This window comes from Achromobacter aegrifaciens, assembly GCF_902859965.1.
GTDB classification, from domain to species: domain Bacteria; phylum Pseudomonadota; class Gammaproteobacteria; order Burkholderiales; family Burkholderiaceae_B; genus Achromobacter; species Achromobacter aegrifaciens.
Window position 1 is genome coordinate 1360787 of the sequence record NZ_CADIKO010000001.1, and the last position, 113083, is coordinate 1473869.

Sequence of the window (113083 nt, forward strand, 5' to 3'; positions counted from 1 at the left end):
GGCCGAGATCCATGCGCTGTCCATGCGCACCCTGACTCCCGCCGAATACCAGCAAGCAGGCAAGTAATGGACAAGCTACGCATCACCGGAGGTTCGCGCCTGCAAGGCGAAATCTCCATCTCCGGCGCCAAGAACTCGGCCCTGCCCATCCTGTGCGCAGGCCTGCTGACCGCCGACGCGCTGACCCTCAGCAACGTGCCGCACCTGAACGACACGGCCACCATGCTGCGCCTGCTGGGCCGCATGGGCATGCGCGCCGAGCGTGACGCGGACGGCACGGTCACGCTGCAGGCCAACCAGGTCGACAAGCTGGAAGCTCCCTACGATCTGGTCAAGACCATGCGGGCCTCCATCCTGGTGCTGGGCCCGCTGCTGGCGCGCTTCGGCGAAGCCCGCGTCAGCCTGCCCGGCGGCTGCAGCATTGGCCAGCGCCCCGTGGACCAGCATATCAAGGGCCTGGCCGCGCTGGGCGCGGAAATCAGCATCGAACACGGCTTCGTGGTGGCGCGCGCCAAGCGCCTGAAGGGCGCCTCCGTGCGCACCGACATGGTCACCGTCACCGGCACCGAGAACCTGCTGATGGCCGCCGTGCTGGCCGAAGGCCGGACCGTGCTGGAAAACGCCGCCTGCGAACCGGAAGTGGTGGACCTGGCCGAACTGCTCATCAAGATGGGCGCTCGCATCCAGGGCCACGGCACCAGCCGCATCGTGATCGACGGCGTCGAGCGCCTGCACGGCGCCGAACACCGCGTCATCTCCGACCGCATCGAAGCCGGCACCTTCCTGTGCGCCGTCGGCGCGGCGGGCGGCGACATCGTCCTGCGCAATACCGACGCGGACATCCTCGGCGCCACGCTGGGCAAGCTGACCGAGGCCGGCCTCACCATCGAGACCGGCCCCGACTGGATCCGCTGCGCCATGTCCTCGCGCCCTCGCGCCGTGGGCTTTCGCACGCTAGAGTACCCCGGCTTCGCCACCGACATGCAGGCCCAGGTCATGGCGCTGAACGCCGTGGCCGAAGGCACCTCGGTCGTCGTCGAGACCATCTTCGAAAACCGCTACATGCACGTGCAGGAACTGCGCCGCATGGGCGCGGACATCGACATCGACGGCCACACCGCCATCGTGCGCGGCGTGCCGAAGCTGTCGGGCGCCACCGTCATGGCCACCGACCTGCGCGCCTCGGCCAGCTTGGTCATCGCCGGCCTCGCGGCCGAAGGCGAAACCCTGGTCGACCGCATCTACCACCTGGATCGCGGCTACGACCAGATGGAAGTCAAACTGCGCGCCCTGGGCGCGAACATCCAACGCGTCACCAAGGAACAGGCATGAACGATGCCACCGTCATCCCCCCCTTGACCCTGGCCCTGTCCAAAGGGCGCATCTTCGAAGAAACCATGCCGCTCTTGGCCGAGGCCGGCATCGAAGTCCCCGAGAATCCCGAAAGCTCGCGCAAGCTGATCCTGCCCACCAGCGACCCCGGCCTGCGCCTGATCATCGTGCGCGCCTCGGACGTGCCCACCTATGTGCAGTACGGCGCGGCCGACCTCGGCATCGCGGGCAAGGACGTGCTCATCGAGCACGCCAAGGAGCAGCCCGGCGGCCTGTATCAGCCGATCGACCTGAACATCGCCAAGTGCCGCCTGGCTGTGGCCGTGCGCAAGGGCTTCGACTATGAAGGCGCCGTCCACCAGGGCGCGCGTTTGCGCGTGGCCACCAAATACGTGCAGTCAGCCCGTGAACACTTCGCGGCCAAGGGTGTGTACGTGGACATCATCAAGCTGTATGGTTCGATGGAACTGGCGCCGCTGGTGGGACTGGCCGACTGCATCGTGGACCTGGTGTCCACCGGCGGCACCCTGCGCGCCAACGACCTGGTCGCGGTGGAAGACATCATGCCGATCTCCTCGCGCCTGATCGTCAACCAGGCCGCGCTGAAGACCCGCGGCGCCCGCCTGCAACCGCTGCTGGACGCCTTCGAAAGAGCCGCTGCCCGCAACGCCTGACCCTCGCCCGCCGCGACGCCGCGGCGGCCGTTACCTGCTTGCTCCATGACGCCATGGCCCTGATCAATCGTCTCGACTCCCGCGATCCCGGATTCAAATCCGCCCTGTCCACGCTGCTGGCCTTCGAAGCCACCGAGGACGAATCCATCGACCGCGCCGCGGCCGGCATCCTGGCCGACGTGCGCGCCCGCGGCGACGCCGCGCTGGTGGAATACACGCAGCGCTTTGACCGCATGCCCGGCGCATCGGCCCAGACGCTGGAGATCCCCAAGGCGGACTGGCAGGCGGCCCTGGCCGCGCTGCCCGCCGCTCAGCGCAACGCACTGGAAGCCGCCGCCGACCGCGTGCGCAGCTACCACGAACGCCAGCGCGCCGAGACCTGGACCTACACGGATGCCGACGGCACCATGCTGGGCCAGCAGGTGACTCCGCTGGACCGCGTGGGCCTGTATGTGCCCGGCGGCAAGGCCGCCTATCCGTCCTCGGTGCTGATGAACGCCATCCCGGCCAAGGTCGCGGGCGTGCAGGAACTGGTCATGGTCACGCCCACGCCGGACGGCGTGCGCAATCCCATCGTGCTGGCCGCCGCGGCCATCGCCGGCGTGGACCGCGTCTTCGCCATCGGCGGCGCGCAGGCCGTGGGCGCGCTGGCCTACGGCACCGCCACCGTGCCGGCCGTGGACAAAATCGTCGGCCCGGGCAACGCCTACGTCGCCGCCGCCAAGCGCCGCGTGTTCGGCGTCGTCGGCATCGACATGATCGCCGGCCCCAGCGAAATCCTGGTCATCTGCGACGGCAAGACGCCGGCCGATTGGATCGCCATGGACCTGTTCTCCCAGGCCGAGCACGATGAACTGGCGCAATCCATCCTGCTGTGCCCGGACGCCGCCTTCATCGAAGAAGTGCAGGCCTCGATCGAACGCCTGTTGCCCACCATGCCGCGCGCCGACATCCTGCGCGTCAGCCTGGCCAACCGCGGCGCGCTGATCCTGGTCCAGGATCTCGAAGAAGCCTGCCGGATCGCCAACGACATCGCGCCCGAGCACCTCGAGATCTCCACCGAGAACCCCGAAAAATGGACCGCGCAGATCCGCCACGCAGGCGCCATCTTCATGGGCCGCTTCAGCTCCGAATCGCTGGGCGACTACTGCGCCGGTCCCAACCACGTGCTGCCGACCTCGCGCACTGCGCGCTTTTCCTCGCCGCTGGGCGTCTATGACTTCCAGAAGCGCTCCAGCCTGATCCAGGTTTCGCACCAGGGCGCCCAGAAGCTGGGCCGCATCGCCGCCGAACTGGCGCTGGGCGAGGGCCTGCAGGCGCATGCCGCCAGCGCCCAATACCGGATCGACCAGCCATGACCGTGCCGGGCCGCATCGCCGGCACCGTCCGGGCGGACATCCGCGAGCTGGCCGCCTATCCCGTGGCCCATGCCGAGGGCTGCATCAAGCTCGACGCCATGGAATGCCCCTACGAACTGCCCGAGGCGGTTCGCGACGACATCGCCCGCGCCGTGCGCGACACGCCGCTGAACCGTTACCCCGCGGCTGACCTGTCGGCGCTGCAAGCGGCCGTGAAAACGGCGTTCGGCGTGCCGGATGGGGCAGACGTGCTGTTCGGCAACGGCTCGGACGAGCTTATCCACATCGTGGTGCAGGCCTGCTGCAATCCGGGTGACACGGTGCTGTCGCCCTGGCCGTCGTTCGTCTTCTTCGACATGGCCGCGCGCTTCGACCACGCCCGCTTCGTCGGCGTGCCGCTGACGGCCGACCTGACCCTGGACTTGCCGGCCATGCTGGCCGCCATCCAGGAACACCAGCCCAAGGTGGTGTTCCTGGCCGTGCCCAATAACCCCACCGGCGGCCTCTGGTCCGATGAGGATGTAGCGGCCATCATCGCCTCCGCCCCCGGCCTGGTGGTGCTGGACGAGGCCTACCAGCCCTTCGCCGGCCACACCTGGATGCCGCAGGTGCTGGACGCGCCGAACGTGGTCGTCATGCGCACGGTGTCCAAGATCGGCCTGGCCGGCCTGCGCTTCGGCTACCTGGCCGGCCACCCAGCCTGGATCGCGGAACTGAACAAGGTCCGCCCGCCCTACAACCTGGACGTGCTGACCCAGGCCACGCTGTCGGCCGTGCTGCGCCACAAACCGGTGCTGGACGAACAGGCCGCCCGCCTGCGTGCAGACCGCGAACCGCTGGCCGCCGCCCTGGCCCAACTGCCCGGGGTGCGGGTATTCCCTTCCGCCGGCAACTTCGTTCTTGCCCGCTTTTCCGGCAAGCTGGACGGCAACGCCGTGCATCTTGCCCTGAAAACGCGCAAAATATTGATTCGCAACTTCTCCAACGCCCATCCGCTGCTGGCCGACTGCCTGCGCATCTCGGTGGGCGCCCCGGCCGAAAACGCCGCCTTGCTATCCGCCCTGCAAGAGATTTTGAGTGCTTAACATGCGTACCGCTGAGATCACCCGCAACACCAACGAAACCCGCATCCGCGTGGCCGTCAATATCGACGGCACCGGCAAGCAGACGATCGACACCGGCGTGCCGTTCCTGGACCACATGCTGGACCAGATCGCCCGCCACGGCCTGATCGACCTCGACATCAAGGCGGAAGGCGATCTGCACATCGACGCGCACCATACGGTGGAAGACGTGGGCATCACGCTGGGCATGGCCATCGCCAAGGCGGTCGGCACCAAGGCCGGCCTGCGCCGCTACGGTCATGCCTACGTGCCGCTGGACGAAGCGCTGTCGCGCGTGGTGGTGGACTTCTCCGGCCGCCCGGGCCTGGAATACCACATCCCCTTCACCCGCGCCCGCATCGGCGACTTCGACGTGGACCTGACGCGCGAATTCTTCCAGGGCCTGGTCAACCACGCCCTGATCACGCTGCACATCGACAACCTGCGCGGCGTCAACGCCCACCACCAGGCGGAAACGGTCTTCAAGGCCTGTGGCCGCGCCCTGCGCATGGCCATGGAAGTCGATCCCCGCATGGGCGACGTCGTGCCCTCCACCAAGGGCGTGCTGTAACACCTCCGCCATCCACCCGCAGCAGGCAGAAAGAAGTGACCACTATCGCCATCGTCGACTACGGAATGGGCAATTTCCATTCCGTCGCCCGCGCCCTGAAATACGCCGCCCCCGATGCCGACATCCGCATCTGCAGCCAGCCCCAGGAAATCGCCGCGGCCGACCGCGTCGTGTTTCCCGGCCAGGGCGCCATGGCGGACTGCATGCGCACCCTGAACGAATCCGGCCTGCGCGAGGCCGTGGTTCGCGCCGCGCGCGAGAAGCCTCTGCTGGGCGTCTGCGTGGGCGAACAGATGCTGTTCGATTCCAGCGAGGAAGGCGGCACCTCCTGCCTGGGGCTGTTCCCCGGCGTGGTGCGCCGCTTCTCGGGCCCCGGCTTTGCCGATCCCGTCAGCGATGACGCGGCCTGCCTGACCGACGCCGGCGGCGCCGGACTGGCCGACACCCGCCCCGAGCGCCTCAAGGTCCCGCACATGGGATGGAACAAAGTGCGCCAGACGCGCTCTCATCCTATCTGGGCCGGCATTCCGGACGAAACGCACTTCTATTTCGTCCATAGCTACTACGCCGACCCGGAAGATCCGGACCTGACTGTTGGTGAAACCGAGTATGGCCTTGCCTTTACCTGCGCGGTGGCGGCAGCTAACATTTTCGCGGTGCAGTTTCATCCCGAAAAGAGCGCCGAGCACGGTTTGCGCCTGTATCGCAATTTTGTAGACTGGCAGCCGTAGGCTCCGAGCCCACGCCCGCCAGCCCTTTCAACCCATATATTTTTTCGCTGCCCACCATGCTGCTGATCCCCGCCATCGATCTCAAAGACGGGCGCTGCGTGCGCCTGCGCCAGGGTGACCTGGACGATGCAACGGTGTTCTCTGAAGACCCCGCCGCCATGGCCACACGCTGGCTCGACCAAGGCGCTCGCCGCCTGCATCTGGTCGACCTGAACGGCGCCGTCGCCGGCAAACCCAAGAACGAAGCCCCCATCAAGGCGATCCTGGACGCTGTCGGCGACGACATCCCCGTGCAGATCGGCGGCGGCATCCGCGACCTCGACACCATCGAACGCTACCTCGACGCCGGCATCTCCTACGTGATCATCGGCACGGCCGCGGTCAAGAATCCCGGCTTCCTGCAGGACGCCTGCGGCGCCTTCCCGGGCCAGATCATCGTCGGCCTGGACGCCCGCGACGGCAAGATCGCCACCGACGGCTGGAGCAAGCTGACCCGCCACGACGTGCTCGATCTGGCCAAGAAGTTCGAGGACTACGGCTGCGAAGCCATCATCTACACGGACATCGGCCGCGACGGCATGCTGTCCGGCGTCAACGTCGAAGCCACGGTCCGCCTGGCCCAGCACGTGCGCATCCCGGTCTACGCATCGGGCGGCATCGCCGGCATCCAGGACATCGAAGCTCTCTGCGCCGTCGAGGAAGACGGCGTCGAAGGCGCCATCCTGGGCCGCAGCATCTACGAAGGCACGCTCGACTTCCAAGCGGCGCAGGCACGCGCCGACGAACTGGCAAAATGACCACCTCCAGCAGCACCCCCGCGGCCGGCGCGCCCGTGCAAAGCGCGCTGACCCGCCGCATCATTCCCTGCCTTGACGTCACCGCGGGCCGCGTCGTCAAGGGCGTGAACTTCGTCAACCTGCTCGACGCGGGCGACCCCGTCGAGATCGCCCGCCGCTACAACGAACAGGGCGCCGACGAACTCACCTTCCTCGACATCACCGCCACCAGCGACGGCCGCGACCTGATCCTGCCCATCATCGAGCAGGTGGCCTCGCAGGTCTTCATTCCGCTGACGGTGGGCGGCGGCGTGCGCCAGGTGTCCGACATCCAGCGCCTGCTGAATGCCGGCGCCGACAAGATCAGCATCAACAGCGCCGCCGTGGCCAATCCGGAACTGGTCCGGGCCGCCTCGGACTACCACGGCTCGCAATGCGTGGTGGTGGCGATCGACGCGCGCCGCGTCTCGGCCGCGGGCGAACCCGCCCGCTGGGAAGTCTTCACCCACGGCGGCCGCAAGGCCACCGGGCTGGACGCCGTGGCCTGGGCGCGCCGCATGGCCGCCTACGGCGCCGGCGAAATCCTGCTGACCAGCATGGACCGTGACGGCACCAAGTCCGGTTTCGACCTGGAACTCACCCGCGCCGTCTCGGACGCCGTGCCCGTGCCCGTCATCGCCTCCGGCGGCGTGGGCAACCTGCAGCATCTGGCCGACGGCGTCACCACCGGCCGCGCCAGCGCGGTGCTGGCCGCCAGCATCTTCCACTTCGGCCAGCACACTGTGGGCGAGTGCAAGCACTTCATGGCTGAGCAGGGCATCCCGGTCCGGATGTAGCCCCCCCGAAGCGCCTGCGGCGCTTCCCCCCCAGGGGGGCGCCGCAGCGGACCGGCAGAGCCCGGCTCCGCGCGGCCCCGCTTGTGTGGCGCCTCGAATTGCATAGGCCGGATTGCTTGGCACGCATTGAAAAACCCAGCTCGGCTGGCCTGGATTGGGGATAGTCTGGATCAGTTTGGGAAGCCCCTCTCAGGCGTGCAACAAGGTATTGCCGTAAGATTATGAGTCCCCACGCGCCAGTGGCGGCCTGCAAGGCGCCGCGCGAGGACAACGGATGAATGAGATGAGCAACGAACCCGCCTGGATGGCCGATGTCGTCTTCGACGAAAACGGCCTGATACCCGCCATCGCGCAGGACGCCGAAAACGGCCAGATCCTGATGGTGGCCTGGATGAACCGCGAATCGCTCGCCGAAACGGCCGCCACCGGGCGCGCCGTTTACTGGTCGCGTTCCCGCCAGCGCCTCTGGCGCAAGGGCGAAGAATCCGGCCATGCCCAGGAAGTCCATGAACTGCGCCTGGACTGCGACGGCGACGTGATCCTGCTCAAGATCCACCAGCAAGGCGGCATCGCCTGCCATACCGGGCGCGCCAGCTGCTTCTACCGCCGCCTGGAAGGCCAGACCGACCAGGCATCCTGGATCACGGTGGACCCCGTGCTGAAAGACCCCGAACTGATCTACAAATGACCGCTCAAGCCGCAAGCGCCGCCGAAATCCTCGCGCGCATCGCCGATACCCTGGAAACCCGCCGTCCCGAAAACGGCGGCGATCCCCAAGCCTCCTATTCCGCCAAGCTGCTGGCCAAAGGCCCGGACGCCTTCCTCAAGAAGATCGGCGAAGAAGCCACCGAACTGGTCATGGCCGCCAAGGACGGCGTGCCCGACCGCATCGTCAGCGAAACCGCCGACCTGTGGTTCCATTGCCTGGTGGCCTTGACCCATTTCAAGCTTCGGCCCGAAGACGTACTGGCCGAACTGGCTCGCCGCGAGGGCCTGTCCGGCCTGGTGGAAAAGGCAAGCCGCCCGCAAGATTGAACACGGAACCCGGAAAAATGAGCGACAACTGTATTTTCTGCAAGATCGCCGCTGGCGACATCCCGTCCAAGAAAATCTACGAGGACGAGGACTTTGTTGCGTTCCACGACATTAATCCGGCCGCGCCGGTACATTTATTGCTGATCCCTCGACGTCATGTCACATCCATGCAGGATATTAAGGGGGAGGACGCAGAATGGTTGGGTAGAATGATGTCGTTAGCGCCGCGGTTAGCCGCTGAAAACGGTTGCAATCCGGGCCCTGATGGCGGATTTCGCATCATGATCAATTCTGGCGTCGAAGGCGGCCAGGAAGTCCCGCATCTGCATTTCCACATCATCGGCGGCTCGCGACCCTGGAAAGGGCGCGTGGCCCCCAACGCGTAATTCGGAGAAACATCATGGGTAGTTTCAGCATCTGGCATTGGTTGGTTGTCCTGGTCATCGTGGCGCTGATTTTCGGCACCAAGAAGCTGCGCAACATCGGCTCGGACCTCGGCGGCGCGGTCAAGGGCTTCAAGGAAGGCATGAAGGACGCCAACGGCGGCGACAAGCCGGCCGAACCGATCGCGCAACAACGCGTCTCCGGCGACACCATCGACGTGCAGGCCAAGGAAAAATCCAACTCCTGAGCGCCTGCTCGGCTCCCGGGCCGTCCTGAACAGGCCGGCCCTTATTGCATCCACTCCCGAGCGGCCGTCGAATGTTTGATGTCAGCTTCACTGAACTGATGGTGATCGGCGTCATCGCCCTGATCGTCATCGGCCCCGAACGCCTGCCCAAGGTTGCCCGCACCGTCGGCCACCTGCTCGGGCGCGCGCAGCGTTACGTCAATGACGTGAAATCCGATATCCAGCGCGAAATCGAGCTCGACGAACTGCGCAAGTTCAAGAGCGAAATGGAAGATGCCGCCCAGGGCGTGCAGAAGTCGCTGAACGAAACCCAGGCCTCGCTGCAGGAACCCGTCCAGCAGTTCCGCGCGGAACTCGACGAAGTCGCGCGCGAAGCCAACATCAAGGCCGAACTGGCCGTGGCCAGCGAAACGCCTGCCGAACCCGAGCGCAGCATCGCGCCGCCGCCCGGCCAGAACCACAGCCTGGACCTGGATCTGCCACCGGTGGCTGCGCCTGCGCCTGCCGCAACCCAACAACCCGCGCCCAGCGCGCCCAAGGCCGACGACGCTGCGCCCGCCGCCAAGCCCGTCGCGCCCTCCGGAACCCCGACGTGACCCAGGACGCCTCCCAAGAAGAAGGCCAGCAGGAGACCTTCATCTCCCACCTGGTCGAGCTGCGCACCCGCCTGCTGCGCGCCGCCGCCGCCGTGATCGGCATATTCATCGTGCTGTTCATCTACCCCGGCGCGTCGGCCATCTACGACGTGCTGGCCCAGCCGATGCTGGCTTCGCTGCCCGAAGGCACGCGCATGATCGCCACCGGCGTCATCACGCCGTTCATGGTGCCCGTCAAGGTCACGATGATGGCTGCGTTCATCCTGGCGCTGCCTGTGGTGCTGTACCAGGCCTGGGCCTTCGTAGCGCCCGGCCTGTACCGGCATGAAAAGCGCCTGGCGCTGCCGCTTATCGTTTCCAGCACTTTTCTGTTCATCGCGGGCATGGCGTTCTGCTATTTCGTGGTGTTCCGCACGGTGTTCCACTTCATCGCCACGTTCGCGCCGCAGTCCATTACGCCGGCGCCGGACATCGAGGCCTACCTGAGCTTCGTCATGACGATGTTCATGGCCTTCGGCATCACCTTCGAAGTGCCCGTGGCCGTGGTGCTGCTGGTGAAGATGGGCGTGGTCGAACTGTCCAAGCTGAAGGCAGCGCGCGGCTACGTGGTGGTGGGGGCCTTCATCATCGCCGCCGTGGTCACGCCGCCCGACGTGGTCAGCCAGTTCATGCTGGCAGTGCCTTTGTGCCTGCTGTATGAGGTCGGGCTGATCTGCGCCCGGCTGGTCACGCCCAAACCAGAAGCAGAGAGCGAGGCCGGTTCGGACTCGCTGACAGAACGCCACTGATCCCTTCGGACGGTCCTGCCCACAAAGCAGGACCGTTTCACCTTGTGGGCGGCCTGCGGCAACTCTACATTGCCCTTATGTCACTCGCCCAAAGACTGCATACCCTGATGCGCTGGCGCGGCATCAAAAGCCAGAACCAGCTGGCGCGAATTTCCGGCGTGCCGCAATCGTGCATCCATCGGATCCTCATGCGCGAAGACTGCTACTCGCCGTCTCGCGCCACCTTGCTGCGGCTGGCGCGGGCGCTGGACACCAGCGTGCCGTGGCTGACCGACGGCGTGGGGCCGGGTGGGGATACACCGCAAGACAGCGCATTCCCGCCGGACCATGCCCCGGACGGCTATTGCACGGAAATATGGGCGCTGCTGCGCACCCAATCCGAAAGCACCAAGAAAGCCATCCTGTCGGCGGTGCGCCTGATGGCCAAAGACCCCGCCGCGACCTGAGCTCCGTTCGCGGACCCGGCCCCGTCCTAGCGCGGCTTGCCCGGGCGCGTACCCACCACCACGGCCAGCTCGGCCGGCTTGCCGCTGCGCAATATTCCCAGCTTGGCGCTCTGGCCCGGCGGCAGCTGCGCGATCTCCGACAGCAGGCTGGCGGTATCCATCATCCGCTTGCCGTTGACCGACTGCACGATGTCGCCCACCCGCAGGCCGCCGCGCGCCGCCGGCCCGTCGCGCATCACGCCAGCGATGATCACGCCGGTGGTGTCGCGGTCCAGCCCAAAGGCGCGTGCCAGCTCCGGGGTGACGTCCTGCGGCTCCACGCCCAGCCAGCCGCGCTTGACCGCGCCGGTCTTGACGATCTCGTCCATGACCTTGCGCGCGATCTCGATGGGGGTGGCGAAGCCTATGCCCATCGACCCGCCTGATTCGGAATAAATGGCGGTGTTGATGCCCACCAGATTGCCGGCGGCGTCGACCAGCGCGCCGCCGGAATTGCCGGGGTTGATCGCCGCGTCGGTCTGAATGAAGTTCTCGTAGGTGTTCAGGCCCAGTCCGTTGCGGCCCAGCGCCGACACGATGCCCAGCGTGGTGGTCTGCCCCACACCGAACGGATTGCCGATGGCCAGCACCACGTCGCCCACGCGCAAGCCCCGGTCCGGCGCCAGCGTGGCAGCGGGCAGGGCGCGCAAGGTGGCCAGCTTCAGCACGGCCAGATCGGTGTCCGGATCCGCGCCCACCACTTTCGCGGTATCGCGGCGGCCGTCGGACAGCGCAACCTCGATCGCTTCCGCGGCCTGCACCACGTGGTAGTTGGTCAGCACGTAGCCGTCCTGGTTCACGATCACGCCGGACCCCAGGCTGGTCGAGGCCTGCCGCCGGGTCACGCCGGGCACCTGGCCAAAGAACTGGCGCAGCACCGGATCGTCGGGCAGCGGAATCAGCGGCACGTTAACGTGCTTGGTGGTGTATACGTTGACCACGGAAGGAGCCGCGCGGGCCACGCCCTCGGCATAGGACGCCGTGGCCTGGGTGCGCGCAGCGGGCGGTCTTGCGGCGGCCGCTGCGGACTGCGGCCCCGCCGCGGGTCCGGCCAGCCGCAGCAGGTCGGGCCGCAAGGTCGTCACGACGAATAGAATACCCAGGCAGACCGTGACGGCCTGAGCAAAGATCAGCCAATATCGGCGCATGATTCTGATAGGACTAGCTATGAGTAAAGTGGACTCCCACGTCCTGGCCAACTGGCTGGACGACACCCTGCAAGCGGCGCGCTTCAAGGACTATTGCCCCAACGGGCTGCAGGTGGAAGGCCGATCCGAAATCGCACACATTATCGCCGGAGTCACGGCCAGCGAAGCCCTGCTGCGCGTGGCGGTCGAGCGCGGCGCGGATGCGGTGCTGGTGCACCACGGCTGGCTCTGGCGCAACGAGGACCGCCGCGTCATCGGTACGCGCCGCGCGCGCATGGCCCTGGCCCTGAAAAACGACCTGAACCTGTACGCCTACCATCTGCCGCTGGACGCGCATCCTACGCTGGGCAACAACGCTCAGCTGGCGCGCGTGCTGGGCCTGACGCCCGCGCTGCGCGACGATGGCGCGCCGCAAACCTGTGGCCCCGACAACCTGGTCTGGCTGGGCGCCGCGCAAGGCGTGGCGACGCTGGGCCAGTTGGGCGAGCGCGTGGCCGAGCGCCTGGGCCGCCAGCCGCTGGTGGTGGGCGACCCGGACATGCCGCTGGCGCGCGTGGCCTGGTGCACGGGCGGCGCGCAAGGCATGCTGGGCGATGCGGCGGACGCAGGCGCCAGCGCCTACATCACGGGTGAGGTCTCCGAATCCACGGTGCACCTGGCGCGCGAAACCGGCGTGGGCTTCATCGCCGCAGGCCACCATGCCACCGAACGCTACGGCGCGCAGGCGCTGGGCCAGGCGGTCGCGGAACATTTCGGTATCAAGGTCGAGTTCGTCGACATCGACAACCCGGCATAACCAGCAGCGCCCCCAAAGACACGCCCCCGCAAGGGGGCGTTTTCATTGCACGGCGCGCTATGGCCGTGCGCGCCGCTCGCGCCCGAATCGGCAGGACTCGGCTAGGGGAAAACCAGAGGGCGCGATCAAGGCGGCGCCTGTGCGTCGCATCTGGTCAATCGCGGTTCTCTCCCTGTCAATTCCGCACCCAGTCCACAGCCCTAGCATTCCATGCAGCCGCCCGCTGCCGGCCCTTTCCGGCCGGGCCTCCTACACACGGAGCCATTGAATGCTGACCCTCTACGACCACCCGCGCTCCGGCAACTGCTACAAGGTGCGCCTCTTTCTTGCGCTCATCGGCCGGGACTACCAAAGCCGGTTCGTCGACGTGCTGGCCCGCAAGAACCAGACCGCGGAATTCGAGCGCGTCAGCGCCTTCCAGCAGATCCCCGCGCTGACCGATGGCGACACCGCCATCTGGGACAGCCACGCCATCCTGCTGCATCTGGCGCATCACTACGCCCCCGAATGGCTGGCGCCGCTGCCGCGCATCGGCGCCATGCATGCCTGGATGTCGGTATCCGCCAACGAGATCGCCAACAGCCTCCAGCCGCTGCGCCTGACACACGTCGTCAGCAACGCCGAAGCCGCGCACCACCTGGGCGTAAGCGAGGCCCTGCTCGACGTGCCTGGCATGCAGGCCCGCACCGACCGCGTGCTGCAACGCCTGGACCAGCGTCTTGCGAGCCACGCCTGGCTGGCGGGCGGCGATGCGCCGACCGTGGCCGACATTGCCTGCTACGGCTACCTGGCGCTGGCCGAGGAAGCCGCCGTCGACATCGACGCCTATCCCGCCATCGCGGCGTGGCGCAAGCGCATACAGCAGTTGCCGGGGTATGTGCCACCGGGTCCCTGAGGCCCGCGCACAACGCCAAAAACCACTATTACAAGACAAGAGGGAACGACATGGACGCCATCCAGGCCGCGCAGCCTATAGCCCAATCACACAAGAAACCGAATCTGTTCCGGGTCGCCGTTGCCACGGTCATCGGCACCGCCGTGGAAGCCTTCGACTTCCTCGCCTACGGTACCGCCGCGGCGCTGGTGTTCAACAAGATTTTCTTCCCGCAGTTCGATCCCGTGACCGGCACGCTGGCCGCCTTCGGAGCCTTCGCCAGCGGCATGCTGGCGCGGCCCATCGGCGGCATCCTCTTCGGCCATTTCGGCGACCGCATCGGCCGCAAGTCCATGCTGACTCTCAGCCTGCTGCTGATGGGCATATGCACGGTGCTCATCGGACTGCTGCCGACCTATGAACAGATCGGCATCTCGGCGGCGGTGCTGCTGGTGGCGCTGCGCATCGGCCAGGGGCTGTCGTTCGGCGGCGAAATGGGCGGCGCCATGCTGATGGCGGTCGAACACGCGCCGCCCAAATGGAAGGCATTCTTCGGCAGCCTGCCGCTGGTGGGCGCGCCTCTGGGCATCCTGCTGTCGGTCGGTTCCTTCGCGCTGGTGACGCGGCTGCCGGAAGAGGACTTCCTGTCCTGGGGCTGGCGCCTGCCGTTCCTGGCCAGCGCCGTGCTCATCGTCGTCGGCCTGTTCATCCGCCACGGCATCGACGAATCGCCTGAATTCGAAGAGGTCAAGCGCGAGAAGGCGCGCAACAGACAGTCCGTGCAAGACAAGATGCCCCTGGGTGAACTGCTGCGCGCGCACGGCAAATCGCTGCTGCTGTGCATAGGCTGCAAGATCGCCGAGGTCACGCTGATCTACACATTCCTGGTGTTCTCGGTTTCCTACGCGGTGTCCAAGCTCGGCTTCAGCCGCGCCGACGCGCTGCATGCCTTGCTCTACGGCGCCGGCGTGCTGATGTTCACCATTCCGCTGTTCGGCGTGCTGGCCGACCGCATCGGCGCGCGCCGCGTCTGTGGCTGGGGCGGCATGCTGCTGGGACTCATGGCCATTCCGATCTTTCTCGCGGTGGGCAGCGGTTCGTTGATGGCATACAGTCTCGCCGTCTTCGTCGCCATGGCCTTCAACTACGCGATCATGATCGCGCCGCAATCCAGCCTCTACAGCGCGCAGTTTCCCGCAGAGCTGCGCTATTCCGGATTGTCCATCGGGGTCCAGTTCTCGGCCGCCATCGGCGGCGGGCTGGCGCCGCTGATCTCGGCCACGCTGGTGCAGAAATTCGACAGCATTCTTCCCGTCGGCGTCTATCTGGCCTTCCTCGGCATCGTGGCCGGCACCTCGGCGTTTCTCATGAAGCCCACGCCGCAGGACCTGCGCCGCGCCTGACGCGCAGGCACGGCAAGAGCAGGCGGCGCGACGCTACGCGCCGCCGTTGCCGCTTCTGGCAGTCTTGCGGTACAAGGCCGGCGACATGCCGAAGCGTTCATGGAAGCGGCGGATGAAATGGCTCGCGTGCTGAAAGCCGCAAGAGGCCGCGATCTCCTTGACCTCGACATGCGCACGCCGCGGATCCTCCAGCGCTTCCCTGGCCAGCTGCAGACGGCGTTCACGCACGTAGCTGGTGTATTGCAGCGAGCGCATCTTGAACAAGCGGTGCACCCAGCGCGTGGTCACGCGCAGCACATCCGCCACCGCCTGCACCGACAGTTCCGGATCGGTGATGTGGGCATCGATGTAGCTGGCCAGCACCTGCCAATTATCGGCGGGCCCGCGCGCATCGCCCGGTATCTTCTCCAGCGCCTGGCTGGTGTAGATCGAAGCCAGCAGCGCCAACAGCGCCTGTTCGGCAAACAGCGACGACGTCGGGTTCGATTCCGCCTTGTCGAAGAACACATGATGCAGGCACCGATGGGCGGTCTGCACCATGGGCAGGACGGCCACGCCGCGCTGCGCGGTGAACTGCGACATCGCCAGGCTGTGCGCGCCCAACAGGCGCGACAGCGGCCCCTTGACCACCACAATGCGCGAATCGGTGTACATCCGGATTTCCGATGGCAGCGCGGTCGTGCGGAAGATGATGTCGCCGGGTTCCAGCGGCAGCGTCGCATCGTTCTGCACGATGACGCCGTGTCCGGCAATCACAAAGCTCGCCAGGAACTCCGCATGCTCCAGATCGGCCGCATGTTCCGCGCGGTGCTGCACGCTGATCGGCGTGGACTCCAGACTCACCACCAGCCCGCCCGCGCGCAGCCTGCAGGCCTGCAATAGCAGCCTGGGCGGTTCGGTCAGGGCCCTGAATTCGCCCGGCAGCACCAGCTTGTCCAGCTCGCGCTCGTAGCCTGCGATCTCCTGCGCATAGAAAGGGCGGAACTGGGGCGCAAAGTTCAGATCCGCCTCGGAACAGGCGGGCCGGGCGGATGGATTCACTGTCTGGCGGGCGCGTGGCATGCTCGGAACACTCAGTCGGGTCGGCCAACACTGGCCGAAAGGCGCCGGCCTTCCTGTCGCATTGAGTCAACCCTCGTTCGTGATCGGTCAATCGCTGGCGGCGGAGGCGGGCGTGTAATGGAGCCATTATCCCAAGGAGACCCCATGCTGGAAAAACAAGCCCATGCCGACGCCTTCTTTGCGCGCTCCGCGAACAAGCTCGACTTCGGGAACTGGAGCGAAGAAGAGAAGGTGGCCCTGAGCTGTCGCATTCTCGCCAGCGAAGGCCATTCGGAAACGCTGGCGGGCCAGATCACCGTACGCAAGGAAGACGGCACGTTCCTGACGACGCCCTTGGCCCAGGCCTTCGACGAGATCGTCCCGGCCTCGGTCATCCGCATCAACGACAACATGGAAGTGCTCGACGGCCCCGGCACGCCGAACCCTGCCGTGCGCTTTCACTTCTGGGTCTATCGCCAGCGTCCCGACGTGCAATGCATCATCCACACGCACCCGCCCCATGTCTCGACGCTGTCCATGACGGGCCAGCCGCTGGTCGTCGCGCACATGGACGCGACGCCGTTCCACAACGACTGTGCTCATCTGAAGGAATGGCCCGGCCTGCCCATCGCCGACCAGGAAGGCGAGATCATCTCGGCGGCGCTGGGCGCCAAGCGCAGCATCCTGCTGGCCAACCATGGCTTTCTGGCGGCCGGCTCATGCATCGAGGAAGCGCTGTACCTGTCGGTGCTGATCGAACGCGCCGCCCGCAATCAGCTGCAGGCGGCCGCCGCCTATGGCGAGGTGAAACCGGTGGACGATGCGCTGGCCGCCGAATCGCACGACTTCCTGCTCAAGCCCAGCATCGTGCGCGCAAGCTTCGCCATGTTCGCTCGGCGCGTCGAACGGCAAATGGCTGCGGAACGGGACTAGGGGAAGAAAACAGGCAGCGGATCGTTCAGCGGGGGCCGGCGTGCGCCGGCGGGAACGTCCGCCAGCCGCCGCCCGGATCCGCGTCTGCGTGGATTCCGGGCCTGCGGCAGCATCGGATCAGGGCTTTTTGAGCAGATCGCGGATTTCGCGCAGCAGCGCCACGTCTTCGGGCGTCGCAGCGGGCGCCGGCGCTTCCTCGGCCTTGGTGCGGGCCTTGTAGATGGCCTTGACCATCCAGAAGATCACGAACGCCAGCAACACGAAGTTGATGATGATCGTGACGAAATTACCCCACGCAAAAACGTTGGCGCCAGCCTTGGTCAGGTCGGCGTAGGTCATGGGGCCGTTGTAGCCGGCCGGCATCGACAGAACCAGGAACTTGTTCGAAAAATCGACCGAGCCTCCGAGGATGAAGTTGACCAACGGCATGACGATGTCCTTGACCAGCGAATCGACGATCTTGCCGAACGCCGCGCCGATGATGACACCGACCGCCAGGTCCACTGCGTTGCCTTTGACAGCGAAATCTCGGAATTCTTTGACGAAACCAGTCGCTTTGCTCATAAAAGCACTCCCTTCGTGATACGCCCGTGAGTGGGCTGGCGCTATAATACGCGGTTGCTATGTTGTTACAAATTCCCGCGAACCCGATGCCGCAGAAGTGATGCTACTCGTAGAGCGGGCGCATCAACAAGGATAGGAAGATGAGTCAGGATACGCTGGTGCACGATGATGACGGTGCGGTTGATCCCAACCTGCCACCTGATCCTTCGCGACGTTTCTGGGTTACCACCGCCTGTGCTGTGGGTGGCGTAGCAGGTGTCGCAACGGCAGTGCCGCTTGTGAGCACGTTTTCTCCCTCCGAAAAGGCCCGCGCTGCCGGGGCTCCCGTTGAAGTGGACGTCGGCGACATTCCCGTCGGCACCATGAAGACGGTTGAATGGCGCGGAAAACCGGTCTGGATCATCCACCGGTCGCCTGAACAACTCGCTGGTCTCAAGACCCAGGACGCCTTGCTGGCCGATCCTGATTCCAAGCGCCCCGGCTTCACGCCCAAATACGCCGAAAACGAAGGCCGCTCGCGCAAGCCCGAGCTCTTCGTCTGCGTCGGCATCTGTACCCACCTCGGCTGCTCGCCCACGTCCCACTTCGAGAAAGGCGGCAGTCTGGGCGCCGACTGGCAGGGCGGATTCCTCTGTCCTTGCCACGGCTCCACGTTCGATCTGGCCGGCCGTGTCTACAAGAACAAGCCCGCTCCCGACAACCTCGAAGTCCCGCCGTACCAATATCTCACCGACACCCGCATCATCGTGGGCGTCGATGAAGACAACAAGGCCTGACGCGCGCGTCGCGCTTTTTTCCCGAATTACGTAAGTAAAACAAATACGCCACGTATTAGAGAAGGAGCCGTTACATGGCTGGCGAGAAAACCGTCGAGACGACAGGCCTGTTGGGCTGGCTGGACCGGCGCTTCCCGGTGACCTCCACCTGGAAAGCCCATCTGTCCGAGTACTACGCACCGAAGAACTTCAACTTCTGGTACTTCTTTGGCTCACTGGCCCTGCTGGTGCTGGTGCTGCAGATCGTGACCGGCATCTTCCTGGTCATGCACTACAAGCCGGACGCCGAACGCGCGTTCCAGTCCGTCGAATACATCATGCGCGAAGTCCCGTGGGGCTGGCTGGTGCGCTACATGCACTCCACCGGCGCGTCGATGTTCTTCGTCGTCGTGTACCTGCACATGCTGCGCGGGCTGCTTTACGGTTCCTACCGCAAGCCGCGCGAACTCGTGTGGATCTTCGGCGTCGCGATCTTCCTCTGTCTGATGGCGGAAGCCTTCTTCGGCTATCTGCTGCCCTGGGGCCAGATGTCCTACTGGGGCGCGCAGGTGATCGTGAACCTGTTCGCAGCCATTCCCTTCATCGGCCCTGAGCTGTCCATCTGGATCCGCGGCGACTACGTCGTGTCGGATGCCACGCTGAACCGCTTCTTCGCCTTCCACGTCATCGCCATCCCGCTGGTGCTGGTGGGCCTGGTCGCGGCCCACCTGGTGGCGCTGCACGAAGTCGGCTCGAACAACCCGGACGGCATCGAGATCAAGCAAGGCCCGAAGGACAAGTACGGCCGCCCGAAGGACGGCATCCCGTTCCACCCGTTCTACTCGGTCCACGACCTGATGGGCGTGGCCGGCTTCCTGCTCGTGTTCGCGTTCATCGTGTTCTTCGCGCCGGAAATGGGCGGCTACTTCCTCGAGTTCAACAACTTCATCCCTGCTGACTCGCTGAAGACGCCTCCGCACATCGCGCCGGTCTGGTACTTCACGCCGTTCTACTCGATGCTGCGCGCCACCACCGACGAGTTCACCTGGGTGCTGGCGGGCGCTTCCGTGCTGGGCGCCATCGCGCTGCTCGTCAAGAGCAACCTGAAGGGCTTCATGCGCATCGCCGTCCCCGGCATCCTGATCGTCGTGGCCGTGCTGCTGCGCGTGATCGACGCCAAGTTCTGGGGCGTGGTCGCCATGGGCGGCACGGTCGTCATCCTGTTCTTCCTGCCGTGGCTGGACCATTCCCCGGTCAAGTCGATCCGCTACCGCCCGACCTGGCACAAGTGGATCTACGGCATCTTCATGGTCAACTTCCTGGTGCTCGGCTACATCGGTACGCAGCCGCCCAGTCCGCCGTTGAACATCACGTCGCAAATCGGCACGCTGCTGTACCTGGCATTCTTCTTCCTGATGCCGGTATGGAGCCGCCTGGGCACTTTCAAGAAGGTGCCCGACCGCGTCACGTTCCACGCCCACTGAGCCCACCAGATAACGGATTAACCATGATCAAGAAGCTGATTGGTGCCGTGGCCTTGATGCTCACGTGTACCGCCACCCTTGCCGCCGGAGGCGGCTACCCCCTGGACAAGGCCCCGTACCGCGTCAACGACATGTCGTCGCTGCAGAACGGAGCCAAGCTGTTCGTCAACTACTGCCTGAACTGCCATAGCGCGTCCTCGATGCGCTACAACAAGCTCAAGGACATCGGGCTGACCGACCAGCAGATCAAGGAAAGCCTGCTGTTCACCGGCGAGAAGGTCGGCGACATGATGAACGTCGCCATGACCCCGAAGGACGCCAAGCAGTGGTTCGGCACGACGCCCCCGGACTTGTCCGTGATCGCGCGCGCCAAATCCGTGAACGCCGGCCCCTCGGGCGCCGACTACATCTACACCTACCTGCGCACCTTCTACCGCGACACGGCGCGTCCCACGGGCTGGAACAATCTGGTCTTCCCGTCGGTGGGCATGCCCCACGCGCTCTGGGAAGTGCAGGGTCCGCGCGAACTCACGACCGTCGCCATGCACGAGGTCGAAGGCAAGGCGGGCGCCCCCAAAACCTGGGAACGCGTCACCACGGTGTACGATGCACAGGGTTTTTCCACGGTCAAGGCCGAACCGGTAGCCAACTACCACGGCCATGCCACCTTCGATGCCAAATTCAAGGCCGCTAACCCGGCCCAAGTCGCAACATACGACAACGACGTCGCCGACCTGACTGCGTTCATGTCCTGGATGGCCGAACCCGTCCAGACATTCCGCGTCCGTCTCGGCGTCGGTGTCATGTTGTTCCTGCTGCTGTTCTTCCTGGTTACCTGGCGCCTCAACGCCTCGTACTGGAAACACGTGCGCTAACCGCAACGCCCCGCCAGGTTTTTATCCGTCCCTGATTGCAAATAGGGACGGCATCGGCGGATAGGGCTGTACGCCTATCCCGCCTGGCAATTGGGGCCAGCGCCTGCTAGATTAAGGCGCTGGCCTTTCGTTTTTCAATAAAGGACTTACCGCCATGATGGTGCTCTATTCCGGAACCACGTGTCCGTTTTCGCAACGCTGCCGCTTCGTGTTGTTCGAAAAAGGCATGGATTTCGAGATCCGCGACATCGACCTGTACAACAAGCCCGAAGACATCTCGGTGATGAATCCGTACGGTCAAGTGCCCATTCTGGTCGAACGCGACCTGGTCCTGTACGAGTCGAACATCATCAACGAGTACATCGACGAGCGCTTCCCGCATCCCCAGCTGATGCCCGCCGACCCGGTCATGCGCGCCCGCACCCGCCTGTTCCTCTACAACTTCGAGAAGGAACTGTTCGTCCACGTCTCGACGCTGGAAGACCGCAGCGCCAAGCCCGACGAAAAGAAGCTGGCCAACGCCCGCCAGAACATCCGCGACCGCCTGGCCCAGCTGGCCCCCATGCTGCTGAAGAACAAGTACATGCTGGGCGAGGAATTCTCCATGCTCGACGTGGCCGTGGCTCCGCTGCTGTGGCGCCTGGACCACTACGGCATCGAACTGCCCAAGAACGCGGCTCCGCTGCAAAAGTACGCCGAACGCATCTTCTCGCGTCCGGCCTACATCGAAGCGCTGACGCCTTCGGAAAAAGTGATGCGTCGCTAAGGCTGTTGCGTGATGGGTGAAACTTCGACCAAACCGTACCTGATCCGCGCGCTGCACGAATGGTGCACCGATAACGGCTATACGCCCTACATCACCGTGCAGGTCGACGAGCACACCATGGTGCCCGTCGCCCATGTGCGCGACGGCCAGATCACGCTGAACGTGGGCACGCTGGCCACCAACCGCCTGGTGCTGGGCAACGAATTCATCGAATTCCAGGCCCGCTTCAGCGGCGTGACCGAAAACGTCTACGTTCCCGTGGGCGCCGTCAGCGCCATCTATGCGCGCGAAACCGGCGCCGGCATGGGCTTCGAAGTGCAGCCCTACGAACCGCCGGAAGCTGGCGCCCAGGGCGCGACGGCCACCGTCGCGCCCGAGGGCTCCGACGCCGACGCCGCCCCCGGCGACGACGGCGGAGACGACGACGAACCCAAGCGTCCGCGCCTGACCATCGTCAAATAAGGCATCCCCGCAAGGTCTGCATTTTTTTCATTACAATGCAGCCCTTCGCGTGCCCCAGGCACGCAGCGCCGGTGTAGCTCAGTTGGTAGAGCAGCTCACTTGTAATGAGAAGGTCGAGGGTTCGATTCCTTTCACCGGCACCAGATTCCAGATGCAGATCCGTCCTGAGACGATCTCAAAAACCCGCTCCGGCTATGACGGCGCGGGTTTTTTATTGCCTGCGTCATGAACGGAAAGCGTGAGGCCAAGCCAGCCCATTGCGCTTTGTCCTATTTACGCTGTCCCGAGCCCCGAAAACCGGCCTTTCCGCGAAATCGCTGCCTACAATCGCGCCAAGTTCTGGCCTCAGGAGGCGCGGTTCCCCATGCAGACAAATCATCTCCCCGGCGTGCGGCAAAAACGCCTCTGGCAAAAGAGGTGGCCTAGAGAAGTCCTGTTCAATGGCCCGCCACTCCTCGTCGCCGGTACCGCTGCGGTGAAGAGCTGGCGCGAACCGCTGTTTGAACCCTGGATGTTCGGTCTGACGGCCGCCACGAGCGTCTGGCTGATTCTGGCAGCCCTGGTTCGCGTGGCTGCTGCACGCGCCGACGACGAGATGGATGGACCGGCCGCCGTCCACGAAGGTCTCGATGCAGCGGTCTCCACCATGCACACCATGCTTGCCGAATGGTGCGACAAGCGCAATTGTGGAACCGACCTGCGCACCACCTTCCACCGGGTCGTGCCTCCCGTTCATGAACCGCAGGAAATCGAGCAAATCATCAACTACGCGGGCGCTGGCGGCGAGGGTGCAGGACGAACCTTTCCCGTGCACACCGGCATCGCGGGCAGAGCTGTCCGCAGCAAGACACCGCTGGTGATGTCCAGCCAACACAGAACGGAAGATCAACTCCGCTCGGCACTAGTGCTTGAATGGGGGTATACCGCGGCCCAGGCCCGCCGTCTTGGACCCGGCCGCTATTCGGCTATGGCGGTGCCCGTCCTGGACCGTTCAGGCCAGCATCCCATAGGCGTGATCTACCTGGACTCGAGCGACCATGCGCTTTTCGAACGCAACGACGTTGCGGAAATCGTAGGCGCCGGCGCCAAAGCGATCAGCGACTTCGTCAGCAAAAGGTATTGATATGAACGCTGCCACCAACAAGAAACCTGACGCATTCTTCAAGGGATCCCGGCTAATTTCCAGGCCGGGCGCGGTAATCCAGGTTCGGGAACTGATGCTCACCGAATACGGGTTGCGTGCCATTACCAGTGCAAGCACGGGTATCCGGCAAGGGGCCATTGAAGAAGCTGGCCCACCGTCGCCGCTGAGAGGAATGGCTCCTGCCTGACCCCATTTGTACTGCGCCCGGTTTGGCTGCTTTTCGATACCGCAGATGGTCGCCGCATGCACTCGTGTCCTGGTGAGAAAGGCAAATATTCAGCGCGTCGACCCGTTACGCCTGCCCCGTTTTGCATTCTTCCGTTTTTTTGTGCATAATTCGCCCCCTCTACCTGTTCCCCGATAGCTCAGTCGGTAGAGCGACGGACTGTTAATCCGCAGGTCGCTGGTTCGAGCCCAGCTCGGGGAGCCAAAGAATGCAGTACTGAAGGGCCCGCAACTTGTTGCGGGCCTTTTGCATTGGGACGCGGTGCGCGCGCGCTGTTTGCCGGGCCGCGCGCGGCGTACGATGATGCGCATTCCCTCATCACCACATCGCCTGCCTCCATGCGTTCCGCGCGATCCCTGCCTGCCCTGGTTTCCCTGCGCGCCTTTGAAGCTGCCGCGCGGCGCATGAGTTTTTCCCTGGCTGCGCAGGAGCTCTTCGTAACGCAAAGCGCCATCAGCCACCATATCCAGCGACTGGAAGCCGAACTGGGCGTGGCCCTGTTCGAGCGGCTCACCCGCGCCGTGGCGCTGACCGCGGCGGGTCAGGCCTATTACGAGCGCGTACACGCGGCCTTCGAACTGCTGCGCCTGGGTACCGACGAGGTCCGTGCGCCCGAGACTGTGCGGCAGACGCTGCGCGTCGGGCTGCTGGCCTCGTTCGCCACGCGCTGGCTGGCGCCGCGCCTCGCGGCGTTTGCCGCCGCCCATCCCGACATCGATCTCCAATTGCAGCCCGACATCGGCCTGGCGGACGTTGCGGGCGGCGAGGTCGACGTCGCCATCCGCTACGGGCGCGGCGTGTGGCCAGGCGTGCGGGCTCGGCTGATCATGGCGGAGCGGCTGTCGGTAGTCTGCTCGCCCGCGCTGATCGCGGGCAGGAAACGGCCGCGCGCGCCGCAGGATCTGCTGCGATTCCCGCTGCTGGCCTCGCATGCCCGCCATCCCTTCGAATGGGACGCCTGGGCGCGACATCACGGCGTGGACCTGGGCGGCGTGCGGCCCGTACGCCTGCATGACTACAACATCGTCGTGGAAGCGGCGCTGGCGGGGCAAGGCATGGCGATGGGCCGTCACCGCCTTATCGCCGCCCAGCTCGCCAGCGGCGCGCTGGTGGAGGCCCTGCCGAACGCCGCGCTCGAAGCTCCTCGCATCGGCTGGTGGTTCGTGACGCCGCGCGGCGCGCTTGGCGAAGCGGCACAGCGCTTCCACGCATGGCTGGCGCAGGCGGCCACGGAGCGGGGCGACACACATTAGTTTTACTCATGTGTACTGCGCGAAAATTGATTGGTCAGGGCCGGCAGCGGCCGATAGCATGAGGCTTGCCCATACTTTCCCTGTTCAGGAGTCCCTCATGACCCGCTCGATCTCCGGCCGCGTGGCCGAACTTGGCCTGACCCTCGAAGCCGCCGCCGCTCCCGCCGCCAACTACGTGCCCTTCGTGCAGGAAGGCAACCTGCTGTATATCTCGGGCCAGATCTCCCGCAAGGACGGCAAGGCCGCCTATCTGGGCCGCCTGGGAGACCAGGTTTCTGACGCCGATGGCGTGGCAGCGGCGCGCCTGTCGGCGCTGGGCCTGCTATCGCAGATCGCCGCCGCCACCGGCGACAAGCTGGATCGCGTGGCGCGCGTCGTGCGCCTGGGCGTGTTCGTGGCCAGCACGCCGGACTTCAACCGCCAGAGCGCCATTGCCAACGGCGCCTCCGACCTGATGGTCGAGGTGTTCGGCGACGCCGGCCGCCATGCTCGCAGCGCCGTCGGCGTGGCATCCCTGCCGCAGGGCGTGGCGGTCGAGATAGAAGCCGTTATCGCGCTCACGCAAGCCTGATCCCTGCCGGAGCCGCCATGTCCGCCCCCTTGACTCCCAGCGCCGTGGAAGCGTTGCGCGCCCAGACCCCTGGCGCGCACACCACCGTCCATTTCAATCACGCCGGCGCGTCGCTGCCCTCGGCCGCCACGCTGCATGCCATCCACGCGCACCTGCAACGCGAAGCGACGCAAGGGCCCATGGAGGCTGGCGTGCGGTCGCGGGAGCTGATCGAGCAGGCTCGCACACTGGCGGCCCGGCTGCTCAACGCGGACCCGACCGAGATCGCGCTCACCGGCGGCAACTCGCCCGGCTGGGGCGCGGCTTTCGCGGCGATGGCGCCGTGGCGCGCCGGCGACCGCATCCTGGTGGGTCGCCACGAATGGGGCGGCAACCTGGCCGCCATGCGGCTCAAGGCGCAGCGTGCTGGCGCCACGCTGGAGACCATTCCCTCGGACGACAGCGGCTGCGTCGATCCGCAGGCACTGGAGGCCATGCTGGATGAGCGGGTGCGCCTGATCGCACTGACCTGGCTGCCCGCCAACGGCGGCCTGATCAATCCCGCCGCCGCCATCGGCAGCGTCGCGCGCCGCCACGGCATCCCGTATTTCGTGGATGCGGCACAGGCGGTCGGCCAGTTGCCCGTGGACGTCGCGCAGATCGGCTGCGATGTGTTGAGCGGGGCCGGACGCAAGGCGTTGCGCGGCCCGCGCGGCACAGGCCTGCTGTACGTGCGGCGCGACTTCCTGGACCAGCTCACGCCCGCCTTCGTCGACACCCATTCCGCCCCCCTGGGCGCCGACGGCGAGCCGGTGCTGCGCCAGGACGCCGCGCGCCTGGAATCGGCGGAAGCCTCGCTGGCGCTGCGCTGCGGCCTGGTCAACGCCTTGCAGGAAGCCCTGGACATCGGCCTGCCAGCCATCCGCGCCCGCATCGCCGCCACGGCCCAGGCCCTGCGGACCGAACTGGCGGCCATCCCCGGCATCACGGTGCTGGACCAGGGCCGCGAACGCTCGGGCCTGGTGTCCTTCAACTTCGCCGATCAGGACGCCGTATCCGTGCAACGCGCCATGGCGGCACAGGGCATCACCATCGGCAGCAACGGCGTGCCCTATACCCCGCTGGACATGCAGGCGCGTGGCCTGACCCAGATCGCGCGGGCCTCGGTCAGCTATCTGACCAGCGACGCGGAAATCGACCGCCTGCTGGAAGGGCTGCGTGCCCTGGCCCGCTAGGGCTTGCCCGGCCCTGGGCCAAGTTCAAGCCGCCGCGCGCCGCGCGAAGGGCGTCCACTTGGTGAAGACCAGCAGGTTGCCCAGCATTACCAGCGCCAGGCCCAGCAGGGCCGGCGCCGTCCACTGATAGCCTTCGGCGAAAGTAGACACGCTCAAGGCCACCACCGGAAACAGCACCGTGCAGTAGGCGGCCCGCGCCGGGCCCATGCGGCCCACCAACGTCAGATAGGCGGTAAAACCGATCACGGAGCCCGGGATGGCCAGATAGAGCAGGGCGCCGACGTAGGAAGCCGAGGTATCGAATTCGAACGGCAGGCCCGCCGCCAGACAACCCGCCAGCAGGATGGCTGCGCCATAAAGCATGCTGTAGGCGTTGCCGGTCAAGGGCCGGATGCCGGCGCGCTGTTGCAGCGACGACAGCATGTTGCCCGTCGAAAAGCAGAACGTACCCAGCAGTGCAAAGCTCAGGCCCAGCAGGGTTTCATGGCTGGCCTCCTGCCCCGCCAGTTCGGGCCAGAACAGCAGCACCAGGCCGGAAAAGCCCAGCGCGCCGGCCACCATCACGCGCGGCGCGACGCGGGTGCCGAACCACAGGCGGGCATTCAGCGCATTCCATAGCGTCGCCGCCGAAAACACCACCGACACCAGGCCGCTGGGAATCCACTGGGTTGCCGTGTAGAAGCACAGGAAGTTCAGGCAGAACAGGCACAGCCCCTGGCCCACGCACAGCCAGTGGCCGCGCCGGTCCATTTTCTGCAGCTTGCGGGTCAGCGCCAGGACCGCGAACAGAACCAGGCCCGCCAGCGCGAAGCGGTAGAAGATGGAGACGGGAATCGCCACCACGCCCAATTGCAGCTTGATGGCGATCCAGGTTGTGCCCCAGATGACGACTGTGAGGAAATACAGGAAGAGGTTCACGATGCGATGCTGAAACAGGGACGCGGTAAGGCGGTCCGCAAGACCGCCGGGGAATCCAGTTTGCGCCTCCCTGGCCCGCAAGAATTGCCGGTTCTTGCGGTTTTCTTCCTCGCGCGCACGCGCCGCGCGCGAGATCGCAGTAGCATTCCACTCATATGGCTACCGTCGCCTCGGCCCCGGCCGATTTCTCCGTCTTCCGCACCCTGGCGGGCTCCACCGCGACGTTGGGACGCGCCGCCGCGCTGGGCGAGGGCATCGCCATCTCGCAATGGTCACGCAGCGCCCACGAAACCATGGGCTACGACAATCCGGGCCATCACACCCTGTCACTCTATCTGCGTGGCGGCGACAAGTCGTTCCGCCTGGGCCAGGACAGGCTACATGGCGGCGCCGGCAAGTTCTGCGTGCTGCCCTCGGAGCACTACTCGCGCTGGAGCATGAACGACAGCGTGCAATTCCTGCATCTGTACATCGCTCCGGAACGCCTGGCCCGCGAAGCCGTCATGCGGTTGGACTGCGAGCCCCGCACGCTGGAACTGCGCGACCGCACCTACATCCACGACGACTCGCTGATCGACGTCTGCCGGCAGCTGCTGGACACCGACTGGAACCAGCCCGCCGACCGGCTGGCGGCCAGCAGCGCGGCCGAAACAGTCCTGCACCATCTGCTGAACCAGGGCGTGGCGCGCAAGCCCGCGGCAACGCTGCGCGGCGGTCTCGCGCCCGCCGTGCGCCGGCGCATCATGGACTATGTTGACGCGCACCTGGCCGAGCCGCTGACGCTGGACGAACTCGCAGGCCTGGCGGCGCTATCCACCTACCACTTCGCCCGCATGTTCCACACCTCTTTCGGCGAGCCGCCGCATGCCTGGGTACGGGCGCGGAGGCTGGCGCATGCGCGCAAGCTGCTCGCAGCCGGCAAGGGCGACCTGGCCGGCATCGCCCAGGCCAGCGGCTTCGGCAACGCCAGCCACTTGGCGCGGGTCTTCCGCGACGCCGTCGGCGTCACGCCCGGACAGTACCGCAGCGCCCGCGCCAGGCACTGACGCGTGGGGCTGTGGCCCCGTTTCCCGTCCCGCCCGGTCTACAATGGTCCACCGCCCCCAGGGCCTGACCGTACCGCCGCCCGACGCGATGCCGTCTACGACCTCTCGCGATTCCATCCCCCCGGCTGAACCCCTCGGCGCCGGCCCCGTGCGCGCGCACTGGCTGGCGGAGCTGATACGTCTGCGCGAAACGCATTGGGGGCCGCTGGAAGACGCAGCCGCAGTGCGCCGCGTACGCCAGCAGGACGCCGATCTGCCCGCGCGCATCCTGGCTCGCGCCGCGTTGCTGGCGCAGCGCGAGAATCTCATCCCCCTGATCGACACATGGCGCCGCAGCGCGCTCGCCATGTTGGCCGCGTTGTTCCTGCTGGCCGCCATTTCCGGCGCAGGCGCCGCGCTGGGCGCGCTGGGTGACGGCTCGCGGCCAGTCAACGTGCTGTGGGCGCTGGGCGCCTTGCTGGGCCTGCATGCGCTCACCTTCCTGCTGTGGCTGGGCAGCTTCCTGCTGCGGGCGTCCTCCGTCACGGGACTGGGGCGTCTCTGGCTCTGGGCCACGCGCAAGCTGGCCCGCGGCCCCGACAGCGCGCTGGTACCGCAGGCTTTTCTCAACCTGCTGGCCCGCGCGGGCGCCTTGCGCTGGCTCTTCGGCAGTGTCAGCCACCTGCTGTGGCTGACGGCCCTGTGCGCAGCGCTGGCGGTGCTGCTGGCCGTGCTTTCCACCGCCAGCTACCGCTTCATCTGGGCCACCACCTTGCTGGCGCCCGACACATTCGTCGGGCTGACACAGGCTTTGGGCTGGCTGCCGTCCCTGCTGGGCTTTCCGCTGCCGGACGCATCCATGATCCGCGCCAGCGACGGCGCCCAGGCCCTGCCCGCCGAGGCGCAGGCGCAGTGGTCGCTGTGGCTGATCGGCGTGCTGGTGGTCTACGGCATCCTGCCCCGTCTGTTGGCCGGCGCCCTGTGCGTGGCGGGATCGCTGCGCGCCTTGCGCCGCCTGCGCATCGATCCCTCGCTGCCCGGATTCTCCGCCTTGCGCGATCGCCTGGAGCCGCCCGCCCAGTCCACGGGCATAGACCGCCCGGTCGATCCCCTGCACGAACCGCGCGTCGGCGCGCCGCCGCTCGCGGGCCTGGGCGGCCAGCCGGTGCTGCTGGGGCTCGAACTGCCGCCGGACCTGGCCTGGCCGCCCGCCGACATGCCCGCGGGCGTCCAGCAGGCCGGCAATCTGGATACCCGCGAAGAGCGCAACCGCGTGCTGGACGCGCTCGCCGGCCAGGCCGCCACGCGCATGCTGATCGCCTGCGATGCGCGCCAGACGCCGGACCGCGGAACGCTGTCGCTGATCGCCGAACTGGCCGCGCACGCGGAACAGACGCGTGTATGGCTGGTCACGCCGCGCGCGGACGCCGAGGCTCCCGCCACCCGCGCCCCGCTATGGCGCGAACGCCTGCTGGCGCTGGGCCTGCCCGCCGATGCCGTGCTGCAAGCGCCGCTGGCCCCGCTCGCCTGGCTGGAGTCCGGCCATGGCTGAAGACCTCATCAAGATTGCGCTGGTCGGCCATACCAACACCGGCAAGACCTCGTTGCTGCGCACGCTGACGCGCGACACCACCTTCGGTGAAGTCGCCGACAGCCCGGGCACCACGCGCCACGTCGAAGGCGCGCGCCTGCGGCTGGAAGGGCGGGCCGTGCTGGAATGGTTCGACACACCGGGCATGGAAGACAGCATCTCGCTGCTGGAGTACCTGGAAAAACTCGACAGCCCGCAAGAACGCCTGGACGGGCCGGCGCGCATCCGCCGCTTCCTCGACACGCCCGAGGCGCATGGCCGCTACGAGCAGGAGGCCCGCGTGCTGGCCAAGATGCTGGATTGCGACGCGGCGCTGTACGTCATCGACGCGCGCGATCCGGTACTGGGCAAGCACCGCGACGAACTCGCCATCCTGGCCGCCTGCGGCCGGCCTCTGCTGCCTGTGCTGAACTTCGTCAACGCGCCCGCGCATCGCGCCGACGAATGGCGCGCCGCCATGGCCCGGTTGGGCCTGCACGCGGTCGTCGAGTTCGACACCGTCGCGCCGCCGCTGGATGGCGAACAACAGCTCTATGCCAAGCTCGGCGTGCTGCTGGACCGCCACGCCGCCGCGCTGGCCCGGCTGTCCGCCAATCTTGCCGAGCAGCGCCGCGCGCGCCGTGGCGCCGCCTACGAACTGCTGGCCGACCTGCTGGTCGACGTGGCGGCCTTGCACGTCTCCAGCGCCAGCGACGACGCGGCGCTCGCGGCCGCCTCGGGCACGCTGCGCGACCAGGTGCGCCAGCGCGAGCAGACCTGCGTCAACGCATTGCTGGCGCTCTACAACTTCCGCGCGACGGACTTCACCGATGATGCGCTGCCGCTGCAGGGCGAGCGCTGGGGCATGGACCTGTTCCATCCCCAGGCCCTGAAGGACATGGGCGTGCAGGTGGGCATGGGCGCCGCCGCGGGCGCCATGGCCGGCGCGGCGGTGGACCTGTTCAGCGCCGGTTTGAGCCTGGGCACCGGCATGCTGATCGGCGCGGCCGCCGGCGGCCTGTGGCAAGGCGTGGAAAAGCTGGGCAAGCGCGTGGCGGGCAAGCTGCGCGGCTGGCGCGAAATCAGCGTCGACGACGCGGTGCTGCGTCTTTTGGCCCTGCGCCAGCGCCAACTGATCGAAGCGCTGGAGCGCCGCGGCCATGCCGCGCGCGAGCCATTGAGACTAGACCATCCGGACGACGATGCCTGGCGCAAAGGGCCCCTGCCCGAAGCGTTGAAAGAGGCCCGCAGCCGGCCCGAATGGTCGGCCCTGGGCGAGCACTACGAAGACAGCGACCGCCGCAAGCGCGTGGTGCGCGAATTGGCGAAAACCCTTGCCGACGCGCCCCCGCCCGGCGCCTGAGCGCAGAGCCGCCAGCCTTGCCGCACGCACCATTCCACGCCGCCGGCAAGCAAGTACTAACCCCAATCCAAACCGATTGACGCTTAAACGAATGCGTCGATAAGATTCGTCCTACATCGATGCGGGTCCGTCCCCGTCATGATAATCACAAGGGGTTGGGTCTATCGTGAAGTCGAAGTCCTACGCAGTGATTCCCGGCAGCGCCATCACCGGCGCACGCGCAGCTCGCGCTGCGTCCCGCCAGACCCCAATCCGTCTTTCGTCGTAAGCAGCAACGCCATGCCCCGGATCCCCATGGGGCCGGGGCCCTGTCACTTCTGTCGCGCTATCCGCGCACCACACGGAGCATGAGGGCTATGCGTACTTTTCCCCACCTGAAGCAAGCTGCGCTCGCCGCTGCCATCGCCGCATCGCTGGCTTTCAGCGCCGGCGCGGCCGCCAAGACCTTTCACTGGTCCTATCAAGGCGATGCGACGTCCATGGATCCGATGGCCCTGAACGAAACGTTCACGCTGGGCTTCCAGGGCAACATCTACGAAACGCTTGCCGGCTACGACGGCAACCTGAAACTGACTCCGCTGCTGGCGGAAAGCTGGGAGAACCCCGAACCCACGAAGTGGGTGTTCAAGCTGCGCAAGGGCGTGAAATTCCACGATGGTTCGCCGTTCACGGCGGACGACGTCATCTTCTCCTGGAAGCGCAGCCTGACCCCGGGCTCCGACATGAAGGGCTACGGCGCCAAGGCCTCCGACATCAAGAAGATTGACGACTACACCATCGAAGTCACCACGCCCACGCCCAACCCCATCCTGCCGCGCGAATGGGTGTTCCTGTACATCATGAGCAAGTCGTGGTCGGAAAAGAACAAGACCACCGAAGCCACCAACGTCAAGGGCGACAACCAGGGCAACTATGCCAACCTGAATGCCAACGGCACCGGCCCCTTCATGCTGGCCTCGCGCCAGCCCGACGTGAAGACCGTGCTCAAGCGATACGACGGCTACTGGAACAAGAACATCAAGACCAACGTCGACGAAGTCATCTTCCAGCCCATCACGCAGGAAGCGACGCGCGTGGCCGCGCTGATCTCCGGCGAAATGGACCTGGTGCAGCCTGTACCGGTGCAGGACTGGAAGCGCCTCGAAGACGCCAAGGGCGTCAAGCCGCTGACCGCGCCGGAAGCGCGCGCCATCTTCATCGGCATGGACCAGGACCGCGACGAACTGCTGTTCTCGGACGTGAAGGGCAAGAATCCCTTCAAGGATCCCAAGGTGCGCGAAGCCGTGGTGCTGGCCGTGGACACCAAGGCCATCAACGAGAAGATCATGCGCGGCGCTGCCAAGCCGCTGGGCTCGCTCATCGCCACCGCCATCAATGGCTATGACGATTCCTTCGGCGCGCCGTACAAGCCGGATCCCGAGCGCGCCAAGAAGCTGCTGGCCGAAGCCGGCTATCCCAAGGGCTTCACGGTCACCATGGACTGCCCGAACGACCGCTACGTCAACGACGAAAAGGTCTGCCAGGCCGTGGCCGGCATGCTGGCGCGCGTGGGCATCAAGATCAACCTGCTGGCGCAGACCAAGTCGAAGTACTTCGGCAAGATCCTGCTGCAGGCCGGCAACCAGACCAGCATGTACATGCTGGGCTGGACGCCCAGCTCCACCGACGCGCACAACACGCTGCTGAACCTGGCCTCGTGCCGCAATGCCAAGACGGCGGCGGGCCAGTTCAACCTGGGCGGGTACTGCAACAAGAAGGTCGACGAACTCACCGACAAGATCGGCGTCGAAACCGACCAGGCCAAGCGCAACGCCATGATCAAGGAAGCCTTCGAGATCGTGCGCAACGACTATGGCTACCTGCCGCTGCACCAGCAGCCCATGTCCTGGGGCGTGAAGGACAACATCCAGGTCATCCAGCGCGCCGACGACGTGCTCGACCTGCGCGACGTCGTCCTGCCGTAATCCGGCGACGCGAGCCCCGGGCGGCACCTGCCGCCCGGGCGCGCCCGGCCCAGCCCCGGTTCCCGCTACCCGAGGGAAACGCGGCCCGGCGTCATCTGAATCCGAGGGCTTCCGATAATGCTTTCCTTTGTTGCGCAACGGCTTATCCAGTCGGTGCTGGTGATGTTGACGGTGGCGCTGATCGCGTTCTCCATGTTCCGCTATGTGGGCGATCCGATAGCCAGCATGGTGGGCCAGGACACCACCCCTGAACAACGCGCGGAACTGCGCAAACAGCTGGGCCTGGACGATCCCTTCGTGGTGCAGTACGCGCACTTCGTGGCCAACGCCGTGCGCGGCGACTTCGGCATATCGTACCGGCACCGCCGGCCCGTCAGCGAACTGCTCGAAGAGCGCATGCCGGCCACGCTGGAACTGTCCTTCGTGTCTGCCGTGATGGCGCTGGCCCTGGGCATACCCATGGGCATCTATACCGCGCTCAAGCGCCACGGCGTGCTGTCCAAGGCCTTCATGGCGATCTCGCTGGCCGGCATCTCGCTGCCCACCTTCCTCATCGGCATTCTGCTCATCCTGTTCTTCGGCGTGCAGCTGCGATGGCTGCCCAGCTTCGGGCGCGGCGACGTGGTCAGCCTGGGATGGTGGACCACGGGCTTTCTGACCAAATCAGGCTGGCTGGCGCTGATCATGCCGGCCATCACGCTGGCGCTGTTCCAGATGACGCTGATCATGCGGCTGGTGCGCGCCGAAATGCTGGAAGTGCTGCGCGCCGACTTCATCAAATTCGCGCGCGCCCGCGGCCTGCCGGAACGGCTGATCAATTTCCGCCATGCGTTGAAGAACACCATGGTGCCCGTCATCACGATCACCGGGCTGCAACTGGGTTCCATCATCGCCTTCGCCATCATCACGGAAACCGTGTTCCAGTGGCCCGGCATGGGCCTGCTGTTCATCCAGGCCATCAGCATGGTGGACATTCCCGTCATGGCGGCCTATCTGGTGCTGATCGCCTTCATGTTCGTGCTCATCAACCTGGTCGTGGACCTGCTGTACTTCGCCGTGGACCCGCGTCTGCGCGTGCAGAGCAAGTAAAGGACTCATCATGATTGCTCGCATCGCTCCCTTCTTCGCCCGTGCGGCCGACAGCGACCTCTGGCACAGCTTCAAGCGTTCGCCCGGCGCCATCATCGCCGCGATCGTCACGCTGGCCATCCTGCTGGGCGCGCTGTTCGCGCCCGTCGTCGCGCCGCACAACCCCTTTGACCTGGCATCCTTGAGCATCATGGACGCCAACACGCCGCCGGCCTGGGAAGAGGGCGGCAGCCCAGACTTCCTGCTGGGCACCGACGACCAGGGCCGCGACATCCTGTCGGCGGTTCTGTATGGCTCGCGCGTGTCGCTGCTGGTGGGTTTCGCGTCCGTGCTGTTCTCGATGGTGCTGGGCGTGAGCCTGGGCCTCATCAGCGGCTATGCAGGCGGACGCGTGGACAGCTTCATCATGCGCATCGCCGACGTGCAGCTGTCGTTTCCAGCCATTCTGGTGGCGCTGCTGATCGACGGCGTGGCGCGCGGCCTGCTGCCGCGCGACATGCACGACCAGCTCGCGCTGTATGTGCTGATCTTCGCCATCGGCATCTCGGGCTGGGTGCAATACGCCCGCACCGTGCGCGGCTCCACACTGGTGGAACGCAACAAGGAATACGTGCAGGCGGCCCGCCTCATCGGCATCGGACCCATCACCATCCTGCGCCGGCACATCCTGCCCAACGTGATGGGACCGGTACTGGTCATCGCCACCATCCACCTGGCCATCGCCATCATCACCGAAGCCACGCTCTCGTTCCTGGGCGTGGGCGTACCGCCCACGGCGCCGTCGCTGGGCACGTTGATACGTATCGGCAACAGCTACCTGTTCTCGGGCATGTGGTGGATCTCCATCTTCCCCGGCATCGCGCTGGTGGCGCTGGTGCTGTCGGTCAACCTGCTGGGCGACTGGCTGCGCGACGCGCTCAACCCCAAGCTGCGCTGAGGACGCCATGGCCCTGTTGAACATCGAAGATATCCGCATCGAATTTCCCAGCCGCCGCGGCACGCTGGTGGCCGTGGACGGCGTCTCGCTGTCCCTGGAAAAAGGCGAAATCCTGGGCGTGGTGGGCGAATCCGGCGCCGGCAAGTCCACCATCGGCAATGCCGTGATCGGCCTGCTGGAGGCGCCTGGCCGCCTGGCGGGCGGCGCCGTGCTGCTGAACGGCGAACGCATCGACACGCTGACTCCGGCGCAGCAGCGCAAAGTGCGCGGCCGCCGCATCGGCATGATCTTCCAGGATCCGCTGACCTCGCTGGATCCGCTGCAGACGGTGGAAAGCCAGCTGGTCGAAACCATGCAGGTGCACCTGAACCTGTCCCAGGCCGAGGCCCAGAAACGCGCCGTGCAGCTACTGACGCAGGTCGGCATCGACAAGCCGGAACTCCGCGTCAAACAATACCCGCACCAGTTCTCGGGCGGCATGCGGCAACGCGTGGTGATCGCGCTGGCGCTGTGCTGCGAGCCCGAAGTCATCATCGCCGACGAACCCACCACCGCGCTCGACGTGTCGATCCAGGCGCAGATCCTGGAACTGCTCAAGAAGCTGTGCCGCGAAGAGCAGGTTGGCATGATCATCATCACGCACGACATGGGCGTGATCGCGGACGTGACGGATCGCGTGGCGGTTCTTTACCACGGCAAGCTGGTCGAACAAGGCCCCACCTCCAAGATCCTGGGCGACCCCGACCACCCCTACACGCGCAGCCTGATCTCGGCCGTGCCGCGTCCCGACATCAAGCTGCGGCGCTTCCCGCTGGTGACCTACATCGAGGACGTGAAAAAGCCGGCGCAGCCGCTGGACCTGGCCACCCACTGGCTGGGCCAGCGCCGCGACTTCGGCGCGCGCACCGGCGGTCCGCTGGTGCAAGTCAACGACCTGAGCATGCGCTTCGTGTTGAAGAGCGCGCTGCTCAAGCGCAACCAGCGCACGCTGGACGCCGTCAAACGCGTCAATTTCTCCATCGGCGAAGGCGAGGTCTTCGGCCTGGTGGGCGAGTCCGGTTCCGGCAAGTCCACCGTGGCGCGGCTGATCTCCGGCCTCTACACGCCGAGCGAAGGCTCGGTCAATTTCGGCGGCACGGACCTGACCGCGCTCAAGGGCGAGAAGCAGCTGAACCCGTTCCGGCGGCAGATCCAGATGATCTTCCAGGATCCGTTCTCCTCGCTCAATCCGCGCATGCGGGTGCTGGACATCGTGGCCGAGCCGATCCGCTTCCACAAGCTGGCGGCCAGCGAAGCAGAGACGCGCCGCATCGTGGCTGACCTGCTGGACGTGGTGGGCCTGGGCGATCGCGCCGCCGAACGCTTTCCGCACGAGTTCTCGGGCGGCCAACGCCAGCGCATCTGCATCGCGCGGGCGCTGGCCACGCGCCCCCGCTTCCTTATCTGCGACGAACCGACCTCGGCGCTGGACGTGTCCATCCAGGCGCAGATCCTGAACCTGCTGAAAGACCTGCAAGAGGAACTCGGGCTGACCATGCTGTTCATCAGCCACGACCTGCCGGTGATCCGCCAGATGTGCGACCGCGTGGGCGTGATGCGCTATGGCGAACTGCTGGAAGTGGCCAACACCGAAGACCTCTTCGAACGTCCGCAGCATCCCTACAGCCAACACCTGCTTGGCCTCATGCCCCGCCTGCAATCCATGTCCCGCGAGGGCCTGGAAGTGGCGGAGTAACGCCAGGCGCAACCCGGAGCGAGACATGACGGCGACACGACAGACCCTGTTTACAGGCGGCCAGGTTTTCGACGGCAAGGGCAAACTGCTGCCCAACCACGGCGTGCTGGTCGAAGGCCGGCACGTGGTGCGCGTGGCGCCGGCCGGGGAGTTTTCCGGCTACGCCGGCGCGACCGTGCGCACGGACGGCATGACGCTGATGCCCAGCCTGGCCGACTGTCACGTCCATTTGGTCTACACCGGCGGCGCCGATCCCAACGCGCAACTGAGCAAGCAAGGCCCTGCGCAGATCACGTTGACGGCGCTGGAGAACGCGCAGGCCAGCCTGCGCGGCGGCGTCACCGCGCTGCGCGATTGCGGCGGCAAGGACTACCTGGAATTCGGCGTGCGCGACGCCATCGCGCGCGGCGTGTTCCCCGGCCCCACGATCAGGGCCTCGGGCCGCATCATCTGCATGACGGGCGGCCACGGCAACCGCATCGGCCGCGTGGCCGACGGCTGCGAGGACGTGATCAAGGCCGTGCGCGAACAGGTCCACGCCGGCTGCGACCTGGTGAAGATCATGGCCACGGGCGGCGTCATGACGCCCGGCGTCAGCCCCATGGACGCGCACTACAGCTTCGACGAAATGAAGGCCGGCGTGCACGAGGCCAAGCGCTTTCGTAAAAGCACCGCCAGTCATGCGCAAGGCACGCTGGGCATCCTGAACGCAGTGCGCGCCGGCATCGATTCCATCGAGCACGGCATCTTCATGGACGACGAATGCCTGCGCGAGATGCTGGACGCCCAGACCTATCTGGTGCCCACCATCGCCGCGGTGCGCAACATCATCGCCAACGCCGACAACGGCATCCCCGCCTACGCGGTCGAGAAGGCGCGCGCGGTGGAGCAACGCCACCGCGAATCGTTCCAGATGTATTACAAGGCGGGCGGGCGCATTGCGCTGGGCACCGACGCCGGCACCCCGTTCAACCTGCACGGCGAGAACGCCATGGAATTGGCCTACATGGTCGAGTTCGGCATGACGCCCGTGGACGCGCTCATCGCCGGCACCTCGCGCGGACACGACCTGATGGGCATGGACCAGCACGGCGCCATCGCCGAGGGCAACGTGGCCGATCTGCTGCTGGTGCAGGGCGATCCCACCGAAGACATCATGAAGGCGGCCGACAAGCGCTTCCACGTTGCGGTACTGCGCAACGGCGAAGTGGCCGCCGGCGCCTTGCCCCTCTGAAACGCGACGATTCCCAGCCCGCAATGAAAAAGGCCGCCGCGCCCTGGGCGCGGCGGCCTTTGTACAGCTCGAGTCGAGTGGTGCGCCGACTTAGCGGGCGCCGCCCATCGCGCCGCTCATGACCATCATCAGGAACTGCTCGACCGGCATCTTCTTGCCGTTGAAATCGACCTGGCCGTCGGCGTAGTTCAGGTACGTCACGATGTTGTTGTTTTCGACCTTGGCCATGCCCATGGCGGTAGCCATGGTGCCAACCATTTCAGCCTGGCCCTTGGCGGTCTGCTGAGCCTGCTCGGCCGGCACGCCGCGCACCTGGGGCTCGATGGCCATCAGGTCGCTCAGGTTGCCCTTGGACAGCACCAGCTTGGCATTGAGCTTGCGGATCGTCTGCTTCAGCGTATCGGCGAACTCGCCGTCCAGCGATGCCGGCTTGGCCATGTCCAGGTCCAGGTTGAAGGTCGACGTGCCGTTGGCGGTACGCACTTCCAGCGGCGACACTGCCAGCGTCGGGTTGCCAGCCAGCAGCAGCTCGACGTTGGTCTTGAGGACCTGCTTTTCTTCATCCGTGAACTGGGGCGACTGCTCTTCGCCCTTGCTCTGCATCATGCGGCGCGAAGCGGCTTCATAGACGTCGTTCAGCGCCTTGAACGCCTTCGAATCCAGCTTCTGCGCGTCCAGCACCAGCTTCAGGCCGGCCATGTCCTTTTCCTGCACGTTGATCATGCCGAAATCCATGGCCATCTTCACGCCCATGAGCGAGTTGGCTTCGGTCATGTCGACGGTAATCGCGGTGTCCTTGAGCTGGACCGGCGGCTTTTCCTTGGACGTGATGGTCCAGTTCTTGAGCGCGACCTTCTGGCTGCCCACGTACATGTCGTTCGAAGCCGGCGTCATGTCGCTGGTCAGGGTCAGGCCGGTCATGGCCATGCTGACGATGTCGCTTTCTTCGGACTCGCCCGCCAGCGTCAGGCTGTCGGCCTTCAGCGCGACCGTGCCGTGCTTGCTGCCGGTGGCGTAGGTCACGTCGCCCTTCATGCCCGAGAACTTCAGGCTGTTGGCGTCCTTGGCGAACTCGACGGGAGCCATGTCGAAGTTGCCGCTGATGTTCTTGGCATAGCTGACGCTATAGGCGCCGGACAGGGGCACCGCGCCCTTGGCGGCGGCGAACCATTCCTTGACCAGGGGCGTCTCTTCCAGCTGGAAGCGGCTGGCCACCATGGCGGGCGCAAACGAGCCCGACTTCAGGTTGGACAGCGGGAAGGGGCCGTGGTCCAGGTGCTCGAGGAACACGAGTTCGTGGTCGACGGCCGGCTTGCCGTCGGCGGCCGGCTCGGTGAACTTGACGCGGTAGCGCTCGGTGGACGAAAACACGCCGCGGTCGAAGGAGACCAGCTCAACCACGGGGGTCACACCCCATTTTTCGCCGACCTTCTTCAGTTCAAGGTTGGCCTGCTCGATCGATTGCTTGACGAAAGCCTCGGCCTTCTGGCCCGTATACCAAGCCGTGCCGGTCCATACTGCGCCCAGCGCGACGACTACGCCCACAATTGCCGATTTTTTCATTGCGATCCTTTATTCTTCAAATGGATGAAAGCGGACGGATTATAGGGATTGCAGCCTAGGGAAAACACTTATTTCGTGCAAAGGCGCTGCAATGTGTTGCTTATTGATACAGAACCAGCCTTCCCGGGCGGTGCTGCAGCGCCACATCAGCTACAATCCTTCGGTGCGTTTTGCCAATCTGCGCACGTCCGCTAGGCCCTTCGCTGCCAAGCTTCGCCCGTCAGGGCGCTTCCCTTTTCTCCTTTATTCGTCCGCCTGGATTGGAGTCTCTCAACTTGAGCGACGGGCTGCCGCTGGAGTTGTTTTGACTACCTCTTCCCCTTTTGCCGACCTCGGGCTGGCTGATTCCCTGTTGCGCGCCATTGCCGAAACCGGCTACACCGCGCCCACTCCCATTCAGGCCCAGGCAATTCCCCAGGTCCTCAAGGGTGGCGACCTGCTCGCCGCCGCACAGACCGGCACCGGCAAGACCGCCGGCTTCACGCTGCCCATCCTGCACCTGCTGATGCAGAAAAAGCCCGAGCAGCGCAAGCCCGGCCGCCCGCGCTGCCTGATCCTGACCCCGACGCGTGAGTTGACCGCGCAGGTCGAGGAATCGGTGCAGACCTATGGCAAGTACACGCCGCTGTCCTCCATGGTGATGTTCGGCGGCGTCAACATCAACCCCCAGATCTCCGCGCTGAGAAAGCCGCTGGACATCCTGGTCGCCACCCCCGGCCGCCTGCTGGACCACTGCGGCCAGAAGACCGTGGACCTGTCCGGCGTCGAGATCCTGGTGCTGGACGAAGCCGACCGCATGCTGGACATGGGCTTCATCCGCGATATCCGCAAGGTCCTCGCGCTGCTGCCCAAGCAGCGCCAGAACCTGCTGTTCTCGGCCACCTTCTCCGACGAGATCCGCACCCTGGCGCGCGGCGTGCTGAACAACCCGGGCGAAGTCTCGGTCACCCCGCGCAACACCGCCACCGAACTGGTCACCCAGACGGTGCACATGGTGGAACAGCACCACAAGCGCGACCTCATCAGCCACATCATCCGCGAAAGCGGCTGGCACCAGGTGCTGGTGTTCACCCGCACCAAGCACGGCGCCAACCGCCTGGCCGAAAAGCTGGTCAAGGACGGCCTGACCGCCGCCGCCATCCACGGCAACAAGAGCCAGTCGGCCCGCACCCGCGCGCTGGCCGGCTTCAAGGACAGCACCGTGACGGTGCTGGTGGCGACCGACATCGCCGCCCGCGGCCTGGACATCGACCAACTGCCCCAGGTGGTGAACTTCGAACTGCCCAATGTGCCTGAAGACTACGTGCACCGCATCGGCCGCACCGGCCGCGCCGGCGCCACCGGCGCCGCGGTCTCGCTGGTCGACAACAGCGAAATCAAGCTGTTGAAGGACATCGAGCGCCTGATCAAGAAGACCATCGAGCGCAAGCCCGTGGAAGGCTGGACGCCGCCGGCCACGACCGCGGCGGCCTACGACCGCCAGGAGCGCGACGAAGACAACCGCAGCCCGCGCGGCGGCGGCGGCCGTAATGGCGGCCGCAGCGGCAATGGCAATGGCAATGGCGGCCGTTCGCGCCAGGGACAAGGCCAGGGCCAGCCCCGCGCCGCGACCGGCAACCGCGCCCCCGCGCCGGCCCGTGCCGGCGGCGAAGGCCGCGCCAGCCATGGCCCGCGCGACGGCAAGCCCGCCGACCGTCCGGCCCACGCCGGCCGCAACGAAGGCCGTCCCCAGCAGAACCATCGCCGTCCGGAGGGCTCCGGCCGCCCGGCAGGCAATGGCGGTTCCGGACGCCCCTCGGGCGCGCCGCGCGCCGCGTTGCTGAGCAAGTAATATCACCGCAACCGCTACCCACGGACCCGCGCCATGCCCTTATCTACCTGGTTGACGTTCTTCCTGGCCTCCTGGGCCATTTCGTTCTCGCCTGGCGCGGGCGCGATCTCGGCGATGTCCTCCGGCCTGAAGTACGGCTTTGCGCGCGGCTACTGGAACACGGCTGGCCTGATCATGGGCATCCTGTTCCAGTTCGTGGTGGTGGCCGTGGGGCTGGGCGCGGTGCTGGCCACCTCCGAGGTGGCCTTCAACGTGGTCAAGTATCTGGGCGTGGCCTACCTGATCTACCTGGGCGTGCGCCAGATCCGCACGGATGCGGCGCCCGTCACAGTGGATTCCGGCGATCCCAAGCGCGCCACGATCCGGGAACTGGTGCTGCGCGGCTTCCTGATCAACACCATGAACCCCAAGGGCACGGTGTTCCTGCTGGCCGTGGTGCCGCAGTTCGTGGATACCGCGCTGCCGCTGACGCAGCAGTATGCGGCGATCGCCGCCACGCTGGCGTTCACCGACCTGGTGGCCATGGGCGTGTACACGCTGCTGGCCGCGCGCGTGCTGCGCCTGCTGCGCAGCGCCAAGCATATCCGCTGGATGAACCGGACCTTCGGTTCGCTCTTCATCCTGGCCGGCGTGTTCCTGGCTTCGTTCCGCCGCCATTCCTGAACCCCATGTGCGGGGCATGCGCTGGCGACGGCGCATGCCCCGCGCGTTTTTCATGCCCGATACCGGACCGCGCCGGGCCCAAAAGCGGCGCCAAGTAAAATCCTTCCGATCATGAACATCCCTCACGAAGTAGCGCGGCGCCGTACGTTCGCCATCATTTCCCACCCCGACGCGGGCAAGACGACACTGACCGAAAAGCTGTTGCTGTTCGCAGGCGCGATCCAGATCGCCGGCAGCGTCAAGGCGCGCAAGGCTTCGCGCCATGCATCGTCCGACTGGATGGAAATCGAAAAGCAGCGCGGCATTTCCGTGGCGTCCTCGGTGATGCAGATGGAATACCGCGATTGCGTCATCAACCTGCTCGACACCCCGGGCCACGCGGACTTCTCCGAAGACACGTACCGGGTGCTGACGGCCGTGGACGCCGCACTCATGGTGATCGACGCCGCCAACGGCGTGGAGCCGCAAACCATCCGCCTCTTGCAGGTCTGCCGCGCGCGCAACACGCCCATCATTACGTTCATCAACAAGATGGACCGCGAAGTGCGCGAACCTTTGGAACTGCTGTCCGAAATCGAAGGCCACCTGGGCATGGACGCGGTGCCGTTCTCCTGGCCGGTCGGCATGGGCAAGGCCTTCGGCGGCGTATTCGACATCCGCCAGGACCGCATGCGCGTGTTCCGCCCCGGCCAGGAACGCCGCTCGGACAAGGACGACTTCATCGAAGGCCTGAGCAATCCCGAAATCGCCCGGCGCTTTGGCTCGGCGTTCGAGCAGGCCAGCGGCGAGATCGAACTCATCAACGAAGCCGCGCCCGCCTTCGACCGCGAACAATTCCTGGCCGGCAAGCAGACGCCTGTGTTCTTCGGCTCCGCCATCAACAACTTCGGTGTGCAGGAAGTGCTGGACGCGCTGGTCGAACAGGCGCCGCCCCCGGGCCCGCGCGAGTCCATGCAGCGCCTGGTGCAGCCCGTGGAACCCAAGTTCACCGGCGTGGTGTTCAAGGTGCAGGCCAACATGGATCCGGCCCACCGCGACCGCGTCGCGTTCGTGCGCGTAAGCTCCGGCCGCTTCGAACGCGGCATGCGCCTGAAGGTCGCGCGCACCAACAAGGAAATGCGCCCCAACAACGTGGTGTCCTTCCTGTCACAGCGCCGCGAGCTGCTGGACGAGGCCTATGCCGGCGACGTGATCGGCATTCCCAACCACGGCGTGCTGCAGTTGGGCGACGTGCTGACCGAAGGAGAGACGCTGCAGTTCACCGGGCTGCCGTTCTTCGCCCCCGAGCTGTTCCAGGCCGTGGAAGTGAAGGATCCGCTGCGCACCAAGCAGTTGCGCACCGGTCTCACCCAATTGGGCGAGGAAGGGGCCATCCAGGTGTTCCGTCCCGAGGCTGCCGGCGGCTCGCTGCTGCTGGGCGCGGTCGGACAACTGCAGTTCGAAGTGGTCGCCCATCGCCTGAAGACCGAGTACGGCGTGGACGCGCGGATGCTGCCTTCCCGCTACACAATGGCACGTTGGATTACGTCTGAAAACCCCAAGGCGCTGCGCAAGTTCATGGATGCCAATGCCGCCCATATCGCCTATGATGTTGTGGATGCGGCGGCGTTTTTGATCGGTTCTCCCGCGCAATTGCGCGTGGCCGAGGAACTGTATCCCGATGTGAAATTCCATGCCATGCGCGAGCACGGCGGCAAGGTTTTCGGAGACAAAGCGTAGACCCGTTCGGGTTCCGCACGGCAGATGAGGGTAGCAATGTCTTGGCGTTTCTTATTCGCAACGCTCCTGATCGCGCTTGGCGCGTCGGCCTGGGGCGGTATTCAACTGGGTGATTGGCTGGTGGCGCATGCGCCGGTGGCCGCGCCCGCTCCTGGCCAGGATGCCGCGGCATCCCAGCAGCCCGTACTGGATGCCAACGGCCGTCCTTACGTGGCCCAGCCTCCGCAGCCGCGCATCGACGGTACCTTGGGCGTGCCCGACAAGCCCGCCGACCGCGAATGGCAGGTCAACACCGTTTCGCTGTTCGACAGCGTCAGCGACCCTGCGGTGAAGATCTCGCGCGAACGCATCAGCCCGGACCAGGCCCGCGAAATCGCGGCAGCTTCGCAAGTGCCGCTGCCTTCGGGCACTTCGGACGTCAGCACCCTGGATCTGCAGGCTCCCGGCACGTCCACCGCCATCAACGGCGGCCAGGTCCAGGCAGGCGGCTACGGCACTCCGCAGATGGTGCAGGCGCCCCCGCCGCCGCCGAACACCGCGCAGGCGCCCGGCGCCCTGGGCTGGCAGGACGCGCTCAAGCGCGAACTCGCGCATTGCGCCACGCAAGGCTTCTTCGAACGCCCCTCGTGTTCCTGGGCCGCGCGCAACAAGTACTGCGGACCCAACCGCGCCTGGGGCACCATGGCCGAGTGCCCGGCTCGCCCGAACTGAAATATCGGCGCGCGGCATGCGCCGCATGACACCGACAAAAAAATGGCGCCCCTTAGGGCGCCATTTTTATGACCGGAACATTACTCCGGCACGGACATCTGGCTTTGCAGATAATTCTGGATACCGACCTTGTCGATCAGGTCGATCTGCGTTTCCAGGTAGTCGATGTGCTCTTCGGTGTCGTCCAGGATGTCCTGGAACAGATCGCGCGAGACATAGTCGCGCACCGATTCGCAATGCGCGATCGCTTCCTTCACGGTCGCCTGCGCGCCTTGCTCCAGCTTCAGGTCACAGGCCAGCAATTCCGGCACGTCTTCGCCGATCAGCAGCTTATGCAGGTCCTGCAGGTTGGGCAGGCCGTCCAGCATGAAGATGCGCGCGATCAGGCGATCCGCATGCTTCATTTCGCCGATGGACTCTTCGTACTCGTGCTTGCCCAGCTTGTCGAAGCCCCAATGGTTCAGCATGCGGGCATGCAGGAAATATTGGTTGATGGCCGTCAGTTCGTTGGTCAGTTGCTTGTTCAGAAACTGGATGACGGTTTTGTCGCCTTTCATGATGGACTCCTTGCAGTCAGGCGCGACGCAGATGCATCGCGACAAAGGAGCGCACGATGCCGCGCGTACGCAACCCCGGCAGACTACCACCTGGCGCGGGGCCGCGCCTAGCCTTGCGCTGCATTTGGTAAACCGCTTTAGGAGCGCTACAAGAAAGCGACACGCCAATGAGAATGAGTATGCGTGCGTGATGCCTTGCATGCCGGCATCAGCAACGATGCGGCCTGACGGCGCGCGATGTCGCCGAATCCGCCGCGCGATCCACGCGATCGCTGGCAACGATGCGTCCCTCGACCGCGTGAAACGCGCCGGCTCGTGGCCGGCGGCATTTCGTTGCGGATCGGCAACCTCGGCTGGGGCTGCGCGTTACTCGGCGCGCCGCGTGGCCAGCCAGATGCCCAACGCGATCGGGACGATGCCCAGCAGATCCAGCCACGATACGTGCTCGCCCAGCACCAGCCACCCGAACAGCAGGCCCAGCGGCGGCATCAGGAAGTGCAGCGCGCTTGCCGCAGTAGCGCTGGCGCGGCCGAGAATCATGAACCACAGGTAGTAGCCGCCCATCGACACCGCGACAATCATGTAGGCCATGCTCCAGAACAGGCTGGCCGTCATGCGCGCATCGCCGATGTTCTCGTGCATCAACGCGAAGGGCAGCAAGGCTACGGCGCCGGCCAGGGACTGTATGCCCGTGGACGTCCACAGGCCGGAGGACGGCTTCAAACGCTTGTAGAGCAGCGTGCCGGCCACCAGCGCCACCAGGCCGCCCGTCACCAACAGCGTGCCATGCAGGTCCTCCTGCATGCCCGACAAGCGTGAACGCAGCACCAGGGCCACGCCCGCCAATCCCAGGCACAGGCCCAGCAGTTTGCGCCATCCCAGCCGTTCGCCCAGCACTGGGCCGGCCAGCACGCCGATGAGCAGCGGGTTGGTGCTGATCAGCACCGCGGTAAACGCCGACGACACCGTCGTCATGCCCGACCAGCTCAGGCCGAGGTACAGCGCGTTGTTCAGCACCCCCAACAGGATCAGCGCGGCCAGATCGCGCGCGCTTGGCATCTTCCAGCGGCCGCTCGCCGCCGCCAGGCCCAGCATCAAGGCTCCCGCGATCACGAAACGGATGGTCAGCAAGGTCAGCGGCGGACAGTCCCGCACGGCGATCTTGGCCGCAGCGAACGCCGAGCTCCACAGAAAGCAAAAAGCTGCGATGGGCGCCCAGCTGATGCCCGGCGAGGCTTGAGCTGGAATGGCGGCGGCGGAAAGGGTCGAGGTGGCCTTCATGATGAGTCCGGAAGGTGGCGCTAAGCCGCAGTGGCGGCGGATGGACGAATTCTGCGCGGCCGCCCATCCATTGACAAACTCTTTATTCGGATCGAAAGTATTTAAAAAATGAATGCATGGAGCCGGCGATGCCTGACCTTGATCTTTTGCATAGCTTCGTGTCCGTCGTGGATGCCGGCGGCTTCACGGCGGCGGGCGAACGCGTACACCGCAGCCAATCCACGGTCAGCCAGCAGATCCGCAAGCTGGAGGAATCCCTGGAATGCGCGCTCTTCATCCGCGAAGGCCGCCAAGTCTTGCTGACCGAGGACGGCGAGCGTCTCCTGGGCTATGCCCGGCGGATGCTGGCCTTGTCGACCGAGGTCCGTGAAGCCGTCAGCGGGCGCAAGCGCGTGGACGTGATCCGGCTGGGCATCCCGGACGACTTCGCGGCTGACGCGCTGACCATTCTGGTGTCGGAATTTGCGCGGACCCGCCCAGGCGTGCGGCTATCGGTCCGCTGCGACCTGACTTCCGCGCTCACGCGCGCACTGGAGCGGGGCGACCTGGATGTGGCGCTGCTCAAACGCGAGCCCGGCGCGGGTGCTGCGTTGGCCGCCTGGCCCGAACATTTGCATTGGATCGGTGCACCCGGAATGGAACTCGCGTCCGCCGAGCCGGTGCCGCTGGTCGCGTTTCCGCAAGGCTGCATCTACCGCAATCGCGCCATCCATGCCCTGGAAGCTTCGGGCCGGCACTGGCGCATCGCCTACGAAAGCCCGAATCTGATGGGCCTGCAAGCGGCGTTGACAGGAGGGTTGGGCGTGGCGCTGCTGGAGCGGCGTTGCCTCTTGCCGGACCATCGGATCATCGACGCAGGGCTGCCGTCCGTGCCGTCGACCGAATTGGCGTTATGCCTGGCCGATACGCTGCGCGAACCTGCGCGCCAACTGGCGATGACTATCCGGGAATTTTGCGAGAAAGAAGCAACGCGGCCCGCTGCGTGACGGCAGCGAGCCGGTAAGAGACGACCATCCTCAGGCGATGGCGACCAGGGGAATCGGGAAGCTGCTGTTGGCAGCAGGCGCGCCCGACTCGACCAGAGCGGCCGGAGGATTGACCGGAACGGCTATGGAACGCACGTCGCATACGCTGGAACAGCGTCCGCCCGGCAGGTATTCGGTCGCGGTAGCCGCGCAGCAGCCGCAGCACGTGGCCACGCCCAGCTCGAATTGCAGGTCGGAAAGCGTCGTCGCACCCGCGTCCACGCTGGCGCGGACTTGGCGTTCGGTGATGGCATTACATACGCAAATGTACATGAGAATAATTATCGAAAATTATTCCGCTACTGACAAGCCCCGCATGCAAATAAATTTGCAACCAAAGTGTCACGCAAGTCTTTGAAATTAGGGACGAATTTTCATAACCCCGTCCCTCATTTCATGACCCGGCTTAGCGGGCTGCCGCCTGCGCCTTGCGCAACGCCGCTGGGGCTATCCGCAGCGCTTCGCGGTACTTTGCCACCGTCCTTCGGGCGATGACTATCCCCTGATCGGCCAGCTTTTGCATGATCTGGCTGTCAGACAAAGGCTTGGCCCGGTTCTCTTCGGCCACCATCTGGCGGATGAAAGTCTGCACTGCCGTGGCCGAGGTGGCATCCCCGCCGTCCGTCGAAACCCCCGTGCCGAAGAAGCGCTTGAGTTCAAGCGTGCCAAACGGAGTGAGCATGTACTTCTGTGTTGTGGCCCGTGAAATGGTGGATTCATGCAAACCGAGCTCGCCGGCGATGTCCTTCAGGATGAGCGGCCGCATGGCGGCCGGCCCCTGGCTGAAGAAGGCCGTCTGGTGCTGCACGATGGCCTGGGCCACCCGCAGGATGGTGTCGAAGCGCTGTTCCACGTTGCGGATCATCCAACGGGCCTGCTGCAGCTGCGATTGCAGGCCCGCATGCGCGGATTCCTTCTGGTTGCCCAGCATCTGGGCGTACAGCCCGTTGATCTGCAGCTTGGGCACGGCGGCGCTGTTGAGGGTGACCTGCCAGCCGCCGCGCGTCTTGCGTACGATGACGTCCGGCACCGCGTAATCGGCCGCGGGCACGGTCCAGGCACGCCCCGGGCGGGGCTCCAGGCGCAGGATCAGGGCATGGGCGGAGCGGAACGTGGCTTCGTCGCAGCCCACGGCCGCGCACAGGCGCGCGGCGTTTCCCGTCGCCAGCAAGGCCAGGTGCTGCGCGCAGATCTGGCGCGCGCAAGCCAGGACCGCGGCATTCGCGGCTTCAGGCAGTCGATCCAGATCCGGGTTGCGTAGCTGCAACAGCAGGCATTCCGCCATGTCGCGCGCGCCTATGCCGGGCGGATCGAAAGACTGCAAAAGCGACAAGGCCGCCTTCAGCTCGTCGATGTCCGGTTCCAGTTCGGGCGGCAACCAGTCCAGGATTTCCTCCAGCGGTGATCCCAGGTAGCCGTTTTCGTCCAGCTCGTCGATCAGAAGACCGGCGAGCGCGGCGTCGCGCGGCGCGGCGCGCGTCAACATCAGTTGGCCCAGCAGGTGCTCGCGCAGCGTATCCGGCCGAGCGGCCTCGGGCCGGCTGGAGTCTTCGTCGGGGTAGACCCCGCCCGAACCCGGCATTTCATCCACCGGCGAGTCGCGTTCGGCGGCGGGCTCGTCATCCTGCACCGAGGACTCGCGGTCGGACTCGGCCGGCGCCTCGGCCGACGGCGCTTCGTCCTGCCGCTCCAAGAGCGGGTTCTCCGCCAGCACTTGCGAAATCTCGGCTTCGAGGTCGAGCGTGGACAGCTGCAACAATCGGATCGATTGCTGCAGTTGTGGCGTCAGCGTCAAATGCTGACCTGGTCGCAGTTCTAAAATTGGACGGGTCATAGGTACAATATTTTGCATGATGAATCTGACTTCGCCCGCAAGCGTCCGCCAGGACTGCCGCCTCATTGGCCAGACCCTGCTCAAACTGGCGCTTCCCCGACTCGTAATGCGTGCGATCGTCATCGCCGTCGCTGTGGTCATCTGGTATCTCGCCGCCAACTGGATACTGAATTTCGGCCGCACCGTGAACTACGAGTTCCTGCATTCCCTGGGGCAGCCGACCGTGGACATGGTGCAGAAGGTCAACCCCTACATCTGGTGGGTGGTGGCCGGCATCTGGACCCTGATCGTGTTCTTCACGCTGCGCGCCTGGCTGTCCGCCAGCCTGGCTTCCGGCAGCGCCACCCCGGTCGAAACCAGCGTGCTGGCCGACCTGGCGCCCAACCTGACCGAAGAAACGCTGGGCGTGCTGCGCTGGACCTGGGGCGATCGCCAGGAGCCCTTCACGGTGGGCGATCTGCGCCGCTCCCTGTCTGAAATCCGCCACAACCGCGCCGGCAAGATCGCCATGGTCGCGGAACAGGCCCGCATCCTGGAGCCGTCCGACCGCCAGCCGCGCGATCCGCGCGACGAGGTCCGCCGCGAAGCACGCAGCGAACGCTACGTGGAACCGCGCATCGGCCCGGCCCGGTAAGCCCGTCCGTCCTCCCTCCATTGCCATAGCAGGCCGCCGACAGGCGGCCTGTTTTTTTGCTTCAGCCGTACGCCTGGCCTGGCAACCCCATAGCGTGCCTCCCGCCCCCCGTCCAACCTCGTTTTGCCGAATATTCTTCAGCAAAATGCGTTGCCACCGGCATATATTTCACCCCAACACAAAAGAGTGTTCAGTTGCGCATTCGGCAAAAATGTGTTTGACTAGCAACCTATGGCCGCTCACCGCACCCCCTTCGCGATTGCCACCGGACGCTACGACGCTCCGGTTGCCGGCCTGCGCGCTCGTTTCTCCTCCTACGCGCTATCGCTATACCTACCGATCGGTTGCCGGGCCTAGTGTCCCCGTGGTAGCTCGGCAACCACGCTTGCCACACGCGATTTCCCCCTTTTATCTCTGAATCCTGCCGGTCAATCACGGCAAATCCTGGCGCAAGACCGCAATCCGGTCGCGCAGCCGCCTAGGGAAGCATTCCCGGGATTCAAAAGAAACCGATCGAGGTGTAGTAATGATGCTTGCCAACCCCGCCACCAAATACGTCCCCTTCGCGCCCTTTACCCGCGACTTTTCCGAACGCACCTGGCCCAGCCGCCGCATCACCAAGGCGCCGATCTGGATGAGCACGGACCTGCGTGACGGCAACCAGGCCCTGATCGAGCCGATGAGCGTCGAGCGCAAGCTCCGCTTCTTCGAACAGCTGGTGAAGATCGGCTTCAAGGAAATCGAAGTGGGCTTCCCGTCCGCTTCGCAGACCGACTTCGATTTCGTGCGCAAGCTCATCGACGAAAAGCGCATTCCTGACGACGTCACCATCATCGTGCTGACCCAGTCGCGCGAAGACCTGATCAGCCGCACGGTGGAATCCGCCGCCGGCGCCAAGCAAGCCATCGTCCACCTGTACAACGCCTGCGCCCCGGCGTTCCGCAAGGTCGTGTTCAACATGAGCAAGGACGAAATCAAGAACATCGCCACCACCGGCACGCGCCTGGTGAAGCAGTACATGGCGCAGCACCCGGAAACGCAATGGCGCTACCAGTACTCGCCCGAAGTCTTCAGCACCACCGAACCCGAGTTCGCGCTGGAAGTCTCCAACGCCGTGGCCGACGTATGGCAGCCCACGCCCGAGTGCAAGATGGTGCTGAACCTGCCCGCCACCATCGAGGCCACCAGCCCCAATCTGTACGCCGACCAGATCGAATGGATGCACAAGAACCTGGCGCGCCGCGACAGCATCGTGCTCAGCGTGCACCCGCACAATGACCGCGGCACCGCCGTGGCCGCCGCCGAATTCGCCGTGATGGCCGGCGCCGACCGCATCGAAGGCTGCCTCTTCGGCAGCGGCGAGCGCACCGGCAACGTCGACCTCGTCACCCTGGCCTTGAACCTCTACACGCAGGGCGTGCATCCGGGCCTGGACTTCTCGGACATCGACGAAGTGCGCCGCTGCGCCGAGTACTGCAACCAGTTGCCCGTTCACCCGCGCCACCCGTACGCGGGCGACCTGGTCTTCACCGCGTTCTCGGGCTCGCACCAGGATGCCATCAAGAAGGGCTTTGCCCAGCAACAGGCCGACGCCGTCTGGGAAGTGCCTTACTTGCCGATCGACCCGGCCGACCTCGGCCGCAGCTACGACGCCGTCATCCGCGTGAACAGCCAGTCGGGCAAGGGCGGCGTGTCGTACCTGCTGGAACAGGAACACGGCCTGGTGTTGCCGCGCCGCCTGCAGATCGAATTCAGCCGCGCCATCCAGCGCGTCACAGACGAAACCGGCCGCGAAGTCACGGCCGACGACGTGCACACCATCTTCAACCGCGAATACCTCGAGCAGAAGTCGCCGTGGAAGCTGGTGCGCCACCGCATCGACGGCAATCCGTCGGCCGGCGAAGGCCAGCACTTCAGCATCGAAGCTGAATTGGAATACAACGGCGAACGCCGCATCGTGACGGGCAAGGGCGACGGCGCCATCTCGGCCTTCGTGGCCGCGCTGGACGTGCCCGTGCGCATCATGGACTACCACGAGCACGCCATTGGCACCGGCACCGACACGCGCGCCGCGTCCTATGTCGAACTGCGCGTCGGCGAATCCAGCACGGGCTTTGGCGTGGGCATCGACCGCGACATCGTGACGGCTTCCTTCCAGGCCGTGCTGAGCGCCGTCAACCGCCACATCAATGCCGGCGCCGTGACCGCAACCGAGCAAGAAACCGCCGAAACCGCGTGATCCGCAATCCGGCGTAAAAAAAGCCAGCCTTATCGGGCTGGCTTTTTCTTTGGACGCGCGCCGCGCTTATCCGCGTGGCCAGATGTCGGCCGCGCCGATATCTGGCGCGGTGGCCGCAAGGAGCCGCTGATGGACCCAAGCGGCGATTGCCAGCGTGCGGTGGTCGCTATAGCGCGCGCCGACCAGCTGCAACCCGACGGGCAAGCCCTGCGGGCCGGTGGCGAAGGGCAGGCTGAGGGAAGGATGGCCGAATACCGTCCACGCGCGCGAGAACTGCGGATCGCCCGTACCCAGGTCCGCGAACGGCGCCTCGCCGCTGGCGCTGGGCGCAAGCAGCACGTCGTACTTGTCGAACCACGTGTCCACGCGCGCGCGCGACTCGGCGACGCGCATCAGGTTCTTCTGGTGTTCTTCAGCAGTGATGCGCGAGCCCGCTTCCAGGATGGCCTGGATCTTGGGGCTGAGCTGCGCCGCATGCTCCAGGCGCTCGTAGGCCAGCGCCTGCGAAGCTTCAAACGCCATGATGTCCGCATGCAGCTGCACCAGAACGCAATGCTCGGGCGGCAGCGGCAATTCTTCGACCACGGCGCCGGCGCGCGACAGGATGGCCGCGGCCTGCGCGTAGGCTTCCTTGGTTTCGGGCAGCGCATGCCGCCATTGCAGGCTGCGGTACATGCCGATACGCGGCTTGCCGTCATAGGCCAGATCAAGCATGCGCGGATCGCGCATCAGGACGGAAGCAAACAATGCCACGTCCGGCACCGAACGCGCGAAACCGCCGATGGTGTCCAGGGACTCCGCCAGGCTTTTGACGCCCGCGCGGGAAATGCTGCCAAAGGTGGGTTTGAAGCCCACGATGCCGCAATAGGAAGCAGGGCGGATGATGGAAGCCGCGGTCTGCGTACCCAATGCGAAGGGCACCATGTCGTCGGCCACCGCCGCGGCCGAACCGCTGGACGAACCGCCGGGCGAGTAGGCTTCGTTGCGAGGATTGCGCGTGGGGCCTGCCAAATAGGTGGCGAATTCAGTCGTCACGGTCTTGCCGACGACGATCGCGCCCGCGCCCCGGCACAGCGCCACCGAGGCCGCGTCCAGGCCCGGATGGTGGCGTTCATAGATGGGCGAGCCATAGCGCGTGGGCAGGTCGACAGTGTCGAACAGGTCCTTCACGCCCATGGGCAGGCCATGCAGCACCCCGCGCAGCGCGCTGCGGTCCAATTCCTGCGCGCGATCCAGCGCGGCCTGCTTTTGCAGCGCGGTCCAGGCGTGGATGGTGCTTTCGCGTTGCTCGATGCGCGCAAAGCATGCGCGCACCAATTGCTCTGCGGTCAATTCGCGCCGTTGCAGCTTGCGCGCGGCTTCCAGCGCGCCAAGTCTGTTCAAGGCAGTAGACATGGTCCTTTCCTCTTTACCGGTACCGCGCGTGTCGCACGGCAGCTAAATACGCACCCGGTCCCCTTTGACCGAGGATCCGCCTTTATGCGCGGCAATTGCCGCGCAGTTCGGATGGACCGACTCCAGCCATTGTGCGCGCTGCGTCAATTGGGATAAACACCGAAAAAGCCGCTTTTTCCCGGGAAAATCGCATGCCGCGCCATGGCAATTTATTGTTGCGTCGGCATCAGCATAGCGCAAACCCGTGCAATACAAAGGTCATATTTGTCGAGTAATATGAAATCGTTTTCACGAATCCCGGCAGCACTCCCGCCATGGCCTCGCGCTCGTCGCCCCGCTTTTCCATCATTGAAGTGGCCCGCAAGGCCGGGGTCTCCCCGGCAACGGTTTCGCGCGCGTTCAACCAGCCCGAGATCGTCCATCCCGACACGCTCGCGCATATCCGCAACGTCGCCAAGCGCGCGGGCTTCCGGCCCAATCGCGTGGGCCGCAGCCTGCGTTCAGGCAGCACGCGCACCATCGGCCTGATACTGCCCACGCTGTCCAATCCCGTGTTCGCCGAGTGCTTCGAAGGCGCGGAACGGCGCGCGCGGGAATCGGGCTACAGCGTCATGCTGACCGCCACAGGCTACGATCCTGCGGTGGAATCCGCCGCGGTCCAGGGCCTGATGGACCATCAGGTCGACGGCCTGATCCTGACGGTCGCCGACGCCGCCAAAAGCGCCACGCTGGATGACCTGGACCATGCCGGCATACCCTACGTGCTGGTCTACAACGAGTCCGGTGCCCATCCCTTCGCGTCGGTCGACAATCGCGCCGCCGCCAGCGACATGGTGGCCCACCTGGCAGCGCTGGGCCATCGCCGCATCGCGCTGGTCACGGGTCCGCTGACTGCATCGGACCGCGCCCGCCGCCGGCTGACGGGCGCACGCGCCTGCGCCAAGCGCCTGGGCCTGGACGACATCCAGCACATCTCCATGAGTTCGCACACGGGCAGCGACCTGGATGCCCTGAAGGCTGCGCTGCGCGGCAAGCAGGCGCCCACCGCCTTGTTCTGTTCCAACGACCTGCTGGCCACGGCCGTCATCGCGGACCTGGTGGGCCTGGGGCTGTCCGTGCCCGCCGATATCTCGGTGTGCGGCTTCGACGGCATGCGCTTTGGCGCCTTGCTGACGCCGCCCCTGACCACCGTAGCCCAGCCCAGCGACGGCATTGGCGAGACGGCCTGCTCGAACCTGCTGGCGCAGATCCAGGGCCAACCGCCGCATTCGGACCGCCTGCCGCACTGCATCGTCGTAGGCGGCACCGCCGCGCCGGTGCGCCGCTGAGGTCTTTTCCTACAACACTATTCTTCGGTACATGCGTCATGCTCATCGCACAAATCACCGACCTGCACATGCGCACCCCGGGCGACAAGGCCTACGGCATCATCGATCCGGCGGCGTTCCTGGCGCCCGCGGTGCGCGCGCTCAATGCCCTGACCCCGCGCCCCGACTGCGTCCTTATCACGGGCGATCTGACTGACCTGGGCCGCCCGCACGAATACCAAGTTCTGCGCGACCACTTGCAGGCGCTGGAGATTCCGTATTTCCTGCTGCCCGGCAACCACGACGACCGCGCCCAGCTGCGCGCGGCCTTCCCCGACCACGGCTATCTGCAAGGCGAAAGCCCGTTCATCCAATACGCCATCGAGACCTATCCGTTGCGCATGCTGGCGCTGGACACGGTGGTGCCCATGAAGAGCCATGGCGAACTCTGCCAGGACCGCCTGGACTGGCTGGCCGCGCGCCTGGCCGAACAGCCCGACCGGCCCACGTTGGTTCTGATGCACCATCCGCCTTTCCTGACGGGCATCGAACATATGGACGCCATTGGCCTGCTGGCTGGCGCGCCCGAACTCGAACGCATCGTGGCGCGCTTTCCCAACGTGGAGCGCGTGCTTTGCGGCCACCTGCACCGCACGATCTTCCAGCGCTTCGGCGGCACCATCGCGTCCACCTGTCCAGGCACCGCGCATCAGCTTGCGCTGGAACTGGGGCCGCGGCCGACGCTGCAATACATCATGGAACCGCCGGGTTATCAGTTGCATTGGTGGCAAGGCAAGAACCTGGTCACGCACCACGCGGTCATTGGGGAATACCCCGGCCCGTACCCCTTTGCCTGAGGCCCTAGACTACGAACGTTTGTCCTGCCATACATCCGTCATGTTTGCGCTGCACAATGAAAAGGTTTTCATAACAGGCAACAATGCGGATCTAACTATTAGATCTTCGAGACAGCATGTCATCCATCGTTCTGGATAATCTCACCAAACAATATGGCAACGCCGCCGCGATCCATGGGGTGAGCTTCACGGTTCCCGCCGGCAGCTTCACGGTCCTGCTTGGCCCGTCCGGCTGCGGCAAATCCACCACCTTGCGCATGATTGCCGGGCTGGACACGCCGACCTCTGGCACCATCCAGATCGGCGACCGCGACGTCACCCAGCTGCCGCCTGCCAAGCGCCGCATCTCGATGGTGTTCCAGTCGTACGCCCTGTTTCCGCACCTGTCGGTGCGCGAGAACATCCTGTTCGGTCTCAAGGTGCGCAAGGAGCCCGCGCGCGACTACGACCGCCGCCTGCAACGCGTGGCTGGCCTCTTGGGCCTGAACCATCTGCTGGACCGCAAGCCCTCGCAATTGTCGGGCGGCCAGCAGCAGCGCGTGGCGCTGGGCCGCGCCGTGATCTCCGAAGCGCCGGTGTGCCTGATGGACGAACCGCTGTCCAACCTGGACGCGCAGCTGCGCCATGAAATGCGCCGCGAGATCCGCGCCTTGCAGCAAGACCTGGGCATCACCATGGTCTACGTGACGCACGACCAGACCGAAGCCATGAGCATGGCCGATCAGGTAGTGCTGCTGCGCGGCGGCAAGATTGAACAGCACGACACGCCCGACGGCCTGTATGCGCGGCCCGCCACCGAATTCGCCGCGCGCTTCATCGGCACGCCGCCCATGAACCTGATCGGCCTGAGCTCCGCGCAGGGCGCCACCATCATCGCCGGCACGCAGAGCCGCGCCATCGCCGGCGCCCCCGCGGGCGCCGTGAAGCTGGGCGTGCGTCCCGAACACATCCGCATCGACGCCAACGGCGTTCCCGCCACCGTGGAAAGCGTGGAGTACTTCGGCGCGGACTCCATCGTGGTCTGCCGCGTGGGCGACACCAGCGGCGTGGCCGTGCGCGTGGGCGGTCACTTGCGCGCCGGCACGGGCGAAACACTGGGCCTGTCCTGGCAGGACGGCCAGCAGCACTTCTTTGCCGCCGATTCGGCGGTCATCAACTCCGCTGGCCGCTAGGGCCCGTACACAGGAAAGGAAACCAACATGCGTCGCATCGTACTGAAAACCCTGGCCGCCAGCCTGGCCGCCGCCTGCCTGTCGCTGCCTGCGCAGGCGCAGAACAAGCCCGTCGAGGTGGAGTTCTATTACCCCGTCGCGGTCGGCGGCCCGATCACCAAGATCGTCGACGACATGGTGGCGGATTTCCAGAAGGAAAATCCCGACATCAAGATCAAGCCGATCTACGCGGGCTCCTACCAAGACTCCATCGCCAAGGCGCTGACCGCGCTCAAGGGCGGCACGCCGCCGCAGCTGGCGGTGCTGCTGTCCACCGACATGTTCACGCTGATCGACGAGGACGCCATCGTCCCGATCGACAGCCTGGCCAAGAGCGACGCCGACAAGAAGTGGCTGGGCGGCTTCTATGACGCCTTCATGCAGAACAGCCGCACCGGCGGCCATACCTGGGGCGTGCCGTTCCAGCGTTCGACCATCGTCATGTACTACAACAAGGACCTGTTCAAGGCCGCGGGGCTGGATCCCGAGCGCGCGCCGGCGACCTGGGCCGAACTGGTCGAATACGGCAAGAAGCTGACCAAGCAGGACGCCTCCGGCAATACCACGCAGTGGGGCATCGAGATCCCCTCGGGCGGCGCCTTCGCCTACTGGCTGTTCCAGGCGCTGACCACGCCCAACGGCGCGATCCTGATGAACGAGGCCGGCAACGAGGTCTACCTGGACAAGCCCGCGGTGGTGGAAGCCGCGCAATTCTGGCGCGACCTCTCGGCCAAGCACAAGATCATGCCGACCGGCACCATCGACTGGGGCACCACGCCCAAGGACTTCCTGGAAAAGAAGGCCGCCATGGTCTGGACCACGACAGGCAACCTGACCAACATCCGCAAGAACGCGGACTTCCCGTTCGGCGTGGCCATGATGCCGCAGCAAAAGCGCGGCGGCAGCCCGACCGGCGGCGGCAACTTCTACATCTTCAAGAGCGGCACGCCGGCGCAGCAGCAGGCCGCGCTGAAGTTCGCGCAATGGGTCACCACGCCCGAGCGCGCCGCCGACTGGAGCATCGCCACGGGCTACGTGGCCGTAACCCCGGCCGCCTGGCAGACCGAAAAGATGAAGAAGTACGCGCAGGAAGTGCCGGCCGCCGCGGTCGCGCGCGACCAGCTGGAAGTCAGCGTGGCGGAGTTCTCCACGCATGAAAACCAGCGCGTCACCAAGACCCTGAACGACGCCCTGCAGGCGGCCCTGACCGGTTCCAAGACGCCGCAACAGGCCCTGACCGACGCGCAACGCGAGGCCGACCGCATACTGCGTCCCTACAAGTAAAGCCGACAAGCACGATGAGCCGCTCTTTAAACGCGCTTTATGGCTGGCTGCTGTTGCTGCCAGCCATCGTGCTGCTCGCCGCCTTCACGCACTACCCGGCGGTGGCGACGCTATGGCACAGCTTTTTCTCCACCCCCAAGGGCGCGCGCCCCGCGCGCTTCGTGGGGCTGGACAACTACGCCGTCATGCTCGACGACCCGGTGTTCTGGCAGTCGCTGTGGAACAACCTGTGGTTCGCGCTGGGCACCATCCCCACGTCCATCGGCATCGCGCTGATCATGGCGCTATGGGTCAACCGCAACCTGAGCGGTCGCGGTTTCCTGCGCATGGCCTACTTCACGCCCACGGTGCTGCCCATGGTCGCGGTGGCCAACATCTGGCTGTTCTTCTACACGCCGCAGTACGGGCTGATCGCCCAGGTGATGCAGCTGTTCGGCTCGCCAGGCCCCAACTGGCTGGGCAACCGCGAGACCGCGCTGCCCGCGCTGATGCTGGTGACGGTCTGGAAGGAGTCCGGCTTCTTCATGATCTTCTACCTGGCCGCCCTGCAGACAGTATCGCCGTCGCTGCGCGAGGCCGCGATGCTGGAAGGCGCGTCGCGCTGGCAGTACTTCCGCCGCATCCTGTGGCCGCTGCTGATGCCCACCACCCTCTTCGTGCTGATCAATGCCCTGATCAACGCGTTCCGGTTGGTGGACCACGTGGTGGTCATGACGCGCGGTGGACCGGATAACGCCAGCACGCTGCTGCTGTACTACATCTACCAGGTGGGTTTCAGTTTCTGGGACACGGCTTACGCCGCCACGCTGACCGTCGTGTTGCTGGTGGTGCTGGCGCTGACCGCGCTGGTCAAGTTCCGCTGGCTGGACCGCAGGACGCACTATCAATGAAAGACAAGCTCGATACCCTGGGCGCCTGGGCGCTCGGCCTGCTGTGGATCCTGCCCCTGGCCTATGCCATGTGGGCGGCGTTCCATCCGCCCGCCTACGCAACCCGCTTCGACCTGTTCGCCCCGCTGACGCTGGACAACTTCGTGCGCGCCTGGCACGCGGCGCCGTTCCCGCGTTACTTCCTCAACACCTTCCTGCTGGTCACCATGGTGCTGGCGGCGCAACTGGTGCTGTCGACGCTGGCCGGCTACGCCTTCGCGCGCTTCGAGTTCCGCGGCCGCGATTTCGTCTTCATGCTGGTGCTGCTGCAGCTGATGATCATGCCGGACGTGCTGCTGGTGGAAAACTACCGCTCCATGAGCCAGCTGGGCATCCGCGACACGGTGTTCGCCATCGGCCTGCCTTACTTTGCATCCGCCTTCGGCATCTTCCTGCTGCGCCAGACCTTCAAGACGGTGCCTCGGGAACTGGAAGAAGCCGCGCGCATGGAAGGCGCCAACGCGCTTCAGGTGCTTTGGAAGGTTTATGTGCCGCTGGCCAAGCCGATCTACGTGGCCTACGGGTTGGTATCGGTCAGCCACCACTGGAACAACTTCCTGTGGCCGCTGATCATCACCAACTCGGTCGAATCGCGGCCGCTGACGGTGGGTCTGCAGGTGTTCTCGTCCACCGACCAGGGCATCGACTGGTCGGTCATCACGGCCGCAACGCTGATGTCGGCGGCGCCGCTCCTGATCGCCTTCCTGCTGTTCCAACGGCAGTTCGTGCAATCTTTCATGCGGGCTGGCATCCGCTAGTCCCGCCTTGCGGGACCGGCTCAAATGAAAACTGCCCCTACGGGGGCAGTTTTGCTTGAGGATGAGGCCGGGTCGCTCAGTAACCTACCGTCAGCCCCGGCAAATCCACCGTGATGCGCGGGCGTTCCAGCGCCAGCGCCAGGTGCTCCGCGAACTCGCGAGCCTCTTTTTCGTCGGTGGACAGGGTGTCGTAGCCCAGCGCGTCGGCCACGCCCAGCACCTTGTCCAGCAGCAGGACCTTGCCGCTGGGACGCAGCGGTTCGCAACCCAGCGTTTCCCAGGCGCTGTCGAACCAGTCGCGCGCATCGCTCTGGCGCTGCGGCGAGGGCTCGACGCTGGCCGAGAGGTCAAGCGAACGGCGGGAGTCGAAAACGATGGTGATGTCGCTGCGCATGTCAGGGTTCCTTGGGGTGGCGTCAGGCGAGTAGGGTAGGCAAAAAACGCCGGGCAGATTGTCCGCCCGGCGACATTGGGCTCGCCGGCTTACCAGCCGCGCGACACCTCCCAGGTGACTTCGGCGTTTGCCGCCAAGGACTGGCGCATCATGTCCAGCAGGGGAAAGGCGCGCTCCTTCAGGCCCACCATGCGGGCCATGGGCGAGGCCGGGGCCTTGTCCTCGTCTTCTTCCTCGGAGCCGTCATGGGCGCTCTGGTATTCGTCGATCGCGCGCTCGATGCCGCTGATGGCCGGCCCCAGCTGCTCGACGGTGAAAACGCCGCGCTCCGGGATCTTGTCCTTGAAGGACTTGCCGGCCGCCAGCAGCAGCGCGCCGGCATGGTCGGTCAGCATCAGAACCTCGGCCACGACCTTGGAATGAAAGGTGATCAGCATATTCCAGTCTCCCACATTGATTACTTACATACACTACCGCAACACCAGGGGGCTGCCAACTGGCCCGGGGCAGCAGGCCCGATGGACCGGCCCCATCCGTCCCCCCGGACCTGCCGCCGCCGCGTCCGCGCCCCTGGCGCAGGCCGGTCCGATGGCCAAATCAAGCTATGATTCAGGAGATTCCCGTGACAGCGGGACCTGACGCGGCCATGAATCCGGCGCGCGCGGTCCGCCCGGCTACGCCGCCCCTGTCCGCTCCGCCCGACAGGTCCGGCCTGTGCGGGCGCGTCCGTCACTAACTCAGAACTTCTCCAGACGCCCATGCTCCTCGAGCAACAAAAACAGCTTATCTCCCTGATCCAGGCCGCCGTCGCGCAAAGCCTGCCCGACGCCGTGGCAAATGTGCTGCTGGAGCGCCCCAAGGTCGCCGCCCACGGCGACGTCGCCACCAACGTGGCCATGCAGCTGGCCAAGCCGGCCCGCCGCAACCCGCGCGAACTGGCCCAGGCCATCGTCGACGCCCTGATGGCGCAGCCCGGCGCCGCCGGCCTGATCGAGTCCGCTGAAATCGCCGGCCCCGGCTTCATCAACCTGCGCATCACCGCCGCCGCGCGCCAGGCCGTCATCGCCGCCGTGGCCGAGCAGGGCGCCGCCTTCGGCCGTGCGCCGCGCAACGGCGAGAAGATCCTGGTCGAATTCGTGTCGGCCAACCCCACCGGCCCGCTGCACGTGGGCCATGCCCGCCAGGCCGCGCTGGGCGACGCCATCTGCCGCCTGTACGACGCCATCGGCTGGGACGTCACCCGCGAGTTCTATTACAACGACGCCGGCAACCAGATCCAGAACCTGGCGATCAGCGTGCAGGCCCGCGCCCGCGGCCTGACGACCGATTCCCCCGAGTGGCCCGCCGACGGCTACAAGGGCGACTACATCGCCGACATCGCGCGCGACTTCCAGGCCGGCGCGACCGTCCACTCCGATGGCGTGGACGTCACCGCCACGGGCAACGTCGACAACCTGGACGACATCCGCGTCTTCGCCGTGGCCTATCTGCGCCGCGAACAGGACCTGGACCTGCAGGCCTTCGGCCTGGCATTCGACAATTACTACCTGGAAAGCTCGCTCTACACCTCCGGCCGCGTCGAAGCGACCGTCAAGGCGCTGATCGCCGGCGGCCACACCTACGAGGAAGGCGGCGCGCTTTGGCTGCGCACCACCGAACTGGGCACGGGTGACGACAAAGACCGCGTCATGCGCAAAAGCGAAGGCGGCTACACCTATTTCGTGCCGGACGTGGCCTACCACAAGGCCAAATGGGAGCGGGGCTTCCATCGCGCCGTAAACATCCAGGGCAGCGACCACCACGGCACCGTGGCGCGCGTGCGCGCCGGCCTGCAGGCGCTGGAAGAGGGCATTCCCAAGGAGTACCCGGCCTACGTGCTGCACAAGATGGTCAAGGTCATGCGCGGCGGCGAAGAGGTCAAGATCTCCAAGCGCGCCGGCAGCTACGTGACCATGCGCGACCTGATCGACTGGGTGGGCCGCGACGCGGTGCGCTACTTCCTGATCCAACGCCGCGCCGACACGGAATTCGTGTTCGACGTGGACCTGGCGCTGTCCAAGAGCGACGAGAACCCCGTTTATTACATCCAGTACGCGCACGCCCGCATCTGCTCGGTCATCAACAACGCCGCCATGCCGGCCGCCGACGTGGCCCAGGCCGACGCGGCGCTGCTGACCGCGCCGACCGAATTCGCGCTGATGCAGCGCCTGGCCGAATTCCCCAACGTGGTGGCGCTGGCGGCGCAGGAACTGTCGCCGCACCACATCGCCTTCTGGCTGCGCGACTGCGCCTCGGATTTCCACGCCTGGTACAACGCCGAGCGCGTGCTGGTCGACGACACGGCCCTGAAGCTGGCCCGCCTGCGCCTGGCCTCGACCACGCGCCAGGTGCTGGCCAACGGGCTGGAGCTGATGGGCGTATCGGCGCCCGAGCGGATGTAACATCGGTTCATGGCAACCAAGCGCAAAACCACCCGCCGTTCCTCCGGCGAAAGCGGCAGCACCCTGTACGGCGCGCTGGCCGGCTTGCTCATCGGCCTGATCGTGGCCGCCGTCGTCGCCTTCTACGTCACCAAGGCGCCAGTGCCCTTCGTCGACCGGGCCAGCCGCCAGGGCGACAACGGCAAGCTGCCGGACCCGCGCCAGGCGCCGGACCCCAACGCCGGCCTGTACGGCCGCGACGGCGGCGCCGGCACCCCGTCCACCGGCCCGACCGCCACGGCGCCCGCGCCGCTGCCTGGGGCCGGCACGGGCCAGGCCAGCGGACCCGCCGCCTCCAAGGGCGATGACACCCCCGCCAAGCTGGACGACCTGGGCGCGCTGATCGCCACCCTGCCTACGTCCAAGGCGCCCGCCGCGGCTTCGGCCGCGCCGTCCGCCGCCCCCAGCCAGGCGCCCACGCCTATCTCCAAGGCCGCCCCCGCCGCTGCGCCCGCGCCGGCTCCCAAGCCGGCCGCCACCGCCTCCGCGGCCAACGGCACGTATTACCTGCAGGCCGGCGCCTTCCGGGGCGAGAACGACGCGGAGTCCCTCAAGGCCCGCATCATCCTGCTGGGCCTGCCGGTGGCGGTGCAAAAGGCCGAAGTGAACGGCAAGCCCATCAATCGGGTCAGGGTGGGGCCCTTTGCCCGCCTGGACGACATGAACCGGGCGCGCGGCCGCCTGGGCGAGAACAAGATCGAAACCGCGGTGGTGCGCCAGTAATGTGGGCCGCCGCGCGCGCAAGCATTGAACTTATCCGGCCCCGGGCCTGTCTGTAACTTTTTACTCAGGAACCTCTCATCCATGCTGTCCCCCAAGATAATCCGCATCCTGGCCGCGGCCGCGCTGACCGCCACGGCATTCTTCAGCCCGGCAAGCCACGCGCAAGGCACGCAGCAGTCCATCGCCATCAATCCGCCGCTGCCGTCGGACACCCCGGGCAAGATCGAGGTCCTGGAATTCTTCGCCTACACCTGCCCGCACTGCGCCGCCATGGAGCCTATGGTTGAAGACTGGGCCAAGACCGCGCCGCCGGACGTGGTGCTCAAGCAGGTTCCGATCGCGTTCAACGCCGGCATGAAGCCGTTGCAGCAGCTCTATTACACGCTGCTCGCCCTGGACCGCCCGGATCTGCACCCCAAGGTCTTTGCCGCCATCCACGGCGAGCACAAGCGCCTGTTCGACAAGAAGGCGATGGGCGAATGGATCGCCACGCAGGGCGTGGACCGCGAGAAGTTCGACTCGGTCTTCGATTCGTTCAGCGTGCAGACGCAGGTGCAGCGCGCCACCCAGCTGGCCGACGCCTACCGCATCGACGGCACCCCGTCGTTCGCCGTCGGCGGCAAGTTCATGACCTCGCCGGTCATGGCGGGCAACAGCTACGAAGGCGCGCTGAAGGAAGTGACCCGCTTGATCCCGCTGGCGCGCAACTGATACTTTCCAGCCGGAATCCCGAACGCCCCGAGCCTGCCGGCCGGGGCGTTTTTCTTTGCGGTTCCCGCCCGAGCCCGCGCTACACTTTCCGCACAACAAATCGCCGCAACAGCGGCACACAATGGGTGGAAGACAAATGAAGCAGCGATTCCCGCGCAAACGCGCGATGCTGGGCCTGTGCCTGGCGCTGGCCGCCGGCCTGGCGCAAGCCAACGAAACCGACGGCGTGAAGATCGGCGTACTCACGGACATGGCGGGCGTCACCGCCGACGCCACCGGCCGCGGCTCGGTCGAAGCCGCCCGCCTGGCCATCGAGGAAATGGGCGGCACCCTGCTGGGCAAGCCGATTTCGCTGGTCTCGGGCGACCACCAGCACCGGCCCGACATCGGCAGCGGCATGGCGCGCAAGTGGTACGACACCGACGGCGTGGACGTGATCGTGGACGTGCCCAACTCGTCGGTCGCGCTGGCGGTGCAGGGCATCGCGCGCGACAAGAAGAAACTGGTGCTGTTCTCCAGCCCTGGCACCACCGCGCTGACCCAGGCGCAGTGCTCGCCCTACGGCGTGCAATGGACCTACACCACCTACGCGTTGTCGCGCGGCACCGCGACCGCCGTGGTCAACGAGGGCAACAAGCGCTGGTTCATCCTGGCGTCCGACTACGCCTTTGGCAAGCAGCTGGCGGCCGACACCGAGGCCGTGGTCAAGGCCAACGGCGGCGAGGTCGTCGGCACCGTCTACCACCCGCTGAACGCGTCGGACTTCGCATCTTTCCTGTTGCAGGCGCAGGCCTCCAAGGCGCAGATCATCGCCATCGCCAACGCGGGCGGCGACACCATCTCGGCCATCAAGCAGGCCGCGGAATTCGGCATCGGCGGCGCACAGCAGCTGGCGGCCATGCTGCTGCTGATCACCGACGTGCACAGCCTGGGCCTGCAAGCCGCGCAGAAAACCTACCTGACCGTGCCGTCCTACTGGGACATGAACGACGGCACGCGCGCCTTCGCCAAGAAGTTCGAGGCCCGCGTGGGGCGTCCGCCCACCTTCCTGCAGGCAGGCGTCTACGGCTCGGTGCGCCATTACCTGCAAGCCGTGAAGGCGGCAGGCACGGTGGACGCCGATGCCGTCATGGCAAAGATGAAATCGCTGCCCATCGACGACCCGTTCAGCCTGAACGCACGCATCCGCGAAGACGGCCTGGTGGTGCGCGACATGATGCTGGCACAGGTCAAGACGCCGGCGCAGTCCAAGGCGCCCTGGGACTACTACAACATCGTGCGCAACATTCCTGGCGCGGCGCTGGCCTGGCCCTTGTCGGAAAGCCAATGTCCTCTGGTCAAGCCATGACGCAAGCGCCGCCCGAGGCAGTGGCCCTGGCCGACTTCGGCAGCTTCTACGCGGGCGGGCGGCAGGTGCGTATCGACGGCCTGCCGCAGCGCGAGATCGCCTTCACGCAGAGCGCATCGCTGGCGTATGACCCCAACGGCCTGTATCACTTCGAGCAGGCCTACGTGCAGTACTTCATCCCGGCGCGCCTGGCGCATCCGCTGCCCATCGTGCTGCTGCATGGCGGCGGCATGACGGGCGCGATGTGGGAGCAGACGCCCGACGGCAGGCCCGGCTGGATGCAGCACTTTCTGCGGCAGGGACATGCGGTGTACGTCGTGGACAACGTCGAGCGTGGCCGCGCAGGCTGGGCCCCGTTCACACAGGTTTGGCCCGAGCCGCCCATCATCCGCAATGCCGAGGAAAGCTGGACGCTGTTCCGCTTCGGCCGCGCCGAAGACTACGCGGCGCGACGCGCGTTCGAAGGGCAGCGCTTTCCGGTCGCCGCGTTCGACGAATTCATCCGCCACGCGGTACCGCGCTGGCTGGGCAATAACGATGCGGCCCTACGGGGATTCTGCGCGGTGCTCGACCGCGTCGGACCTTGCCTGGTGATGGCGCACAGCCACGGCGGCGAAGTCGCCTACCGCGCGCTGCATGCGCGGCCGGACCTGGTGCGCGGCGTCATCGGCATCGAACCCTCGGGCTACTCGTCCGAGGTAACGGCCCAAGCCGTGGCGGACAAGCCCTTTCTGTTCGTCTATGGCGACTACCTGGACGCGACGCCGCTTTGGGAAAAGCTGTGCGCCACCGGCCAGGCCTATGCCGATGAGCTGGCGCGCCAAGGCGCCCGCGTACAAACCTGGCGCCTGGCCGACATGGGCATTGCCGGCAATTCGCACATGCCCATGATGGACGACAACAGCGACGACATCGCCGCGCGCATCGGCGCGTGGATACGTAGCGCGGCCGCCTGAGGCCGCCGCGCCTTGCGTCGTTCAGCCCTGGACGGCCGCGGCTTTTTCCAGCGCCTGGGTCAGGTCGGCAATGATGTCGTCCGGCGATTCCAGGCCGATATGCAGCCGCACCAGAGCGTTGTCGCCTTCGCCCCAGTAGCGGTGCTTGGCCAAGTCCTTGCCCGACACCAGCTGCACCAGGCTTTCGTAGCCTCCCCAGGAAAAGCCGATGCCGAAAAGCGTCAGTGAATCCACGAACACGCGCGCCGCCGCCGGCGACAGGCGCAGCTCGACGGACAGCATGCCATTGGAGCCGGTGCAATCGCGCTGCCACAGGGCGTGGCCGGGATCCTGCGGCCAGGCCGGGTGGAACAGGCGCACGGTCTCGGGACGGCTCTTGAAGAACTCGCACACCTGCAAGGCATGGCGCGCATGCTGGGCCATGCGGATGGGCATGGTGCGCACCCCGCGCAAGGCCAGCCAGGCGTCGTCAGCGCTGATCGAATAGCCCATGGCGTACTGCGTGCGGTTGAGCTTGCGGGCTATCTGTTCGTCATTGGTGACGACGGCGCCCAGCATCAGGTCCGAATGCCCGCCCACGTACTTGGTGCCGGCGATGACAGACACCTGCGCGCCCAGCGTCAGCGGACGGTAGATGTAGCCCGAACCCCAGGTGTTGTCGGTGGCCAGCACCAGCCCGTGGCTCTGCGCGAAAGCGGCCATGGCGCCCATGTCCAGCATCTCGAACAACAGCGAGCCCGGCGACTCCACGTACAGCAGCTTGGTGTTGGGACGCACCAGCGCTTCGAGATCCTCGCCAGCCGCGAAGTAGGTGATCTCGATGTTCATGCGCTTGAGCACCGCGTCGTCGAGTTCGCGCATCGGACCATAGACGCAGTCCGAGATCAGTGCGTGGTCGCCGGCCGAGCACAGGGCCATCATGACCATGGTCATCGCCGACAGGCCCGAGGACGCCAGGTAGCAATGCGTACCGCCTTCGAGCTGGGTGAAGACTTCTTCCAGCGCCGCATGCGTGTCCATGCCCATGCGCCCGTAGGTGGAGGCGCGGCCGCCTGCCGCCTTGTCGCGCTGGGCCTTTTCAAGCGCAGCGAGGTTCTCGAAGCGCACCGTGCTGGCCCGCATCGGCGGCAGGGGCACCGGCGCCGTGCCGGTTTCAGGGTTGAACGGGGCGGTGCCTGCGTGCTGCAGAAGCGTATCGATGTGTTTGGTGGGCATCTTCAGTGGACTGCTTGCGTATGGACAGGGGCGGAATAAAAGCGATCAGGATGAACCATATCAGGCCAGGCGCAGCCTGTCCCTATTCGCCGATCCAGGTAACGGTTTCGGATTGCGGGGCGCGGCTGGTGCGATAGCTGTTGACGGGGTGCGCCGTGTCGGCATAACCGAAGGAAATGCCGCAGACCACGCGGCGGCCCGCGGCGATGCCGAGTTCCTCGCGCAGCACTTCCGGGTACATGGCCAGGGATGCCTGGGCGACGGTCGCCACGCCATTGGCCTGGGCCGCCAGCAGGAAATTGGCCACATAGCCGCCGCAATCCATCGCGCCGTATTCGCCCAGCGCCTCGTCGGTGGTGATGATGGCCACGTGCGGCGCGTCGAACAGCTGGAAATTGCGCATTTCCTGGCGGCGGTATGCCTCGCGGTCGCCGCGCGCCACACCGACCGCGCCATACAGCTGGAAGCCTGATTCGCGCCGACGGGCCAGGTACTCGCCCTGATACTCGCGCGGAAACGGAAAATCCGGCGTAAAGCCAGACTGTTCCGCGCGGCGTTGCAGCGCGTCGCGCAGGCGTTCCGTACCCGCGCCTTCCGTGATCGTCACCTGCCAGGGCTGGCAGTTGCACCAGGACGCGGCGCGCTGCGCCAGATCCAGGATGCGCTCGATGGTGCCGCGCCCGACCGGTTCGGGCAGGAAGGCGCGGCAGCTGTGGCGCGCATGCAGCCACGCCTCGAGCGCGGCATCGGGGCGTGCGTCGGCGGCCTGCAAGGGCTGCGGGGAATGCGGCATGGCGGATGGTGGCATGGCGGTTGTCTCTCCTGATCGGGTCGCACACGCCCCGCCAGGGACGCATGCGGCATGCATGATGGGCACGTCTTTCCCTTTATGATGCCACTTCCGGCCTTCCGAAGCCGGCCGAACCGTTCCAGGCGACCCCCATGCTGCCCATCGACACCCTGATCGCATTCTTCGGCATTGCCGTCCTGCTGGCCCTGACTCCAGGGCCGGACAACCTGTTCGTGCTGATGCAATCCGCCATCTGGGGACGCAAGGCCGGCATGTTCGTGGTGCTGGGGCTGTGCACGGGGCTGCTGGGGCATACGGCCGCCGTGGCCGTTGGGCTGGCGGCCGTGTTCGCGGCCTCGCCCATGGCCTTCACCGTGCTGAAGCTTGCGGGCGCCGCCTACCTGGCCTATCTGGCATGGCAGATCCTGCGCGCGCCGGTCGAACCCGAGGACGGCAAGCGCCCCGAACCCATGAAGCCCGGTGCGCTGTATCGCCGCGGCATCGTGATGAACCTGACCAATCCCAAGGTCCTGCTGTTCTTCTTCGCCTTCCTGCCGCAGTTCACCTCACCGGCGCTGGGCCGCGTGGGCTTGCAGACCATGCAGCTGGGCGCGGTGTTCATGGTGTCCACGCTGCTGGTGTTCGGCGCCATCGCGTTCTTCTCTGGCGCGTTCGGGGAACTGCTGCAGCGTTCGGTGACGGCCAAGCGCTGGTTGAACCGGATCGCCGCGCTGGTGTTTGTCGGGTTGGCCGTGCGGCTGGCGACCGCCTCGCGTTGAAGAGGCGGCGAAAACCCTTCCCGACCCACCTGCGCTGCGCGCGCCCTGTGTATTTCCCATATGTACATGCGGAATTTGCAGTTTGCGGACCGGCGCCCACAGTCCAAGATTGCCGCACCGCCCCAACACAGGCCTAGGCATGGACGCCGATAGCCACCTCTTGCGGCGCAAGGAGAGTGGCCATGAAGCAAAACAAACATTTGTACTGGAAACCCGCTGCCCAAGCGCTGGCGGCGGTTGCCACACGGGTCGGATTGCTTGCCGCCGCGCTGGCTATCCTGCCCTTGTCCGCGCGCGCCCAGACCGACTATCCAACCAGGCCCTTGCATCTGATCGTGCCTTACCAGGTCGGCGGGCAGGTCGATACCATCGCACGCTCGGTTGCCGAAGGCCTGGGCAAGCGGCTCGGCCAGCCCGTGCTCGTGGAGAACAAGCCTGGCGCAAGCGGCATCATCGCGACCAATTACGTCGCCAAATCAGCCCCGGACGGCTACACCCTGCTGTTGACGCTGGCCTCCCCGATCACCGCCAACCTGGTGCTCTTCAAGAAGCTGCCCTACGATCCGCGCACCGAGTTGCGGCCGGTCTCCGATGTCGCCAAGGGTACGGGAGTGATCGTGATCAACAGTGCGTTACCCGTCAGGAACATCGATGAGCTGATCGCGTATGCAAGAAAGGAACCAGGCGCGCTCCGAATGGGATCGTGGGGACCAGGCTCCACACCGCACCTCATTCAGCACTACATGAACAAGACCTACGGCATCGACATCCTGAACGTACCCTACAAGGGCGAGCTGCCGATCATGACGGCGTTGCTTGGCGGCCAGATCGACGTTGCCCTGGCCTCCGTGTTCACGCTCAAGCAGCCCCTTGCCACCGGCAAGATACGGGCCCTCGCCGTGCTCGGCAGCAAGCGGATCAGCAGCCTGCCGGACGTCCCAAGCATGGCCGAGTCGGGCTACAACGATGACGCTTACCGGGCCATTGCACCGACGACGCTGCTGGCCCCGGCCCAAACGCCCGCACACGTCGTCGAGCGGCTGGGTCGCGAGGTCAGCGCTACGGTGCAGAGCCCCGAGGTCCGCGACAGGCTGCTCGCGATGGACCTGGAACCGATCGGGAACCTGCCCGACGAAGCCCTGGCCGAGTACCAGACCTATCTTCCGATCATCCTCAAGCTGAACGCCGACACGGGCGTAACGCTGGACTGAGACGGCGCTCAGGCAGCCGAAAACCGACGATGCCGCATGAAGAGCTTCCGTATGTGCATCGTCGCATTCCCGTTCTATGCGCGCCGACGCTTGTTGCCGGCGGCCTACTGCGGTTCGATACCGGCCGCCCGAATCTTTGCCCCCCAGACCTCGAACTGATCCCTGACGAATTCATCAGTCTTCTGGAGAGGCAGGTAATCGACTTCGCTGCCATGACGTGCAAGTTGCCTTTTCATGGCGGGCTGGGCCAACGCCCTCTCAAGCGAGGCGCTTTGCCGCTGAACAATCTCGTCGGGAGTACCGGCGGGCGCGAAGAACGCCGCCCAGGCAACAGTCTCCGAGTCCGGAAATCCCGCCTCGACGATGGACGGGATATCGGGCAGCAACGCCGACCGGGCGCGTGATGTGACCGCAAGCGCCCGCACACGCTTGGAATCCAGAAACGGGCGCGCGGCCGCGACACTAGCAAAGGCAAAGGCCACTTCGCCGACGACGACGTCTGTAATCGCAGCGGCCTCGCCCTTGTACGGGACCGCAGTCATAGGCACGTTCGCCTGCTTGGCAAAGAACGCCCCAGCCACCTGAGCCGTGCTATTGCTATAGGCGTAGTTTGCGGCCGCTGGGTTCTGTTTCATAAAGGCGACCAGTTCGCCAAGCGTATTCATGCTGCCGTCGCCGCGCACGACCAGCACGAAGGGCGTTCTGGCGACCAGCGCGACGGCGCGGAAGGCCTTGGCGGGATCGAATGGAAGCTGCTTGAACAGTGCCGGCGCGGCGGCATTCGTGGTGTTCGTTCCAAACAGCAGCGTGTAGCCGTCTGGCGCGGCCGTCGCCACGGCTTCGGTTCCAATCAGGCCATTTGCACCACCGCGGTTTTCCACCATCACCGCCACCCCCAGGTCCTTCCGCATTTCCTCGGCCAGCAACCGGCCGACGATATCCGCCGCGCCTCCGGCGGCGAACGGTACGACGATCCGAACGGGACGGACAGGATACGGCTGGGCGAGGGCAGAGCTTGCGCTCCAGGTTGCCAACAGCGCCAGAACCGGCATGAAGAGCATCCGCATGCGCATCATTGCATTCCCGTTTCAGGCGCGCCGACGTTTCATGGATATCGTCTGCGCCAACGTGTACTCCAACAACCCCTCGATGCCGTTCTCCACACCCAGGCCCGACTGCTTATGCCCTGCCATTGGCCTGGAAGGAGAGAGCGCCAGCGTGCCGTTAACCGATACCGTGCCGGCGTTGAGCCGGCAGGCGATAGCCAGTGCCTGCTCCTCGTCAGGTCCCCACACGGAGCCGCCTAACCCAAATTCGCAATCATTGGCGCGCGCCACGGCCTCATCCACGTCCTTGAATTTGAGCAACGGCAAGATCGGACCGAACGGCTCCTCTTGGACCACGCGGGCGGTGTCCGGAGGGTTGTCGACCAGCGTCACCGGAAAAAAATACCCTTTGCCCGCCGGGATCTCGCCGCCCGCGAGAATTCGGCAACCTTGGGCGCGGGTCTCGGCAAGCAATCCCTTCAAATGCTCGAACTGCTGCCTGTTCTGCACGGGACCGAGCTTCACCGCGGCGTCCATGCCACGGCCCATCGGCGTCTGGCTGGCAATGCGTGCCAGCGCCCCGGCCAGGCGTTCGTAAATGTCCTCGTGGATGTAGAGCCGTTTGATCGCAACGCAGACCTGCCCGCTATTGATAAACGCTCCCCAAAACAGCGTCGACGCAATCTCCTCGACATCGCAGCCCGGCAACACGATGGCCGCGTCATTGCCGCCGAGTTCAAGGGTCAGCCGCTTGAGGTTGATGGCCGCGCTTTCCATGACCCTACGGCCGGTACGCGTGGAGCCCGTGAAGCTGATCTTGTCGATGCCAGGATGAGAAGACATCCACGGTCCGAGCGCATCGCCGCCACTGATTACGTTGAGCACTCCCGGCGGCAGCACGTCACGCAGCAACTCACCGAGCTTCAACGTGGCCAACGGCGTAAAGGGCGATGGCTTCAGCACCATCGTGTTGCCCGCCAACAATGCTGGCGCAATTTTCCAGAGCGCGAGCAACAGCGGAACATTCCACGGCACGATTCCGCCAACGACTCCGATCGGGACGCGCCGCACCTGCACCAGCATGTCCGGGGTGTCCTCTAGCGTTTGCACCGGCAGATCAAGCTTGGCGAATTCGGCGCACCAGTATGCTGAGCGTGCGACTTCCTTGCGCGCATTCTCAAGCGGCTTGCCTTGCTCCCGCGTCAGCAACTGCGCCAAAATCTCCTGGTTGGCGACCAGTGTCTGCCCGATCCTGACCAGAAAATCCTGACGCTGGGCAATAGGCGTGCCAGACCATTTCGAAAACGCCTTGCGCGCGCTTTCCACGGCCTGGTCGAGCTGCGCACGCGTAGCGTCCGGCGCGACGGCAACAATCTCTTCCGTTGCCGGGTCTACGACATCCAGGGTGGCGAACGAAGGAATCGCGGCGCCACTGACAGTCATGCTGAATGGATCTTCGATATTCATGGCGTTCCTCAGATATCCAATATCAGCAAAGGCGATTTCGCGCGCGAGCAGCATGGCGTGAACTGGTCGCCCGCCGCGTGTTCATCATCCGTGAGGAACACATCGCGGTGATCCGGAACGCCTTCCACGATCCGTGTCACGCAGGTGCCGCACGAGCCCTCGCCGCAGGACGTGTAGATATCGATGCCAGCCTCCTGGAGCACCGCTGCGGCGCTGCGGTCAGCAGGGATGCGCAATAGCTGGCCGGTGCTGGCGATCTTGATGTCGAAGGCTTGGTCGTTGGCCGAGTCGATTTCTTTGCCGCTGAAGTACTCGAAGTGGATTTGCTCTCGAGCGAGGCCTGCCTCGGCCGCCTCTCGACACACCCAATCGATGAATCCAGCAGGGCCGCAAACGTAAACATGCGTGCCCGCATCGGGTTGCGAAAGCAACCTGGCAAGATCGAGTTTCTGATCCACGCTACCGTCGTCGTAGTGGCATTGCACCTGCCGTGAGAACGCGGCTTGCTCGATTCGTCCACGAAAGGCAGTCTTGCCAACGCTGCGGGCGCAGTAGTGGAGTTCGAAATCTCCTCCGGCAGCGTGCAGCGCTTCCGCCATGCTCAACAGCGGAGTAATGCCGATGCCGCCGCCGATCAGGATGCTGCGCCTTGCCTCTTGCAACGGAAAATGATTGCGGGGCTCGCCAATCTGGATCATCGCACCCTCGAGGCAGCGATCGTGGATCCATTCGGAACCGCCGCGCGACGAGGCCTCACGCAGTATCCCGATGATGTAGCGGTCGCGCTCCTGCGGCGCGCCGCAGAGGGAATACTGACGAACCAGGCCCGTTCCCGCGTGCACATCGATGTGGGCGCCCGCCGAAAATACGGGTAGCAAGCCTCCTGCGGGATCTCGCAATTCCAGGCTGACGATGTCCTCGGTTTCCTGCGTGCGCCGCGTGACGCGCACCTGAAGTGTCTTTGTCGTACTCATGCCGATGCCGCCCTTGTCTGGATTCAATGCAGCTTGTAGCGGATCGGCAGCCGCTTCGGCCCGCTGACAAAATTCGAGGCGACCAGTTCAAGCGGGCCGGCAGGCTCAACCGATTGGAGCCGCGGAATCATCGTCTCGAACAACACTCGCATTTCCATCCTGGCCAGGTGTTGCCCGAGGCATACGTGGGCGCCGATGCCAAAGGCTAGATGGCGGTTGGGCTTGCGATCGATGCGGAAGGAGAATGGGTCTTCGAATATCTCTTCGTCGCGGTTTGCCGAGCCGTAGCACAGCATCACCCAGTCCCCCTTTCTGATGGTCCGGCCGCGGATCTCGACGTCCGCGGTCGCACAGCGCATGAAATGACGGACCGGAGAGGCAAAGCGCACGGCCTCCTCGATAAAGGCCGGTATGAGAGTGTTATCGGCCTTCAACCGCGCCAACAATTCGGGAGATTGGGTCAGCGCCCACATGGCGGTGGCCGTCGACGACGAAGTCGTATCATGGCCGGCCGTGGCGATGATGACGTAGTAGCCCAGGCGATGCATGTCGCTCAGTGGCAACCCATCGATTTCAGCGTTGGCCAGCAGGCTGGCCACGTCATTGCGCGGATTGGCCCGGCGGTCGGCAGTGAGGGTGTCGAAGTACTGCCGGAAGTCGGCGATTACCGCCTTTTTCGCCTCGGCCTTGGCCTTCAAATCCATGGAGGAGCCCTTATTGCGACTGAGTTCGGGGTCATCTCCGCCAAACAGCTCTTGCGTCAACGTCAGCATGCGCGCCTCGTCCTCGGACGGCACGCCCAGGATGTCCATGATGATATGCAGGGGATAATGCACCGCCACGTCACGCGCGAAATCAACGACCTCGCCGCTCTGCACAGCCATTTTGTCGACCGTAGCTTTGGCGAGCGCCCGCATCCGCTCGTCGAGCTTCAGGATGCTGTTGGGCATGAACCATGCCTGAGTCAGCGCACGCAGCTTTTTGTGCTCGGGATCATCGAGCCGGATCAGTGATTTGGTGAGATCGCGATTGCCCGTCGTGGCGATCATGTGCTCGATGGTCGCCCGCGGCAAGCAGACGACGGGAAGATCCGCATTGTGGAAGGTCTGGCTATCGCGCCCGATCAGCGAGACGTCGGCATGCTTGGTCACGACCCAAAAGGGATCATAGCCTTCTACCTGCGCCCGGCCCAACGGGTTGTTCGCACGCGCCCAGGCGTAGGCGGCATGCAGCCGCTCCAGGTCGGCATGGACCTTGGGATCGATGATTGCATCCGCTATATGCTGCGGCAAGATTGCGTCGGGAAGACTCATGGTTTCCGGTTCCTGGGAATAGAGAAGTGCGGCGCCCGCATTCAGGGCAGCAGTACGGGCTTGGTGCAAAGGCCTTGTTGCTGCTCGGCAATCGCACGGTTGATCTCGGCCAACGGGTAGGTCTTGATCAGCTTGTCGAAGGGGAATCGACCTTGAAGATGGAGCTCCATCAATTCTGGAATGAACTGATCCGGGTCGCTGTCGCCTTCGATGATGCCCCGGTACGTGTATCCGTTCCCCATCGCCGTCAAGAGAGTTCCGGGCAGCCCCAGCTCTCGCGCCGCCGTGGGCGGTACGCCGACGAAGCCAAATGTGCCGCGCGGCGCCAGACACGCCGGCACCGCGCCGACGACGGCCGGAACGCCGCTGGTATCGAGCACGTAGTCGGCCCCGTGCGGGGAGATCGATCTGACCGCCAGCCCCAGATCGGGCGCCCCTGCGGGATCAATCGTGTGGGTTGCACCCAGCGTAAGCGCGAGGTCCCGCCGTAGCGCATTGGGTTCGACGACGATAATGGTCTGACAGCCCTGGATTACCGCGCCCATGACTGCGCTGAGCCCGACCGCCCCGCCGCCGAGAACAAGCAGCGTCGAGCCGGGCCGGCATGCCATCGAACGCATGACGGCGCCGGCGCCGGTTTGTACTCCGCACCCCAGCACACCGGCGATATGCAAAGGCATCTCTTGCGGGACTTTGACGACATTGCGCTCCAGGGCAACGGCGTGAGTCGCAAATGACGACTGGCCGAAGAAGCTCCCCGAGATCGCCCCATTGCCATCGCACAGGGTCGCGGAGCCGTCAGCGCGCGCGCCCCGATAGTTCAGGGTACGCCTGGCGTGGCAATAGGCTGGCTCATGCCGCTCGCAAGTTGGACACCGCCCACAGGACAGGAATGTGATCGCGACGCGGTCTCCGGGCTGGACCTTGCGCACCTCGGTCCCAACCGCTTCAACGATACCGGCGCCTTCATGTCCGAAGACGGCGGGCATCGCCATGGGGAACGAACCCGCTTGCGCAACCAGGTCGGTATGACAAATCCCGGCGCCGACTATGCGGATCAAAATCTCATCCGCACGCGGGGCATCCAGTTCGATCTGCTCAAGCGTGAACGGGGCGTTGGGCGCCCGCGTGACCGCTGCCACGATCTGCATCTATGTCTCCTGCTCCTTGGAACTCGTCCTGCGCGATCTGCCGTGCCGCCCGTGACGGCGCATCGGGCAATCTGGATTGACCCGCGCGGACCATCGAATTTTTTACGAAGCTCATGATGAACCTGGATGTCCTCGCGCAACACTTCACGTTGCTCCGGAAGACATTCCATAAATACATAGCTTCCGGATCGCAGGCATCCCGCAGGATCGCCCGACTCTGCCGAAGTACGAGCTTGATGCTCCGGACCGTGCGGCAGAAATCGCCGCAAACGCGCCGCAGCGTTCACAGCCATGCGTTTTCCTCAACTTTTCCATGCGCAATGCGAAGTTTTCAGGCCTGAATCGACAGTCCAACATTTCCCAATCAACCAGGGGAACATAGGCATGAACATCGATAGCCGCCACTTGCGGCGCGTAATTTCCACCTTGGCCACGGCATCTCTTGCGGTCGTGGCATGGTTCGCCACAGGTACTGCAAACGGCGCCAATTACCCCGATCACGCCATCCGGATGGTCGTGCCATTTCCGCCAGGAGGCGCCACCGATACGGTCGCTCGCATACTGGCAAAAAGCATGTCCGAGGAGCTCGGCCAGAGCATCGTGATCGAGAATCGCGCCGGCGCAGGCGGCATCATCGGCGCCGAAGCGGTAGCCAAGGCCGCGCCGGATGGCTACACCATCCTCGCCAGTACCGCCGGCGTGCATGTCGTCAACCCCGCAATCTACGCAAAGCTTCCTTATGACCCCGTAACCAGCTGGGCGCCGGTCAGTCTCGTCATCCTGGCGCCAATGACGATCACGGTACGGACGGAATCGCGCTTCAAGACGCTGCGGGAACTGGCCGCCTATGCGAAGAATCACCCCGGCAAGCTGACCTATGCCTCTCCCGGCAGCGGTACGTCCCCGCATCAGGCGGGCGAAGCGCTCAAGCACGCGGCGGGGATCGACATCCTGCACGTGCCGTACAAGGGCGCGGGGCCGGCCACCACGGACTTTCTCGGCGGACGAATCGACATGATGCTTTCCTACGTCGGTTCGGCCTATCCGTCCATGCGCGACGGCAAGTTGCGCATACTGGCCGTCGGCAGTCGCGAACGCATGCCGCTTCTGCCCGGGGTACCCACGATGGGCGAAGAGCTGGGGCAGCCAGACTATGTCTCCGACACCTGGACGGGCATCGTTGCGCCTGCCGGCACGCCACCCGCCGTCATCCAGCGCCTGAACCGGGCGGCGGCCTTTGCCCTGGAAGCGAATCGCGCCCAGCTGCTGGCATCGGGCTACCAGGTCCTGGGCGGTACGCCTGAAGCAATGCGCCAACGCCTGGAGCAGGAACACCGGACCATTACGCCGCTGCTCGCCAAGATCATGAATCGCAATTGACACGCCCGCGACGGATACCCGCAGCACGGGCGACTCTCAACGACAGCCCCATTTCCCATAAGCCAACCAAGAACAGGATGATTCGCGCCTTGAACAGCCTCTCCTCTCTCTTCTCCCCGAAGCACGTGGCGGTCGTCGGCGCCTCGGAAGACACCAACAAGATCCGTGGGCGCCTGCTAAAACTGCTGCGCACGGGCGGCTTCGCCGGGGCGATCTATCCCGTGAATCCGAGCAGCTCCACCATTCAGGGGCTGCAGGCCTACCCGAACGTGCTGGCCCTGCCCGAAGCCGTGGACCTCGCCTTGATCGCCGTCGCGGCCCCTCAGGTCATGGAGGTGCTCGAACAATGCGCCGGACGCGGCATCAAAGCTGCCGCCATTTTCTCCGCAGGGGCCAGCAACGCCAGCCACGGCGAGCGGCTGCAAGATCGGGTCGCCGCTTTCGCACGGCGCACCGGCATGCGTATTCTTGGCCCCAACGCGGAAGGCTTCATCGATATCGAATCCGGCATGACCGCCACGTTCAGCCCGACGCTGGAGGCCATGCCGGCGCCGCCTCACGGTTCGCTGCCCTTGCGCAGCCCCGTAAGCATTGTTTCGCAGTCGGGCGCCATGGCGTTCGCACTCTACAGTCGCGCCTGCCACGAACATATTCCGATCGGACGCCTTGTCTCCACCGGGAATGAAGCCGACGTCGAAATGCTGGAGGTCGTTGATCACTTGATCGCACAGGGGACGTCCAAAGCGATTCTGCTGTTCCTGGAAGGTTTCCGCGATCCGGAGCGCTTTGCATCGGTCGCCGCGCGCGCGGCCGACGCCGGCGTGGTCCTGGTGGTGGCCAAAGTGGGACAGTCCATGGCGGGCCAACGTGCAGCAGTCTCGCACACCGCTCATCTCACCGGCGCAGACACCGCCTATGAGGCCGCTTTCCGGCGTTATGGGGTCATCCGCGTCGACAACCCCGAGCAGATGCTCGCCATCGCAGCAGCCGTCAGCGTTGGCGCCCAGCCCCAAGGCAAGCGCGTCGGCATCATAACCACCTCGGGCGGCGCTGGCGGTTGGGCCGCCGACATCTGCGAACGTGCGGGGCTCGACGTTCCCGAGCTGACCCCGGCCCTGAAGCAAGAACTGGCAGCCATCGTGCCGGACTACGGCTCCAGCGAGAACCCCGTCGACGTCACAGCTCATGTCGTCGAGGACGGCGGCGCGACGCTGATGCGCATACTCGAACTGCTGGAACGCGCGCCTGACCTCGATGTGGGATTGATCATTGTGTCGCTGGTCAGTTCACGCCGCATTCCGGATATGCAGGCCCAGTTGGCTCCGCTCCTGGCCAAATCCACCCGGCCGCTCGTGTTCCATTCTCCGGGCGTTCCGGCGCCTTCTGGCCTGGAGACCCTGGCCCGCCTTGGCGGCTTGCACCTGGACCTGGAGGGCTTCGCCTATGCGATGACGAAGCTGGACGACTATCGGCTGTTTCGCGACCAATGGCTCTCCCGCCGCGCCGCCGAGTCGGCCATTCCCAGCGTGGCGACCCCGCGCGTAACGCTACCCGGCGCGGGCGGCTCACTGGACGCCGCTCAAGCACGGGCGTTGCTTTCAGCCTATGGCGTTCCCATGGCGCCCGAAGCGCTCGCCACCAGCGCATCTCAAGCCGTGGCGGAAGCGGAGCGCATCGGTTGGCCGGTTGTGCTCAAGGTCGTCTCCGCCGACATTCCGCACAAGACCGAAGCGGGCGGCGTAGCGCTGAACCTGACTGGCGCCGCGGAGGTAGAGGCGGCCTATGCGGGCATCATCGCCAACGCCAGGCGCTATGCGCCCAAGGCCCGTATCGAAGGCGTACAGATCCAGAAGATGATGCCCCCAGGACGAGAAATGGTGGTGGGTACCGTCAACGATCCCGATTTCGGCCCCCTGGTGATGTTGGGCTTTGGCGGCATCTACGTCGAGGTTCTGCGCGACGTCGTATTCGCTGCCGCGCCGTTGGATCTCACCATTGCGCGCGACATGATTTCGCGTCTGCAGGGCAGTGCGATCCTGGAAGGCGTGCGAGGTGAGGCTGCCTCGGATCTGGACGCGCTCGCGCAAGTTCTGGTGGCGGTCTCGGACCTGCTTGCCGCGCATCCGGGGCGCATCGACGAGATCGACCTGAATCCGGTCCTGCTTTACCCGCAAGGCCAGGGTGCCGTCGCGGTCGATGCCCTGTTGGTATTGACCGAAGAAACTGCGCCATCCGCCGCTGAATCGGAAATTGGGAGATAGGCAATCATGGCCGAGATCGAATATCAAAAAGCAGGGGCGGTCGCACGCATCACCCTCAATCGGCCGGAGCGCAAGAATGCGCTCGCCAACAACATGCGTCAGGACCTGGCCGACGCTTTCACCAATGCCAACCGCGACGACGAAGTGCGGGTCGTCGTTCTCACCGGCGCGGGCGACAGCTTTTGCGCTGGCGCCGACGTCGCGAAACTGGCAGTGCGCGACGTCAAGGGGTCGCGCAACAACCTTCAACACAATGCGCACGCGCTCATCCGCAATCTCTACACCATAGAAAAACCCGTGATCGCTGCCGTGCGCGGTTCAGCCGTGGGCATCGGTTTGAGCATGATGCTGGCCTGCGACCTGGTGATCGCGTCCGAGACGGCCAGCTTCTCCTGCATTTTCGCGCGCCGCGGCCTGGCGCCCGATTCCGGCGCGGTGTTCTTCCTGTCACGCCTGATCGGGCTGGCGCGCGCGCGCGAGCTCGTATTCACCGCAAGCTCCTTCTCAGCCCAAGAGGCTGCCGAGATGGATCTGATCACGCGCGTAGTGCCGGACGGCGAACTTGAATCCGCCGCGGACCAACTGGCGCAAACGCTGGCGACTCAGCCTACCTACGCATTGGCGATGGCAAAGAAGATGTTCCACTTTTCGCTATCGCCCAGCCTGGACCAATTCCTCGATCTCGAAGCCATGATCCAGCCGCAGATTCACCAAACGCAGGACTTCAAGGAAGGCATCGCCGCTTTCAACGAAAAGAGGCCGCCTCGTTTCATCGGACGCTAGAGACTGCGCATTGCAGTCTTGGCAACGTATTGCAGGAAAAACCAATACTGCGCCGGCTCTGACCGGCGCGAGGAGACAAACCATGCTTTATCGCACTTCCTGGCGTCGGAAGGCCGCCATGCCTATGCTGGCCATGAAGGCCAAACGGATCGGATGGACTGCCGCCGCCTTGGCAATTCTGCCCTTTTCCCTGTACGCCCAGACCGATTATCCGTCCAGGCCGCTGCGGATGATCGTGCCCTATCAGGCTGGCGGACAGATCGATAATGTCGCGCGCGCGGTTGCCGAAGGTCTGGGCAAGCGCCTTGGGCAGCCTGTACTCGTCGAGAACAAGCCTGGCGCAGGCGGAATCATCGGCACCAATACCGCCGCCAAGTCCGCTCCGGACGGATACACCTTGCTGCTGACCATCGCAACCCCGCTCAGTGCGAACTTGGTTCTTTACAAAAAGCTGCCCTACGACCCTCGCACCGAGTTGCAGCAGATCTCCGATGTCTCCAAGAGCTCGGCCGTGATCGTTGTCCACAAATCGCTGCCGGTAAATACCATCGACGAGCTGATAGCCTACGCAAAGAAGCACCCTGGTACGCTGCGAATAGGGTCGTGGGGGCCGGGGTCCTCGCCACAGATCATTCAGCACTATATGAACAAGACATATGGCATCGACATCCTGAACGTGCCGTACAAGGGCGAATTGCCTATCGTGACGGATTTACTTGCCGGTCAGATCAACATTGCCGTCGCTTCGGTTTCCTCGCTCAAGCAGCACATCGCTTCCGGCCAGATTCGGGCCCTTGCCATCCTCGGCAGCAAAAGAATCGGCGCGTTCTCGGATGTCCCCACCGTGGCAGAGGAGGGTTATGACAGCACGGCTTTCCACGTCTCCACGCCAACCACGGTGCTTGCTCCAGCCAAAACGCCTCCGGAGATCATCGAGCGCCTGGGCCGTGAAGTCAGCGCTGCGGTGAAGACTCCAGAGGTCAGGCAACGACTGCTTGGGATGGACCTGGAACCCATCGGAAACCTGCCCCATGAGGCCCAGGCCGAGTACAACGCCTATCTCCCTATCGTCCTCAAGCTGACGGCCGAGACTGGAGTAACGGTGGAATGATTCTTGGCGGCCAACGGCGGGCATAAGCGGGCCGTTGGCCGTCGGGGGTCACGACAGCGTGCGCCAGCACGTTGAGGGCTGCGGCGCCCTCCAACACGGCAAGAATCACCTCGCCATGCTCGCCACGGGTCGTCTCGGGCCCCTCTGACGTCTTTAGGTCAGCCACAATGGACCGTTTGCCCCGATTGAGCAGCTTGGCCACAGCGGCAGAGCCGCTTTCCCCAGCCGCCTCGGCGCCTTCGACGGCGATTACCTCAGCCCCCAGGACTGCGCCGGCCTGGTGCGAAAGCGGGCGAGTATTTCGGACCCTGATCTTCACGTATCAGTCTGCCAGACGCTCACGTACTGCGGCTTCCCTGGGACACCGCTAATTGGCGGAGGGCTTTGGCCAATACTTCTCACGCAGGGCTTGCTTGTATAGCTTCCCGGTAGGCAGGCGCGGCAATTTCTCAACGAATTCGATCGACCTCGGCACCATGTAGCGCGCCACTTTTTGGCGGCATAGTGCAAGCAGCTCATCGACCAGCATTTCCGACGGCGCTACGCCGGCGGCCGGTTCAATAATGGCCTTGACCTCTTCGCCCATCTCCGGATTCGGCACACCGATCACTGCGACATCGCCAACGCTGGGGTGCATCTGCAACGCGTCTTCTATGGCCTGTGGATAGATGTTGACGCCTCCGGAGATGATCATGAAGGCCTTGCGGTCCGTGAGATACAGGTAGCCGTCGGCATCCACATGCCCGATGTCGCCGATAGCCGTCCAGGTCGGATGGCGCGGATGCTGCGCGGCGCGCGTCTTTTCAGGATCGTTGTGGTAACGGAAAGGCAGCTCGTCCCGCTCGAAGTAGACCAGGCCGGTTTCTCCGACCGGCAGCTCATTGCCAGTCTCGTCACAGATATGAAGGACTCCTGTTGCCGCCCGGCCCACCGAACCAGGATGGGTCAGCCATTCCTCGCTATCAATCGACGTGGTGCCGTTGCCTTCTGTCGCCCCGTAGTACTCGTTCAGAATGGGCCCCCACCACGCGATCATCTGACGCTTTACCTCGACGGGACACGGTGCGGCGGCATGGATTGCCACGCGGTGGCTCGACAGATCGAACGCCTGGCGCTCCGCTTCGGGCAGCTTCAACATGCGGATGAACATGGTCGGCACCCACTGACTGTGTGTGACCCGGTGCCGCGCTATCAGAGCGAGCGCCTCTTTCTCGTCGAACTTTTCCATGAATACCACGGTGCCGCCCTCGAACTGAACGTTGAGCGCAAACCCCAGTGGAGCGGCATGGTAGAGCGGCGCGGGCGACAAGTAGACGGTTTCGCAGGAGTAGCCGTAGCGCTTGGTCTGACTGCTACGCTGCGGCGTAGGTTCATCGTTGACTTTGCGTTCGAGCAAATTACGCAGGATGCCCTTGGGCCGCCCCGTCGTCCCTGAGCTGTAGAGCATGGTGGCGCCCAGCCACTCTTCCTCGAGCCGCTGCGCCGGGAAGGGCGCCACAGCTGCCTCGTAACCGTCCCAGCCTTCGATAACGCCATCGATCATCAGGCGCGCACGGCAGCCCGGCATACGCTCGGTCAGCGCCCCAGCCAATTCGCTCATGGCGAGCGAGCTGACGACGACCTGCGCTTCGCAATCGGCAATCAGATAGACAGCCTCGTCAACGCTCAGGAATCGATTGATCGGCGTGATCAGCAGGCCCGAACGCAACGCCGCCCAGCAGATCTCGAAACAACGGGCGTTGTTCTCGAGCAGCATCGCGATGTGATCCCCGCGCCGCAACCCCTGAGCGTACAGGTACTGCGTGAAGCGGTTGGATCGCTCGTCGAGTTCCCGATAGGTCAACGCGACGCCTGTGGTCCCATTGATGACGGCCGGTTTGTCCGGCGTCAAAGCGGCGTGATCGCCGAGATAGCGCGGATTTTCCATATTGATCTGTCTCCTTGGCAACTGCCTTGCCTATGCTGGTGATGTCGGGCGCCGCGATTCTCGAAACGGCCCAGGACCATGTCCCGCCGGCTATGCATCACGGCCGGCGGGAACTACAAAAATTCCAAGCGTCTTGGTCCTCAAGGCGACTGGTTGGACAGCACCAACGTAGCCGCCGCGGTGAACATGCCACCTACGCCCTGGACCACGCTGGTCCGCACCTTGTCCAACTGACGGAACGCCTCGCCTCGCAATTGCCTGACCGCCTCCTGGATCGCGAACATGCCGTACATGCCGGTGTGTGTGTACAGGATGCCGCCGCCGTTCGTGTTCAACGGCAGACGCCCGCCAGGACGGGTATTGCCTTCCGCAATGAAAGCGCCTGCTTCGCCACGGCCGACAAATCCCATGTCTTCCAGGCCATACAGGGGCAAGTGCGCGAACGCGTCATAAATCATCAGGTGATCGACGTCAGCATGGCTGATGCCGGCCTCGGCAAAGGCTGCGCGGCTGGAGATCCGAAATCCCTTCGACGAAGTCATGTCATCCATCATCGACACCAAGGGACTGTCGCAAGCCTCGCCCGAACCGAGCAGATAGACCGGGGAATCAGCGCGACGCAAATTGCGCGCGCGCTCAGCCGTGGTCACCACCAACGCGCCGCCGCCGTCGGTCACCACGCAGCATTCGAGCTTGTGGAAAGGATAGGCGATCATGGGCGAGGCCATCACGTCTTCGACCGTCAACAGCTTGTTCCGGCTTGCGCGCGGGTTACCGTTGGCCCAGTGACTTTGCGCCACCACAACTTCCGCCAATTGCTCGTGCGTAGTGCCGGTTTCATGCATGAAACGCAACGCAGGCAAGGTGAACATATTGGGCGGCGCCGATACACCGTAAGGCAGTTCGAACTGCCCGTTCATCGAATACGGAGGACGCCGGTTCAGTGCTTTCCCTACGCGCGAACGTCCCGATTCTCCGTGCAATACCAGCACGGTCGAGCAATAACCGGCGCGAATGGCAGCCGCCGCATGCCGCAGGTGGATCAGGAAGGAACATCCCCCCACAGACGTGCCGTCGTACCACTTGGGCGTCACACCCAGGTAATGCGCGACTTCAATCGGCGAGTCGCCCGCGCTGGTGATCCCGTCGACGTCGGCCAGCGTCAGCCCGGCATCCGCTAGCGCTCGATGGGCAGCATCCGTCCGCAGGTCCAGTTCGGAAAGTTGCGGCAAGGCGCCGAGTTCAGTCTCGGCGGCGCCGGCAATGGCGATTACGGGGCCCGTCATGACGCGCCTCCTTTGGTATTGGTCGGTCGGAACAAGGGAAGGACCTCTTCCCCGCGGGTCTCGAACACAACTTCGAGCGGCATATCCAGAGGCAGCGCCTGAGGGTCGGCGGGCACGCCCACGAGATTCGACAGCATCCTGGGCCCCTCTTCCAGCTTCACGACGGCGATCACGTAGGGGACCTCGTTTTCCCAACCCGGCGCAGCCAGGTGGCTGATGACGTAGGAGTGCAGGCTGCCCCGTCCGCTTGCGCGGACCCAGGTCAGTGCGTCAGCGCCGCAAGCGGGGCAGCGCGTGCGTGGATAAAGATGGTGGGCATGGCAGCTGCCGCAACGCTGCAGCCGCAGCTCTCCTGCCCTCGTTCCTTCCCAAAAGGGCAGGGTGGTCGGCGTGGGAACGGGCGCTGCCTTGGGCCGCGATGAATTCTTTGTGTTCATTGCTGCGCCTCCTGGCGGACCTTCATCAGGCCATGGTCGATCACGATCTCCCCGGCCCCGTCAAACGTACGGAAACGGACGTCCCCAGCCCCCTGCCAGGCGTGCACCGACAACGTCTCTCCGGGCATGACGGGGCGCGTGAAGCGTGCCGACATCGAACGCATCCGGTCCGGGTCGCTGCCGCAGAACGCATGGAGCAGCAGTCTTCCGGTGATTCCGTAGGTGCACAGGCCGTGCAGGATTGGGCGGGGGAATCCTCCCTTGGCGGCAAACGTTGGATCGCTGTGCAAAGGATTGCGGTCTCCGCTGAGACGGTACAGCAGCGCCTGATCGGGTCGGGTGCCAGCCGTGAGCACGGCATCCGCAACCCGCTCGGGCATCGGGGAGGACTGGGCAGATTTACGTTCGCCGCCGAAGCCGCCTTCGCCACGCAGGAAGGCTGCCGAGGCGCAGGTGATGAGCAATTCGCCCGAGACCGCATCGACGGCCTGGGCTTCATTACGAACCAGCGCGCCGGAACCTTTGTCCTCGATGGCCGTCACCCGATTGGTGACGCGCACCCGTCCCTCCACAGGCAGGGGACGATGCACCTCGAAGGCCTGTTCGGCATGGACCACCTTGGTACGGTCGATCGCTCCCAGATCCGGCCTGAGACCGGCGTTCTGCACAATCACTACGGCATAGGTCGGAAGCAGGCGCTGGGACACGCCTGCCGAGTTCTCCGTGGTGAATGCAAGCTCTTGTAGCGCGTCGTCTTGGCCCGCGCCCACGCCAATTGCATAGAGCAGGGCGTCGCGGTGGGTCCAACTCACTTCCGCCGTACCGCCAGAACGCCCCACTGCATTGAGGTCTAGCGCCATGACTTAGACTCCTTCAGGCGGGGCGGGAATCTCGCCAGTGGTGAGGGCATTGGGCGCGGCGCGACGGACCAGGTCAGGAATCAGCGCTCCCAGTTCCTCCGTATGCCAGCGACCTTCCTTTTCGATGCGCGGGCCGGCGCGCCAACCTTCAGCCACCGTGATGCGCCCGCCGCGCACGCCGAACACCCGTCCCGTAATGCCGCTGGATTCCGTGCTGCCCAGCCACGCAATCAACGGCGCCACGTTGGCGGCGTCGAGCGGATCGAACTCGCCGGCCGCCTTCACCGCGCCCGCGCCCAGCTTTTTTGCAAAGATGTCTTCGGTCAGCCGGCTCATCGCAGTCGGATAGATGACGTTGACCGTCACGCCGTAGCGCTCGAGCTCGCGAGACGCAATTACCGACATCGACGTGATGCCCGCCTTGGCCGCGCCGTAGTTGCTTTGACCAGGATTGCAATACAGGCCCGAGGACGAGCTGGTATTGATCATGCGTGCGACGCGCGGGCGTCCCGCCTTGGATTCGTCGCGCCAGTAGGCGGCCGCATGACGCGCCGGAGCAAAGGTGCCGCGTAGGTGAACGCGGATCACGGCGTCCCAGTCTTGTTCTTCCATGTTGGCGAGGGTCTTGTCGCGTAGGATGCCTGCGTTGTTGACCAGAACGTCCAGCCCGCCAAACTCGCGTATCGCCGTGTCGATCAGGCGACGCGCGCCCTCCCAGTCCGCAACATCGTCCGTATTCGCCACCGCGACACCACCAAACGCGCGAATCTCGGCCACTACCTCCTCGGCCGGTCCCGTGGCGCCGCCATTACCGTCGCGGGCAGAACCGAGATCGTTCACCACGACCTTGGCGCCCTGACGCGCGAACTCGAGCGCGTACTGGCGGCCAAGACCGCGCCCGGCGCCAGTGATAACCACAATCCGACCCTCGCATTGCTTTTGCATCGTCATCTCCTTGTTTTTGGGAATCATCGGCATGCGACAGCTCCAAGACCTGGAGTGCCAGCCATTGTTCAATTGAGCACGGCGCGCCCATGCTCCAGTACGCGCTTGCCCCGATCGCGGGAAAAAGCCTGAAAGCTCACGACGTTGTCGTGTCGCCAGAACTCGAAGCCGAGCGTTTCTCCAGGAAAGACCACAGAAGAAAACCTGGCCTCGAAGGATTTCACTCGCTCTACTTCGTAGCGCAGCGGCCCTTTCAGCAACGCCCGCATTGCCATGCCGTAGGTGCACAGGCCGTGCAGGATGGGGCGATCGAATCCCGCCCTGCGCGCAACAGCGGGATCGACATGCAGCGGATTGCGATCGACATTGAGGCGGTAGAGCAGCGCGGCGTTGGGTGCAGTGGCCAAGTCCACCACCATGTCGGGAGTGCGCTGCGGAACGGCGTGCGGAGCAACCGGGCTGCCATACGACGCGCCGAAGCCACCGTCCGCGCGACAGTAGGAGCTATGGAGAATGGTCGCCAGCTCCTGGCCTGTGGCTTGGTCCACCAGCGTGCGTTGGACATGAACGAGAGCGCCCTTGTCGACGCCCTTGTCCTCGATGCCGACAACGCGCGCTTGCGCGCTTAATGCGCCATGGCTGGGCAAGGGCGCGTGGAACTCGATGCGTTGCGCGCCATGCACAATCTTCTCGCGCGTCATGCCGGTTCGCGGGTCGCTTGCCCATGGGCCCAGGTGGCACAGCACGGACGCCATGGTAGGCACCGCCAGCAGGTCCCGTTCATAAACGAAAGGCAGTTCCTGTTCGTCCAGCGGATCCGTTCCGAATCCCAGGCTAAGCGCGTACAGCATGGTTTCGCGCTGGTCGTAGCGCTGATTCGGCGGCTCGAAGCGCCAATCACGGACGGTCTCGAAGTTCAACGGCATGGGAAGCTCCTGTCAGATTGCTTCCCACCCGAAAACGTCGCGTGTGCGTTCCGGCGGCGTGAAGCTCGAGCGGAAGGCCGGCGTCAGGGTCTGCGCCAGGCGCTCCGGCGTCCAACCGTCCGCCCGATGCAGGGTTCGTACCGGCCGCGGCTGACCATACAGATAGATCTCGTTGCCACGTGCGCCGAATATCTGGCCTGATACCTCCTTGGCAGCCTCTGAGCAGAGGTAGACCGCAAGCGGAGCGATCTGGTCCGCCCGCGTCATGGCGCGGCGCTTGGCGAGATTGCGTTCCTGCTCTTCGGGCGACAGTCCCGGCACGCTTTCGATCATGCGGCTGAATGCGTGGGGCGCGATGCAGTTCGAACGCACGCCATACCTCGCCATGTCCAGCGAGATCGAGCGCGACAGCCCGACGATTCCCATTTTTGCGGCCGCATAGTTTGCCTGCCCGATGGATCCGATCAGACCCGCCGTTGATGTCATGTGAACCAGCGCGCCGCTGCCTTGTTCGCGGAAATGAGCCGCTGCCGCCCGGCTCATGTTGAACGAGCCGAACAGATGCACACGCAGGACCAGCTCGAAGTCTTCGGCGCTCATCTTGTGAAAGATGGAGTCCCTCAGAATGCCGGCGCTGTTCACCACGGCATCGATGCGGCCAAAGGTGGCAACTGCCTTCTCGATGATGGCGGCCGCCGAGTTCCATTCAGCGACGCTGTGTCCGTCTGCCACGGCTTGTCCGCCTTGAGCGCGAATTTCCTCCACCACGGCGCCGGCCGGCGTACCGCCGCCCGCTTCGCCAGAAAGGGAAACGTCGAGGTCGTTGACCACGACCTTGGCACCTTCGCGCGCCATTGCCAACGCCACTTCCTTGCCGATGCCGCCCCCCGCGCCGGTCACGACCACCACCTTGCCTTCCATCAAGCCACTAGCCTTCATTGAATGCTCCAACAATTTGTTCGGTTGGTCATGGACGCGCGGGAAATCCACACAGGAACCGCTGAGAGATTGCGGCGATTTCCTTGCGCACCTTTAATTCATATCTCGCGCTTTTATGGCTGCACGCGGATCAAGAAACTGAGCGATATTCTGCGTCCTCTTTGCAGATCATGCGTACTTCCAATCGCTCGCTGAGCTATGATTTGCGGGAATATCAACGCCCTACAGGGAACTCAAAAAATGGGCCGTCGAATTCCCCCTCTGAATCCGCTACGCACCTTCGAGGCAGTAGCGCGACATGAGAACCTCACGAAGGCTTCCAAAGAGCTGCATGTCACGCAGTCCGCCGTCAGCAGACAGATCGCGCTGATCGAGGACTACCTCGGCGTACCCCTTTTCAACCGCAGCCGGCACGGCGTGCACCTCACCCGCGAAGGCAAGATTTACGCGGACAAGGTGGTACAGGCCTTCGCCACGATCGCAACGGCCACGGAGGAGTTGGTCAGGAAGCGCGAGGGTCAAACCGTGCGCGTGCGCACCTACATGACGTTCGCGGTACGCTGGCTGATTCCGCGTCTTCCGGCGTTCCAGGCCCTGCGCCCCGACATCGAACTTTCCTTGAGCATCGCCGTTCCCGAAGTGAATTTCGATCGGGACGACGTGGATGTGGCCATCCAATTCGGAAACGGCAAATGGCCCAACATGCAGACCGATCTGCTGTTCCTGGACAACGTCGAGCCTGTGTGCTCGCCAAAATTCCTGCAGCAGCACCTGGCGGCCGGGGAGTCCCCCTCCAAGCTGTTGACGCAGCGCCTGCTGGTCAGCCACTATCGCCGCACGGACTGGAACGAGTGGCTTGAAAGCACGGGACTGACAGCGGCCGCGGAAGGCGCGGAACGCATGACTTTCAGCAGTTCGGTGCTGACCTACCAGGCTGCTGTCGATGGCCTGGGAATCGCAGTAGGCCAAACCGCGATGCTTTCACAGGAGCTGCTTACCAAGCAGCTCGTGCGCCCGTTCGCACAGCCTTTCTCGCGGGGGCTGGGCTACTACCTGCTACGCCCCAACCATGCCGAGGACGGCCACCACGTAGCGGCATTCCGCAACTGGCTGATGGAGACTGCCGCGCGCGAATGACGCGTTTTTTCGCGCGATGATTTCATCAATCTAAGCAGGCAGACCGAGCGCACGCCGCGCGAGAATATTGCGTTGCACTTGCGCAGTTCCGCCGAAAATCGTGACGGGCCGCGCGATCATGTAGAGCCATTCCAGGTCTTCCTTGAGGCCGATTCCGGGCGCGGCTCCGATGACTCCGCCATAGTGGCCTGCAAGTTCCTGTATGGACTCCGTGAGGCGTTGCAGAAGCTCGGCGTTGAACAATTTCAACATCATGAAATCATGATCGGAATCATCAGGCTCATTGCCCCGAATGGCGGCCTCGCAACTCAATTCATACAACGCGCATGCATCCGCCACGTCACTCGCGTGACGCCCATGAAGCTCAAGATAGCTTGTCGATGACGACGCGCCGACGGCAGCCGCCGTGTCGCGCAGCACGGTCAATGCGTAGCGGACCAGCTCCGGCGAGCCGTGGCTGAAGCGTTCGAAGCCGAGCAGCGCCTTGGCGACCGACCAGCCTTCATCCACGCGTCCGACGACGTTTTCCGCCGGTACCGCCACGTCCTTGAAAAACACTTCGCAGAAATGCTCGTCTCCGGCCAGCGTGCGGATCGGCCGGATCTCGATACCCGGCGTGTTGAGGTCGGCGAGCAGAAAAGTGATGCCTTGCTGCTTCCTGGGCTGCACGCTGGTCCGCACCAGCATGAAAATCATGTTGGCGTCGGTGGCCAGGGTAGTCCAGATCTTCTGGCCGTTGACCACATAGCGATCGCCCTCAAGAACGGCTGCTGTCTTCAGATTGGCAAGGTCCGAACCCGCGTTCGGCTCCGAGTAGCCCTGGCACCACATGTCCGCGCAAGACAGGATGCGCGGCAGGTAATATGCCTTCTGCTCCTCGGTGCCATAGCGGATGAGCACCGGCGCAAGAAGTCGCAGACCATGGTCGATGGGACGGGCCACGCCGAAGCGCTCGAGCTCCTCCTGGTAGATCAGCTGTTTGCGCATCGACAATCCCATTCCGCCATATTCGGCGGGCAGGCCCGGAGCGCGCCATCCATCCCGCAACTGGCTTTGCAGCCAGGTTCTGGCGGCCTTGCCGGTCAGGCGCTTCAGTGGATTGCGCAGATCTGAGGGATAGTTCTGCGCAATCCAGCTGCGGAATCTTGCTCGAAAGGCCTCGTCGGAAAGCGTGTTGAAATCGTTTCTGCTCATGCGTCTGCTCCTCGAGCGGCGCTGGCCTGCTCCTGCAACAACAGGCTGACGCGCCGCCGGTGCTGGGCGCCATTACCCAGCCATGCCGAGGCCCTGAGCGCGCTCTTCATGTACAGGCCGATATCCGCCTCCATGGCAAAGCCGATTGCACCGTGTACCTGCACGCCGAACCGGGCCGTGGCTAGCGCCGAATCGGACGCCCGGGCCTTGGCTGCGGAGATGGCGGCGCAGACCGCCGCGGGATGCCGAGCTACATCGCCTGCAGCCTCCAGCTTCTGCAACGCTGACAGGTAAGAGGCTGCCGCGAGCCGGTGCTGCACTTTCAGATCCACGGCCGCATGTTGCAGGCTTTGAAAACTGCCGATCTTCTGCCCGAACTGCTCTCTGGTCCGCATGTAGTCGAGCGCTATTTCAAAGGCGGCCTGCGCCATTCCGTCGAGCTGGGCGGCCACGGCGAGCAATGCCTCATCCAGCGCCCTCGCCAATGCCTGGAGCAAGGCCTCGCCTTCAAACAGCACCGCGCCCTGCGCCGGCGCATTCTCCAGGTACACGGTTCCCAGCGACGCCCCATCGCTGGTAGTCACCGTCTCCACACGAACGCCGAGCGCGGATCGCGCCACCGCCACCAGGACCGGTTGACCTTCCAGGCGAGCAGTCACCAGGAAGTCGTCGGCCATTGCCGCTCCGACCACACCGGCTTTGACGCCGCTGATGAGCAGGCCGGCTGGCCCGTTCGCCGCATTGGTGCGTACAGGACAGACATCCAGGGACTGGGGATCTTCCTGCCAGGCCACGGCGATGACCTTCTCGCCATCCGTCAACGCAGCCAGGATGTCGTGCCAGGCTGCGGCCCGATTCGCACTGGCGGCCAGCATGCCAGGCAAAAGCGCGCAGCCAACAAACGGTTCGGGCAACAGGAACTGGCCAAAGACTGCGGCAATGGCTCCCGCATGCCTTGCCTGCAGGCCACTGCCGCCCAGTTGCTCGGGCAGGCGCATGGCCAGCCAGCCCTGCCGCGCCAGCTTGGCCCATACCTGCCGATCATGCGCGGGACGTCCCGGCTTCACCTGCCGCAACCGCTCCATGGCGGACTCCTGCCGCATGAAGGTCTCGACGGAGGCCTTGAGAATGGACTCGGTTTCGTCGCTTTCTGTCAACATCTGCACTCCTCCACCGCTTCATAGGTCGTTCATGCAATGCGGACGCAAGCCGATACGGTCATGTCAAAGCGCGGCAGCCGAACCCAGGATCACCGTGCTCTGGCTCGACAGCACGCCGCCATTGCCATGTGCAAGCGCGATGTCGCAGCCGCTGACTTGACGCGCGCCGCATTCTCCGCGGATCTGGCGAGCCGCCTCGATCAACAAAAACAAGCCATACATCCCCGGGTGGCAGTACGACAGGCCGCCGCCGTTGGTATTGGTAGGCAGAACGCCGCCTGGACGCAGCTTGCCATCGGCCACGAAGGGACCGCCTTCACCCTTCGCGCAAAAGCCGAGATCCTCGAGGAACAACAGGGTGGTGATGGTGAAGGCATCGTAGAGTTCGATGACATCCACGTCGCTGGGACCCAGCCCGGCCATCTGATAAGCCTTGGCCCCGGATAGCTTGGCCGCTGTCTCGGTCAGGTTGGCCATATTGGAGATCGACTGATGGCTATATGCTTCCCCGCAACCAAGGACATATGCGGGCGGCTTGCGCAGATCCCGGGCGCGCGCAGCGGACGTCATCACCAACGCGCCCCCGCCATCAGTCACCAGGCAACTGTCGCGAATAGTCAGCGGATAGCTGACCATGCGCGCATTCAGCACGTCATTGACCGACAGATCGCCCTGTTCCCACGCCATTGGATTCAGCTGCGCCCATTTCCGGGCCGCGACCGCGATTTCCGCGAGCTGTTCGCGCGTGGTGCCGTAATCGTGCATGTGACGCGACGCCGCCATGGCATAGGCGCTGGCCGGCATGAAGGGGCGATACGGCGTTTCGTAGGGATTGGATTCCCGTCCGCCCACATTGCTGCGCCCGGCCGAGCGCTGCGTGCTTCCATAGGTGATGACGGCCACCTCGCACAACCCCGCCTCGATCGCCGCAGCCGCGTGCGCCACGTGCGTCATGAAAGAGGAACCGCCAAGATAGGTCGAATCCCCATAGCGCGGCTGGATGCCCAGGTACTCCTTCAGCGCCAAGGTCACCATCCGGCTCTGGGTGGCCGCGCCGAACAAGCCGTCTACGTCGTGGAGCTGCAGGCCGCAATCATCCAGCGCCCGCGCGATACCTTGCGCCATCAAGTCCAGGGGCGTCATGTCCTGCGCCACGTGACCGAGATCCGATTCCGCCACACCCACGATTGCCGCACTGGCTCGACCCATCATCACGCATCCTCCTTGCGTAGCGCGACAAACACCGGCAGCGGTTCTTCCGCATCGCCTTCTTCGACAAACCTGACTTCGACCCGCAACCCGATCTGAACCTTCGTGGGCTCCATGCCGTCGACCCGCGTCATCATGCGAAACCCCTCGTCCAGGTCGATCAGGGCGACATTGTGGGACGATCCATCCTTGTTCGACACCGCGGTGGTCGCGTACACGGTTCCTCGGCCAGCGCTGATGCGCCACTCAAGATCCGTCGAGCCGGAATAGGGACAAATCAGCCGAGGGAAAAAGACCGCGCGTGCGGCCTGCGGACTGTATTGATAGGCAAGCTTCCCCTGCTTGAGGTGATGCTTGTAGATCGCCAGAGGCGCTTGCTGCAGCTTGTTCTTCATGCAGATTCTCGATGGGGTGACAGGCGCGACGCAGACAAGTCGGCGTCAGACCGGATAGCGGCGTTGTCCGGGGCCGAACCAGCTCGCCAGCATGGGATTGATTGTCTGCGCGCACTCGTATTGGACCCAGTGACCCGCGCCGGGCACGACACACCAATCGCCAGCAGCGCAGAGTTCGGCAAGCTGGTGCGCCAGAGTCATGGGGGTTGCGGTGACATCGTGTTCGCCCCAGATCAACAAGACGGGCTGGCTGAAGGCGGCCAGAGCTTCTGGCAATTGACGGGTCCGCGACAGCAGCCGGCTCTTGAATCGAGTGCGCAGACAGGAATGCTCATGCACCGCCAGCGCCAGCGCGTCGATCGAGGCGTCCGCATGCAGCATGTGGGCGCCCAGGTTGTGCCGCAATGCCGCAAGCATGTCCGCCTGCGGCAAACCTTGCCATGGCGCCAGTCCCGCACCGGGGCGTCTTGCGGTGCCATGCCCCGCGCTGCCCAGCAGCGACATCCTGCGCACTCCCCCGCGCTGGCGTGCCAGCAAGGCGGCCACCAGTCCACCAAACGAGAAGCCCGCCAGATCCAGCGACGCTCCAGCGCCGAGTAGCTGGTCCAGCGAAGCAATCAACGCATCGACAATCTGCATCAGCCGCTCCTGCTCGCCCGCGCGACTCGGCGGATCGCCGGAATCGCCGTATCCGGGCATATCGGGAATCAACAGAGTATGGTCCTGCGACAAGGCCTCTATGTTGCGGACCCAATGCAGCCAACTGCCGTGGCCGCCATGCAAGAGCACTAGCGGTGCACCGCTGCCAAACTCACGCCACGCAATCTTGCCGTGGCGTCCGTCCACATGATGCAATCGCGCCGCAGCGTCCAGGCGTGCGATCTCGGCTTGCGCGGCCTGCGCCAGGTCTGGTACGAACACCGCGTCGTTCATGAGCGCAATACCAGCGCGTCCACCGCAATGACCCCACGGCCGTCTGGCATCACAAGCAGCGGATTGACCTCGGCCTCGCTGATTCCCAATTCAGGATGCAAGGCAAGCTGTGACAACTGCACGATGGCTTGCGCCAGCGCCTCGAGGTCCCCGCGCGCCTTGCCGCGCAGGCCCGACACGGTCTTCAACACCTTGAGTTCGCCGATCATCTCGCGCGCGCCCTCCAGGCCGACGGGCGCGAGCCGGACACTGCGGTCGCGGATGACTTCGGCCCAGACGCCTCCTGCCGCCAGCAGCACGATCGGGCCCGCATCAGGATCCACGCGATAGCCCAACAGAACCTCGGCAAGCCCCGCGCACATCGGCTGCACGAGGGCGAGGTCGCAGGCCACGTCTGGCGCATGCCGGGCAAGATTCGAGCGCAGCTTGGCCAAAGCTTGCGTTAGCGATGCTGGGCTGTCGATCGACAGGACCACGCCGCCCACCTCGGTCTTGTGAGGAATCAGCTCGGAGCAGACCTTGGCCACAACGGGAAAATCAAAGGGCAGCACAGGTGCGGGCCCGGCCAGCGGCACCGTAACGAACGGCCCATGCGGCACTTCCAGCTTGTCCAGCACGGCATAGGCTTGCGCCTCGCTGAGCGCGCGCGGCGCAGCGCCTGCCGACGCGGGCGGGGCCTGGACCGTTGCCGTCATGGCGGGACGGCGCCGCGCAAAGACCGATGCAATGACATCGGCACAGTTTTCCGGAGAGCGGAAGCAGGGCACGTCCGCCGCGCTCAGCGCCGCCAGGGCCTCGGGAGCATCCGGCACGAGCATGGCGGCCAAGGGTTTGCCGCAGCCCATGCTGTCGATGATCGGCCTGACTGCGAGCTGGGGCTGGTGGCGCGCCGAGGAGCCCACCACGGCCACCACGAGATCGAACTCGGGAGCATCCAGCATGACGTCGAGACTTTTCTTCATCACCTCATAGCGCGTGCCGGCCAGCGTCAAGTCCAGCACGCGTCCGGCCGAAGCGGGAACGCCTTGCTCCCGCAAACGCTCCAGCGTCTGGGCAGATAGCGGTTCGACCACGACATCGCGTATGCCCAGCTGGTCCACCACCATGGCCGCGCCACCGCCCGTTGTAGTCACCACGCCCACACGCCGGGGCTTGGCGGCGTCATGCATCAGGGCGAAGCGCCGGGCCAGCGGCAAACCTTCCAGCAAGGCATCGAAGATGCCTATCCTGGCGATCCCGCAATCTTTGAGGAAAGCATCGGCGATATCGTCCTCGCCGGCCAATGCGCCCGTATGAGTAGCTGCCATTTCCGCCGCGGCGTCGGAGCGGCCCAGCTTGTACGCGATCACGGGCTTGCCGCGCTTGGCAGCCTCCTTGGCAAAGGCGCGTAGCTCAGCGCCATGACGCAGGCTTTCGAGGAACAACAGATAGCCATCGATGGCGGGATCGTCAAGCGTGGCGGCGCAGATTTCACCGATGCTGAGATCGGCTTCGCTGCCTACCGACACCAGCCCGGCAAAGCCCACGCCGCGCGCTTTTCCGCGCGAGACCAGGGCGCCGATCATGCTGCCGCTGTGCGACGCCACGAATGTTCGGCCGGAAGGCAGGTCCGGCTCGGCAAACGCCGCGTTGGCGGTCAGGCGCAGGCCCGTCTCCGCATTGACCACGCCGAGACTGCTAGGACCCAGCAACCGCACCCCGGAGCGCTTTGCGAGCGCGCGCAAGGCCTGCTCCCGTTCCGCACCTTCCGCGCCCGCCTCGGAGTAGCCACTGGCAAGTATCGTTGCGACCTTGGCGCCGACCGCGGCGCATTGCTCCAGCGCCGCCTGGACGCCGTCCGTCGGCGTGAGTATGAAGACATGCTCGGGCACTTCCGGCAGGGATGCCAGATCCGGCCAGGCTCGTTCACCCTGCACGGTGTCGCGCCTGGGATTCACGGGATAGATCCTGCCGCCATAGCCGGCACGTCGCAGGAACTTCAGGGGTCTGCCGCTGGTCTTGCTGGCATCGTCGGAGATGCCGATCAGGGCAATACTGGCCGGATTGAGCAAGGCGGCGGCCAGCGCCGCCCCCGAGACGGACTCTGTATTCATCGAGAGGGACTTGGTGTTCATCGTTGAGAATCGCACTCGATAGGCGCCTTATCTCATTTGGCCAAGGGCGCGCGTTGCGAGAACTGGCGTTCGAACACGCCCTCGGCGATCCGGTTCTTGAGCATTTCTATCGATCCGCCCGCGATCATCCATCCGCGTATGCGGCGCACGCAGTATTCGACCAGCGATTCCTGGCTGTACCCCATGCCGCCCATTACCTGCAGGGCCTCGTTTGCGACGTCCCAGCCAGCCGTGTTGCAGGCCAGTTTCGCCAACGCAGTGTTGTGCGCCGAGGGCAGGCCATGTTCGCCCTCGAGCGCGGCGCGATACAGCATCAATTGCGCGGATTCGAGCTTCAACGCCATATCGGCGAATTTCCACTGAATCCCTTGGAATTCGCATAGTTCGCGGCCAAATTGCTTACGCAACCCGGCATGTTCGCGCGCCAGGTTAAAGGCGTGCCGCCCAAGCGCAAGCGAACGCGAGGAATTGCCCAGCCGCTCGACGTTAAAACCCGCAATCTGCTTTTTGAAGCCGCCCGCGCCAAGCAGCAGGTTGCCCACGGGGATGCGGCAGTCTTCAAAGTAGAGCTGGCACCATTGTTCGCCGCTCATGAAACTGGAGGGTTCGCCAACCGAGAATCCCGGCGCGCCGCGTTCCACCAGCACGGAACCGATGCCGCCGATGCCGGCGCCGAAACGCACGTAGATCAGAAACAGATCTGCTTCCGGACTGTGGGTGGAGAACACTTTGCTGCCGTTGATCACGATCTCGTCGCCGTCCAGGCGCGCGCTTGTCTTGAGTTCGGTCACGGCGGAGCCCGCGTCGGGTTCGCTCATGCCCAGGGCGATCAGCTTCCTGCCTGCCAGCAGGTCGGGCAGGAGCCGCGCCTTTTGCTCTCGGGTGGCGTATTCGACAAAGGTGCGGATGGGACCAAAATTTCCCGCCTGCACGATATCCGCGCTTTTGGGGCAAACCAGCGCCACTTCCTGGATGGCCAACACGGCGTGCATCAGCGAACCGCCCTGGCCGCCGTCGGCTTCAGAAAAGGTGATACCGAGCAAGCCCTGCTCGGCCAGCAGACGCGCGGCATCCCATGGATACGCAGAGGAGTGCGCCCGCGCCAACGCCCCCGCGGCGAGCTTGTCTTGCGCAAAACGGCGGACGGCATCCGCGAAGGACTGATGCTCCTCAGTCAGATCGAAGTTCATGGGATTTTCCCGAGAGGTTCTGCATGCCGCACATGATGGTCGGATTCAGCATCTGTCGGAACTTCGCGCTATGAAGCGCAGGCATTACAAAATCTCATGAACGAATGTTGTCGGGAGCGGACGGCGGGTCCGACATTCGCTTGGGATGAAGCCATACGCGGCAGCCGCGTCGCCCCTCGGCGACGCGCGGCTGCCGGACTTGCCCGCAATAGCTGCAGGGCTACTGCTTATCGGCCCGATGCAGCGCTCAGGCGGCCGAAAACCGCATGATGCCGTCCGCGCCCAGCGCGCGCTTGAGCTTGCCTTCGAAATACAGTGCGTGCAGGTGCGCCAGCGCCTCGCCCATGGCGAAGGTCAGCTGGTGCAGGTCGAGCTTGCGCTTGAACAGCACCGGCACGATGTCGGTGGTCGATTGCGGCTGGACCGCACAGGCTTCCAGCACTTCCGCCAGGCGGTCGCGGTGGTGTTCGTGCTGTTGCGCGATGCGCTCGTGCAGACCCTTGAAAGGCCGGCCGTGCGAAGGCAGCACCAGCGTGTCTTCGGGTAGGTCGGCGTAGCCATCCAGCGAACGCAGATACAGCGGCAGGGGATTGGCGTCGGGCTCGTAGTCGAACACGCTGACGTTGGTGGAAATGCGCGGCAGCACCATGTCGCCGGAGATCAGCACGCGCAGGTCGGCGGAATACAGCGACGCGTGTTCAGGCGCGTGGCCATAGCCCACGATGACGCGCCAGTCGCGCCCGCCGATGCGCACCGCGTCGCCATGCAGGATGCGGGTGTAGCGCGCGGGCACGGCCGGCACCAGGTTGGGGTAGTAATTGGCGCGCTGGCGGATCTGCTCCTGCGCGTCGAGGTCAGTCAGGCCATGGCGCGCGAAGTGGTCCACCGCCGATTGGCCGCCCGGGCCGCCGCCGGCTTCGCCACGGCGCGAGGACCACAGCGAGGCCACCATGAAGTCCGTCATCGTCATCCACAGGGGCGCATTCCAGCGTTCGCACAACCAGTGCGCCAGGCCGATGTGGTCGGGATGCATGTGGGTGACGATCACGCGCAGCACCGGCAGGCCTTCGAGTTCGGTCTCGAATACCCGTTCCCACAGCGTCTTCACTTCATCGCGGGTGATGCCGCAGTCGACGATGGTCCAGCCGTCGCGGCCGTCGATGTTGTCGCGCAGCAGCCAGAGGTTGATATGATCCAGCGCGAACGGCAGAGGCATCCTGATCCACTTGACCCCATCCGCCACCACGTGCGAACGGCCGGCTTCGGGCTGGAAATCGGCCCAGGGGTACTGCAGTTTCTGTTCGTTCGGATTCATTGCCTCTCCTCCACGCTTGACGATTGGGTCAAGTCATCATAATTTACGTTTACGTAAACTGCCACACGCCGCATGTCCCCGTCAACCTGGACCATCTCTGAACTCTCGCGCGAGTTCGACGTCACGCCCCGCACGATCCGCTTCTATGAAGACCAGGGGATCGTCAGCCCGGCGCGCGAAGGACGCAACCGCATCTTCGGGCCGCGCGACCGCACACGCCTGAAGCTGGCCCTGCGCGGCAAGCGCCTGGGCCTGCAATTGTCCGAGATCCTGACCTTGATCGACATGTACGACGGGCCGGGCGACACCGCGGTTCAGCTGCGCCAGTACCTGAGCGTGCTGGAACAGCACCGCTCCACGCTGGAACAACAGCGCCGCGACATCGAGGATACCCTGCGCGAGATCGCGCAGCAGGAACAGCAATGCCGCGAGCTGCTCGCGCAAAAGCCCTAGCGGGACGCGCATGGGCGCCCTGCAAACCCTCGCGCTGTTCATCCTGACGGCGCTGGCCGAGATCGTCGGCTGCTATCTGCCTTATCTTTGGCTGCGCAAAGGCCATTCCATCTGGCTGCTCGCGCCGGCGGCCGCCAGCCTGGCGCTGTTCGCCTGGCTGCTGACGCTGCACCCCACGGCTTCGGGCCGCGTCTACGCGGCATATGGCGGCGTCTATATCGGCATGGCGCTGCTGTGGCTGTGGGCCGTGGACGGCGTGCGGCCCAGCATGAGCGACTGGCTGGGCGTGGGGCTGTGCCTGGCCGGAATGATGGTGATCATGTTCGGGCCGCGCAGCGCGTAGGCTGCGGCAAGCCTCTCGAAGCGTCCGCGGTCTTGGGCCGGCTCAAAAAAAAAGCGCGCCTAACCCCCAGGGGTCGCGCGCTTTTTTGCCAGGCAGAGCTTATTCCGCCTTGATGTTGCCTTCCTTGATGACGCGGGCGTTGTTGGCGAATTCCGCCTGCACCTGCTTGGCGAAGGCTTCGCCCGTGGCCGTGCCCGGCTGCAGGTAGGACTTGGCCAACAGGTCCTGGAATTCGGCGCTGGCCACCGCCTTGGCCAAGGCGGCCTGCAGCGGCTGCGCGACGGCCGGCGGCAGATTGGCCGGCGCGAACACGCCGAAGTTGGAGTAGTACTGCGCCTGCGGCATCTTCAGTTCCGCCATGGTGGGCACGTCCGGCCAGGCGGCCAGGCGCTCGGGCGCCATCACGGCCAGCGGCTTGAGCGCACCGCTGGCAACGTGCGGCAGCACCACGTCGCTATTGACCACCAGCAGCTCGACCACGCCGCCCAAACCGTCGGTCAGCGCCTGGCTGTTGCCGCGGTAAGGCACGTGCAGCATCTTGGTGCCGGTCTGCGCCGTGACGGCCGACATGCCGATGTGGGCCACGGTGCCCTGGCCCGGCGTGCCGTAGCGCACGCCGTCGGGATGCGACTTGGCGTAGTCGATCAAGCCGGCGAAGTCCTTCACCGGCAGCGCCTTGGTGGCGACGATGGCGACGGGCGCTACCGCCACGCTGGCCACGGGCGTCAGGTCCTTCATCGGGTCATAGTTGGTCTTGGCCAGATGCGGGAAGATCGTCAGCGGGCTGGTGGAGGCCAGCAGCAGCGTGGTGCCGTCCGGCTGTGCGCGTGCCACGAAGTCGGTGCCGACGGAGGCGCCCGCACCCGGCTTGTTCTCGACGATGACGGTTACGTTGCTTTCCTTGCGCAGGACGTCGCCCAGGCGGCGTCCGATCGCATCGGCGCTGCCGCCGGCGGTGTAGGGCACGACCAGCGTCACGGGCTTGGCCGGCCAGTTCTGCGCCATGGCGCCGCTGGCCATGATTGCCAAGGCCGCCCCCGCGGCCTTGATCAGCAATGTCTTCTTTTTCATATCGTCCTGGTAATGTTGCGTGGCACTGCGTCAGATAAAACGAAAGGCGTGAAGCACATCAGGCCAGATAGCGTTGCGCCAGGCGTACCCAGTACGACGCGCCAGCCGGAATCAGGGAGTCATTGAAGTCGTAGCTGGCGTTGTGCAGCATGCAGGGACCCAGGCCGTGGCCGGCCATGCGGTGCTCGCCGTCGCCGTTGCCCAGGAACACGTAGCAGCCGGGCTTTTCCTGCAGCAGGAAGGCGAAATCTTCCGAGGCCATGGCCGGCTCGATCACCATTGCCTTGTCCTCGCCCACGACCTCGCGCATGACTTCCATGCAGAACTCGGTTTCAGCCACGGTGTTCACCAGCGCCGGATAGCGGCGCTCGAAGAACACGTCGGCCTCGCAGCCGTGCGCGGCGGCGATGTTGCCGGCGATCTCGTTCATGCGGCGTTCAATCAGGTCGACCACCGCCGTGCTGTAAGCGCGTACCGAGCCACCCAGCCAGGCGCTGTTGGGGATGACGTTGATCACGCTGCCGCCGGCCTGCACCTGGGTGATCGACAGCACGGCGGCGTCCAGCGGACGCTTGCTGCGCGTGAGGATGGTCTGCAACGACTGGCCGATGGCGAACAGCGCCGGCACCGGATCGCTGCAGTCCTGCGGCGCGGCCGCATGGCCGCCCTTGCCGCGCACGGTGATCTTGAAACCGTTGGCGGCCGCCATCATCGGGCCGGAACAGACGCCGATGGATCCGGCGGGCAGCCCCGGCCAGTTGTGCAGGCCGAACACGGCTTCGCAGGGGAAGCGCTCGAACAGGCCGTCCTGGATCATGGCCCGGCCGCCCGCGCCGCCTTCCTCGGCCGGCTGGAAGCACAGGTACACGGTGCCGTCGAAGCCGCCTTCGGCCTGCAGATGGCGCGCGGCGGCCAGCAGCATGGCGGTGTGGCCGTCGTGGCCGCAGCCGTGCATCTTGCCGTCGTGGCGCGAGCGGTGTTCGAACTGGTTCTCTTCCTGCATGGGCAGGGCGTCCATGTCGGCGCGCAGCATGATCGCGCGATCCGACGTGCCGCGCTTGATCACGCCGACCACCCCGGTCTTGGCGATGCCGGTGTGGGTCTCGATGCCCCAGCCGCGCAGCGTGTCCGCCACCACTTTGGCCGTGCGATGCTCTTCGTAGCAAAGCTCCGGATGCATGTGGATGTCGCGCCGCAGCGCCACAATTTCGTCCAGGTTGGATAGTTCGAGCACGGCAGACTCCATCGCAATGATTCAGGATTCAAGGATCGGCTGGCATCTTACTCAGCGCAACTCCCTGGGCAGGGTTGAATTACCTAGGGATAACCCGACTCCAATTTACGTTTACGTAAACGTAATATTTGCAGTGCATCATTGCGCGGCGATGGCCGATCGGCGCATCATGAGCCACGCGCGGCAAGCTGGCGCCGGACACGGGCGCCCACAAAATAGTAAGTACCTACTATCACGGAGACAGCGATGAACCTTCCCGGCCTGAACTTCGACCTGGGCGAAGATCTGGACATGCTGCGCGACGCGGTGCGTAATTTCGCACTGGCCGAGATCGCGCCGCGCGCCGCAGAAGTCGACCGCAGCGACCAGTTCCCCATGGACCTCTGGCGCAAATTCGGCGAACTCGGCGTGCTGGGCATGACGGCCGACGAGGAATATGGCGGCGCCAACATGGGCTATCTGGCCCATATGGTCGTGATGGAGGAAATCTCCCGCGCCAGCGCCTCCATCGGCCTTTCCTACGGCGCGCACTCCAATCTGTGCGTCAACCAGATCAACCGCAACGGCACCGCCGCCCAGAAAGCCAGGTACCTGCCCAAGCTGATTTCTGGCGAACACGTGGGCGCCCTGGCCATGAGCGAGCCGGGCGCCGGTTCCGACGTGGTCAGCATGAAGCTGCGCGCCGACAAGAAGGGCGACCGCTACGTGCTGAACGGCACCAAGATGTGGATCACCAACGGCCCGGACGCCGACACCCTGGTGGTCTACGCCAAGACCGATCCCGAGGCGCACCAGCGCGGCATTACCGCCTTCCTGGTGGAAAAGGGCTTCAAGGGCTTTTCCGTGGCGCAAAAGCTGGACAAGCTGGGCATGCGCGGCAGCCATACCGGCGAACTGGTGTTCCAGGACTGCGAAATCCCGGAAGAGAACGTGCTGGGCCAGGTCAACGGCGGCGTCAAGGTGCTGATGAGCGGCCTGGACTACGAACGCGCGGTGCTGTCTGGCGGCCCGGTGGGCATCATGCAGGCCGTGATGGACGTGGTCGTCCCCTATATCCATGACCGCAAGCAGTTCGGCCAGGCCATCGGCGAATTCCAGCTGATCCAGGGCAAGGTCGCGGACCTGTACACCACGCTGCAGGCCAGCCGCGCCTTCTGCTACCAGGTCGGCAAGAACCTGGACCGCCTGGGCGCCGAGCACGTGCGCCAGGTGCGCAAGGACTGCGCCGCGCTGATCCTGTACACCGCCGAGAAAGCCACCTGGATGGCCGGCGAGGGCGTGCAGATCCTGGGCGGCAACGGCTACATCAACGAATACCCGGTGGGCCGCCTGTGGCGCGACGCCAAGCTGTACGAAATCGGCGCCGGCACCAGCGAAATCCGCCGCATGCTGATCGGCCGCGAACTGTTCAACGAAACCGCCTGAGCGACGCCGCCATGATCCGCATGTCCGACGTCCAGCACATCGAGCAGGCGCCCGCTCCGGGCCCCTCGCCGCTGGACGTCGCACGGCTGATCCTGGCGGGCTTCGACCGCCATTACGCGCTGTTCCGCTACAGCGCCCAGCGCGCCAAGGCGCTGTTCGAATCCGGCGACTGGCACGGCATCCAGCGCCTGTCGCGCGAACGCATCGAGTACTACGACATGCGGGTGCGCGAATGCGCCACCCAACTGGAAGGCGTGCTGCGCGGCCGCCCCGAAGGCGCGGTGGGCGCCAACGGTAGCGCAGCACCCAACCTGAGCGACGAGCAGACCGCGTTCTGGCAGCAGATCAAACAGGAATTCGTGGGCCTGCTGGGCGACCACCGCCAGCCCGAATGCGCCGAGACGTTTTTCAACTCGGTGTCGTGCCGCATCCTGCACCGCGATTATTTCCACAACGCCTTCCTGTTCGTCCGCCCGGCCATCGCCACCGACTACCTGGACAGCAGCATCCCCTCGTACCGGGTGTATTACCCCGCCACCGACGGGCTGGAAAAAAGCCTGATCCGCATGGTGGCGGACTTCGGGCTGGCGCTGCCCTTCGAAGACCTGCCCCGCGACACCCGGCTGCTGGCGCGCGCCGCGGTCAAGCAGTTGCGCGCGATACTGCCGCGCCACGTCGGCCGCCGCATCGCCAGCGACTGCCAGATCCACGCGCTGGGCTCGCTGTTCTTCCGCAACAAGGGCGCCTACATCGTCGGCCGCTTGATCAACCAGGGCACGGTGTATCCCTTTGCGGTGGCGCTGATGCGCAACCCGGCGGGCCAGGTCGTGCTGGACGCGCTGCTGCTGGGCGCCGACGACCTGAGCACGCTGTTCAGCTTCACTCGCGCCTATTTCCTGGTGGACATGGAAACGCCGGCCGCGGTGGTGAATTTCCTGTCCAGCCTGCTGCCGCGCAAGCCCAAGGCCGAGCTATACACCATGATCGGCCTGCAGAAGCAGGGCAAGACGCTGTTCTACCGCGACTTCCTGCACCACCTGGCCCATTCGCGCGACGCCTTCGACATCGCCCCCGGCATCAAGGGCATGGTGATGTGCGTGTTCACGCTGCCGTCCTATCCCTACGTGTTCAAGCTCATCAAGGACCGCATCGACAAGGACGGCATGGACCATGCCACCGTGCGCCGCAAGTACCAGATGGTGAAGCTGCACGATCGCGTCGGCCGCATGGCCGACACCTGGGAATACTCACAGGTGGCGCTGCCGCGCGCGCGCTTTGCACCCGCGCTGCTGGAAGAATTGCGCCGGCTGGTGCCCAGCCTGATAGAGGAAACCGGCGACACGGTGGTCATCCGCCATGTCTACATCGAACGGCGCATGACCCCGCTGAACATCTACCTGCGCCAGGCGTCGGATGCGCTGCTGGACCCGGCCGTGCGCGAATACGGGGACGCCATCCGCCAACTGGCGGCGGCCAATATTTTCCCCGGGGACATGCTCTACAAGAACTTCGGCGTCACGCGCCTGGGCCGGGTCGTTTTCTACGATTACGACGAAATCCAGCGCATGACAGAAATGAATTTCCGGCGCATTCCGCCCGCTCCCAACGAAGAGGCGGAGCTGGCTTCCGAACCCTGGTATGCCATCGGTCCGAATGATGTCTTTCCCGAAGAATTCGGACGCTTTCTGCTAGGCGACCCGCGCGTGCGCGGCGCCTTCATGCGTCACCATTCCGACCTGCTGGAACCGGAGTGGTGGCAGGCCTGCCGCGCCCATGTGGCGCAGGGCCGGATTGAAGAATTTTTCCCTTACGATACGGACAGACGCCTGCGTCCGGAACGCCCTACGGGCGAACCCGCGGCCTCGTAACCCCAGAGCTGTCCCGACCCTCACAGGAGCTAGCCATGTCAGATCCCATCGTCATCGTTTCCGTCGCCCGCACGCCCATGGGCGGCATGCTGGGCGCCTTGTCCGGCCTGGCCGCGCACGAGCTGGGCTCGATCGCCATCAAGGCCGCCGTCGAACGCGCCGGCATCAAGCCCGAGCAAGTCGAAGAAGTCATCATGGGCAACGTGCTGCAGGCCGGCCAGGGCCAGGCCCCGGCGCGCCAGGCAGCGCTGGGCGCCGGCCTGCCGCTGGGCGTGGCTTGCACCACCATCCACAAGGTCTGCGGTTCGGGCCTGAAGGCCGCCATGTTCGGCCATGACCTGCTGGCCGCGGGCAGCGCCAACATCGTCGTCGCCGGCGGCCAGGAAAGCATGAGCAACGCGCCCTACCTGCTGCTCAAGGGCCGCCAGGGCTACCGCTACGGCCACAACACCGTGTATGACCACATGGCGCTGGACGGCCTGGAAGACGCCTACGACAAGGGCAAGGCCATGGGCGTATTCGCCGAGGACTGCGCCGCCAAGTATTCCTTCACCCGCGAACAGCAGGACGCGTTCTCGCTGGAATCGCTGCGCCGCGCCCGCGCCGCGTCGGAAGACGGCAGCTTCAAGTGGGAAATCGCCCCCGTGACCGTGGCCGGCCGCAAGGGCGACACCGTGATCGACACCGACGAAGCCCCCACCAAGGCCATGCCGGAAAAGATCCCCACCCTCAAGCCCGCCTTCAAGAAGGACGGCACCGTCACCGCCGCCAACTCCTCGTCGATCTCCGACGGCGCCGCCGCCATGGTGCTGATGCGCGCCTCCACCGCGGAAAAGCTGGGCGTCAAGCCCCTGGCCCGCATCGTCGCCCACAGCCAGCACTCGCAAGAGCCGAACTGGTTCACCACCGCCCCCGTGGGCGCGCTGAAGAACCTGTTCGCCAAGACCGGCTGGAAGGCCGAGGACGTGGACCTCTACGAAATCAACGAAGCCTTCGCGGTGGTCACCATGGCTGCCATGGCCGACTTCAAGCTGCCGCATGACAAGGTCAACGTCCACGGCGGCGCCACCGCCCTGGGCCACCCGATCGGCGCGTCCGGCGCCCGCCTGATGGCCACCCTGGTCGGCGCGCTGCGCAAGACCGGCGGCAAGCGCGGCGTAGCCACGCTGTGCATCGGCGGCGGCGAAGCCGTCGCCATGGCGATCGAGATGGTCTGACGTAACGCCGGGAGGCTTCGGCCTCCCGGTTTTCGATGGATTCCGCTGCGCCTTTCTTGCATGGCGTCGTAGCGCGACGGGTCGGTCGCGCGCCGTACAGGAAAGGCGCAACGAAATCCCTCTTCGGTGCCCCTAACCGACAAGAATGCCCGGCCCACCGGGCAGCGAGACAAACCGCTCCACGAGCGCCTTCAAATTTCCAACAAGCAGGACGGGTGGAACCCCATGCCCATCATCGAATCCCGCATCAATCCGCGGTCGCAGGACTACACCGACAATGCGCAGGCCATGCAGGCGCAGCTGGACGATCTGAATCAGCAACTGGCCCATACCGCGCTGGGCGGCAGCGAAGCCGCGCGCGCCAAGCACGTGGCGCGCGGCAAGCTGCTGCCGCGCGACCGCGTCGAGCACCTGATCGATCCGGGCACGCCGTTCCTGGAACTATCGCCGATGGCGGCTCACGGCATGTACGGCGGCGAAGCCCCCGGCGCGGGCGTCATCACCGGCATCGGCCGCGTGGCCGGCACGGAATGCGTGATCGTCTGCAACGACGCCACGGTCAAGGGCGGCACCTACTACCCGATGACGGTCAAGAAGCATCTGCGCGCGCAGGAAATCGCCGCGCAGAACCATCTGCCCTGCGTCTACCTGGTGGATTCGGGCGGCGCCAACCTGCCGCAGCAGGACGAGGTCTTCCCCGACCGCGAACACTTCGGCCGCATCTTCTACAACCAGGCGCAGATGTCCGCGCAGGGCATTTCGCAGATCGCCGTGGTGATGGGCTCCTGCACCGCCGGCGGCGCCTACGTGCCCGCCATGAGCGACGAGTCCATCATCGTCAAAAACCAGGGCACCATCTTCCTGGGCGGCCCGCCGCTGGTGAAGGCCGCCACCGGCGAAGAAGTCAGCGCCGAGGACCTGGGCGGCGGCGACGTGCACACGCGCCTGTCCGGCGTGGTCGACCACCTGGCCGCCAACGACATGCATGCGTTGCAACTGGCGCGCAACGCCGTCGCGCGCCTGAACCGCAGGAAGCCGCAGCCGCTGGCGACCATCCCCGTGCGCGAGCCGCGTTACGACCCCAGCGAACTCAACGGCATCATTCCCGCCGACACGCGCAAGCCCTATGACGTGCGCGAGGTCATCGCGCGCATCGTGGACGGCTCCGAATTCGACGAATTCAAGGCGCGCTTCGGCCCCACGCTGGTCACCGGCTTCGCCCACATCCACGGTATGCCCGTGGGCATCGTGGCCAACAACGGCATCCTGTTCTCGGAGTCCGCGCAGAAGGGCGCGCACTTCATCGAACTGTGCGCGCAGCGCAAGATCCCGCTGGTGTTCCTGCAGAACATCACCGGCTTCATGGTCGGCCGCAAGTACGAAAACGAAGGCATCGCCCGCCACGGCGCCAAGATGGTGACGGCGGTGGCCACCGCCAACGTGCCCAAGTTCACCGTGCTGATCGGCGGTTCGTTCGGCGCTGGCAACTACGGCATGTGCGGCCGCGCCTATTCGCCGCGCATGCTGTTCATGTGGCCCAACGCCCGCATCTCGGTCATGGGCGGCGAACAGGCCGCGAGCGTCCTGGCCACGGTCAAGCGCGACGGCATCGAGGCCCGCGGCGGTCAGTGGTCGGCCGATGAGGAAACCGCCTTCAAGGCGCCGATCCGCGAACAGTACGAACGCGAAGGCCATCCCTACTACGCCACCGCGCGGCTGTGGGACGACGGCATCATCGCCCCGGCCGACACGCGCCGCGTGCTGGGCCTGGCCTTGTCGGCGGCCTTGAACGCGCCCATCGAGGACACCAAGTTCGGCGTGTTCCGCATGTAGGACGGCATGGCCGCCCCCATTGCAGCCCAAGAATAATTTCAGCCTGGATGACATCCATGTTCGACACTTTGCTGATTGCCAACCGCGGTGAAATCGCCTGCCGCGTGGCCGCCACCGCCCGCCGCATGGGCATCCGCACCGTCGCGGTGTATTCCGACGCCGACGCCAACGCCCGCCACGTCGCCGCCTGCGACCAGGCCGTGTACATCGGCGGCTCGGAGCCGCGCGCCAGCTACCTGCGCGCCGACGCCATCCTGCAAGCCGCGCGCGATACCGGCGCGGGCGCCATCCACCCCGGCTACGGCTTCCTCTCCGAGAACGAAGCCTTTGCCGAAGCCGCCGAAAAAGCCGGCATCGCCTTTGTCGGCCCGCCGGCCTCCGCCATCGCCGCCATGGGCAGCAAGTCCGCCGCCAAGTCGTTGATGGAAAAGGCCGGCGTGCCGCTGGTGCCTGGCTACCACGGCGACAACCAGGACCCGCAATTCCTCAAGACCCAGGCCGACGCCATCGGCTACCCCGTGCTGATCAAGGCCAGCGCCGGCGGCGGCGGCAAGGGCATGCGCGTGGTCGAATCGTCGGGCGCGTTCCTCGACGCCCTGGCCTCCTGCCAGCGCGAGGCCGCCTCCAGCTTCGGCGACGACCGCGTGCTGATCGAACGCTATCTGCAGAAGCCGCGCCACATCGAAATCCAGGTGTTCGCCGACACGCATGGCAACTGCGTCTACCTGTTCGAGCGCGATTGCTCGGTTCAGCGCCGCCACCAGAAGGTGATCGAGGAAGCGCCCGCGCCCGGCATGACCGAAGAGCGCCGCCGCGCCATGGGCGAAGCCGCCGTGGCCGCCGCGCGCGCCGTGGGCTACGTGGGTGCGGGCACGGTGGAGTTCATCGCCGAACCCGACGGCCGGTTCTACTTCATGGAAATGAACACGCGCCTGCAGGTCGAGCACCCGGTCACCGAAATGATCACGGGCCACGACCTGGTCGAATGGCAACTGCGCGTGGCCGCCGGCCAGCCGCTGCCCGCGCGCCAGGAAGACCTGCGCATCCAGGGCCACGCCATCGAGGCCCGCATCTACGCCGAGAATCCGGAAAAGGGCTTCCTGCCATCCATCGGCACCCTGGCCTACCTGGGCCTGCCGGCGCACACGGCGTTCGCCAACGGCGACATCCGGGTCGATGGCGGCGTGCGCATGGGCGACACCATCACGCCGTTCTACGACCCCATGATCGCCAAGCTGATCGTGCACGGCGCCGACCGCGACCAGGCCCGCGCCCGCATGCTGCAAGCGCTGGCCCAGACGCAGGCCGTGGGCGTGCAGACCAACGTGGCCTTCCTGTCGCGCCTGATGCAGGACAGCGCCTTCGCCGCGGCGGACCTGGACACCGGCCTGATCGAGCGCCAGCGCGCCACGCTGCTGCCCGAACCCCAGGCCGCCAGTCCCGCCACGCTGGCGCTGGCCTGCGCCGCCGTGCTGGTGCGCCAGGGCCTGGCGCAGCCGGGCACAGCTGGCGGCAAGCAGCCCGCCGATCCCTGGGACTCGCGCGATGGCTGGCGCCTGGGCGGCCGCTACCAGCGCCAGCTGCAATGGGTGGACAACGGCGAGACCCGCCACGTCACCGTCGCCCGCCAAGGCGGCGCCTGGACCCTGGACAGCGGCACGGGCCCGCAAGCCTTCCTGTGGCGCGCCCACGCCAGCGCCAACCCCAACCTGGCCTATGGCCTGCGCATCACGCTGGACGGCCATGAAAGCGCCGGCACCGTCGTGCTGCACGCCGAAAAAGCCCACGTCTTCGGCGAAGGCGGCGTGCACGTGCTGGACCTGTACGATCCCCTGGCGCATTCGCAGGACACCCAGGGCGAACACGGCGGCGGCCTTACGGCTCCCATGCCCGGCAAGATCATCTCGATCTCGGTCAAGGCTGGCGACACCGTGGAAAAGGGCCAGCCGCTGCTGGTGATGGAAGCCATGAAGATGGAGCACACCATTTCCGCGCCCGCCGACGGCAAGGTCTCGGAAGTGTTCTACGGCGTGGGCGATCAGGTGGCGGAAGGAGCCGAGCTGGTCGCCATCGGCGAGTAGCCAGGCGCGCAGTAACAAAATCGTCATCCTCCGCGCCGCCCGCGGGTGCATCATGGGCGCTCCTGCTTATCCACGGGAGTACCCATGATGAGTGCCAAGTCACCCGAATCGGCGGCGCCCCGCCTGTTTCCGACCCTGCGCTGCCGCGACGCAGATGCGATGATCCGCTGGCTGACCGGCGTGCTGGGGTTCACCGAGCACGCCGTCTACCGCGACGACGGCGCCGTGCAACATGCGGAATTGGCCTATGGCAGTTCCATGCTGATGCTGGGCCCGGACCGCGACGACGCCCACGGCAAGCTGGTGGGCGACCTGCAAGGACGCCGCACCGACGCGCTGTATCTGGCCGTGGACGATCCGGACGCCTTGCATACGCAGGTCCAGGCCTCGGGCGCCACCATCGAAACCCCACCGTACGACACGGCCTACGGCAGCCGCGAGTTCGCCTGCCGCGATCCGGAAGGCAATTTGTGGAGCTTTGGGACGTATTGGCCCAAGGCGTGACGGCGGGCCCGGCCGGGGACACATGAGCCGCTCTTAGTTTCCCGTCAGCGACTTGTCCCTAGAATGCGGGGTCCGGCGCCCGTCGCGCGCCCATCGCGCCATCCTCCATGCCTGCCCCCGACTCTCCCAGTCCGCTTCAACGCCCCGCCTTCCTGCATTACCTGTTCGCGCGCATCGGCGCGTCGCTGGCCTTTCAGATCGTTTCGGTCGCGGTGGGTTGGCAGATCTATGCGCTGAGCGGCAGCGCGCTGGACCTGGGGCTGATCGGCCTGGCGCAGTTCCTGCCCATGGCGGTCCTGACCCTGGTGGTGGGCCATGTGGCCGACCGCTATGACCGCCGCAAGATCGTGGCGGTGTGCATGGCGCTGGAAGCGCTGGCCACGCTGGTGCTGGCGATCGCGGCCCTGCATGGCGTGGGCGGCAAGACGCTGATCTACGCCACCATCATCATCATGAGTTCGGCCCGCGCCTTTGAGGCACCGACCCTGGCCACGTTGATCCCAGCCGTGGTGCCGCGCGAGTGGTTGCCGCGCGCGACCGCGCTGGCGTCCTCCGGCGGCCAGATCGCGCAGATCGCGGGTCCTGCGCTGGGCGGCGTCGGCTACGGGCTGGGGGCAGGGTGGATCTATTGCGTGGCGGCGGCCCTGTACCTGTCGGCCTTCGCGTCCATCGCCACGCTCGTCATCGAACGCGCGCCGCCGCGCAAGGAACCGACCACCTGGCGCACGCTGTTCGCCGGCATCACCTTCATCTTCCAGCGGCGCCTGCTGCTGGGCACCTTGTCGCTGGACCTGTTCGCCGTGCTGCTGGGCGGGGCCACGGCCTTGCTACCCATCTTCGCCAAGGACATCCTCAACGCCGGTCCCTGGGCGCTGGGCGCGCTGCGCGCCGCCCCCGCCTGCGGCGCCGCACTGATGTCATTGACGCTGGCGCGCC

The 113083-nt window shown here is 65.3% G+C and carries 109 protein-coding genes and 2 tRNA genes (2 of these 111 cut by a window edge); 74 read left to right on the forward strand and 37 right to left on the reverse strand.

Going from position 1 to position 113083, the window contains the following annotated elements:
• The 16 genes from HV793_RS06295 to HV793_RS06370 all read left to right on the forward strand — a co-directional run.
• A protein-coding gene (locus HV793_RS06295) for a BolA family protein (protein ID WP_013390953.1) crosses the window boundary here: on the forward strand, positions 1-67 show its end. 179 nt of this gene lie to the left of the window's left edge; only the last 67 of its 246 coding nucleotides appear in the window; the start codon falls outside the window, past its left edge; it ends in the stop codon at positions 65-67.
• Positions 67-1332: a UDP-N-acetylglucosamine 1-carboxyvinyltransferase gene (gene murA / locus HV793_RS06300; RefSeq protein ID WP_054455494.1), complete on the forward strand. Its 1266-nt coding sequence runs from the start codon at positions 67-69 to the stop codon at positions 1330-1332. The genes HV793_RS06295 and murA overlap by 1 nt, the downstream gene beginning before the upstream one ends.
• The gene (hisG, locus tag HV793_RS06305) at positions 1329-2006 is read left to right on the forward strand and encodes an ATP phosphoribosyltransferase (RefSeq protein WP_054455497.1); all 678 of its coding nucleotides are present in this window, start codon (positions 1329-1331) and stop codon (positions 2004-2006) included. Before murA ends, hisG begins: the two co-directional genes overlap by 4 nt.
• 53 nt (positions 2007-2059) lie before the next feature.
• On the forward strand, positions 2060-3364 hold the full coding sequence (hisD, locus tag HV793_RS06310) for a histidinol dehydrogenase (protein ID WP_054455499.1): 1305 nt from the start codon (positions 2060-2062) through the stop codon (positions 3362-3364).
• On the forward strand, positions 3361-4449 hold the full coding sequence (gene hisC / locus HV793_RS06315) for a histidinol-phosphate transaminase (RefSeq protein ID WP_175212849.1): 1089 nt from the start codon (positions 3361-3363) through the stop codon (positions 4447-4449). Before hisD ends, hisC begins: the two co-directional genes overlap by 4 nt.
• 1 nt (position 4450) lies before the next feature.
• Positions 4451-5038, forward strand: a complete 588-nt coding sequence (hisB, locus tag HV793_RS06320; RefSeq protein WP_013390948.1) for an imidazoleglycerol-phosphate dehydratase HisB — start codon at positions 4451-4453, stop codon at positions 5036-5038.
• A 35-nt stretch (positions 5039-5073) separates the two neighbouring features.
• On the forward strand, positions 5074-5769 hold the full coding sequence (hisH, locus tag HV793_RS06325; RefSeq protein ID WP_054455503.1) for an imidazole glycerol phosphate synthase subunit HisH: 696 nt from the start codon (positions 5074-5076) through the stop codon (positions 5767-5769).
• 56 nt (positions 5770-5825) lie between these two features.
• A complete protein-coding gene (hisA, locus tag HV793_RS06330; protein ID WP_054455505.1) occupies positions 5826-6566 on the forward strand; it encodes a 1-(5-phosphoribosyl)-5-[(5-phosphoribosylamino)methylideneamino]imidazole-4-carboxamide isomerase in 741 nt (246 codons plus the stop codon).
• Positions 6563-7381 carry an imidazole glycerol phosphate synthase subunit HisF gene (gene hisF, locus HV793_RS06335; RefSeq protein WP_119449858.1) on the forward strand — a complete coding sequence of 273 codons (819 nt, stop codon included), beginning with the start codon at positions 6563-6565 and terminating at the stop codon, positions 7379-7381. The genes hisA and hisF overlap by 4 nt, the downstream gene beginning before the upstream one ends.
• A 283-nt stretch (positions 7382-7664) precedes the next feature.
• Positions 7665-8069 carry a phosphoribosyl-AMP cyclohydrolase gene (gene hisI / locus HV793_RS06340; protein ID WP_054455509.1) on the forward strand — a complete coding sequence of 135 codons (405 nt, stop codon included), beginning with the start codon at positions 7665-7667 and terminating at the stop codon, positions 8067-8069.
• Positions 8066-8416 carry a phosphoribosyl-ATP diphosphatase gene (locus HV793_RS06345; RefSeq protein ID WP_054455510.1) on the forward strand — a complete coding sequence of 117 codons (351 nt, stop codon included), beginning with the start codon at positions 8066-8068 and terminating at the stop codon, positions 8414-8416. Before hisI ends, HV793_RS06345 begins: the two co-directional genes overlap by 4 nt.
• A gap of 17 nt (positions 8417-8433) precedes the next feature.
• Positions 8434-8802 carry a histidine triad nucleotide-binding protein gene (locus HV793_RS06350; RefSeq protein WP_054455512.1) on the forward strand — a complete coding sequence of 123 codons (369 nt, stop codon included), beginning with the start codon at positions 8434-8436 and terminating at the stop codon, positions 8800-8802.
• Between the two features lie 14 nt (positions 8803-8816).
• Entirely contained in the window at positions 8817-9047 is a 231-nt protein-coding gene (gene tatA, locus HV793_RS06355) for a Sec-independent protein translocase subunit TatA (RefSeq protein ID WP_054455514.1), read from the forward strand.
• 71 nt (positions 9048-9118) lie between these two features.
• Positions 9119-9643 carry a Sec-independent protein translocase protein TatB gene (gene tatB, locus HV793_RS06360; RefSeq protein WP_175212850.1) on the forward strand — a complete coding sequence of 175 codons (525 nt, stop codon included), beginning with the start codon at positions 9119-9121 and terminating at the stop codon, positions 9641-9643.
• Positions 9640-10431 (forward strand): twin-arginine translocase subunit TatC, encoded by a 792-nt coding sequence (tatC, locus tag HV793_RS06365; protein WP_054455518.1) that lies wholly within the window; start codon positions 9640-9642, stop codon positions 10429-10431. The genes tatB and tatC overlap by 4 nt, the downstream gene beginning before the upstream one ends.
• Before the next feature lie 77 nt (positions 10432-10508).
• The gene (locus HV793_RS06370) at positions 10509-10877 is read left to right on the forward strand and encodes a helix-turn-helix domain-containing protein (protein WP_054455520.1); all 369 of its coding nucleotides are present in this window, start codon (positions 10509-10511) and stop codon (positions 10875-10877) included.
• Between the two features lie 26 nt (positions 10878-10903).
• Here the strand turns inward: HV793_RS06370 and HV793_RS06375 are convergent, their stop codons facing one another.
• Positions 10904-12064, reverse strand: coding sequence for a trypsin-like peptidase domain-containing protein (locus HV793_RS06375; protein ID WP_054455522.1), 1161 nt, complete (start codon positions 12062-12064; stop codon positions 10904-10906).
• A 19-nt stretch (positions 12065-12083) separates the two neighbouring features.
• Between HV793_RS06375 and HV793_RS06380 the strand changes: the two genes are divergently transcribed.
• The 3 genes from HV793_RS06380 (at position 12084) to HV793_RS06390 (ending at position 15137) form a co-directional block, all read left to right on the forward strand.
• Positions 12084-12860 carry a Nif3-like dinuclear metal center hexameric protein gene (locus tag HV793_RS06380; protein WP_054455525.1) on the forward strand — a complete coding sequence of 259 codons (777 nt, stop codon included), beginning with the start codon at positions 12084-12086 and terminating at the stop codon, positions 12858-12860.
• 268 nt (positions 12861-13128) lie between these two features.
• Positions 13129-13755: a glutathione S-transferase family protein gene (locus HV793_RS06385; RefSeq protein WP_175212851.1), complete on the forward strand. Its 627-nt coding sequence runs from the start codon at positions 13129-13131 to the stop codon at positions 13753-13755.
• 50 nt (positions 13756-13805) lie between these two features.
• Positions 13806-15137, forward strand: coding sequence for an MFS transporter (locus HV793_RS06390; RefSeq protein ID WP_054455528.1), 1332 nt, complete (start codon positions 13806-13808; stop codon positions 15135-15137).
• Between the two features lie 33 nt (positions 15138-15170).
• On the opposite strand, the gene HV793_RS06395 is transcribed toward HV793_RS06390, so the two are convergent.
• The gene (locus tag HV793_RS06395; RefSeq protein ID WP_054455530.1) at positions 15171-16199 is read right to left on the reverse strand and encodes an AraC family transcriptional regulator; all 1029 of its coding nucleotides are present in this window, start codon (positions 16197-16199) and stop codon (positions 15171-15173) included.
• Between the two features lie 144 nt (positions 16200-16343).
• Here HV793_RS06395 and HV793_RS06400 point away from each other — a divergent pair, with 144 nt between their 5' ends.
• Positions 16344-17111: an aldolase gene (locus HV793_RS06400; protein ID WP_054455532.1), complete on the forward strand. Its 768-nt coding sequence runs from the start codon at positions 16344-16346 to the stop codon at positions 17109-17111.
• Between the two features lie 117 nt (positions 17112-17228).
• Here HV793_RS06400 and mscL read toward each other — a convergent pair whose 3' ends face one another.
• On the reverse strand, positions 17229-17675 hold the full coding sequence (mscL, locus tag HV793_RS06405) for a large conductance mechanosensitive channel protein MscL (protein WP_042795720.1): 447 nt from the start codon (positions 17673-17675) through the stop codon (positions 17229-17231).
• A gap of 140 nt (positions 17676-17815) precedes the next feature.
• Between mscL and petA the strand changes: the two genes are divergently transcribed.
• From petA to HV793_RS06465, 12 genes are all read left to right on the forward strand, one after another.
• Positions 17816-18451, forward strand: coding sequence for a ubiquinol-cytochrome c reductase iron-sulfur subunit (gene petA, locus HV793_RS06410; RefSeq protein ID WP_054455534.1), 636 nt, complete (start codon positions 17816-17818; stop codon positions 18449-18451).
• Between the two features lie 74 nt (positions 18452-18525).
• Positions 18526-19914: a cytochrome b gene (locus HV793_RS06415; RefSeq protein ID WP_054455536.1), complete on the forward strand. Its 1389-nt coding sequence runs from the start codon at positions 18526-18528 to the stop codon at positions 19912-19914.
• Positions 19915-19937: 23 nt separating this feature from the next.
• On the forward strand, positions 19938-20789 hold the full coding sequence (locus HV793_RS06420) for a cytochrome c1 (RefSeq protein ID WP_054455538.1): 852 nt from the start codon (positions 19938-19940) through the stop codon (positions 20787-20789).
• A gap of 154 nt (positions 20790-20943) precedes the next feature.
• A complete protein-coding gene (locus tag HV793_RS06425; RefSeq protein ID WP_006388039.1) occupies positions 20944-21555 on the forward strand; it encodes a glutathione S-transferase N-terminal domain-containing protein in 612 nt (203 codons plus the stop codon).
• 12 nt (positions 21556-21567) lie between these two features.
• Entirely contained in the window at positions 21568-22017 is a 450-nt protein-coding gene (locus tag HV793_RS06430; protein WP_175212852.1) for a ClpXP protease specificity-enhancing factor, read from the forward strand.
• Positions 22018-22084: 67 nt separating this feature from the next.
• Positions 22085-22160 (forward strand) — tRNA-Thr (locus HV793_RS06435).
• A 221-nt stretch (positions 22161-22381) separates the two neighbouring features.
• Positions 22382-23140, forward strand: coding sequence for a GAF domain-containing protein (locus HV793_RS06440; RefSeq protein ID WP_054455542.1), 759 nt, complete (start codon positions 22382-22384; stop codon positions 23138-23140).
• Between the two features lies 1 nt (position 23141).
• Entirely contained in the window at positions 23142-23348 is a 207-nt protein-coding gene (locus HV793_RS06445) for a sulfatase (RefSeq protein WP_082401081.1), read from the forward strand.
• A 167-nt stretch (positions 23349-23515) separates the two neighbouring features.
• Positions 23516-23591: transfer RNA gene (locus HV793_RS06450), tRNA-Asn, on the forward strand.
• Positions 23592-23725: 134 nt separating this feature from the next.
• Entirely contained in the window at positions 23726-24640 is a 915-nt protein-coding gene (locus HV793_RS06455) for a LysR substrate-binding domain-containing protein (protein ID WP_280528338.1), read from the forward strand.
• Positions 24641-24737: 97 nt separating this feature from the next.
• Complete coding sequence (locus HV793_RS06460) at positions 24738-25211, forward strand: RidA family protein (RefSeq protein ID WP_054455544.1); 474 nt, start codon at positions 24738-24740, stop codon at positions 25209-25211.
• A 17-nt stretch (positions 25212-25228) separates the two neighbouring features.
• A complete protein-coding gene (locus tag HV793_RS06465) occupies positions 25229-26425 on the forward strand; it encodes an aminotransferase class V-fold PLP-dependent enzyme (RefSeq protein ID WP_175212854.1) in 1197 nt (398 codons plus the stop codon).
• Between the two features lie 24 nt (positions 26426-26449).
• On the opposite strand, the gene HV793_RS06470 is transcribed toward HV793_RS06465, so the two are convergent.
• The gene (locus HV793_RS06470) at positions 26450-27343 is read right to left on the reverse strand and encodes a DMT family transporter (RefSeq protein ID WP_175212855.1); all 894 of its coding nucleotides are present in this window, start codon (positions 27341-27343) and stop codon (positions 26450-26452) included.
• Between the two features lie 155 nt (positions 27344-27498).
• Here HV793_RS06470 and HV793_RS06475 point away from each other — a divergent pair, with 155 nt between their 5' ends.
• The 8 genes from HV793_RS06475 to HV793_RS06510 all read left to right on the forward strand — a co-directional run bounded on the left by HV793_RS06475 (position 27499) and on the right by HV793_RS06510 (position 38260).
• Positions 27499-28389: an AraC family transcriptional regulator gene (locus HV793_RS06475; protein ID WP_175212856.1), complete on the forward strand. Its 891-nt coding sequence runs from the start codon at positions 27499-27501 to the stop codon at positions 28387-28389.
• An 88-nt stretch (positions 28390-28477) separates the two neighbouring features.
• On the forward strand, positions 28478-29920 hold the full coding sequence (locus tag HV793_RS06480) for a DUF2868 domain-containing protein (RefSeq protein WP_244958626.1): 1443 nt from the start codon (positions 28478-28480) through the stop codon (positions 29918-29920).
• Entirely contained in the window at positions 29913-31301 is a 1389-nt protein-coding gene (locus HV793_RS06485) for a GTPase/DUF3482 domain-containing protein (RefSeq protein ID WP_175163678.1), read from the forward strand. Before HV793_RS06480 ends, HV793_RS06485 begins: the two co-directional genes overlap by 8 nt.
• 356 nt (positions 31302-31657) lie before the next feature.
• Positions 31658-33265 (forward strand): ABC transporter substrate-binding protein, encoded by a 1608-nt coding sequence (locus tag HV793_RS06490; protein WP_054455552.1) that lies wholly within the window; start codon positions 31658-31660, stop codon positions 33263-33265.
• Positions 33266-33382: 117 nt separating this feature from the next.
• On the forward strand, positions 33383-34354 hold the full coding sequence (locus HV793_RS06495) for an ABC transporter permease (protein WP_054455554.1): 972 nt from the start codon (positions 33383-33385) through the stop codon (positions 34352-34354).
• 10 nt (positions 34355-34364) lie between these two features.
• Positions 34365-35291 (forward strand): ABC transporter permease, encoded by a 927-nt coding sequence (locus tag HV793_RS06500; protein ID WP_054455556.1) that lies wholly within the window; start codon positions 34365-34367, stop codon positions 35289-35291.
• Positions 35292-35298: 7 nt separating this feature from the next.
• Positions 35299-37026, forward strand: coding sequence for an ABC transporter ATP-binding protein (locus HV793_RS06505; protein WP_054455558.1), 1728 nt, complete (start codon positions 35299-35301; stop codon positions 37024-37026).
• Positions 37027-37051: 25 nt separating this feature from the next.
• Positions 37052-38260 (forward strand): metal-dependent hydrolase family protein, encoded by a 1209-nt coding sequence (locus tag HV793_RS06510; protein WP_054455560.1) that lies wholly within the window; start codon positions 37052-37054, stop codon positions 38258-38260.
• Positions 38261-38350: 90 nt separating this feature from the next.
• Here the strand turns inward: HV793_RS06510 and HV793_RS06515 are convergent, their stop codons facing one another.
• Complete coding sequence (locus tag HV793_RS06515) at positions 38351-39823, reverse strand: YdgA family protein (RefSeq protein WP_125471003.1); 1473 nt, start codon at positions 39821-39823, stop codon at positions 38351-38353.
• 304 nt (positions 39824-40127) lie between these two features.
• Here HV793_RS06515 and HV793_RS06520 point away from each other — a divergent pair, with 304 nt between their 5' ends.
• The 4 genes from HV793_RS06520 to HV793_RS06535 all read left to right on the forward strand — a co-directional run bounded on the left by HV793_RS06520 (position 40128) and on the right by HV793_RS06535 (position 44747).
• Positions 40128-41654, forward strand: coding sequence for a DEAD/DEAH box helicase (locus tag HV793_RS06520; protein ID WP_175212858.1), 1527 nt, complete (start codon positions 40128-40130; stop codon positions 41652-41654).
• Positions 41655-41687: 33 nt separating this feature from the next.
• The gene (locus HV793_RS06525; protein WP_054455566.1) at positions 41688-42317 is read left to right on the forward strand and encodes a LysE family translocator; all 630 of its coding nucleotides are present in this window, start codon (positions 41688-41690) and stop codon (positions 42315-42317) included.
• A gap of 111 nt (positions 42318-42428) precedes the next feature.
• Positions 42429-44036, forward strand: a complete 1608-nt coding sequence (locus HV793_RS06530; RefSeq protein WP_054455568.1) for a peptide chain release factor 3 — start codon at positions 42429-42431, stop codon at positions 44034-44036.
• Positions 44037-44060: 24 nt separating this feature from the next.
• The gene (locus HV793_RS06535; RefSeq protein WP_175164340.1) at positions 44061-44747 is read left to right on the forward strand and encodes a hypothetical protein; all 687 of its coding nucleotides are present in this window, start codon (positions 44061-44063) and stop codon (positions 44745-44747) included.
• An 80-nt stretch (positions 44748-44827) separates the two neighbouring features.
• On the opposite strand, the gene bfr is transcribed toward HV793_RS06535, so the two are convergent.
• Both bfr and HV793_RS06545 read right to left on the reverse strand, forming a co-directional pair.
• A complete protein-coding gene (gene bfr / locus HV793_RS06540; protein ID WP_013390908.1) occupies positions 44828-45304 on the reverse strand; it encodes a bacterioferritin in 477 nt (158 codons plus the stop codon).
• A gap of 366 nt (positions 45305-45670) precedes the next feature.
• A complete protein-coding gene (locus tag HV793_RS06545) occupies positions 45671-46585 on the reverse strand; it encodes a DMT family transporter (protein WP_054455572.1) in 915 nt (304 codons plus the stop codon).
• 128 nt (positions 46586-46713) lie between these two features.
• Here HV793_RS06545 and HV793_RS06550 point away from each other — a divergent pair, with 128 nt between their 5' ends.
• Positions 46714-47571 carry a LysR substrate-binding domain-containing protein gene (locus HV793_RS06550; protein WP_054455574.1) on the forward strand — a complete coding sequence of 286 codons (858 nt, stop codon included), beginning with the start codon at positions 46714-46716 and terminating at the stop codon, positions 47569-47571.
• A gap of 30 nt (positions 47572-47601) precedes the next feature.
• On the opposite strand, the gene HV793_RS06555 is transcribed toward HV793_RS06550, so the two are convergent.
• Both HV793_RS06555 and rpoN read right to left on the reverse strand, forming a co-directional pair.
• A complete protein-coding gene (locus HV793_RS06555; RefSeq protein WP_054455575.1) occupies positions 47602-47883 on the reverse strand; it encodes a (2Fe-2S)-binding protein in 282 nt (93 codons plus the stop codon).
• A gap of 133 nt (positions 47884-48016) precedes the next feature.
• Complete coding sequence (gene rpoN, locus HV793_RS06560; RefSeq protein WP_441294103.1) at positions 48017-49444, reverse strand: RNA polymerase factor sigma-54; 1428 nt, start codon at positions 49442-49444, stop codon at positions 48017-48019.
• A 16-nt stretch (positions 49445-49460) separates the two neighbouring features.
• On the opposite strand from rpoN, the gene HV793_RS06565 reads away from it, so the two are divergent.
• Both HV793_RS06565 and leuA read left to right on the forward strand, forming a co-directional pair.
• The gene (locus HV793_RS06565) at positions 49461-50078 is read left to right on the forward strand and encodes a hypothetical protein (protein WP_119449845.1); all 618 of its coding nucleotides are present in this window, start codon (positions 49461-49463) and stop codon (positions 50076-50078) included.
• 526 nt (positions 50079-50604) lie between these two features.
• Positions 50605-52317 (forward strand): 2-isopropylmalate synthase, encoded by a 1713-nt coding sequence (leuA, locus tag HV793_RS06570; protein ID WP_054455581.1) that lies wholly within the window; start codon positions 50605-50607, stop codon positions 52315-52317.
• 66 nt (positions 52318-52383) lie between these two features.
• On the opposite strand, the gene HV793_RS06575 is transcribed toward leuA, so the two are convergent.
• Positions 52384-53712, reverse strand: a complete 1329-nt coding sequence (locus HV793_RS06575) for an amidase (RefSeq protein WP_175212859.1) — start codon at positions 53710-53712, stop codon at positions 52384-52386.
• Between the two features lie 314 nt (positions 53713-54026).
• Here HV793_RS06575 and HV793_RS06580 point away from each other — a divergent pair, with 314 nt between their 5' ends.
• From HV793_RS06580 to HV793_RS06605, 6 genes are all read left to right on the forward strand, one after another.
• The gene (locus HV793_RS06580) at positions 54027-55040 is read left to right on the forward strand and encodes a LacI family DNA-binding transcriptional regulator (RefSeq protein WP_088143668.1); all 1014 of its coding nucleotides are present in this window, start codon (positions 54027-54029) and stop codon (positions 55038-55040) included.
• A 38-nt stretch (positions 55041-55078) separates the two neighbouring features.
• On the forward strand, positions 55079-55876 hold the full coding sequence (locus HV793_RS06585; protein ID WP_175181659.1) for a phosphodiesterase: 798 nt from the start codon (positions 55079-55081) through the stop codon (positions 55874-55876).
• Positions 55877-55992: 116 nt separating this feature from the next.
• The gene (locus HV793_RS06590) at positions 55993-57048 is read left to right on the forward strand and encodes an ABC transporter ATP-binding protein (protein ID WP_175212860.1); all 1056 of its coding nucleotides are present in this window, start codon (positions 55993-55995) and stop codon (positions 57046-57048) included.
• A gap of 27 nt (positions 57049-57075) precedes the next feature.
• Complete coding sequence (locus HV793_RS06595) at positions 57076-58371, forward strand: ABC transporter substrate-binding protein (RefSeq protein WP_054455591.1); 1296 nt, start codon at positions 57076-57078, stop codon at positions 58369-58371.
• A gap of 14 nt (positions 58372-58385) precedes the next feature.
• A complete protein-coding gene (locus tag HV793_RS06600) occupies positions 58386-59261 on the forward strand; it encodes a carbohydrate ABC transporter permease (protein ID WP_054455593.1) in 876 nt (291 codons plus the stop codon).
• Entirely contained in the window at positions 59258-60058 is an 801-nt protein-coding gene (locus HV793_RS06605; protein WP_042795754.1) for a carbohydrate ABC transporter permease, read from the forward strand. Before HV793_RS06600 ends, HV793_RS06605 begins: the two co-directional genes overlap by 4 nt.
• 76 nt (positions 60059-60134) lie before the next feature.
• Here the strand turns inward: HV793_RS06605 and HV793_RS06610 are convergent, their stop codons facing one another.
• Together HV793_RS06610 and HV793_RS06615 are read right to left on the reverse strand one after the other, a co-directional pair.
• The gene (locus tag HV793_RS06610; RefSeq protein WP_054455595.1) at positions 60135-60452 is read right to left on the reverse strand and encodes a hypothetical protein; all 318 of its coding nucleotides are present in this window, start codon (positions 60450-60452) and stop codon (positions 60135-60137) included.
• Positions 60453-60541: 89 nt separating this feature from the next.
• Positions 60542-60889: a DUF1840 domain-containing protein gene (locus HV793_RS06615; protein ID WP_054455597.1), complete on the reverse strand. Its 348-nt coding sequence runs from the start codon at positions 60887-60889 to the stop codon at positions 60542-60544.
• 321 nt (positions 60890-61210) lie between these two features.
• Between HV793_RS06615 and argS the strand changes: the two genes are divergently transcribed.
• The 5 genes from argS (at position 61211) to HV793_RS06640 (ending at position 66670) form a co-directional block, all read left to right on the forward strand.
• Entirely contained in the window at positions 61211-62893 is a 1683-nt protein-coding gene (gene argS / locus HV793_RS06620; RefSeq protein ID WP_175212861.1) for an arginine--tRNA ligase, read from the forward strand.
• Between the two features lie 9 nt (positions 62894-62902).
• Positions 62903-63655, forward strand: a complete 753-nt coding sequence (locus tag HV793_RS06625; protein WP_054455601.1) for an SPOR domain-containing protein — start codon at positions 62903-62905, stop codon at positions 63653-63655.
• A gap of 81 nt (positions 63656-63736) precedes the next feature.
• Positions 63737-64366 (forward strand): thiol:disulfide interchange protein DsbA/DsbL, encoded by a 630-nt coding sequence (locus HV793_RS06630; RefSeq protein ID WP_054455603.1) that lies wholly within the window; start codon positions 63737-63739, stop codon positions 64364-64366.
• A 136-nt stretch (positions 64367-64502) separates the two neighbouring features.
• Positions 64503-65714, forward strand: a complete 1212-nt coding sequence (locus HV793_RS06635; protein WP_119449842.1) for an ABC transporter substrate-binding protein — start codon at positions 64503-64505, stop codon at positions 65712-65714.
• The gene (locus HV793_RS06640) at positions 65693-66670 is read left to right on the forward strand and encodes an alpha/beta hydrolase (RefSeq protein WP_175212862.1); all 978 of its coding nucleotides are present in this window, start codon (positions 65693-65695) and stop codon (positions 66668-66670) included. Before HV793_RS06635 ends, HV793_RS06640 begins: the two co-directional genes overlap by 22 nt.
• A gap of 21 nt (positions 66671-66691) precedes the next feature.
• Here the strand turns inward: HV793_RS06640 and metC are convergent, their stop codons facing one another.
• Complete coding sequence (gene metC, locus HV793_RS06645) at positions 66692-67885, reverse strand: cystathionine beta-lyase (protein ID WP_054455607.1); 1194 nt, start codon at positions 67883-67885, stop codon at positions 66692-66694.
• An 82-nt stretch (positions 67886-67967) separates the two neighbouring features.
• A complete protein-coding gene (locus tag HV793_RS06650; RefSeq protein ID WP_244958593.1) occupies positions 67968-68693 on the reverse strand; it encodes a nitroreductase in 726 nt (241 codons plus the stop codon).
• A gap of 134 nt (positions 68694-68827) precedes the next feature.
• Between HV793_RS06650 and HV793_RS06655 the strand changes: the two genes are divergently transcribed.
• Together HV793_RS06655 and HV793_RS06660 are read left to right on the forward strand one after the other, a co-directional pair.
• Positions 68828-69454, forward strand: coding sequence for a LysE family translocator (locus tag HV793_RS06655; RefSeq protein ID WP_054455611.1), 627 nt, complete (start codon positions 68828-68830; stop codon positions 69452-69454).
• A gap of 182 nt (positions 69455-69636) precedes the next feature.
• Positions 69637-70665 (forward strand): Bug family tripartite tricarboxylate transporter substrate binding protein, encoded by a 1029-nt coding sequence (locus HV793_RS06660; RefSeq protein ID WP_175212863.1) that lies wholly within the window; start codon positions 69637-69639, stop codon positions 70663-70665.
• Between the two features lie 104 nt (positions 70666-70769).
• Here HV793_RS06660 and HV793_RS06665 read toward each other — a convergent pair whose 3' ends face one another.
• From HV793_RS06665 to HV793_RS06685, 5 genes are read right to left on the reverse strand one after another with little or no spacing between them, the layout of a single operon-like run.
• The gene (locus HV793_RS06665) at positions 70770-71741 is read right to left on the reverse strand and encodes a Bug family tripartite tricarboxylate transporter substrate binding protein (RefSeq protein WP_175212864.1); all 972 of its coding nucleotides are present in this window, start codon (positions 71739-71741) and stop codon (positions 70770-70772) included.
• A 12-nt stretch (positions 71742-71753) separates the two neighbouring features.
• A complete protein-coding gene (locus HV793_RS06670) occupies positions 71754-73232 on the reverse strand; it encodes an aldehyde dehydrogenase family protein (protein ID WP_225596950.1) in 1479 nt (492 codons plus the stop codon).
• Entirely contained in the window at positions 73187-74179 is a 993-nt protein-coding gene (locus HV793_RS06675; protein ID WP_342357253.1) for a PDR/VanB family oxidoreductase, read from the reverse strand. The genes HV793_RS06670 and HV793_RS06675 overlap by 46 nt, the downstream gene beginning before the upstream one ends.
• A complete protein-coding gene (locus HV793_RS06680; RefSeq protein WP_175212865.1) occupies positions 74176-75465 on the reverse strand; it encodes a cytochrome P450 in 1290 nt (429 codons plus the stop codon). Before HV793_RS06680 ends, HV793_RS06675 begins: the two co-directional genes overlap by 4 nt.
• A 41-nt stretch (positions 75466-75506) precedes the next feature.
• Complete coding sequence (locus tag HV793_RS06685) at positions 75507-76616, reverse strand: NAD(P)-dependent alcohol dehydrogenase (protein WP_175212866.1); 1110 nt, start codon at positions 76614-76616, stop codon at positions 75507-75509.
• 384 nt (positions 76617-77000) lie between these two features.
• Between HV793_RS06685 and HV793_RS06690 the strand changes: the two genes are divergently transcribed.
• From HV793_RS06690 to HV793_RS06705, 4 genes are all read left to right on the forward strand, one after another.
• Entirely contained in the window at positions 77001-77996 is a 996-nt protein-coding gene (locus HV793_RS06690; RefSeq protein ID WP_370528716.1) for a Bug family tripartite tricarboxylate transporter substrate binding protein, read from the forward strand.
• 89 nt (positions 77997-78085) lie between these two features.
• Entirely contained in the window at positions 78086-80257 is a 2172-nt protein-coding gene (locus tag HV793_RS06695; protein WP_175212868.1) for an acetate--CoA ligase family protein, read from the forward strand.
• 6 nt (positions 80258-80263) lie between these two features.
• Complete coding sequence (locus HV793_RS06700) at positions 80264-81040, forward strand: enoyl-CoA hydratase/isomerase family protein (RefSeq protein ID WP_175212869.1); 777 nt, start codon at positions 80264-80266, stop codon at positions 81038-81040.
• An 82-nt stretch (positions 81041-81122) separates the two neighbouring features.
• A complete protein-coding gene (locus HV793_RS06705) occupies positions 81123-82151 on the forward strand; it encodes a Bug family tripartite tricarboxylate transporter substrate binding protein (RefSeq protein WP_225589253.1) in 1029 nt (342 codons plus the stop codon).
• Here HV793_RS06705 and HV793_RS31285 read toward each other — a convergent pair.
• The 8 genes from HV793_RS31285 to HV793_RS06745 form a co-directional block, all read right to left on the reverse strand.
• On the reverse strand, positions 82114-82470 hold the full coding sequence (locus tag HV793_RS31285) for a CoA transferase (protein ID WP_175212870.1): 357 nt from the start codon (positions 82468-82470) through the stop codon (positions 82114-82116). The two genes, HV793_RS06705 and HV793_RS31285, sit on opposite strands and share 38 nt — an antisense overlap.
• Positions 82471-82518: 48 nt before the next feature.
• The gene (locus HV793_RS06715; RefSeq protein ID WP_175212871.1) at positions 82519-84078 is read right to left on the reverse strand and encodes an acyl-CoA synthetase; all 1560 of its coding nucleotides are present in this window, start codon (positions 84076-84078) and stop codon (positions 82519-82521) included.
• A 140-nt stretch (positions 84079-84218) separates the two neighbouring features.
• On the reverse strand, positions 84219-85364 hold the full coding sequence (locus HV793_RS06720) for a thiolase C-terminal domain-containing protein (protein ID WP_175212872.1): 1146 nt from the start codon (positions 85362-85364) through the stop codon (positions 84219-84221).
• Positions 85361-85801, reverse strand: a complete 441-nt coding sequence (locus HV793_RS06725) for a Zn-ribbon domain-containing OB-fold protein (RefSeq protein ID WP_175212873.1) — start codon at positions 85799-85801, stop codon at positions 85361-85363. The genes HV793_RS06720 and HV793_RS06725 overlap by 4 nt, the downstream gene beginning before the upstream one ends.
• Complete coding sequence (locus HV793_RS06730; protein WP_175212874.1) at positions 85798-86661, reverse strand: MaoC family dehydratase; 864 nt, start codon at positions 86659-86661, stop codon at positions 85798-85800. The genes HV793_RS06725 and HV793_RS06730 overlap by 4 nt, the downstream gene beginning before the upstream one ends.
• Positions 86662-86664: 3 nt before the next feature.
• The gene (locus HV793_RS06735; protein ID WP_175213163.1) at positions 86665-87606 is read right to left on the reverse strand and encodes an SDR family oxidoreductase; all 942 of its coding nucleotides are present in this window, start codon (positions 87604-87606) and stop codon (positions 86665-86667) included.
• A gap of 68 nt (positions 87607-87674) precedes the next feature.
• On the reverse strand, positions 87675-88532 hold the full coding sequence (locus tag HV793_RS06740; RefSeq protein ID WP_175212875.1) for a MaoC/PaaZ C-terminal domain-containing protein: 858 nt from the start codon (positions 88530-88532) through the stop codon (positions 87675-87677).
• 12 nt (positions 88533-88544) lie between these two features.
• Positions 88545-89471 (reverse strand): SDR family NAD(P)-dependent oxidoreductase, encoded by a 927-nt coding sequence (locus HV793_RS06745; RefSeq protein WP_175213164.1) that lies wholly within the window; start codon positions 89469-89471, stop codon positions 88545-88547.
• 240 nt (positions 89472-89711) lie between these two features.
• Between HV793_RS06745 and gcvA the strand changes: the two genes are divergently transcribed.
• Complete coding sequence (gene gcvA / locus HV793_RS06750) at positions 89712-90608, forward strand: transcriptional regulator GcvA (protein ID WP_175212876.1); 897 nt, start codon at positions 89712-89714, stop codon at positions 90606-90608.
• Positions 90609-90638: 30 nt separating this feature from the next.
• Here the strand turns inward: gcvA and HV793_RS06755 are convergent, their stop codons facing one another.
• The 8 genes from HV793_RS06755 to HV793_RS06790 form a co-directional block, all read right to left on the reverse strand.
• Positions 90639-91802: an acyl-CoA dehydrogenase family protein gene (locus HV793_RS06755; protein ID WP_175212877.1), complete on the reverse strand. Its 1164-nt coding sequence runs from the start codon at positions 91800-91802 to the stop codon at positions 90639-90641.
• Positions 91799-92962, reverse strand: coding sequence for an acyl-CoA dehydrogenase family protein (locus tag HV793_RS06760; protein WP_175212878.1), 1164 nt, complete (start codon positions 92960-92962; stop codon positions 91799-91801). Before HV793_RS06760 ends, HV793_RS06755 begins: the two co-directional genes overlap by 4 nt.
• 63 nt (positions 92963-93025) lie before the next feature.
• A complete protein-coding gene (locus tag HV793_RS06765) occupies positions 93026-94174 on the reverse strand; it encodes an acetyl-CoA acetyltransferase (RefSeq protein ID WP_175213165.1) in 1149 nt (382 codons plus the stop codon).
• Positions 94174-94566 (reverse strand): Zn-ribbon domain-containing OB-fold protein, encoded by a 393-nt coding sequence (locus HV793_RS06770; protein ID WP_175212879.1) that lies wholly within the window; start codon positions 94564-94566, stop codon positions 94174-94176. The genes HV793_RS06765 and HV793_RS06770 overlap by 1 nt, the downstream gene beginning before the upstream one ends.
• A gap of 45 nt (positions 94567-94611) precedes the next feature.
• Entirely contained in the window at positions 94612-95499 is an 888-nt protein-coding gene (locus tag HV793_RS06775; RefSeq protein ID WP_175212880.1) for an alpha/beta fold hydrolase, read from the reverse strand.
• On the reverse strand, positions 95496-97592 hold the full coding sequence (locus HV793_RS06780; RefSeq protein ID WP_425321801.1) for an acetate--CoA ligase family protein: 2097 nt from the start codon (positions 97590-97592) through the stop codon (positions 95496-95498). The genes HV793_RS06775 and HV793_RS06780 overlap by 4 nt, the downstream gene beginning before the upstream one ends.
• 53 nt (positions 97593-97645) lie before the next feature.
• Positions 97646-98803: an acyl-CoA dehydrogenase family protein gene (locus tag HV793_RS06785; RefSeq protein ID WP_175212882.1), complete on the reverse strand. Its 1158-nt coding sequence runs from the start codon at positions 98801-98803 to the stop codon at positions 97646-97648.
• 247 nt (positions 98804-99050) lie between these two features.
• Complete coding sequence (locus tag HV793_RS06790) at positions 99051-100118, reverse strand: MBL fold metallo-hydrolase (protein WP_119449837.1); 1068 nt, start codon at positions 100116-100118, stop codon at positions 99051-99053.
• A 72-nt stretch (positions 100119-100190) separates the two neighbouring features.
• Here HV793_RS06790 and HV793_RS06795 point away from each other — a divergent pair, with 72 nt between their 5' ends.
• Complete coding sequence (locus HV793_RS06795; RefSeq protein ID WP_054455614.1) at positions 100191-100571, forward strand: MerR family transcriptional regulator; 381 nt, start codon at positions 100191-100193, stop codon at positions 100569-100571.
• A 10-nt stretch (positions 100572-100581) separates the two neighbouring features.
• Complete coding sequence (locus HV793_RS06800; protein WP_054455615.1) at positions 100582-100914, forward strand: YnfA family protein; 333 nt, start codon at positions 100582-100584, stop codon at positions 100912-100914.
• 99 nt (positions 100915-101013) lie between these two features.
• On the opposite strand, the gene HV793_RS06805 is transcribed toward HV793_RS06800, so the two are convergent.
• Positions 101014-101985, reverse strand: a complete 972-nt coding sequence (locus HV793_RS06805; RefSeq protein WP_175212883.1) for a Bug family tripartite tricarboxylate transporter substrate binding protein — start codon at positions 101983-101985, stop codon at positions 101014-101016.
• Between the two features lie 58 nt (positions 101986-102043).
• Positions 102044-103219 carry a M20 aminoacylase family protein gene (locus tag HV793_RS06810; protein WP_082401115.1) on the reverse strand — a complete coding sequence of 392 codons (1176 nt, stop codon included), beginning with the start codon at positions 103217-103219 and terminating at the stop codon, positions 102044-102046.
• Between the two features lie 246 nt (positions 103220-103465).
• Here HV793_RS06810 and HV793_RS06815 point away from each other — a divergent pair, with 246 nt between their 5' ends.
• The 7 genes from HV793_RS06815 to HV793_RS06845 form a co-directional block, all read left to right on the forward strand.
• Complete coding sequence (locus HV793_RS06815; RefSeq protein ID WP_125471016.1) at positions 103466-104644, forward strand: isovaleryl-CoA dehydrogenase; 1179 nt, start codon at positions 103466-103468, stop codon at positions 104642-104644.
• Positions 104645-104655: 11 nt separating this feature from the next.
• A complete protein-coding gene (aceK, locus tag HV793_RS06820; RefSeq protein ID WP_054455624.1) occupies positions 104656-106512 on the forward strand; it encodes a bifunctional isocitrate dehydrogenase kinase/phosphatase in 1857 nt (618 codons plus the stop codon).
• Positions 106513-106547: 35 nt separating this feature from the next.
• Positions 106548-107729: an acetyl-CoA C-acetyltransferase gene (locus HV793_RS06825; protein ID WP_054455626.1), complete on the forward strand. Its 1182-nt coding sequence runs from the start codon at positions 106548-106550 to the stop codon at positions 107727-107729.
• A gap of 225 nt (positions 107730-107954) precedes the next feature.
• On the forward strand, positions 107955-109562 hold the full coding sequence (locus HV793_RS06830; protein WP_175212884.1) for a carboxyl transferase domain-containing protein: 1608 nt from the start codon (positions 107955-107957) through the stop codon (positions 109560-109562).
• Positions 109563-109618: 56 nt separating this feature from the next.
• Positions 109619-111643, forward strand: a complete 2025-nt coding sequence (locus HV793_RS06835) for an acetyl/propionyl/methylcrotonyl-CoA carboxylase subunit alpha (protein ID WP_175163094.1) — start codon at positions 109619-109621, stop codon at positions 111641-111643.
• Positions 111644-111727: 84 nt separating this feature from the next.
• Complete coding sequence (locus tag HV793_RS06840; protein WP_225589257.1) at positions 111728-112147, forward strand: VOC family protein; 420 nt, start codon at positions 111728-111730, stop codon at positions 112145-112147.
• A 107-nt stretch (positions 112148-112254) separates the two neighbouring features.
• A protein-coding gene (locus tag HV793_RS06845; protein WP_175212885.1) for an MFS transporter crosses the window boundary here: on the forward strand, positions 112255-113083 show its 5' portion. It continues 392 nt past the right edge of the window; the window shows 829 of its 1221 coding nt (coding positions 1-829); the start codon lies at positions 112255-112257; its stop codon lies beyond the right edge, outside the window.

Bases quoted from the DNA above. Each gene is read 5' to 3' on its own strand.
- murA (WP_054455494.1), top strand. From the start codon at position 67: ATGGACAAGCTACGCATCACCGGAGGTTCGCGCCTGCAAGGCGAAATC.
- hisG (WP_054455497.1), top strand. From the start codon at position 1,329: ATGAACGATGCCACCGTCATCCCCCCCTTGACCCTGGCCCTGTCCAAA.
- hisD (WP_054455499.1), top strand. From the start codon at position 2,060: ATGGCCCTGATCAATCGTCTCGACTCCCGCGATCCCGGATTCAAATCC.
- hisC (WP_175212849.1), top strand. From the start codon at position 3,361: ATGACCGTGCCGGGCCGCATCGCCGGCACCGTCCGGGCGGACATCCGC.
- hisB (WP_013390948.1), top strand. From the start codon at position 4,451: ATGCGTACCGCTGAGATCACCCGCAACACCAACGAAACCCGCATCCGC.
- hisA (WP_054455505.1), top strand. From the start codon at position 5,826: ATGCTGCTGATCCCCGCCATCGATCTCAAAGACGGGCGCTGCGTGCGC.
- hisF (WP_119449858.1), top strand. From the start codon at position 6,563: ATGACCACCTCCAGCAGCACCCCCGCGGCCGGCGCGCCCGTGCAAAGC.
- hisI (WP_054455509.1), top strand. From the start codon at position 7,665: ATGAGCAACGAACCCGCCTGGATGGCCGATGTCGTCTTCGACGAAAAC.
- HV793_RS06345 (WP_054455510.1), top strand. From the start codon at position 8,066: ATGACCGCTCAAGCCGCAAGCGCCGCCGAAATCCTCGCGCGCATCGCC.
- HV793_RS06350 (WP_054455512.1), top strand. From the start codon at position 8,434: ATGAGCGACAACTGTATTTTCTGCAAGATCGCCGCTGGCGACATCCCG.
- tatA (WP_054455514.1), top strand. From the start codon at position 8,817: ATGGGTAGTTTCAGCATCTGGCATTGGTTGGTTGTCCTGGTCATCGTG.
- tatB (WP_175212850.1), top strand. From the start codon at position 9,119: ATGTTTGATGTCAGCTTCACTGAACTGATGGTGATCGGCGTCATCGCC.
- HV793_RS06370 (WP_054455520.1), top strand. From the start codon at position 10,509: ATGTCACTCGCCCAAAGACTGCATACCCTGATGCGCTGGCGCGGCATC.
- HV793_RS06375 (WP_054455522.1), bottom strand. From the start codon at position 12,064: ATGCGCCGATATTGGCTGATCTTTGCTCAGGCCGTCACGGTCTGCCTG.
- HV793_RS06380 (WP_054455525.1), top strand. From the start codon at position 12,084: ATGAGTAAAGTGGACTCCCACGTCCTGGCCAACTGGCTGGACGACACC.
- HV793_RS06385 (WP_175212851.1), top strand. From the start codon at position 13,129: ATGCTGACCCTCTACGACCACCCGCGCTCCGGCAACTGCTACAAGGTG.
- HV793_RS06390 (WP_054455528.1), top strand. From the start codon at position 13,806: ATGGACGCCATCCAGGCCGCGCAGCCTATAGCCCAATCACACAAGAAA.
- HV793_RS06395 (WP_054455530.1), bottom strand. From the start codon at position 16,199: ATGCCACGCGCCCGCCAGACAGTGAATCCATCCGCCCGGCCCGCCTGT.
- HV793_RS06400 (WP_054455532.1), top strand. From the start codon at position 16,344: ATGCTGGAAAAACAAGCCCATGCCGACGCCTTCTTTGCGCGCTCCGCG.
- mscL (WP_042795720.1), bottom strand. From the start codon at position 17,675: ATGAGCAAAGCGACTGGTTTCGTCAAAGAATTCCGAGATTTCGCTGTC.
- petA (WP_054455534.1), top strand. From the start codon at position 17,816: ATGAGTCAGGATACGCTGGTGCACGATGATGACGGTGCGGTTGATCCC.
- HV793_RS06415 (WP_054455536.1), top strand. From the start codon at position 18,526: ATGGCTGGCGAGAAAACCGTCGAGACGACAGGCCTGTTGGGCTGGCTG.
- HV793_RS06420 (WP_054455538.1), top strand. From the start codon at position 19,938: ATGATCAAGAAGCTGATTGGTGCCGTGGCCTTGATGCTCACGTGTACC.
- HV793_RS06425 (WP_006388039.1), top strand. From the start codon at position 20,944: ATGATGGTGCTCTATTCCGGAACCACGTGTCCGTTTTCGCAACGCTGC.
- HV793_RS06430 (WP_175212852.1), top strand. From the start codon at position 21,568: ATGGGTGAAACTTCGACCAAACCGTACCTGATCCGCGCGCTGCACGAA.
- HV793_RS06440 (WP_054455542.1), top strand. From the start codon at position 22,382: ATGCAGACAAATCATCTCCCCGGCGTGCGGCAAAAACGCCTCTGGCAA.
- HV793_RS06445 (WP_082401081.1), top strand. From the start codon at position 23,142: ATGAACGCTGCCACCAACAAGAAACCTGACGCATTCTTCAAGGGATCC.
- HV793_RS06455 (WP_280528338.1), top strand. From the start codon at position 23,726: ATGCGTTCCGCGCGATCCCTGCCTGCCCTGGTTTCCCTGCGCGCCTTT.
- HV793_RS06460 (WP_054455544.1), top strand. From the start codon at position 24,738: ATGACCCGCTCGATCTCCGGCCGCGTGGCCGAACTTGGCCTGACCCTC.
- HV793_RS06465 (WP_175212854.1), top strand. From the start codon at position 25,229: ATGTCCGCCCCCTTGACTCCCAGCGCCGTGGAAGCGTTGCGCGCCCAG.
- HV793_RS06475 (WP_175212856.1), top strand. From the start codon at position 27,499: ATGGCTACCGTCGCCTCGGCCCCGGCCGATTTCTCCGTCTTCCGCACC.
- HV793_RS06480 (WP_244958626.1), top strand. From the start codon at position 28,478: ATGCCGTCTACGACCTCTCGCGATTCCATCCCCCCGGCTGAACCCCTC.
- HV793_RS06485 (WP_175163678.1), top strand. From the start codon at position 29,913: ATGGCTGAAGACCTCATCAAGATTGCGCTGGTCGGCCATACCAACACC.
- HV793_RS06490 (WP_054455552.1), top strand. From the start codon at position 31,658: ATGCGTACTTTTCCCCACCTGAAGCAAGCTGCGCTCGCCGCTGCCATC.
- HV793_RS06495 (WP_054455554.1), top strand. From the start codon at position 33,383: ATGCTTTCCTTTGTTGCGCAACGGCTTATCCAGTCGGTGCTGGTGATG.
- HV793_RS06500 (WP_054455556.1), top strand. From the start codon at position 34,365: ATGATTGCTCGCATCGCTCCCTTCTTCGCCCGTGCGGCCGACAGCGAC.
- HV793_RS06505 (WP_054455558.1), top strand. From the start codon at position 35,299: ATGGCCCTGTTGAACATCGAAGATATCCGCATCGAATTTCCCAGCCGC.
- HV793_RS06510 (WP_054455560.1), top strand. From the start codon at position 37,052: ATGACGGCGACACGACAGACCCTGTTTACAGGCGGCCAGGTTTTCGAC.
- HV793_RS06515 (WP_125471003.1), bottom strand. From the start codon at position 39,823: ATGAAAAAATCGGCAATTGTGGGCGTAGTCGTCGCGCTGGGCGCAGTA.
- HV793_RS06525 (WP_054455566.1), top strand. From the start codon at position 41,688: ATGCCCTTATCTACCTGGTTGACGTTCTTCCTGGCCTCCTGGGCCATT.
- HV793_RS06530 (WP_054455568.1), top strand. From the start codon at position 42,429: ATGAACATCCCTCACGAAGTAGCGCGGCGCCGTACGTTCGCCATCATT.
- HV793_RS06535 (WP_175164340.1), top strand. From the start codon at position 44,061: ATGAGGGTAGCAATGTCTTGGCGTTTCTTATTCGCAACGCTCCTGATC.
- bfr (WP_013390908.1), bottom strand. From the start codon at position 45,304: ATGAAAGGCGACAAAACCGTCATCCAGTTTCTGAACAAGCAACTGACC.
- HV793_RS06545 (WP_054455572.1), bottom strand. From the start codon at position 46,585: ATGAAGGCCACCTCGACCCTTTCCGCCGCCGCCATTCCAGCTCAAGCC.
- HV793_RS06550 (WP_054455574.1), top strand. From the start codon at position 46,714: ATGCCTGACCTTGATCTTTTGCATAGCTTCGTGTCCGTCGTGGATGCC.
- HV793_RS06555 (WP_054455575.1), bottom strand. From the start codon at position 47,883: ATGTACATTTGCGTATGTAATGCCATCACCGAACGCCAAGTCCGCGCC.
- rpoN (WP_441294103.1), bottom strand. From the start codon at position 49,444: ATGACCCGTCCAATTTTAGAACTGCGACCAGGTCAGCATTTGACGCTG.
- HV793_RS06565 (WP_119449845.1), top strand. From the start codon at position 49,461: ATGATGAATCTGACTTCGCCCGCAAGCGTCCGCCAGGACTGCCGCCTC.
- leuA (WP_054455581.1), top strand. From the start codon at position 50,605: ATGATGCTTGCCAACCCCGCCACCAAATACGTCCCCTTCGCGCCCTTT.
- HV793_RS06575 (WP_175212859.1), bottom strand. From the start codon at position 53,712: ATGTCTACTGCCTTGAACAGACTTGGCGCGCTGGAAGCCGCGCGCAAG.
- HV793_RS06580 (WP_088143668.1), top strand. From the start codon at position 54,027: ATGGCCTCGCGCTCGTCGCCCCGCTTTTCCATCATTGAAGTGGCCCGC.
- HV793_RS06585 (WP_175181659.1), top strand. From the start codon at position 55,079: ATGCTCATCGCACAAATCACCGACCTGCACATGCGCACCCCGGGCGAC.
- HV793_RS06590 (WP_175212860.1), top strand. From the start codon at position 55,993: ATGTCATCCATCGTTCTGGATAATCTCACCAAACAATATGGCAACGCC.
- HV793_RS06595 (WP_054455591.1), top strand. From the start codon at position 57,076: ATGCGTCGCATCGTACTGAAAACCCTGGCCGCCAGCCTGGCCGCCGCC.
- HV793_RS06600 (WP_054455593.1), top strand. From the start codon at position 58,386: ATGAGCCGCTCTTTAAACGCGCTTTATGGCTGGCTGCTGTTGCTGCCA.
- HV793_RS06605 (WP_042795754.1), top strand. From the start codon at position 59,258: ATGAAAGACAAGCTCGATACCCTGGGCGCCTGGGCGCTCGGCCTGCTG.
- HV793_RS06610 (WP_054455595.1), bottom strand. From the start codon at position 60,452: ATGCGCAGCGACATCACCATCGTTTTCGACTCCCGCCGTTCGCTTGAC.
- HV793_RS06615 (WP_054455597.1), bottom strand. From the start codon at position 60,889: ATGCTGATCACCTTTCATTCCAAGGTCGTGGCCGAGGTTCTGATGCTG.
- argS (WP_175212861.1), top strand. From the start codon at position 61,211: ATGCTCCTCGAGCAACAAAAACAGCTTATCTCCCTGATCCAGGCCGCC.
- HV793_RS06625 (WP_054455601.1), top strand. From the start codon at position 62,903: ATGGCAACCAAGCGCAAAACCACCCGCCGTTCCTCCGGCGAAAGCGGC.
- HV793_RS06630 (WP_054455603.1), top strand. From the start codon at position 63,737: ATGCTGTCCCCCAAGATAATCCGCATCCTGGCCGCGGCCGCGCTGACC.
- HV793_RS06635 (WP_119449842.1), top strand. From the start codon at position 64,503: ATGAAGCAGCGATTCCCGCGCAAACGCGCGATGCTGGGCCTGTGCCTG.
- HV793_RS06640 (WP_175212862.1), top strand. From the start codon at position 65,693: ATGTCCTCTGGTCAAGCCATGACGCAAGCGCCGCCCGAGGCAGTGGCC.
- metC (WP_054455607.1), bottom strand. From the start codon at position 67,885: ATGCCCACCAAACACATCGATACGCTTCTGCAGCACGCAGGCACCGCC.
- HV793_RS06650 (WP_244958593.1), bottom strand. From the start codon at position 68,693: ATGCCACCATCCGCCATGCCGCATTCCCCGCAGCCCTTGCAGGCCGCC.
- HV793_RS06655 (WP_054455611.1), top strand. From the start codon at position 68,828: ATGCTGCCCATCGACACCCTGATCGCATTCTTCGGCATTGCCGTCCTG.
- HV793_RS06660 (WP_175212863.1), top strand. From the start codon at position 69,637: ATGAAGCAAAACAAACATTTGTACTGGAAACCCGCTGCCCAAGCGCTG.
- HV793_RS06665 (WP_175212864.1), bottom strand. From the start codon at position 71,741: ATGATGCGCATGCGGATGCTCTTCATGCCGGTTCTGGCGCTGTTGGCA.
- HV793_RS06670 (WP_225596950.1), bottom strand. From the start codon at position 73,232: ATGCTGCTCGCGCGCGAAATCGCCTTTGCTGATATTGGATATCTGAGG.
- HV793_RS06680 (WP_175212865.1), bottom strand. From the start codon at position 75,465: ATGAGTCTTCCCGACGCAATCTTGCCGCAGCATATAGCGGATGCAATC.
- HV793_RS06685 (WP_175212866.1), bottom strand. From the start codon at position 76,616: ATGCAGATCGTGGCAGCGGTCACGCGGGCGCCCAACGCCCCGTTCACG.
- HV793_RS06690 (WP_370528716.1), top strand. From the start codon at position 77,001: ATGAACATCGATAGCCGCCACTTGCGGCGCGTAATTTCCACCTTGGCC.
- HV793_RS06700 (WP_175212869.1), top strand. From the start codon at position 80,264: ATGGCCGAGATCGAATATCAAAAAGCAGGGGCGGTCGCACGCATCACC.
- HV793_RS06705 (WP_225589253.1), top strand. From the start codon at position 81,123: ATGCTTTATCGCACTTCCTGGCGTCGGAAGGCCGCCATGCCTATGCTG.
- HV793_RS06715 (WP_175212871.1), bottom strand. From the start codon at position 84,078: ATGGAAAATCCGCGCTATCTCGGCGATCACGCCGCTTTGACGCCGGAC.
- HV793_RS06720 (WP_175212872.1), bottom strand. From the start codon at position 85,364: ATGACGGGCCCCGTAATCGCCATTGCCGGCGCCGCCGAGACTGAACTC.
- HV793_RS06725 (WP_175212873.1), bottom strand. From the start codon at position 85,801: ATGAACACAAAGAATTCATCGCGGCCCAAGGCAGCGCCCGTTCCCACG.
- HV793_RS06730 (WP_175212874.1), bottom strand. From the start codon at position 86,661: ATGGCGCTAGACCTCAATGCAGTGGGGCGTTCTGGCGGTACGGCGGAA.
- HV793_RS06735 (WP_175213163.1), bottom strand. From the start codon at position 87,606: ATGCAAAAGCAATGCGAGGGTCGGATTGTGGTTATCACTGGCGCCGGG.
- HV793_RS06740 (WP_175212875.1), bottom strand. From the start codon at position 88,532: ATGCCGTTGAACTTCGAGACCGTCCGTGATTGGCGCTTCGAGCCGCCG.
- HV793_RS06745 (WP_175213164.1), bottom strand. From the start codon at position 89,471: ATGAAGGCTAGTGGCTTGATGGAAGGCAAGGTGGTGGTCGTGACCGGC.
- gcvA (WP_175212876.1), top strand. From the start codon at position 89,712: ATGGGCCGTCGAATTCCCCCTCTGAATCCGCTACGCACCTTCGAGGCA.
- HV793_RS06755 (WP_175212877.1), bottom strand. From the start codon at position 91,802: ATGAGCAGAAACGATTTCAACACGCTTTCCGACGAGGCCTTTCGAGCA.
- HV793_RS06760 (WP_175212878.1), bottom strand. From the start codon at position 92,962: ATGTTGACAGAAAGCGACGAAACCGAGTCCATTCTCAAGGCCTCCGTC.
- HV793_RS06765 (WP_175213165.1), bottom strand. From the start codon at position 94,174: ATGATGGGTCGAGCCAGTGCGGCAATCGTGGGTGTGGCGGAATCGGAT.
- HV793_RS06770 (WP_175212879.1), bottom strand. From the start codon at position 94,566: ATGAAGAACAAGCTGCAGCAAGCGCCTCTGGCGATCTACAAGCATCAC.
- HV793_RS06775 (WP_175212880.1), bottom strand. From the start codon at position 95,499: ATGAACGACGCGGTGTTCGTACCAGACCTGGCGCAGGCCGCGCAAGCC.
- HV793_RS06780 (WP_425321801.1), bottom strand. From the start codon at position 97,592: ATGAATACAGAGTCCGTCTCGGGGGCGGCGCTGGCCGCCGCCTTGCTC.
- HV793_RS06785 (WP_175212882.1), bottom strand. From the start codon at position 98,803: ATGAACTTCGATCTGACTGAGGAGCATCAGTCCTTCGCGGATGCCGTC.
- HV793_RS06790 (WP_119449837.1), bottom strand. From the start codon at position 100,118: ATGAATCCGAACGAACAGAAACTGCAGTACCCCTGGGCCGATTTCCAG.
- HV793_RS06795 (WP_054455614.1), top strand. From the start codon at position 100,191: ATGTCCCCGTCAACCTGGACCATCTCTGAACTCTCGCGCGAGTTCGAC.
- HV793_RS06800 (WP_054455615.1), top strand. From the start codon at position 100,582: ATGGGCGCCCTGCAAACCCTCGCGCTGTTCATCCTGACGGCGCTGGCC.
- HV793_RS06805 (WP_175212883.1), bottom strand. From the start codon at position 101,985: ATGAAAAAGAAGACATTGCTGATCAAGGCCGCGGGGGCGGCCTTGGCA.
- HV793_RS06815 (WP_125471016.1), top strand. From the start codon at position 103,466: ATGAACCTTCCCGGCCTGAACTTCGACCTGGGCGAAGATCTGGACATG.
- aceK (WP_054455624.1), top strand. From the start codon at position 104,656: ATGATCCGCATGTCCGACGTCCAGCACATCGAGCAGGCGCCCGCTCCG.
- HV793_RS06825 (WP_054455626.1), top strand. From the start codon at position 106,548: ATGTCAGATCCCATCGTCATCGTTTCCGTCGCCCGCACGCCCATGGGC.
- HV793_RS06830 (WP_175212884.1), top strand. From the start codon at position 107,955: ATGCCCATCATCGAATCCCGCATCAATCCGCGGTCGCAGGACTACACC.
- HV793_RS06835 (WP_175163094.1), top strand. From the start codon at position 109,619: ATGTTCGACACTTTGCTGATTGCCAACCGCGGTGAAATCGCCTGCCGC.
- HV793_RS06840 (WP_225589257.1), top strand. From the start codon at position 111,728: ATGATGAGTGCCAAGTCACCCGAATCGGCGGCGCCCCGCCTGTTTCCG.